General features: G+C 65.8%; 102 protein-coding genes (1 of these 102 cut by a window edge). 46 read left to right on the top strand and 56 right to left on the bottom strand.

Annotation, left to right across the window (positions count from 1 at the left end):
* Positions 1-343 precede the first annotated feature (343 nt).
* A complete protein-coding gene (gene polA / locus DDZ17_RS18460; RefSeq protein WP_116368452.1) occupies positions 344-3,061 on the top strand; it encodes a DNA polymerase I in 2,718 nt (905 codons plus the stop codon).
* A gap of 233 nt (positions 3,062-3,294) precedes the next feature.
* Here polA and yihA read toward each other — a convergent pair whose 3' ends face one another.
* The gene (gene yihA / locus DDZ17_RS18455) at positions 3,295-3,957 is read right to left on the bottom strand and encodes a ribosome biogenesis GTP-binding protein YihA/YsxC (protein ID WP_116368451.1); all 663 of its coding nucleotides are present in this window, start codon (positions 3,955-3,957) and stop codon (positions 3,295-3,297) included.
* Between the two features lie 131 nt (positions 3,958-4,088).
* Here yihA and DDZ17_RS18450 point away from each other — a divergent pair, with 131 nt between their 5' ends.
* The 3 genes from DDZ17_RS18450 to DDZ17_RS18440 all read left to right on the top strand — a co-directional run bounded on the left by DDZ17_RS18450 (position 4,089) and on the right by DDZ17_RS18440 (position 5,846).
* Complete coding sequence (locus DDZ17_RS18450) at positions 4,089-4,394, top strand: c-type cytochrome (protein WP_116368450.1); 306 nt, start codon at positions 4,089-4,091, stop codon at positions 4,392-4,394.
* Positions 4,395-4,430: 36 nt separating this feature from the next.
* Entirely contained in the window at positions 4,431-5,060 is a 630-nt protein-coding gene (locus DDZ17_RS18445) for a c-type cytochrome (RefSeq protein WP_116368449.1), read from the top strand.
* Between the two features lie 150 nt (positions 5,061-5,210).
* Positions 5,211-5,846 (top strand): thiol:disulfide interchange protein DsbA/DsbL, encoded by a 636-nt coding sequence (locus DDZ17_RS18440; RefSeq protein ID WP_116368448.1) that lies wholly within the window; start codon positions 5,211-5,213, stop codon positions 5,844-5,846.
* Between the two features lie 103 nt (positions 5,847-5,949).
* Here DDZ17_RS18440 and DDZ17_RS18435 read toward each other — a convergent pair whose 3' ends face one another.
* The 5 genes from DDZ17_RS18435 to DDZ17_RS18415 form a co-directional block, all read right to left on the bottom strand.
* Positions 5,950-6,570, bottom strand: coding sequence for an NADPH-dependent FMN reductase (locus DDZ17_RS18435; RefSeq protein ID WP_116368447.1), 621 nt, complete (start codon positions 6,568-6,570; stop codon positions 5,950-5,952).
* Between the two features lie 31 nt (positions 6,571-6,601).
* Positions 6,602-7,609, bottom strand: a complete 1,008-nt coding sequence (locus DDZ17_RS18430; RefSeq protein ID WP_116368446.1) for a cysteine synthase A — start codon at positions 7,607-7,609, stop codon at positions 6,602-6,604.
* A gap of 54 nt (positions 7,610-7,663) precedes the next feature.
* The gene (locus DDZ17_RS18425; RefSeq protein WP_116368445.1) at positions 7,664-8,869 is read right to left on the bottom strand and encodes a multidrug effflux MFS transporter; all 1,206 of its coding nucleotides are present in this window, start codon (positions 8,867-8,869) and stop codon (positions 7,664-7,666) included.
* 52 nt (positions 8,870-8,921) lie between these two features.
* Positions 8,922-9,701 (bottom strand): SDR family NAD(P)-dependent oxidoreductase, encoded by a 780-nt coding sequence (locus tag DDZ17_RS18420; protein WP_157976723.1) that lies wholly within the window; start codon positions 9,699-9,701, stop codon positions 8,922-8,924.
* A gap of 200 nt (positions 9,702-9,901) precedes the next feature.
* Positions 9,902-10,378 carry an Lrp/AsnC family transcriptional regulator gene (locus DDZ17_RS18415; RefSeq protein ID WP_116368443.1) on the bottom strand — a complete coding sequence of 159 codons (477 nt, stop codon included), beginning with the start codon at positions 10,376-10,378 and terminating at the stop codon, positions 9,902-9,904.
* Between the two features lie 438 nt (positions 10,379-10,816).
* On the opposite strand from DDZ17_RS18415, the gene leuA reads away from it, so the two are divergent.
* The 4 genes from leuA to DDZ17_RS18395 all read left to right on the top strand — a co-directional run bounded on the left by leuA (position 10,817) and on the right by DDZ17_RS18395 (position 17,389).
* Positions 10,817-12,490: a 2-isopropylmalate synthase gene (gene leuA, locus DDZ17_RS18410; protein ID WP_116368442.1), complete on the top strand. Its 1,674-nt coding sequence runs from the start codon at positions 10,817-10,819 to the stop codon at positions 12,488-12,490.
* Positions 12,491-12,669: 179 nt separating this feature from the next.
* Entirely contained in the window at positions 12,670-14,058 is a 1,389-nt protein-coding gene (locus tag DDZ17_RS18405) for a spinster family MFS transporter (protein WP_116368441.1), read from the top strand.
* Positions 14,042-16,330 (top strand): TonB-dependent receptor, encoded by a 2,289-nt coding sequence (locus DDZ17_RS18400; RefSeq protein ID WP_170150239.1) that lies wholly within the window; start codon positions 14,042-14,044, stop codon positions 16,328-16,330. Before DDZ17_RS18405 ends, DDZ17_RS18400 begins: the two co-directional genes overlap by 17 nt.
* Positions 16,331-16,450: 120 nt before the next feature.
* Positions 16,451-17,389: a LysR family transcriptional regulator gene (locus DDZ17_RS18395; protein WP_170150238.1), complete on the top strand. Its 939-nt coding sequence runs from the start codon at positions 16,451-16,453 to the stop codon at positions 17,387-17,389.
* Between the two features lie 7 nt (positions 17,390-17,396).
* Here the strand turns inward: DDZ17_RS18395 and DDZ17_RS18390 are convergent, their stop codons facing one another.
* The 7 genes from DDZ17_RS18390 to DDZ17_RS18360 form a co-directional block, all read right to left on the bottom strand.
* The gene (locus DDZ17_RS18390) at positions 17,397-17,783 is read right to left on the bottom strand and encodes a VOC family protein (RefSeq protein ID WP_116368438.1); all 387 of its coding nucleotides are present in this window, start codon (positions 17,781-17,783) and stop codon (positions 17,397-17,399) included.
* A 5-nt stretch (positions 17,784-17,788) separates the two neighbouring features.
* A complete protein-coding gene (locus DDZ17_RS18385) occupies positions 17,789-18,652 on the bottom strand; it encodes an SDR family NAD(P)-dependent oxidoreductase (protein WP_116368437.1) in 864 nt (287 codons plus the stop codon).
* Complete coding sequence (locus DDZ17_RS18380; RefSeq protein ID WP_116368436.1) at positions 18,645-19,469, bottom strand: acetoacetate decarboxylase family protein; 825 nt, start codon at positions 19,467-19,469, stop codon at positions 18,645-18,647. The genes DDZ17_RS18385 and DDZ17_RS18380 overlap by 8 nt, the downstream gene beginning before the upstream one ends.
* Before the next feature lie 13 nt (positions 19,470-19,482).
* Entirely contained in the window at positions 19,483-20,478 is a 996-nt protein-coding gene (locus DDZ17_RS18375; protein ID WP_116368435.1) for a Rieske 2Fe-2S domain-containing protein, read from the bottom strand.
* 1 nt (position 20,479) lies between these two features.
* Positions 20,480-21,667: an amidohydrolase family protein gene (locus DDZ17_RS18370; protein WP_116368434.1), complete on the bottom strand. Its 1,188-nt coding sequence runs from the start codon at positions 21,665-21,667 to the stop codon at positions 20,480-20,482.
* A 104-nt stretch (positions 21,668-21,771) separates the two neighbouring features.
* Complete coding sequence (locus DDZ17_RS18365; protein ID WP_116368433.1) at positions 21,772-22,638, bottom strand: SDR family NAD(P)-dependent oxidoreductase; 867 nt, start codon at positions 22,636-22,638, stop codon at positions 21,772-21,774.
* Between the two features lie 128 nt (positions 22,639-22,766).
* On the bottom strand, positions 22,767-24,113 hold the full coding sequence (locus DDZ17_RS18360) for an alanine/glycine:cation symporter family protein (protein WP_116368432.1): 1,347 nt from the start codon (positions 24,111-24,113) through the stop codon (positions 22,767-22,769).
* Between the two features lie 186 nt (positions 24,114-24,299).
* Here DDZ17_RS18360 and DDZ17_RS18355 point away from each other — a divergent pair, with 186 nt between their 5' ends.
* The 4 genes from DDZ17_RS18355 to DDZ17_RS18340 all read left to right on the top strand — a co-directional run bounded on the left by DDZ17_RS18355 (position 24,300) and on the right by DDZ17_RS18340 (position 27,426).
* Complete coding sequence (locus DDZ17_RS18355) at positions 24,300-24,989, top strand: hypothetical protein (protein WP_116368431.1); 690 nt, start codon at positions 24,300-24,302, stop codon at positions 24,987-24,989.
* Positions 24,990-25,078: 89 nt separating this feature from the next.
* Entirely contained in the window at positions 25,079-26,026 is a 948-nt protein-coding gene (locus tag DDZ17_RS18350) for a pyridoxal-phosphate dependent enzyme (RefSeq protein ID WP_116368430.1), read from the top strand.
* Positions 26,027-26,030: 4 nt separating this feature from the next.
* Complete coding sequence (locus DDZ17_RS18345) at positions 26,031-26,507, top strand: VOC family protein (RefSeq protein ID WP_241505951.1); 477 nt, start codon at positions 26,031-26,033, stop codon at positions 26,505-26,507.
* Complete coding sequence (locus DDZ17_RS18340) at positions 26,488-27,426, top strand: DUF6279 family lipoprotein (protein ID WP_116368428.1); 939 nt, start codon at positions 26,488-26,490, stop codon at positions 27,424-27,426. Before DDZ17_RS18345 ends, DDZ17_RS18340 begins: the two co-directional genes overlap by 20 nt.
* A gap of 7 nt (positions 27,427-27,433) precedes the next feature.
* Here the strand turns inward: DDZ17_RS18340 and ilvD are convergent, their stop codons facing one another.
* Together ilvD and thpR are read right to left on the bottom strand one after the other, a co-directional pair.
* A complete protein-coding gene (gene ilvD, locus DDZ17_RS18335; protein ID WP_116368427.1) occupies positions 27,434-29,278 on the bottom strand; it encodes a dihydroxy-acid dehydratase in 1,845 nt (614 codons plus the stop codon).
* Positions 29,279-29,459: 181 nt separating this feature from the next.
* Entirely contained in the window at positions 29,460-29,993 is a 534-nt protein-coding gene (gene thpR, locus DDZ17_RS18330) for an RNA 2',3'-cyclic phosphodiesterase (RefSeq protein ID WP_116368426.1), read from the bottom strand.
* 127 nt (positions 29,994-30,120) lie between these two features.
* Here thpR and DDZ17_RS18325 point away from each other — a divergent pair, with 127 nt between their 5' ends.
* Positions 30,121-31,230 (top strand): carboxylesterase/lipase family protein, encoded by a 1,110-nt coding sequence (locus tag DDZ17_RS18325; protein ID WP_116368425.1) that lies wholly within the window; start codon positions 30,121-30,123, stop codon positions 31,228-31,230.
* A 28-nt stretch (positions 31,231-31,258) separates the two neighbouring features.
* Here the strand turns inward: DDZ17_RS18325 and DDZ17_RS18320 are convergent, their stop codons facing one another.
* Positions 31,259-31,810: a DUF3833 domain-containing protein gene (locus DDZ17_RS18320; protein ID WP_241505950.1), complete on the bottom strand. Its 552-nt coding sequence runs from the start codon at positions 31,808-31,810 to the stop codon at positions 31,259-31,261.
* A gap of 81 nt (positions 31,811-31,891) precedes the next feature.
* The gene (argA, locus tag DDZ17_RS18315) at positions 31,892-33,196 is read right to left on the bottom strand and encodes an amino-acid N-acetyltransferase (protein WP_116368424.1); all 1,305 of its coding nucleotides are present in this window, start codon (positions 33,194-33,196) and stop codon (positions 31,892-31,894) included.
* Between the two features lie 163 nt (positions 33,197-33,359).
* Here argA and DDZ17_RS18310 point away from each other — a divergent pair, with 163 nt between their 5' ends.
* A complete protein-coding gene (locus tag DDZ17_RS18310) occupies positions 33,360-34,643 on the top strand; it encodes a cation:proton antiporter (RefSeq protein WP_206613593.1) in 1,284 nt (427 codons plus the stop codon).
* Here the strand turns inward: DDZ17_RS18310 and argE are convergent.
* The 3 genes from argE to DDZ17_RS18295 form a co-directional block, all read right to left on the bottom strand.
* Entirely contained in the window at positions 34,631-35,782 is a 1,152-nt protein-coding gene (argE, locus tag DDZ17_RS18305) for an acetylornithine deacetylase (protein WP_116368422.1), read from the bottom strand. The genes DDZ17_RS18310 and argE overlap by 13 nt on opposite strands.
* A gap of 894 nt (positions 35,783-36,676) precedes the next feature.
* The gene (locus DDZ17_RS18300; RefSeq protein WP_116368421.1) at positions 36,677-37,954 is read right to left on the bottom strand and encodes an inorganic phosphate transporter; all 1,278 of its coding nucleotides are present in this window, start codon (positions 37,952-37,954) and stop codon (positions 36,677-36,679) included.
* Positions 37,955-37,966: 12 nt separating this feature from the next.
* Positions 37,967-38,647 carry a TIGR00153 family protein gene (locus DDZ17_RS18295; RefSeq protein ID WP_116368420.1) on the bottom strand — a complete coding sequence of 227 codons (681 nt, stop codon included), beginning with the start codon at positions 38,645-38,647 and terminating at the stop codon, positions 37,967-37,969.
* Positions 38,648-38,819: 172 nt separating this feature from the next.
* Between DDZ17_RS18295 and tfpB the strand changes: the two genes are divergently transcribed.
* The 10 genes from tfpB to DDZ17_RS18245 are packed head-to-tail and all read left to right on the top strand — an operon-like array spanning position 38,820 to position 50,622.
* On the top strand, positions 38,820-40,595 hold the full coding sequence (gene tfpB / locus DDZ17_RS18290) for a type IV pilus assembly ATPase TfpB (RefSeq protein ID WP_116368419.1): 1,776 nt from the start codon (positions 38,820-38,822) through the stop codon (positions 40,593-40,595).
* Between the two features lie 24 nt (positions 40,596-40,619).
* The gene (gene glnE, locus DDZ17_RS18285; protein ID WP_116368418.1) at positions 40,620-43,517 is read left to right on the top strand and encodes a bifunctional [glutamate--ammonia ligase]-adenylyl-L-tyrosine phosphorylase/[glutamate--ammonia-ligase] adenylyltransferase; all 2,898 of its coding nucleotides are present in this window, start codon (positions 40,620-40,622) and stop codon (positions 43,515-43,517) included.
* Positions 43,518-43,538: 21 nt separating this feature from the next.
* Complete coding sequence (locus tag DDZ17_RS18280) at positions 43,539-44,465, top strand: branched-chain amino acid transaminase (protein ID WP_116368417.1); 927 nt, start codon at positions 43,539-43,541, stop codon at positions 44,463-44,465.
* 32 nt (positions 44,466-44,497) lie between these two features.
* Positions 44,498-45,559, top strand: a complete 1,062-nt coding sequence (waaF, locus tag DDZ17_RS18275; RefSeq protein WP_116368416.1) for a lipopolysaccharide heptosyltransferase II — start codon at positions 44,498-44,500, stop codon at positions 45,557-45,559.
* Positions 45,547-46,539 (top strand): lipopolysaccharide heptosyltransferase I, encoded by a 993-nt coding sequence (gene waaC / locus DDZ17_RS18270; RefSeq protein WP_116368415.1) that lies wholly within the window; start codon positions 45,547-45,549, stop codon positions 46,537-46,539. The genes waaF and waaC overlap by 13 nt, the downstream gene beginning before the upstream one ends.
* 1 nt (position 46,540) lies before the next feature.
* On the top strand, positions 46,541-47,680 hold the full coding sequence (locus DDZ17_RS18265) for a glycosyltransferase family 4 protein (protein WP_116368414.1): 1,140 nt from the start codon (positions 46,541-46,543) through the stop codon (positions 47,678-47,680).
* Positions 47,673-48,515, top strand: a complete 843-nt coding sequence (gene rfaP, locus DDZ17_RS18260; RefSeq protein WP_206613592.1) for a lipopolysaccharide core heptose(I) kinase RfaP — start codon at positions 47,673-47,675, stop codon at positions 48,513-48,515. The genes DDZ17_RS18265 and rfaP overlap by 8 nt, the downstream gene beginning before the upstream one ends.
* The gene (locus DDZ17_RS18255) at positions 48,512-49,279 is read left to right on the top strand and encodes a lipopolysaccharide kinase InaA family protein (protein WP_157976722.1); all 768 of its coding nucleotides are present in this window, start codon (positions 48,512-48,514) and stop codon (positions 49,277-49,279) included. Before rfaP ends, DDZ17_RS18255 begins: the two co-directional genes overlap by 4 nt.
* 5 nt (positions 49,280-49,284) lie before the next feature.
* Positions 49,285-50,142 (top strand): alpha/beta hydrolase, encoded by an 858-nt coding sequence (locus tag DDZ17_RS18250; protein ID WP_116368412.1) that lies wholly within the window; start codon positions 49,285-49,287, stop codon positions 50,140-50,142.
* 36 nt (positions 50,143-50,178) lie between these two features.
* Positions 50,179-50,622, top strand: coding sequence for a GFA family protein (locus DDZ17_RS18245; RefSeq protein ID WP_116368411.1), 444 nt, complete (start codon positions 50,179-50,181; stop codon positions 50,620-50,622).
* Positions 50,623-50,690: 68 nt separating this feature from the next.
* Here the strand turns inward: DDZ17_RS18245 and DDZ17_RS18240 are convergent, their stop codons facing one another.
* On the bottom strand, positions 50,691-51,467 hold the full coding sequence (locus DDZ17_RS18240) for a sulfotransferase domain-containing protein (RefSeq protein WP_116368410.1): 777 nt from the start codon (positions 51,465-51,467) through the stop codon (positions 50,691-50,693).
* Entirely contained in the window at positions 51,464-52,171 is a 708-nt protein-coding gene (locus DDZ17_RS18235; RefSeq protein ID WP_157976721.1) for a lipopolysaccharide kinase InaA family protein, read from the bottom strand. The genes DDZ17_RS18240 and DDZ17_RS18235 overlap by 4 nt, the downstream gene beginning before the upstream one ends.
* A 135-nt stretch (positions 52,172-52,306) precedes the next feature.
* On the opposite strand from DDZ17_RS18235, the gene DDZ17_RS18230 reads away from it, so the two are divergent.
* The gene (locus tag DDZ17_RS18230) at positions 52,307-52,921 is read left to right on the top strand and encodes a sulfotransferase family 2 domain-containing protein (protein WP_206613591.1); all 615 of its coding nucleotides are present in this window, start codon (positions 52,307-52,309) and stop codon (positions 52,919-52,921) included.
* Here DDZ17_RS18230 and DDZ17_RS18225 read toward each other — a convergent pair.
* Positions 52,909-54,444, bottom strand: coding sequence for a hypothetical protein (locus DDZ17_RS18225; RefSeq protein ID WP_116368408.1), 1,536 nt, complete (start codon positions 54,442-54,444; stop codon positions 52,909-52,911). The two genes, DDZ17_RS18230 and DDZ17_RS18225, sit on opposite strands and share 13 nt — an antisense overlap.
* 207 nt (positions 54,445-54,651) lie before the next feature.
* On the opposite strand from DDZ17_RS18225, the gene rfbD reads away from it, so the two are divergent.
* Both rfbD and rfbB read left to right on the top strand, forming a co-directional pair.
* The gene (rfbD, locus tag DDZ17_RS18220; protein ID WP_338322797.1) at positions 54,652-55,536 is read left to right on the top strand and encodes a dTDP-4-dehydrorhamnose reductase; all 885 of its coding nucleotides are present in this window, start codon (positions 54,652-54,654) and stop codon (positions 55,534-55,536) included.
* 4 nt (positions 55,537-55,540) lie between these two features.
* A complete protein-coding gene (gene rfbB, locus DDZ17_RS18215; RefSeq protein ID WP_116368406.1) occupies positions 55,541-56,602 on the top strand; it encodes a dTDP-glucose 4,6-dehydratase in 1,062 nt (353 codons plus the stop codon).
* A 97-nt stretch (positions 56,603-56,699) separates the two neighbouring features.
* Here the strand turns inward: rfbB and hemW are convergent, their stop codons facing one another.
* From hemW to DDZ17_RS18175, 8 genes are read right to left on the bottom strand one after another with little or no spacing between them, the layout of a single operon-like run.
* A complete protein-coding gene (hemW, locus tag DDZ17_RS18210) occupies positions 56,700-57,839 on the bottom strand; it encodes a radical SAM family heme chaperone HemW (RefSeq protein WP_116368405.1) in 1,140 nt (379 codons plus the stop codon).
* A 37-nt stretch (positions 57,840-57,876) separates the two neighbouring features.
* Positions 57,877-58,491, bottom strand: a complete 615-nt coding sequence (gene rdgB / locus DDZ17_RS18205; protein ID WP_116368404.1) for an RdgB/HAM1 family non-canonical purine NTP pyrophosphatase — start codon at positions 58,489-58,491, stop codon at positions 57,877-57,879.
* A gap of 1 nt (position 58,492) precedes the next feature.
* Positions 58,493-58,945, bottom strand: coding sequence for a DUF4426 domain-containing protein (locus DDZ17_RS18200; protein ID WP_241505949.1), 453 nt, complete (start codon positions 58,943-58,945; stop codon positions 58,493-58,495).
* A gap of 1 nt (position 58,946) precedes the next feature.
* Positions 58,947-59,537 carry a methionine biosynthesis protein MetW gene (gene metW / locus DDZ17_RS18195; protein WP_116368403.1) on the bottom strand — a complete coding sequence of 197 codons (591 nt, stop codon included), beginning with the start codon at positions 59,535-59,537 and terminating at the stop codon, positions 58,947-58,949.
* On the bottom strand, positions 59,537-60,688 hold the full coding sequence (gene metX / locus DDZ17_RS18190) for a homoserine O-succinyltransferase MetX (protein ID WP_116368402.1): 1,152 nt from the start codon (positions 60,686-60,688) through the stop codon (positions 59,537-59,539). The genes metW and metX overlap by 1 nt, the downstream gene beginning before the upstream one ends.
* Positions 60,689-61,276 (bottom strand): YggT family protein, encoded by a 588-nt coding sequence (locus tag DDZ17_RS18185; protein ID WP_116368401.1) that lies wholly within the window; start codon positions 61,274-61,276, stop codon positions 60,689-60,691.
* Positions 61,277-61,309: 33 nt separating this feature from the next.
* Positions 61,310-62,131, bottom strand: coding sequence for a pyrroline-5-carboxylate reductase (gene proC, locus DDZ17_RS18180; RefSeq protein ID WP_116368400.1), 822 nt, complete (start codon positions 62,129-62,131; stop codon positions 61,310-61,312).
* Between the two features lie 58 nt (positions 62,132-62,189).
* Complete coding sequence (locus tag DDZ17_RS18175) at positions 62,190-62,873, bottom strand: YggS family pyridoxal phosphate-dependent enzyme (RefSeq protein ID WP_116368399.1); 684 nt, start codon at positions 62,871-62,873, stop codon at positions 62,190-62,192.
* 152 nt (positions 62,874-63,025) lie between these two features.
* Here DDZ17_RS18175 and DDZ17_RS18170 point away from each other — a divergent pair, with 152 nt between their 5' ends.
* The gene (locus DDZ17_RS18170) at positions 63,026-64,060 is read left to right on the top strand and encodes a type IV pilus twitching motility protein PilT (RefSeq protein ID WP_116368398.1); all 1,035 of its coding nucleotides are present in this window, start codon (positions 63,026-63,028) and stop codon (positions 64,058-64,060) included.
* A gap of 42 nt (positions 64,061-64,102) precedes the next feature.
* Positions 64,103-65,242: a PilT/PilU family type 4a pilus ATPase gene (locus DDZ17_RS18165; RefSeq protein ID WP_116368397.1), complete on the top strand. Its 1,140-nt coding sequence runs from the start codon at positions 64,103-64,105 to the stop codon at positions 65,240-65,242.
* A gap of 56 nt (positions 65,243-65,298) precedes the next feature.
* Here DDZ17_RS18165 and ruvX read toward each other — a convergent pair whose 3' ends face one another.
* The 10 genes from ruvX to DDZ17_RS18115 all read right to left on the bottom strand — a co-directional run bounded on the left by ruvX (position 65,299) and on the right by DDZ17_RS18115 (position 74,340).
* Positions 65,299-65,730: a Holliday junction resolvase RuvX gene (ruvX, locus tag DDZ17_RS18160; RefSeq protein ID WP_421910418.1), complete on the bottom strand. Its 432-nt coding sequence runs from the start codon at positions 65,728-65,730 to the stop codon at positions 65,299-65,301.
* Positions 65,731-65,743: 13 nt separating this feature from the next.
* Complete coding sequence (locus DDZ17_RS18155; protein WP_116368395.1) at positions 65,744-66,334, bottom strand: YqgE/AlgH family protein; 591 nt, start codon at positions 66,332-66,334, stop codon at positions 65,744-65,746.
* Between the two features lie 37 nt (positions 66,335-66,371).
* Positions 66,372-67,262 carry an energy transducer TonB gene (locus DDZ17_RS18150; RefSeq protein ID WP_241505948.1) on the bottom strand — a complete coding sequence of 297 codons (891 nt, stop codon included), beginning with the start codon at positions 67,260-67,262 and terminating at the stop codon, positions 66,372-66,374.
* A 92-nt stretch (positions 67,263-67,354) separates the two neighbouring features.
* Positions 67,355-68,308 carry a glutathione synthase gene (gene gshB / locus DDZ17_RS18145; protein ID WP_116368393.1) on the bottom strand — a complete coding sequence of 318 codons (954 nt, stop codon included), beginning with the start codon at positions 68,306-68,308 and terminating at the stop codon, positions 67,355-67,357.
* Between the two features lie 187 nt (positions 68,309-68,495).
* Positions 68,496-68,969 carry a PaaI family thioesterase gene (locus tag DDZ17_RS18140; RefSeq protein WP_241505947.1) on the bottom strand — a complete coding sequence of 158 codons (474 nt, stop codon included), beginning with the start codon at positions 68,967-68,969 and terminating at the stop codon, positions 68,496-68,498.
* Positions 68,970-69,012: 43 nt separating this feature from the next.
* Complete coding sequence (locus DDZ17_RS18135) at positions 69,013-69,744, bottom strand: 16S rRNA (uracil(1498)-N(3))-methyltransferase (RefSeq protein ID WP_116368392.1); 732 nt, start codon at positions 69,742-69,744, stop codon at positions 69,013-69,015.
* 14 nt (positions 69,745-69,758) lie between these two features.
* Positions 69,759-70,601 carry a methylenetetrahydrofolate reductase [NAD(P)H] gene (gene metF, locus DDZ17_RS18130; RefSeq protein WP_116368391.1) on the bottom strand — a complete coding sequence of 281 codons (843 nt, stop codon included), beginning with the start codon at positions 70,599-70,601 and terminating at the stop codon, positions 69,759-69,761.
* 97 nt (positions 70,602-70,698) lie between these two features.
* Positions 70,699-72,090, bottom strand: coding sequence for an adenosylhomocysteinase (gene ahcY / locus DDZ17_RS18125; RefSeq protein WP_116368390.1), 1,392 nt, complete (start codon positions 72,088-72,090; stop codon positions 70,699-70,701).
* A gap of 66 nt (positions 72,091-72,156) precedes the next feature.
* Positions 72,157-73,311 carry a methionine adenosyltransferase gene (gene metK / locus DDZ17_RS18120; protein WP_116368389.1) on the bottom strand — a complete coding sequence of 385 codons (1,155 nt, stop codon included), beginning with the start codon at positions 73,309-73,311 and terminating at the stop codon, positions 72,157-72,159.
* A gap of 21 nt (positions 73,312-73,332) precedes the next feature.
* Positions 73,333-74,340 (bottom strand): metalloregulator ArsR/SmtB family transcription factor, encoded by a 1,008-nt coding sequence (locus DDZ17_RS18115; RefSeq protein WP_241505946.1) that lies wholly within the window; start codon positions 74,338-74,340, stop codon positions 73,333-73,335.
* A gap of 184 nt (positions 74,341-74,524) precedes the next feature.
* On the opposite strand from DDZ17_RS18115, the gene tkt reads away from it, so the two are divergent.
* From tkt to DDZ17_RS18090, 5 genes are all read left to right on the top strand, one after another.
* Positions 74,525-76,528: a transketolase gene (tkt, locus tag DDZ17_RS18110; protein ID WP_116368388.1), complete on the top strand. Its 2,004-nt coding sequence runs from the start codon at positions 74,525-74,527 to the stop codon at positions 76,526-76,528.
* A gap of 10 nt (positions 76,529-76,538) precedes the next feature.
* The gene (locus DDZ17_RS18105; RefSeq protein WP_116368387.1) at positions 76,539-77,567 is read left to right on the top strand and encodes a type I glyceraldehyde-3-phosphate dehydrogenase; all 1,029 of its coding nucleotides are present in this window, start codon (positions 76,539-76,541) and stop codon (positions 77,565-77,567) included.
* A 4-nt stretch (positions 77,568-77,571) separates the two neighbouring features.
* Positions 77,572-78,744, top strand: a complete 1,173-nt coding sequence (locus tag DDZ17_RS18100) for a phosphoglycerate kinase (protein ID WP_421910412.1) — start codon at positions 77,572-77,574, stop codon at positions 78,742-78,744.
* Positions 78,745-78,853: 109 nt separating this feature from the next.
* Complete coding sequence (fba, locus tag DDZ17_RS18095; protein ID WP_116368386.1) at positions 78,854-79,918, top strand: class II fructose-bisphosphate aldolase; 1,065 nt, start codon at positions 78,854-78,856, stop codon at positions 79,916-79,918.
* Between the two features lie 125 nt (positions 79,919-80,043).
* Positions 80,044-80,871: an alpha/beta hydrolase gene (locus tag DDZ17_RS18090; RefSeq protein WP_116368385.1), complete on the top strand. Its 828-nt coding sequence runs from the start codon at positions 80,044-80,046 to the stop codon at positions 80,869-80,871.
* Positions 80,872-80,916: 45 nt separating this feature from the next.
* Here DDZ17_RS18090 and DDZ17_RS18085 read toward each other — a convergent pair whose 3' ends face one another.
* The gene (locus tag DDZ17_RS18085) at positions 80,917-81,510 is read right to left on the bottom strand and encodes a YhgN family NAAT transporter (protein WP_116368384.1); all 594 of its coding nucleotides are present in this window, start codon (positions 81,508-81,510) and stop codon (positions 80,917-80,919) included.
* A 143-nt stretch (positions 81,511-81,653) separates the two neighbouring features.
* Between DDZ17_RS18085 and DDZ17_RS18080 the strand changes: the two genes are divergently transcribed.
* From DDZ17_RS18080 to DDZ17_RS18065, 4 genes are all read left to right on the top strand, one after another.
* Entirely contained in the window at positions 81,654-82,796 is a 1,143-nt protein-coding gene (locus tag DDZ17_RS18080) for a tetratricopeptide repeat protein (protein ID WP_116368383.1), read from the top strand.
* Between the two features lie 78 nt (positions 82,797-82,874).
* Positions 82,875-84,260: a tetratricopeptide repeat-containing sulfotransferase family protein gene (locus tag DDZ17_RS18075; RefSeq protein WP_116368382.1), complete on the top strand. Its 1,386-nt coding sequence runs from the start codon at positions 82,875-82,877 to the stop codon at positions 84,258-84,260.
* On the top strand, positions 84,257-85,411 hold the full coding sequence (locus DDZ17_RS18070) for an aspartyl/asparaginyl beta-hydroxylase domain-containing protein (protein ID WP_157976720.1): 1,155 nt from the start codon (positions 84,257-84,259) through the stop codon (positions 85,409-85,411). Before DDZ17_RS18075 ends, DDZ17_RS18070 begins: the two co-directional genes overlap by 4 nt.
* A 105-nt stretch (positions 85,412-85,516) precedes the next feature.
* Positions 85,517-87,184: a tetratricopeptide repeat-containing sulfotransferase family protein gene (locus tag DDZ17_RS18065; RefSeq protein ID WP_241505956.1), complete on the top strand. Its 1,668-nt coding sequence runs from the start codon at positions 85,517-85,519 to the stop codon at positions 87,182-87,184.
* Between the two features lie 104 nt (positions 87,185-87,288).
* Here DDZ17_RS18065 and DDZ17_RS18060 read toward each other — a convergent pair whose 3' ends face one another.
* The 6 genes from DDZ17_RS18060 to serA all read right to left on the bottom strand — a co-directional run bounded on the left by DDZ17_RS18060 (position 87,289) and on the right by serA (position 96,963).
* A complete protein-coding gene (locus DDZ17_RS18060) occupies positions 87,289-90,198 on the bottom strand; it encodes a TonB-dependent receptor domain-containing protein (protein WP_116368379.1) in 2,910 nt (969 codons plus the stop codon).
* A gap of 236 nt (positions 90,199-90,434) precedes the next feature.
* The gene (locus DDZ17_RS18055) at positions 90,435-90,893 is read right to left on the bottom strand and encodes a hypothetical protein (protein WP_116368378.1); all 459 of its coding nucleotides are present in this window, start codon (positions 90,891-90,893) and stop codon (positions 90,435-90,437) included.
* 18 nt (positions 90,894-90,911) lie between these two features.
* On the bottom strand, positions 90,912-93,887 hold the full coding sequence (locus DDZ17_RS18050; RefSeq protein WP_116368377.1) for a TonB-dependent receptor: 2,976 nt from the start codon (positions 93,885-93,887) through the stop codon (positions 90,912-90,914).
* Positions 93,888-93,983: 96 nt separating this feature from the next.
* Complete coding sequence (locus DDZ17_RS18045; protein ID WP_116368376.1) at positions 93,984-94,955, bottom strand: FecR family protein; 972 nt, start codon at positions 94,953-94,955, stop codon at positions 93,984-93,986.
* A 159-nt stretch (positions 94,956-95,114) separates the two neighbouring features.
* Positions 95,115-95,675 carry an RNA polymerase sigma factor gene (locus DDZ17_RS18040; RefSeq protein WP_241505945.1) on the bottom strand — a complete coding sequence of 187 codons (561 nt, stop codon included), beginning with the start codon at positions 95,673-95,675 and terminating at the stop codon, positions 95,115-95,117.
* A gap of 58 nt (positions 95,676-95,733) precedes the next feature.
* Positions 95,734-96,963 (bottom strand): phosphoglycerate dehydrogenase, encoded by a 1,230-nt coding sequence (gene serA / locus DDZ17_RS18035; protein ID WP_116368375.1) that lies wholly within the window; start codon positions 96,961-96,963, stop codon positions 95,734-95,736.
* 125 nt (positions 96,964-97,088) lie between these two features.
* Between serA and DDZ17_RS18030 the strand changes: the two genes are divergently transcribed.
* Positions 97,089-98,504: an FAD-binding oxidoreductase gene (locus DDZ17_RS18030; RefSeq protein WP_170150236.1), complete on the top strand. Its 1,416-nt coding sequence runs from the start codon at positions 97,089-97,091 to the stop codon at positions 98,502-98,504.
* A 39-nt stretch (positions 98,505-98,543) separates the two neighbouring features.
* Here the strand turns inward: DDZ17_RS18030 and cysE are convergent, their stop codons facing one another.
* Entirely contained in the window at positions 98,544-99,365 is an 822-nt protein-coding gene (cysE, locus tag DDZ17_RS18025; protein ID WP_116368374.1) for a serine O-acetyltransferase, read from the bottom strand.
* Positions 99,366-99,430: 65 nt separating this feature from the next.
* Positions 99,431-100,075 (bottom strand): tRNA (guanine(46)-N(7))-methyltransferase TrmB, encoded by a 645-nt coding sequence (gene trmB / locus DDZ17_RS18020; protein WP_116368373.1) that lies wholly within the window; start codon positions 100,073-100,075, stop codon positions 99,431-99,433.
* A gap of 152 nt (positions 100,076-100,227) precedes the next feature.
* Between trmB and DDZ17_RS18015 the strand changes: the two genes are divergently transcribed.
* Positions 100,228-100,953, top strand: coding sequence for an acyltransferase (locus DDZ17_RS18015; protein WP_116368372.1), 726 nt, complete (start codon positions 100,228-100,230; stop codon positions 100,951-100,953).
* Positions 100,954-101,794: 841 nt separating this feature from the next.
* Here the strand turns inward: DDZ17_RS18015 and DDZ17_RS18010 are convergent.
* Genes DDZ17_RS18010 through DDZ17_RS17990 form a run of 5 tightly spaced genes read right to left on the bottom strand, consistent with a single transcriptional unit; the run spans position 101,795 to position 106,007 of the window.
* On the bottom strand, positions 101,795-102,775 hold the full coding sequence (locus tag DDZ17_RS18010) for a serine/threonine protein kinase (RefSeq protein WP_116368371.1): 981 nt from the start codon (positions 102,773-102,775) through the stop codon (positions 101,795-101,797).
* Positions 102,772-103,863: a molybdenum ABC transporter ATP-binding protein gene (gene modC / locus DDZ17_RS18005; RefSeq protein WP_116368370.1), complete on the bottom strand. Its 1,092-nt coding sequence runs from the start codon at positions 103,861-103,863 to the stop codon at positions 102,772-102,774. Before modC ends, DDZ17_RS18010 begins: the two co-directional genes overlap by 4 nt.
* On the bottom strand, positions 103,860-104,540 hold the full coding sequence (modB, locus tag DDZ17_RS18000) for a molybdate ABC transporter permease subunit (RefSeq protein WP_479680798.1): 681 nt from the start codon (positions 104,538-104,540) through the stop codon (positions 103,860-103,862). The genes modC and modB overlap by 4 nt, the downstream gene beginning before the upstream one ends.
* Positions 104,537-105,232, bottom strand: a complete 696-nt coding sequence (gene modA, locus DDZ17_RS17995) for a molybdate ABC transporter substrate-binding protein (RefSeq protein ID WP_116368368.1) — start codon at positions 105,230-105,232, stop codon at positions 104,537-104,539. Before modA ends, modB begins: the two co-directional genes overlap by 4 nt.
* A gap of 16 nt (positions 105,233-105,248) precedes the next feature.
* Positions 105,249-106,007, bottom strand: coding sequence for a ComF family protein (locus DDZ17_RS17990; protein WP_116368367.1), 759 nt, complete (start codon positions 106,005-106,007; stop codon positions 105,249-105,251).
* A 70-nt stretch (positions 106,008-106,077) separates the two neighbouring features.
* Here DDZ17_RS17990 and bioB point away from each other — a divergent pair, with 70 nt between their 5' ends.
* The 6 genes from bioB (at position 106,078) to DDZ17_RS17960 (ending at position 113,007) form a co-directional block, all read left to right on the top strand.
* Positions 106,078-107,130, top strand: coding sequence for a biotin synthase BioB (bioB, locus tag DDZ17_RS17985; protein ID WP_116368366.1), 1,053 nt, complete (start codon positions 106,078-106,080; stop codon positions 107,128-107,130).
* 3 nt (positions 107,131-107,133) lie between these two features.
* Entirely contained in the window at positions 107,134-108,309 is a 1,176-nt protein-coding gene (gene bioF / locus DDZ17_RS17980; RefSeq protein WP_116368365.1) for an 8-amino-7-oxononanoate synthase, read from the top strand.
* On the top strand, positions 108,299-110,044 hold the full coding sequence (gene bioC, locus DDZ17_RS17975; protein ID WP_116368364.1) for a malonyl-ACP O-methyltransferase BioC: 1,746 nt from the start codon (positions 108,299-108,301) through the stop codon (positions 110,042-110,044). Before bioF ends, bioC begins: the two co-directional genes overlap by 11 nt.
* Positions 110,041-110,715 carry a dethiobiotin synthase gene (bioD, locus tag DDZ17_RS17970; protein ID WP_116368508.1) on the top strand — a complete coding sequence of 225 codons (675 nt, stop codon included), beginning with the start codon at positions 110,041-110,043 and terminating at the stop codon, positions 110,713-110,715. Before bioC ends, bioD begins: the two co-directional genes overlap by 4 nt.
* Positions 110,716-110,929: 214 nt before the next feature.
* Positions 110,930-112,723 (top strand): acyl-CoA dehydrogenase C-terminal domain-containing protein, encoded by a 1,794-nt coding sequence (locus DDZ17_RS17965; RefSeq protein ID WP_116368363.1) that lies wholly within the window; start codon positions 110,930-110,932, stop codon positions 112,721-112,723.
* Between the two features lie 68 nt (positions 112,724-112,791).
* Positions 112,792-113,007, top strand: coding sequence for a DUF3094 family protein (locus tag DDZ17_RS17960; protein WP_116368362.1), 216 nt, complete (start codon positions 112,792-112,794; stop codon positions 113,005-113,007).
* Positions 113,008-113,010: 3 nt separating this feature from the next.
* On the opposite strand, the gene DDZ17_RS17955 is transcribed toward DDZ17_RS17960, so the two are convergent.
* Positions 113,011-113,244: the final stretch of a tetratricopeptide repeat protein gene (locus DDZ17_RS17955; protein WP_116368361.1), read on the bottom strand. It continues 1,329 nt past the right edge of the window; only the last 234 of its 1,563 coding nucleotides appear in the window; the start codon falls outside the window, past its right edge; the stop codon is at positions 113,011-113,013.

Genomic DNA, 113,244 nt, shown 5'->3' with positions numbered 1-113,244 from the left:
TGGGTGTGTATTGTGGCGTTATTTTGTGATGTTTCAAGGGGGGCGGTTAACTTTGTGCAAATTCACGTATGACTACTAACTCTCTGTTTTATAAGAATAAATAGTGAGTTTTATGGGTTCGTTCTATTTTAGTTAACAAAATATTCATGTTTTTGCGGCCTAATTCCGGCGGGTAACAGGCCGTGTGGCGCGGCGGCGCTGCCGGGCAGCGGAGGGGGCAGGGGGGCTGTCGGCGTGGCAATCCGGGGTGGCTTGGGCTTTAATGCCCGCTTGGTCAGCCGAGCTGGTGCAGTCGATCACTGTCGCAGCGCGCGCCTGGATACACTGCGACCCGAGAATGCCTATGCCCGCTTCCCACACTGCGCCCCTGGTTCTGGTGGATGGTTCCTCCTACCTCTATCGCGCCTTCCACGCCCTTCCGCCGCTAACCAATTCCAAAGGGGAATCCACTGGTGCCGTCAAAGGTGTGATCAGCATGATCAAGCGCCTGATGAAGGACTATCCAGAGAGCCCGGTGGCGGTGGTGTTCGACGCCAAGGGCAAGACCTTCCGCGATGAGCTGTTTGCCGAATACAAGGCCCAGCGCCCGCCCATGCCCGATGAGCTGCGCGAGCAGGTAGAGCCCATTCACGCCCTGGTGCGGGCCCTGGGCCTGCCGCTGCTGTGTGTGCCCGGGGTGGAGGCCGACGACGTCATTGGCACCCTGGCGCGGCAGGCGAGTGCCCAGGGCAGGGCGGTCATCATCTCCACCGGCGACAAGGACATGGCGCAGCTGGTGGATGCCAACACCACCCTGGTGAACACCATGACCGACACGGTGATGGATGTGGCCGGTGTGGAGGAGAAGTTCGGCATTCCGCCTGAGCTGATCATCGATTTTCTTGCCCTGATGGGCGACAAAGTCGACAACATTCCCGGCGTTCCGGGCGTTGGTGAAAAAACCGCGCTGGCCCTGCTGCAGGGCCTGGGCGGGCTCGAGGCGCTCTACGCCAACCTGGACAAGGTGGCCGAGCTGGGTTTTCGCGGGTCCAAATCCATGGCCGCCAAGCTGGAAGCCGAGCGCGACAAGGCATTTTTGTCCTACGAGCTGGCGACCATCAAAACCGACGTTGAATTGGATGACACCCCGGAGGATCTCGCCAACGGTGCGCCGGACAAAGAGGCCCTGCTTGAGTGGTACACCCGGCTGGAGTTCAAGGCCTGGCTGGATGAGCTGCTGGGGGAGGGCGATGTGGTGCAGAGCGAGGCGGTGGAGGCCCGCTATGACATCATCACCGAGCAGTCAGTGCTGGATGCCTGGCTGGCGCGTCTGGCCCAGGCCGAGCTGTTTGCCTTCGATACCGAAACCACCAGCCTGAACTATATGGACGCCGAAATCGTCGGCCTGTCGTTTGCAGTGGCGGCGGGGGAGGCGGCCTATGTGCCCCTGGCCCATGACTATCCGGGTGCCCCCGAGCAACTGGAGCGCGACGCGGTACTGGCCCAGTTGCAGCCGCTGCTGGAAGACGATGCGCGCGCCAAGGTAGGGCAGAACCTCAAGTACGATGCCAGCGTGCTGGCCAACCACGGCATTACGCTGCGCGGCATCCGCTACGACACCATGCTGGAGTCCTACGTGCTGGATTCGGTGGCCACCCGCCACGACATGGACAGCCTGGCCCTCAAGTACCTCGGCCACAAGACCATCCACTTTGAAGACATTGCCGGCAAGGGCGCCAAGCAGCTCACCTTCAACCAGATTCCGCTGGAGCAGGCCGGCCCCTATGCCGCCGAGGATGCCGACATCACCCTGCGCCTGCACCAGTGTCTGTGGCCGAGGCTGGAGGCCGAGGGCGACCTGGCCGGCGTGTTCCACGACATCGAGCTGCCCCTGGTGCCGGTGCTGTCGCGCATCGAACGGCAGGGGGCCCTGCTGTCCCGCGAGATGCTGCAGCAGCAGAGTGGCGATCTCGGCAAGCGCCTGCAGGCTTTGGAGCAACAGGCCCACGACCTCGCCGGCCAGCCCTTCAACCTGGGCTCGCCCAAGCAGCTGGGGGAAATCCTGTTCGAGAAGCTGGAATTACCGGTGATCCGCAAGACGCCCAAGGGCGCGCCCTCCACGGCGGAGGAGGTGCTGGTGGAGCTGGCCCTGGACTACCCCCTGCCCAAGGTGCTGCTGGAGTACCGCAGCCTGAGCAAGCTGAAGTCCACCTACACCGACAAGCTGCCGGAGATGATCAACCCGAAAACCGGGCGCGTACACACCTCCTACCACCAGGCGGTGGCGGCCACCGGGCGGCTGTCATCCTCGGACCCGAACCTGCAGAACATCCCCATTCGCACCGAGGAGGGCCGGCGCGTGCGCCAGGCCTTCATCGCCCCCGAGGGCTACCGCATTGTGGCGGCGGACTATTCCCAGATCGAGCTGCGCATCATGGCCCACCTGTCCGGCGATGAGGGCCTGCTCGGTGCCTTCCGCGAAGGCCAGGACGTGCACCGGGCCACGGCCGCGGAGGTTTTTGGCACCGAGCTGGCGGCGGTATCGGCCGAGCAGCGCCGCAAGGCCAAGGCCATCAACTTCGGCCTGATCTACGGCATGTCCGCCTTTGGTTTGGCGCGCCAGTTGCACCTGGGGCGCAACGAGGCCCAGGAATACATCGATCGCTACTTCGAGCGCTACCCCGGGGTGCAGGACTACATGGATCGCACCCGGGAACAGGCTCACGACAAGGGTTACGTGGAAACCCTGTTCGGCCGCCGTCTCTACCTGCCGGAGATCAACGCCCGCAATAAAATGCGGGTGCAGGCCGCCGAGCGCACCGCCATCAACGCCCCCATGCAGGGCAGCGCGGCGGACATCATCAAAAAGGCCATGCTGGCGGTGGACGCCTGGCTGCGGGAGGAGGGCGCCGATGCCCGCCTGATCATGCAGGTGCACGACGAGCTGGTGCTGGAGGTGGCGCGTGACAAGGTTGATGCCATCAGCGCCCGGGTGTGCGAGCTGATGTCCGGTGCGGCGAGCCTTGCCGTGCCGCTGCTGGTGGAGGCGGGCGTGGGCGACAACTGGGACGAGGCCCACTGACGACGGGGGAGAATTATTTGAAATTTTTCTCGCCGGGCTGGAACTAAGCCGGGGAGGGCCAGTCAGAGTAGACGTAGCTTGCTGCTACACGCTCCGGCGGTCACTCTCCATGGGCCGCCATCAGAGCAAAGTCTCTTCCCCAGAGACCCAAGCTGCCCGGTCGCCTACCCCCCTATAGGCACCGGGCTTTTTTTGCAGCAGCCTTGCCCTTTTTGCAGACTTTCCCGCCCCGGTCAAACAGATTCAATTTCCTCGTCTTCATAGACGGAGTCGTCGGTCAGCCAGCCGTCCAGCACCTTGATCAGCTCCTTGTGGCCGCTGTGCTTGAGCGCGGAAAACAGCTGCACACTCACCAGGTCGGCGTGGGCCTTCAACTCTTTGCGTACCTGCAGCAGGGTGTTGCCCGCCGGTCCCTTTTTCAGTTTGTCCGCCTTGGTCAGCAGAATGTGCACCGGCATGTGGGCGGCCAGGGCCCAGCCCAGCATCTGCTGGTCGAAGGGCTGCAGGGGGTGGCGCACATCCATCAGCAGCACCAGGCCGCGCAGGCTCTGGCGCTGGGCCAGGTAGGCCTCCAGTTGTTTGGTCCATTCCAGCTTGACCTTCTGTGGCACCTTGGCAAAGCCGTAGCCGGGCAGGTCCACCAGGCGCTGGCTGGGGCTCAGGGTAAAGAAGTTGATGAGCTGGGTGCGGCCGGGCGTCTTGGAGGTGCGCGCCAGCTTGGCATTGCCCGTCAGGCTGTTGATGGCGCTGGATTTGCCGGCATTGGAGCGCCCGGCAAAGGCCACTTCCCAGCCGCTGTCCTCCGGGCATTGGGCAAATTTACCGGCGCTGGTCAAAAATTCGGCCCTGCGGTAGTCCGGGGCTGTGGGGGCGGGAGTTTCGGGTGCCTCGGACATGGGCCTGGCTTGCCTTTTTCTGCGGTGGATAAGTCGTATATAATGCCACAGCTTTTTATGCCGGTTCCCCGGCTAATTTTTTGTTTTGGCGCGGGGAATTATAAAACCATTCGAGTTTTCGAGGTGGGTTAATGAAAACACTGACTGCTGCCGCCGCCGTGCTGATCACGGCCACTTTCTCTGCCGTAAGCCAGGCGGAGGTTCCCATGGACAAGTACAACAAGAGCTGTGCCATTTGCCATGCGGCCGGCACTGCCGGCGCTCCCAAGACCCATGACGTGGAGGCCTGGAAGCCGCATCTGGACAAGGGTGACGATGTGCTGATGGAGTCCGTGCACAACGGCTTCAACGCCATGCCCCCCAAAGGTATGTGCTTTGACTGCAGCGATGAGGACTACAAAGCCCTGATCGAATTCATGGCAACGCCGGCCAAATAAGCTGGCGGCCTCCGAAAGTTTACGCTTGGAAGAACAATGAAAAGATCTGTAGCAATTTTCGGCCTGTTAATTGGATTGAGCCACGGCGCCTGGGCGGCGACCCTCAGTGGCGATGCGGAAGCAGGCAAGGCCCTGGTGACGGCCTGTAGCGCCTGCCACGGGGCTGATGGCAACAGTCCGGCTCCCACCTTTCCGAAGCTCGCCGGACAGAATGAGCGCTATTTGCTGAAGCAATTGCAGGATATTCGCGACGGCGCTCGCCCCGTGCCCACCATGGCCGGCCAGCTGGATGGCAAAAGCGACCAGCAACTGGCGGATATGGCTGCCTTCTTCGCGGCCCAGCCTCGCAGCGGCAGCCAGACCGACCCGGCGCTGCTGGCGCTGGGTGAAAAAGTCTATCGCGCCGGTGTCGCCGAGCGCGGTGTGCCCGCCTGCATGGCCTGCCACTCGCCCAACGGCAAGGGCAATGCCCCCGCCGGCTTCCCCTCACTCGCCGGGCAGCACGCCGACTACATCGCCTCCCAGTTGGAGATGTACCGCAAGGGCCATGAGGATGACACCGGGCGCACCAACGATGGCGATACCCGCATCATGCGCAGCACGGCCTTTGGCCTTAGCGACAAGGAAATCCAGGCGGTATCAAGCTACGCCGCCGGCCTGAAATAGCCCGGTGCGCCAGGGCTGAATTAAAAGGCGGCTGCGGCCGCCTTTTTTACGTCCGGGCAAGGGCGCCACAAGTGACATATGCACTTTGCCCATCACTGAACAATCCCGTTAAATAGCGGTCTTACGCTGGAGCACTCACAGGAGAACAACATGCTGAAGCACCTGGTACTGGCCTTTGCGATGGTCGCCCTGGCCCCGTTTGCGGCGAACGCCGAGGACTACAAGGAAGGTGAACACTACGACCTGATCAGCCCGCCGATTCGCACCGGCAGCGGTGACAAGGTCGAGGTGGCGGAGTTTTTCTGGTACGGCTGCGGCCACTGCTACAATTTCGAGCCGCTGATCAGCCAGTGGAAGAAGGGGCTGGGGGATGACGTGGCCTTCATTGGCTCGCCCGCTGTGTGGAACAAGCCCATGGAACTGCACGCCAAGGCCTATTACACGGCTGAAGTGCTCGGCGTGCTGGACACCCTGCACCCGGTGCTGTTCCAGGCCATGAACGTGGACCACAAGCGCCTGCAGTCCGACAAGGAAATCAAGGAGCTGTTTACCGCCAACGGGGTATCCGGTGAGGATTTTGACAAGGCCTACGGCTCCTTCGGCGTGAACAGCCAGGTGCGCCAGGCCAACAGCCGCGCCCGCGCCGCCAAAATTACCGGCACCCCGGAGATGATGGTGGCCGGCAAGTACCGCATCAGCACCCGCAAGGCGGGCAGCCAGGCGAACATGCTGAAGATTGCCGACTTCCTGATTGAGAAGGAGCGCGCAGCCGGCGGCGCCGAGTAAACCAGCCGACGATGCCTTAAAACCGGGGCGGGCTCGACAGAGTCCGCCTTTTTTTGTCTTGGCTTTTGTGCCTTGGTCTTTGCGCCTGGGCGTTTGGCTGCCGCTACATCCCGCTGCTGTACACGCTCAAGCTGGCTTTGCCGCTGGCGCGAATCTGCCGGAAGGCCAGGGCGTATTCACGCAGCAGCTCCAGGCAATAGGTCAGGCGCGCCTCAAAGTATTCCTGGGCGCTGGCCTTGTTGTCTTCGGGGTTATCGTTGAACACCGTATCCACGTAGCGAATGATCAGGTGCTCCGGCAGGTAGCAGAGGCGGCTGTTTTTGTAGCTGCTGGTGCGCAGCTCGGCAACGGGGAAGGAGCCGCCATCGGCAACCGAGGTGGTGACGATAAGTGCCGGCTTGTGGGAGATCTCCTCGCCCGCCGTCCACATCAGGAAGAAGTTCTTCAGCTTGGCCGGCACCATGCCGTGCCACTCGGGTGAAATCACCACAAAGGCGTCGCAGCTGTGCAGCTGTTCGCGCAGGGGATCGAGGTGGGCCTGCCATTCGGCGTTGTCGCTGTCCCACACACCTTCGTCCCAGAAGGGCAGGTCTGAGTGGGCGAGGTCCAGCAGCCAGGTATCGTCGCAGAGGGACTGCTCACGCAGGGCGCGTTCGATATAGCGCGCGACCTTGCCGCTCTGTGAGTTGGGGCGGTGGCTGCCGCAGATCAGGCCGATTTTCATGTGGGGTCCTCTCAGGGTGGGTGGGTGAGGCTCAGATGGCGAGCCAGCCGGGTACCGGCAGGTCTTTGTTCTGCAGGAACACCGGGTTGAACAGCTTGCTCTGGTAGCGGTTGCCGTAGTCGCAGAGTACGGTGACGATGGTGTGCCCCGGGCCCAGCGCCTCGGCCAGCTTGACCGCACCGGCGATATTGATGGCCGAGGAGCCCCCCAGGCACAGCCCTTCGTGCTGCAGCAGGTCGTACAGGTAGGGCAGGGATTCCGCGTCGCTGATGGTCCAGGCAAAGTCCACCTGGGCTTCGGCAATGTTGCTGGTGATGTGGTTGATGCCGATGCCCTCAAGAATGGAGCTGCCCTCGGAGGGCGCCAACTCGCCGCGATTGAACCAGGCGCCGAGGGAGGCGCCGCAGGGGTCGGCCAGGCCAATCTTCACCGCGGGGTTGTGGGCCTTCAGGGCCTGTGACACACCGGCCAGGGTGCCGCCGGTGCCCACGGCGCAGATAAAACCATCCACCTTGCCGCCGGTCTGCTGCCAGATCTCCTGGCCGGTGGTTTCCCGGTGCACCGCCATATTGGCCAGATTGTCGAATTGGCGCGCCCACACGGCGCCGTGGGCTTCTTTGGCGGCGTATTCGCCAGCCAGTCGTTCGGCGGTGTGAATGTAGTGGCCCGGGTCCGCGTAGGAGGCGGCGGGCACCAGGTGCAGGTCGGCCCCCAGCAGTTCCAGGGTGTCGATTTTTTCCTTGCTCTGGGTCATCGGCATGACCACGGTGCTGGTGTAGCCCAGCGCATTGGCCAGCAGGGTCAGGCCGATGCCGGTATTGCCGGCGGTGCCTTCCACAATGCGCCCGCCTGGCTGCAGCTCGCCACTGGCCTCGGCGGCGCGGATGATGCCAAGGGCGGTGCGGTCTTTCACCGAGCCGCCGGGGTTCAGGAATTCCGCCTTGCCGAGAATGGTGCAACCGGTGCGCTCGGATACCTGGCGCAGGTGGAGCAGGGGGGTGTTGCCAATAAGCTGGGTGACGTCGGCGGCGTGCTGCACGGTACTACTCCGCAATGCGTGGGCGCCACAGTATGCCACAGGCCCCTATGGGGGTCAGGCGGGCGGGGCGCCTTTGCGCACCCGGTATAGCAGGGCAAGGGCCAGCAGGCTGAGGGCGGTCATCAGCCACACCATGGGGGCCGGCGAGTTGCCCATGAGGGCGCCGATGGTGCCGGCGGCGGTAGCGGAAATGGCCATCTGGATAAAGCCGAGCAGGGCCGAGGCGGTGCCCGCCATGTGGGGGTAGGGCTGCAGCGCCAGGTTCATGGCGTGGGGCAGCACCAGGCCCATGGCGGCGGTGTAGAGCATCATCGGCAGCATCAGCGAATAGATGCTGGAGGGCCACAGGGTGTAGCACAGCAGCATGACAAGGCAGGCCGCGGCCGCCAGGGCCGCCCCCAGCACCACCACCTGGTTGGAATCCAGCAGGCTGGCCAAGCGCGCGCTGCTGGCGCTGCCGATGAAGTAGCCCACCACCGTGGTTAAAAAAATCAGCCCGAAGTACGCCATGGGCACGCCCAGCATTTCAATGTAGACAAAGCCGGAGGCGGAGAGATAACCCAGCATGCCCGCGTACACCAGGGAGCTGCCCAGCGCCACCGCAACAAAGGCCGGCGCGCGCAGCAGGGTAAAGAAATTGCGGGCGATGGTGGCCGGGTGCAGGCTCTGGCGCTGGGGCAGGGATTCCGGCAACAGGCGCTGGATGAGGACAATCATCAGCAGGGCGTAGGCGGCCAGGAACACAAAAATACTGGTCCAGGGCCAGACCAGCATCATCACACTGCCAAGGCTTGGCGCCACCGCCGGCGCCAGCGCCATCAGCATGGCGATCAGTGACAGGGCCCGGGCCGCCCGGCGCGGGCCGAACAGGTCGCGGGTTATGGCCCGCGACAGGGTGGGGCCAACGCAGGCGCCCAGCCCCTGCAGCAGGCGAAACGCAATCAGCTGCTCGACGGTTTGCGACAGGCTGCAGCCAATGCAGGCCACTACGAAGATCAGGGTGCCACCAATCAGTATCGGTTTGCGCCCGTAGCGGTCCGCCAGCGGGCCGCACACCAGGTGGAAGGCGGCAAAGCCTGCGAGGTAGGCGCTCAGGGTCAGCTGGATGTTGGCGCTGGTGGTGCCCAGCGCATCGCGCATGGTGGGCATGGCCGGCAGGTACATGTCTACGCTGAGGGGGCCAAGGGCCACCATGGCCGCCAGCAGCACCAGTAGCCAGGGGGAATCGGCGGCGAGAAAGCGTGAGTGTGTTAAGGCCATGGGGCGGCGATGCTAGCACGCCACCGGCGCCCCGTCTTTGGCAAATGTGCGGCTACTTCTCGAAACCGAGCACGGTTTTCCACCACAGGCGCGGGGCAAAGGCGTGCCAGAGCATGAGGAAGCGGGCCTCGCCGGGGTAGATGATGTCGCGCTCCTTCTCCACGCCCTTGTCGATGGCGTCGACGATTTTCTCCGGGTCCGACAGGCGCCCGCTCTGCTTGGCGTTGCGCAGGCTGCCGGGGCTGTCTGTGTTCAGGCTCTGGTCGATGAGGGGGGTGTTCACCGCCGGTGGGCAGACCAGCTGGACTTTTACCCCGCTGCCGCGGATTTCGTTCTGCAGCACTTCCAGGTAGGTGTTCACCGCGCTCTTGGTTGCGCAGTAGGCGCCCATGTGGGGCACCAGGGCGTGGCCGGCGATGGAGCCGAAGGCGATGATGCGCCCGCGCTTGCGCGCCATCATTGGCGCCAGCACCGTGCGCACCATGTAGGTGGTGCCGAAGTAGTTGATGCGAAACAGCCGCTCCATGGCTTCGTGGCTGTGGTCGATAAGCTGGTGGGCAGGCATCAGGGCGGCGGCGTGTACCAGCAGCTCCACTGGCCCCAATTCGCTCTCCACCTGGCCGACCTTGGCCTCCACGTCGGCCAGGTCGCCGATGTCGCAACGCAGGGGGGTGATCTGTGGCGACTCGGCCGCGGTGGCCTGCAGCCCCTGCTCGTTGACATCGAAGATGGCGACCTTCGCCCCCCGGTTCACCAGCCGCAGGGCAATGATGCGCCCCATGCCGCTGGCGCCGCCGGTGACAATGGCGACCTTGCCTGCTACGTCCTTCATGTTGCCCCCTTTGCTGTTATTGATGGCCTGCCGGGACGGCCTGCGGGTGGCGCCGGGCCGGGCCTTGTGGATACCGATACTGCGGCGGCGCCCGGCACCGGGCAAGGTTTCATCCGGCCAGCCAAAGTGGCCGAATCGCCCGCGGGGCTGCGGCGGGGCGCTGCAAAAGTAAGCGCTTGCTTACTCAGGTGCTCTGTTTTTCAAGTGCCCAGGTGATCCAGGGGCAGAGCGGTGCGGTGCAGTACCCGGCGCAGCTCAAAACTGGAATGCACGCCGGTCACCCCGGGTATGCGGGTGAGCTTGCCAAGCAGAAAGCGCTCGTAGGTTTCCATGTCGGCCACCACAGCCTTCAGCAGGTAGTCCGCGCTCTGGCCAGTGACCACCGAGCACTCCACCACCTCCGGGTAGTTGGCAACTTCCTGCTCGAAGGCTTCAAAGCGGTCCGGGGTGTGGCGGTCCATGGTGATACCGATGTAGGCGGTGAGCTTGAGGCCCAGCCGGGCCTGGTCCAGCAGGGTGACATGGCCGCGAACCAGGCCGGATTCTTCCAGCCGCTTGACCCGCCGGGCGCAGGGGGTGGGCGACAGGCCGACTTTTTCCGCCAGCTCCAGGTTGGTGATGCGGGCGTCGCGCTGCATGATGTCGAGGATGCGGCGATCGGTGCGGTCGAAGCTCATAGCGGGGGCTCCCGGCAGGGGTTTTTGGGGTTATTAACAGAGGCGCTTAACAGGGCCTTCAGCAGGGCCTTTCAACAGGCAATTGGGCAAACAAAGGTGATTTTATCTACAAAATGCCATTTTGGTAGGGATACTGTGCTTATTTGTGGGCTTGCCCGTTAATATTTGCAGTTATTCCCTACGCCGCCGGCGCTAGACTGTGTCCTCGGCTGATTCATCACCTGTTGTTGCCGTGCCGCCGGGGTTACCGCCCCGGTGGCCGCCGCGCAAGGTCTCACAAGGGCGGGCTCTGAAAACGGGCTCATCAGGTGAGCAGCCATCCCAGACACGCTGAGCGCAGCAGTGGCTCGCAAGCCAGCAAATGACAACGCGACAGCAATCGCCGCTACACTAGAAGACCCAGACAGCCCAGCAACACAAAGGACCAGGGAACCGGCCATGAGCAACTTTGACCACCGCAAGTACAAACCCTTTGCACCCATCAAGATGGCGTCTCGCCGCTGGCCCGACCAGCAGATCGAGAAGGCGCCCCTGTGGTGCTCGGTGGATCTGCGGGACGGCAACCAGGCGCTGATCGAGCCGATGACCGCGCGCCAGAAGTCCAAACTGTGGGACCAGCTGGTCAAGGTGGGCTTCAAGGAGATCGAGGTGGGCTTTCCCTCCGCCTCCAGCCACGACTACGATTTTGTGCGCGAGCTGATCGACAACGGCCGCATTCCCGATGACGTGACGGTGCAAGTGCTCACCCAGGCCCGCCCGGACCTGATCGAAAAAACCTTCGAGGCCCTGAAGGGCGTGCGCCGCGCCGTGGTGCATGTGTACAACTCCACCTCCACCGTGCAGCGTGAACAGGTGTTCGGCCTGGATCGGGCAGGCATTATCGACATCGCCGTGCGCGGGGCGAAGCTGGTGCAGGAGTGCGCCGCCCGCTACCCGCAAACCGAATGGGTGTTCGAGTACTCACCCGAGAGCTTCACCGGCACCGAGCTGGATTTTGCGGTGGAGGTGTGCGACGCGGTGACTGCCGTGTGGCAGCCCACCCCCGACAGGCCGGCCATCATCAACCTGCCGGCCACGGTGGAGATGAGCACGCCCAACGTCTACGCCGACCAGATCGAATGGTTCTGCGACCGCGTGGCCCGCCGCGAGAGCCTGTTGATTTCGCTGCACACCCACAACGATCGCGGCTGTGCCGTGGCGGCGGCGGAGCTGGGTGTGATGGCCGGCGCCGACCGGGTGGAAGGCACCCTGATGGGCAACGGCGAGCGCACCGGCAACATGGACATTGTCACCATGGCCATGAACCTCTACAGCCAGGGGGTGGACCCGATGCTGCAGCTTGGCCACATGGACGAGATCATCCAGACCGTGAAGGAGTGCACCCAGTTGCCGGTGCATCCGCGCCACCCCTGGGCCGGCGAGCTGGTGTTTACCGCCTTCTCCGGCAGTCACCAGGACGCTATCAAGAAATGCCTGTCCAAGCAGGACGGCCGCGAGCACTGGGAGGTGGCCTACTTGCCCATCGACCCGGCGGACATCGGCCGCTCCTACCAGGAGGTGATCCGCATCAACTCCCAGTCGGGCAAGGGTGGCATCGCCTACGTGCTGGAGCGTGACTACGGCTTTGAGCTGCCGCGCTGGCTGCAGATCGACTTCTCCGGCACCGTGCAGGCCTTTGCCGAGGAGCGCGAGAAGGAGGTCTCCGGCGAGGAAATATTCGCCCTGTTCCAGCAGACCTATCTGGCGGAGGGCGGCGAGTATCGCCTGGGCGATTACAACGTGAGCCGTGCCGACAATGTCGATCAGCTGCAGGCGCAGTTGCAGCAGGGCAGCGCCAGCCACACCCTGAAGGGCTCCGGCAACGGGGTGGTGGCGTCCTTCGTGGATGCCATGAGCCGCTTTGTGGGCAAGCAGATTGTGCTGGTGGAATATTCCGAGCACGCCCTCAGCCAGAGCGCCGATGCCGAGGCGGTGTGCTACATCCAGCTCAACATCGACGGCGAGCGCCATTGCGGCGTGGGCCGCAGCCACGACATCATCCAGGCCTCGCTGGATGGCATTCTCGGCGCCATCAACCGCGCCGCCCGTCAGGCCGCCAACGCCGCGGCCTGAACCACCCCGGGGCCGGGCGGCGTAAAACCGCCCCCGGCCCGCCGTTTTACCGCCAACAGTCCCGCCAACATTCCATTGTGACCTAAACGGAAACAATCATTGCTCGGCCAGCCGTTTATTGGCGCGGCGCCGTTACGGTACTTTTCCGGCCACTGTTATAAACATAATTAAGTGAGCCTATGACCGAGCGCGACGCCTACCCGGCGGTGTCGACGGCCTGGTACACCGTTGCCGTATTGTTTCTTGCCTACACCTTTTCCGCCATTGACCGGCAGATACTGACCCTGCTGGTGGGCCCGGTGCGGGCCGACCTCGGCCTGACAGATTTTGAAGTGAGCCTGCTGCAGGGCTTTGCCTTTTCCCTGCTGTTTGTGGTGGTGGGCATTCCCCTGGCGCGGGTGGCGGACCGGCGCAGCCGCCGCGGCATCATCGCCATCGGCATTACCTTCTGGTGCGTGATGACGGCCATGTGCGGCATGGCTAAAACCTTCGGCCAGCTGTTTGTGGCGCGCATGGGGGTAGGGGTGGGCGAGGCGGCCCTGAGCCCCGCCGCCGCCTCGCTGATTTCCGACAGCTTCAAGCCCGAACGGCGCGCCATGGCCTTCAGCGTGTATCACCTGGGTTACCCGGTAGGAGGCGGCCTGGCGCTGATTATCGGCGGCCTGGTGCTGGAACTGCTGGCCGGGGTGGACGAGCTGCAGCTGGGCTGGCTGGGCACCTTCCGGACCTGGCAGCTGGCCTTCATCATTGTTGGCCTGCCGGGGCTGCTGATCGCCGGGCTCATGTTCACCTTCCGCGAACCCAGGCGACAGGAGCGCCTGTACGAGAGCGAGGGCGAGCGCATTCCCCTGTCGGTGCTCACCGGCTACATGCGCGCGCGTTGGCAGGCCTACAGCGCCCACCTGATTGCGGTGTCCTTCCTGGGCATGCTCGCCATAGGCACCGCCATCTGGTACCCCACCTTCCTCATGCGCACCTACGGCATGACCGCCAGTGATGCCGGCTACTCCTATGGCCTGGTGATGGGGCTGTGCGGCGCCGCCGGTATTCTCAGCGGCGGCTGGTTGAGCGGCTACCTGATGCGCCGGGGCTATGCCGATGCCAACATGCGGGTGATGCTGATTGCCGCGGTGTGCAAAACCGTGCCGCTGGTAATTGGCCCGCTGATGCCCAACGCCCAGCTGGCCCTGCTGTGCATGGCCTTTGCCACCTACCTCGGCCAGGTGTCGGTGGGGGTGACCACCGCCGCGCTGATGGAAATCACCCCCAATGAAATGCGCGCCCAGATGCTGGCCATCATGCTGTTTCTGGTGAACATTCTGGGCATTGGCTTTGGCGCCAGCCTGATTGCCGCCCTCACCGATTTTGTGTTTATGGACGACGCGGCCCTGCGCTATTCCATCGCCCTGGCCTCCGCCGTTATCGCACCCACCATTGTCGTTATTCTCTGGCTCGGCCTGCCGCACTATCGCCGCTGCGCCGAACAGGTTCATGCCATGCAAGGGGCATCTCACTCGCACACCACCCCCGCCGGGGATTCAGGAGTCGACTATGCACAAACCACATAATACCGCCCGTTCCCTGTTGCCGCTGGCGCTGGGCGCGGCCCTGCTGCCGGGCTATGCGGTGCCCACTCTGGCCCAGCAGGCCGTGCTGGAAGAGGTGATCGTCACCGCCCAGCGGCGGGAGGAAAACCTGCAGGAAACCCCCATCTCGGTGACCGCCCTGAACACCGATACCCTGAACGAACTGCGCGCGCGGGATATTGAAGGGGTGTCCGACTATACCCCGGGCCTGCTGGTGACCCCCACCGTGGGGGGCTCGGTGAATGCCTCCATCGCCATTCGTGGGGCGGTGAACAGCACCAACAACCTGAGCCGCGACAACGCCGTGGGCATGTACCTTGACGGTGTGCCCATCGCCAAAACCTCCGGCGCGATTTTCGACGCCGTGGACCTGGAGCGCATCGAAGTGCTGCGCGGCCCCCAGGGCACCCTGTACGGCAAAAACACCATCGGCGGCGCCATCAACCTGGTGACTCGCAAACCCACCGGTGAACTGGACGGCTACCTGGAAGTGGGCGCCGGCAACGAGAACCTGCTGGAAGCGCGCGGGGCACTGGATATGCCCGCCGTTGGCGAAGTGGGCCGTGGCCTTGGCGAATTCAGCGCGCGGGTGTCCGGCTTCTACCGGGAGCGGGACGGCTTTTACAAGAACACCGACAGCTCGGGCGATGACTTCGACAACCGCGACCAGTGGGGCGGACGCATCGACCTGCGCCTGCAGACCAGCGACAACCTGCTGATTGAATACGGCTACGATACCTTCGACGCCGACCAGCGCCCGCCCATGCTGGCCCTGACTAACTCCGATGCCTTTGCCTTTGTGATTCCGCCCCTCTACCCGCTGGTGGATGCCGCCACCAGCGCAGATCGCCCGGACGAAATCGCCAACGACAGCGCCCTTACCAGCGAAGTGCAGATCGACGGCTACGCCCTGACCGTCACCTACGATCTGCCCGATACGGCCCTGGGCGACCTTACCCTCAAGTCCATTACCGGCTATCGCGACCTGTACACCCTCAGCCTGTCGGACTTCGACGGCACCAACCAGGACATGTTCCGCTTTCGCATCGAAAACGACTTTGAGCAGTTCACCCAGGAATTCCAGCTGCTGGGCAGCACCGACCAGCTGGAATACGTGCTGGGCCTGTTCTACTACGAAGACGAATGGGCCACCGACAACCCGCGCTGGATTTTCCAGTTTGGCGGCAACAGCTTCGACATCAGCGAGCGCGGCGCCAAGGATGATTCCGTGGCGGCCTTCGGCCAGTTGACCTGGACGCCGAATGCCTTCGAGCAGCGCCTGGACCTGACCTTCGGTGCGCGCTGGACCAAAGAGACCAAGGACGTGCATTCCGTGTGGGTGGACCGCAGCGTCTATGACGTCAACCCGGCGGACCCCAACGCCGGCGCCTACGTACGCGATGCCCAGGGCAATCCGGTATTCTCGCCGACCGGTGAGCTGATGCCGCTGAAGGTGGACGATAGCTGGAGCGAAGTGACGCCGATGGCGGTGGCCGCCTGGCGCTTCAGCGAGGACGTGAACGGCTACGCCAAAATCTCCACCGGCTTCAAGAGCGGCGGCTTCAACGGGGTGGCGGCCACCAACTTCGCCTTCGAAACCCCCTTCGACCCGGAGACCATGACCACCTACGAGCTGGGTCTGAAGAGCCGCCTGTTCGAGCAGCGGGTGCAATTGAATGTGTCGGCCTTCTACAACGACTATTCCGACTTCCAGGCCGGGCGCCTGGGCGAGGATGCCATCAGCATTGTGGTGGTCAACGCAGGTGACGCCACCATGCAGGGCGTGGAAGTGGAGTTTCTGGCCCGCCCCACCCAGCACCTGGATCTGGTGTTGAACTACGCCTTCCTGGACACCGACTACGATAACTTCATTGGCGATGACGGCTCGGATGTCTCCGACGATCGCTACTTCTCCTATTCGCCGCGCAACACCGTGTTCGCCTCGGCCAAGTACACCTTCGACCCCTTCTCCTTCGGCGAGCTGTCGGCGCGGGTGGATTACGCCTGGAAGGACGACTTCTATGTCGGCATCGTGGATGACCCGACCACCAACGTCGACGCCTACGGCCTGCTGAGCGCGCGCATCCAGCTGGACCAGATTCCCGTGGGCGATGGCCAGCTGCGGGTGGCGGCCTGGGGTAACAACCTGACCGACGAGGAATACTGGAACACCGCCATCAATCTGTCGGTGTTCACGGTGAACCAGTGGGCGGACCCGCGCAGCTACGGTATTGAATTGAACTATGATTTTTAAGTGCGCGATTTTTAAGTGCGCGCTTTGTAAGCCCGTGACGTTTACGCTCGCGACTTTTAGGCCTTTGCCCGGCGGGGGGCGGCGCGTATGCTGAGCCTGCCGTCGTCGGGTGGAAGGCTTATGGGGCGCTGGGAAGGCATTGAGGAATACATTTGCGTGGTGGAGGCGGGCAGCTTTACCGCCGCCGCCGACCGGCTCGGGGTGTCCAAGTCCTATGTCAGCAAGCAGGTCAGCCAGCTGGAAGACCGGCTGCGGGTGCGCCTGCTGCAGCGCACCACCCGCCGCCTGACCCTCACCGAAATCGGCGAAGTGTTCTACGGCCACTGCCGCGCCATGGCCGAGCAGTTCGACCAGGCCGAATCCACCCTGTCGGATTTGCAGGCGGCCCCCCGGGGCACCCTCAAGCTGGCCATCAACAGCCGTTACGGCGTGCACTACATGGCCAGCGTAGTGGCGGCGTTTTCGCGGCAGCACCCGGGGCTGTCGGTGGAGGTGCACTCCAGTTTCAAGGACGTGGATCTGCTGGAAGAGGGCTTTGACCTCACTGTGCGCTACGGCAAGCTGGAGGACTCCAGCCTGATTGCCCGCAAGCTCGGCTCCTATTCCCTGTGCCTGTGCGCCGCGCCGGATTACTGGGCCGACCACGGCAAGCCGACCTGCCGGGATGACCTGAAACAGCACAACTGCCTGACCACCTCGGACCGCTTCTGGCTGTTCAACACCCCGGACGGGCGCGACACGGTCAAGGTGAAGGTGGGCGGCAACTGGCTGAGCGAAGACGGCGCCACCCTGCTGGCGGCGGCGCGAGCCGGCATCGGCATTGCCCAGCTACCGGACTTCTACGTGCAGGAGGCGGTGGACAAGGGCGAGCTGATGAAGCTGGAGCACCAGGACTGGAGCCACTATGAGCGGGAGACCTGGGCGGTTTATCCCCACACCCGTCACCTGTCGGCGAAGGTGCGCTACTTCATCGAGTTTTTGACCCAGTACATCAACCAGAACTTTATGCCCCAGGCCGGCAAGTTCATGGAGCGGCCGCGCCAGGCGCGGCGGCGGTGACGGCAGCTCAGCCTTCCAGCCGCTGCAGCATCTCGATGGAATAGCCGTCCAGGTCGCGGATAAACGCGGCTATCACCGGCCAGCCCTCCAGCGGCGTTGGCGCCATGTCCGACTGGGCGCCGGCGGCCAGCGCCGCGTCGTACACCGCCTGCACATCGTCACAGTACAGATACAGCTTCCACAGGGCGTTGCCGTGGTCGATGGGGCCGGGCACGTCCTCGCGCTGGGCCAGCTGGATGCGGCCGTCGGAATCCGCCGCCCCGAGGATGGCCTCCTCGGCGCCGGGGATGGAAATACGCTGTAAATCCAGTAGTCCGAGCACGTCGCGATAAAAGGCGACGGAGCGCTCGAGGTCGGTAACGGTGATGCAGTACTGTCCCAGGGTGTTGGCCATGCAGTTTACTCCGGCAGGGTAGGGTTGCGGCGCGCGAGGATACTCTCGGTGCGCTTTTTGATTTTAGCGTCCTGGCCGGAACTTGGCGGCAGAATCCAGAACTGGCCGGCGCGAATGCCCGCCAGGCAGGTATTGGCCACCTCTTCCGGCTCGGTGAGCTGGGGGTTCTCGATGCCCGAGGCCTTCAGCAGGTCGCGCATGCTGACATAGGCCGGCGGGTCCTCGTCGTCACGCAGGTGGGCCGGACGGTTGCGCATGGAATTGAGAATGTTGGTGTTCACCACGTGGGGGCCGGGGAACAGCACATGGGCCTGCAGGGCCGCCGCCTCCATCAGGAACTGGTAGTGCAGCACCTCGGTGATGCTGGTGACTGCCGCCTTGCTGGCGGCATAGATGGGCGTGGTGGGCAGGGAGGTCAGGCCGCCGTTGCCGGAAGAGGTGTTCACCACGTGGCCGGCCTCGCCGTGGGCCAGCATGTCCGGCACAAAGGCCCGTATGCCGTTGGCAATGCCCATCACGTTCACATCGAAGCCCCACTGCCAGTCGTTGGGGGTGAGGGTCCACAGCCGGCGCTGGGCCTCCTTGATGCCGACACCGGCGTTGTTACACAGCACATGCACCGGGCCGAAGGTGTTTTTTACGGCAAGGGCCAGTGCTGCCATCGCCTCTGGGTCGGTGACATCCGCCTGCAGGCCGGTCACGTTCAGACCCGCCTCGCGCAGGCCGGCGGCGGATGCCTGCAAGGTGTCCTGCTCCACATCGGCCATCACCACCTGCATGCCCTGTTCACCAAAGCGCTGGCACAGGCTGTAGCCCACCCCCGAGGCGCCGCCGGTAACGACGGCGGTCTTGCCGCGAAAATCATCCATTGGCGGCCATGCCCTGTGTGCGGGTGGCCAGTTCCAGGGCTGGCACGTTGGTGTCGTCAAAGCGCTGGTGAATGAAGTTCACCAGGTTGTCGCCGGGGATCTCGGTGAGGATCTGGCCACTGGTGCGGGTGGCGCCGGTGGCCAGCTGCATGCGAATCACCTGCTCCACCGGCACATCCACCAGCGGGTCGAAGGGGCTGTCGCGCAGGATCACCTGGGGGTTGTTCACCGTGTGCACGCTGTCGTAGTTGCGCTCCCAGTTGAGGCGGGTGAGGAACACCGGGCCGTCGAAGCCGGGCTCGCCGTCGATGCGCGGCAGGGCCTTGTGGCAGAAGAAGTACTCGGTAAAGGGTTCCGGCGTGGCCTCGGCGGCGCCGACCTCGCCGGCCATTTCCAGAAAGGTAATGCCGTGGCGGGCAATGCGGGTGCGGATGGCGTTGCCGTCGCGCTCCATGTCCGCCACCTCGGCAATCTTCTTCGGCTCGCCAAAGCGTTCGCGGCCGCTGATCACCACAAACTCGCCGTGCATCGGCATGGCCAGCACGTAGTGGCCCTCGGTGTCGCCGTAGCGGCATTTCACGCCCACCGTGGCGGCGCCGATCTCCACTGTTTCGGTGTCGCTGACATGCATGGCGACGTTGGCGTGCTGGACGAAGATGTGCGGTTCGTCACTTGGCACCAGGGGGGCGGGCAACAGGGCGGCGTGGATGGCCGGGTCGGTGGCGTAGACGCAGCGCAGGGAGGTAACAGTGCAGTTCAGGCCGGGGCGGGCCTCGGCGGTGCGGGCGGGGTCGCGAACGTAGCGCAGTGTGGCCATGGTCTTATCCTCGTTATTGCGGGTGCGTGTGTTGCGGTTCGGTTTCGGGGTAAAACTGCGAGAAATAGCGCCGGAAGCGCATGATCGGGCCGTCGCCGTCGCACAGCAGCGGCTCGCTCAGGTGAAACTTGTGCTGCCAGATGGGGATGTCGCCCTCCAGGCCGCGCTGGCCGTTGGTGTTGGCGATGCTCTCGCGCAGGGCGCGGTATTCGAAGGAATCCTCCGGATAGCGCTGGTGGGTGTAGGCAAAGCGCACCTCCACCCGGTCGGCACTCACTGGCGTTACCAGCACCTGCAGCAGGTAGTCCACCAGGCCCTTGAAGCGGGTCCACTTCTGGCCGGCGCCGTTCTGCACCACTTCGATGGCGGCGTCGATCTCGATTTCCTGCCCCTCGGGGTTGATCACCTTGCGCCGGCCACTCACCTGGCTGCGGCGGATATGGCCGTCGTAGGTGGTTTCTCCCTCGGGCACCGCTTCCATGCTGTGCACATACTTGAAGTGGGCCACGTCCACGCCGTTTTCGGCAATTTCCTGGGGGTGGGAGTCGAAGGTCCAGAAGTAGCGATCCTGCTCCACCCAGTCCGGGTCCTTCAGTTCCGCCAGCTCGATCACTTCGTAGTGGGGGGCCAGGTTGTGCGGGTGATACCAGGCCCAGATCACTTCGTTGGCCTCCACTACCGGGTAGCTGCGCAGGCAGGGTTTGTCCTGTGCCTTCGGCGGGATGGCCTTGGCGTAGGGGATGTCCTTCACCATGCCGGCGCGGTCGTAGCGCCAGTGGTGGAAGGGGCAGCGGAGGGTTTCACCCACCACCTCGCCACCGTGGCCCAGGTGGGCGCCGAGGTGGGGGCAGGCCGGGTCCACCAGGCCGATGGCGCCGCTCTCGGTGCGAAACAGCACCATGTCGCGGTCGAAGTAGTGGATGTTGCGCACCTCGCCCACCGCCAGTTCGTCGCTGTAGCCCACGCAGTACCAGCCGGTCGGAATGGGCATCGGGAATCGCGCGCTCATGTCAGGCGGCCCCCGCCAGGTACTCGCGGCGCTCGGGGCCGACCCGAGCGGCGATGGCGTCGAGTTTTTTACGATCCAGGTGGTAGCAGTCCACTGCGTTGCCACCGAGGATGGCCTCGATCTCGCCCTCGGGCATGCCGGTGAAGAACTCCCGCAGTTTTTCCCGGGTGTGGGGCCAGGAGCCTTCCGGGTGGGGGTAGTCGGTGCCCCACATCACATTGTTGATGCCGATATCGTGGCGCACGGAGGTTGACCCCTCGTCAAACAGGGCCGAGGCGCCCACCCAGCAGTTGCGGCGGAAGTAGTCGCTGGGCTTCAGGGTCAGGTTGCTGCGGAAGTCCCCCAGCTTGCCACTGGTGTGCTTGACCGAGGCGCGCACGTCCATCAGCTCCAGCAGGTGGGGAATCCAGAACTCGCTGACCTCGGTGATCACAAAGTGCAGGCGCGGGAAGCGCTCGAACACGCCGCCGAAAATCATGTGCCACAGGGGCCGGCTGGCCCACCAGGCGAATTCGGTGAGGTACACGCCCACCGCACCCGGCAGGTCGAAGTTGTAGTCTGGTGATGGCCCCGAGTGGGTGTGTACCACCATGTTGTGATCCTGGCAGAAGGCCCAGATGGGGTCGTACTTGGGGTGGTTGTAGGGGTCGTGGTCGCCCATCAGGGCCGGGATCAGAATGCCGCGCAGGCCCTGGTCGAAGGCCCACTTCACCTCCCGCAGGGCCTCCTCCACATCGTAGAGCATGAGCACAATGGCCAGGCCAATGCGGCGGTCCGGGTCCTGGCGGCAGAATTCGGCAATCCAGCGGTTGTGGGCGCGAGCCCCGGCCCACTGCAGCTGCGGGTCGATGCCCCAGGGGCGCAAACCCAGCCCGGCGCCAAAGGGCGGCGCGTTCATCTCGGTAATGCCGTCGGGGAACAGCACTTCGGCGGCCACCCCGTCGGCGTCGATCACCCGGTTGCGCACGGTGCCGTCCCAGGCCCCGGCAAGGTCGTCTTCAATGCCCTTGCGCCAGTTGTCGTTAAAGTCGGAAATGAGGAATTTTTCCTCGGCCTTGCGGGTCATTTCCCGCTGTATCGGCAGGGCCTTGTCAAAGGCCTCGTGAAAGCGGGCATCCAGGTAATCCCGGTAGCCCTCCATGGGCAGGCCGGCGTGGCCGTCGGTAGAAACAATCAAATAGCGGTCCATGACACACTCCAGTCGCAGTCAGCATGGGGGCAGACTACGCCCCCGCCCGGCGGCGGATAAACCGCTGGCGGTGGTTTGATTGTTCTTGCACGGGAAACAATGCCTCAGCCCCGGGGCGGGCGCAGCCGGCCGCGCTGGAAGCGGCCCATGCGCCACAGGGCGCGGCGCCGGGAATTGAGGTGGCGGTAGCGAAAGGCTCGCCAGCGATTGCCGCGGCCGGGCAGCAGGCTGGGGCGCCTGCCCAGCGCAGCCAGCGCCTCGCCGGCGACATCGTCAGGTTCCATCCCGAAACTGACCCGCTCCGAGCGGGTGGCGCCGGGCGACAGCACCAGCATGTCCACGCCCTGGTCCCGCAGCTCGAAGTGCAGGGACTCCCCCAGCGCCAGCTGGTAGGCCTTGCAGGCGGCGTATTCGGCCATGTAGGGCACCGGCGTATGGCCGGTAATGGAACTGACCTGTATCACCCCGCCGCGGCCGCGGTGTAACAGGGCCGGCAGCAGGTGGTGAATCAGCCGCAGCTGCAGGCGGGTATTGAAGGCGAGGGTGGCTTCCACCTCGTGCCAGGGCCGCTCGCTGAAGTGGCCGTGGTAGCTGGGGGCGCCGGCATTGTTGACCAGCAGGCCGATATCAAGGGCATCCAGCGCCGCCAGCAGGGGGCCGATGGCATCCTCGCGGGTAAGGTCCAGCGCCAGCGGGCGCGCGGTGATGCCGTGGCGCGTGGCGAGCTCCCCCGCCAGTTCCTCCAGCAGCGTCTGGCGGCGCGCCACCAGCAGCAGGTTCAAACCCCGCATCGCCAGTTGCCGGGCGAAGGCGCGGCCGATGCCGGCGGAGGCACCGGTTACCAGGGCCCAGGGGCCGTAGCGCTGGTTGAATCGGGTGGTTGCCCCTGCCGCTGTCGTTGTCCCAGCCCTCGTCCCTGCCCCTGCCCCTGCCCCTGCCCCTGCCCCTGCCCCTGCCCCTGCCCCTGCCATTACCTCTCCCGTTGACGGCAATCGTGTGCCCTCATAGTGGCACGAACCGCCCGGCCCGTTAGGCGCTGGCGATAGACAGACTGTTTCCGGGGGCGCTCACCCGCGCCGGCTGGCGCGCGAAGCGCAAGCTAGTAGGGATGGCGCTGGAAGTAATCCTTCGCCGCCGCCACCACTTTGCCGGACAGCATCAACGTCGCCACCATGGTGGGAATGGCCATCAGCCCGTAGCTGCCGGAGATCAGGTTGAACACCACATCAATGCTGACCGTGGCGCCAAAAATCACGGTGGCAACAAACACCCAGCGGTAGTGGTGCTGGATGCCGGCGCCAAACAGAAAGCCAAAGCACTTGGCGCCGTAGTACCACATGGTGAACATGGTGGTGCTGGCCAGGATCAGGGTAACGCCGAACAACAGCACCACGCCTGTGGTGCCAAAATCCGCCCGGAAGGCATTGGCGGTGAGGTTGATGCCGGACAGGCCCTGGGGGGCCTGCCAGGTGCCCGCCAGCAGGATCACCAGCGCCGTGCAGGTGCATACGATGAGGGTGTCAGCCACCGGCCCCATCATCGCCACCAGACCCTCGCGCACCGGCTCCGATGTACGGGCGGCGCCGTGGGCCATCACTTCGGTGCCTACCCCCGCCTCGTTGGAAAAAGCCCCGCGGCTGATGCCCACCAGAATCACCCCCAGCAGCCCGCCGCCCACCGCCTGGGGGTTGAAGGCGTCGCGCACGATGGAGACCAGCAGGGCAGGCACCTCGCCGGCGTGCATGGCCAGCAGGGCCAGGGTCATGGCCAGGTAGGTCACCACCATCACCGGCAGCAGGGCCACTGCCACCTTGGCCACCCGTGGCAGCCCGCCAAAAATCACAATGCCCACCAGCACCGCCATGGCGCAGCCGATGCCAAAGCCGGTGAGGGTCGGGTCGGCCTGGGGAAAGGCCTGCTCGCGGATCAGGGCGGTGAGCTGGTTGGCCTGGAAAATGGGCAGGGTGCCCACCAGCCCGGCCACCGAAAACAGAATGGCCAGGGGGTAAAAGGCCCGGGGCAGGGCTTCGCGAATAATGTACATGGGCCCGCCCTGCAGGCGGCCGAGGCTGTCTTCGCCCCGGTACATCACCCCCAGGGTGCAGGTGAAGAACTTGGTGGCCACCCCGGCCAGGGCGCTAATCCACATCCAGAACACCGCCCCCGGGCCGCCGGCCACAATGGCCAGGGCCACCCCGGAGATATTGCCAAGCCCCATGGTGCCCGACAGCGCCGCCGCCAGGGCCTGGCCGTGGCTGAGTTCGCCGGGCTCATCGGGGGTGTCGTGCTTGCCGAGCATAATGCCAATCGCGTGGCCGAAGTGCCGGTAGGGCAAAAAGTGCGAGCGCAGGGCGAAGAAAATCCCGCCGCCGAGCAGCAGCATCACCAGCGGCGTGCTCCAGACGGCATCGGCAAAACGGGCGGAAAGTTCCTGCAGTGTGTCCATGGGGCCCCGGTCGTGTCGGTCTTGAAGAAGTTGTTGTTGGTTTTGATGTTGGTTTTAGTGTGGCAGCGATTTTTATGTGTGGCCCTGGCAGATGCGGCCCTGCGCGCCTGATAGCCACCGCGCGAGGCGGCCAGCTTAACACAGGGCCGGGCGGTACTCGCCCGCGGCGCTGCTAGACTGAAGGCCATGAACCCCCGTCCCGTAGCCCTGTGGGCGGCGCTGCTGCCCTTTGCTGCCGTTCACCTTACCTACCTGCTGGCGGCCAGCCACGGCCTGGTGGACTGGTGCTTTCCCTATACCGGTGCCTGCACCTCCATCAGCGCCACCGGCCGCGAAGCGCCGGCCAGCTACCTGTTTCGCGCCACCATGCTGCCGGCGGCGCTGCTGCTGTTTGCCTACTGGTGGCTGAACAGCGTGTGGCTGGCTGCCCTGGGCAGCGCTGCCGGGCCGCGCCGCTGGATGCTGGTGCTGGCGGCCATTGCCAGCCTGGGCCTGGTGGCCTACGTCACCGTGCTGGGGGAGGCCGGCGCACAGTGGCAGCGCCAGCGGCGAATTGGCGTGGTGCTGTTTTTTACCTTTACCTACCTGGCGCAGCTGTTGCTGGTGGCCCAGCTGCGCCGCCTGCAGCCGCAGGCGCCGGCGCTGCGCCGGCTGGTGGCGGCCATGTTCGGCGTGTGTGTGCTGCTGCTGGCCCTGGGCCTGGTGACGGTGCTGTGGGATGCGCTGGACGCGGCGGGTTACGATGCGGTGGAAGACGCCTTTGAGTGGAACCTCAGCCTGTTGCTGCAAACCAATGTGCTGCTGGGCTACTGCCTGTGGCGCTGCTGCGGCTGGCGTCTGGCAGTGGTGCGGGGTGGTGGTAAGGGCTGGCGGTAAGGGCTGGTGGTAAGGGCTGGTGGTAAGGGGCTTGGCAGCGGCGGTGCCGCACACGGATAATCCGCCGGCAACCAACGTAAAGGACTGACATGGGCAGCGCACCACAACTTGATGATATCGAAGCCGCCGCGGCGCGCATCGCCGGCTACATTCACCGCACACCGGTGTACACCAGCCGCCAGCTGGATGCCCTGTGTACCGCCAGCGTGCACTTCAAATGCGAGAACCTGCAAAAGGTCGGTGCCTTCAAGGCCCGCGGCGCGTCCAACGCCGTGCTCAGCCTCAGCGACGAGGCCGCCGCCCGTGGCGTGGCCACCCACTCATCGGGCAATCACGGCGCCGCGCTGGCCATGGCGGCGGCGCGGCGCTGCATTCCCGCCCACATCGTTATGCCAGCCAATGCGCCGGCGGTAAAAAAAGCCGCGGTGGAAGGCTACGGCGCCTTCATCATCGAATGCGAACCCACCCAGGCCGCGCGGGAAGCGACCCTGGCCCAGGTGGTGGCAGAGACCGGCGCGGCCTTTGTGCACCCCTACGACGACGAGCGGGTGATTGCCGGCCAGGGCACCGTGGCGCTGGAGCTTTTGGAGCAGGTGCCGGGCCTGGACGTGGTGGTGGTACCGGTGGGGGGCGGCGGCCTGCTGGCCGGTGTTGCCACCGCCATCAAGGCCATGAAGCCCGGCGTTGAAGTGGTGGCGGCGGAACCCGTCGGCGCCGATGACGCCTTCCGCTCCTTCGGCCTTGGCGAGCGCCAGCCCCAGCCCAATCCCCAGACCATTGCCGATGGCCTGCGCACCGCCCTGGGCGAGCGCAACTTTCCCATCATCCAGCGCTGCGTAGACACCATTGTCACCGTGGAAGAGGAGAGTATCGTTAAGGCCATGCGCCTGCAGTGGACCCGTCTCAAAAGCCTGGTGGAACCCTCTGGCGCGGTGAGTTTTGCCGCCCTGCTGGAACACCCCGAACGCTTCCGCGACCGCCGCGTGGGGGTGGTCATCAGCGGTGGCAATGTCGACCTTGACCATCTTCCCTGGTGACCCTGTGAGCCAACGTCCTTCTCGCCTCTCTCATCTCTCGCATCCCGCTCGGCCCTTTCACCTCGCCCTGCCCGTCGACGACCTGGACGCCGCCGCGCACTTTTATGGCGAGGTGCTGGGCTGCCCCCGGGGGCGCGCTTCCAGTCGCTGGATCGACTGGGATTTCTGGGGCCACCAGCTGGTCACCCACCTGGTGGATGCCGACCAGCTAAGCGCCGCAGCCACCAACCCGGTGGATGGCGAAGCCGTGCCCGCGGCGCACTTCGGGGTGATTCTTGAGTGGGAGCTGCTGGAGGCGCTGGAAGCCCAACTGAAAGAGCAGGCCGTTCCCTTTGTCATCCAGCCCAGCGTGCGCTTTGCCGGGCGCCGCGGCGAGCAAAAAACCTTCTTCGTGCGCGACCCCGCCGGCAATCACCTGGAATTCAAAGCCTTTCGCAACCTGGACATGCTGTTCGCCACCGATGGCCTGGACTATCCCTGACCTGCCTGCCCCGCGCCGTGAGGGCGCGCTGCGCTGGCTGCTCCCGCTGGCGCTTGGCCTGTTGCTGGCCGGCTGCAGCAGCACCACCTTCTTCTACAATCGCCTCGATTTCCTGGTGCCCTGGTACGTGGACGACTACGTGGAGCTGGACAGCGAGCAGGATCAGGCCCTGGAGCAGCTGCTGCAGCCCTTTCTGGCCTGGCACCGCCGCGAGGAGCTGCCGCTTTACGTGGCCCTGCTCGACGAGGCCCAGGGCATGCTCGACAGCGACGGCCTCAGCCTGGCCGAACTGCGCGAGCTGACCCGGCAGATGGAGCTGGCCGGCGATCGCCTGCAGACCCGCTCCCTCGACTGGCTGCTGCCGATTGGCGAGCAGCTCAGCGACGAACAGGTGCAGGATTTTCTCGCCGAGCTGCAAGACAAGCAGCAAGAGCTGGAGGAGAAGTATCTCGAGCGCGACCTTGAGGAGTACCGCGAAGACACCTACGACCGCCTGCGCGACAACGTGGAAGATTATCTGGGCCGGCTGGATCGCGAACAGAAAGACACCCTGCAGGCGGAAATTGCCGCGCTGGAGCGCTCCGACCACCTGTGGCTGGCCGAGCGCCAGGTGTGGATAGAGCGCCTGCGGCAGCTACTTCAGCGCGCCCCCGGCTGGCAGGACGGTGTGCGCGATGCCCTGGCCACCCGTTGGCACAGCGCCAGCCCCGAATACCAGCGCATGGTCGAACACAACATCAGCGTCATCCAGCGCGCCATCGTCCAGGTAGTGAACAGCCGCAGCGAACGCCAGGACCGCCACTTGCGCAGCAAAGTGGGCGCCCTGCGGGAGGACTTTCTGGCCTTGAGCCGGGAGGGGGTGGAGGGGCCAGTGCCCGAACACCCAGGCGCCGCCCGGCAGGATACGGCGGCGCCCTGAGGCGCCATCAATCCAGCAGCGACAAATCCCGCACGGCGCCCTTGTCGGCGCTGGTGGCCATTTTGGCGTATACCTTCAATGCCGCACTCACCTTGCGCGGGCGGTCTTTCACTGGCTTCCAGGCGGCATCGCCCTTGGCTTCCATCGCCGCGCGGCGGGCGGCGAGTTCGTCATCGGACAGGCGCACGTTGATGCTGCGGCCGGGGATGTCGATGTCGATGGTGTCGCCGTGCTCCACCAGGCCGATGGCGCCGCCGGCGGCGGCCTCGGGCGAGGCGTGGCCGATGGACAGGCCAGAGGTGCCGCCGGAGAAGCGGCCGTCGGTGAGCAGGGCGCAGGCCTTGCCCAGGCCCTTGGATTTCAGGTAGCTGGTGGGGTAGAGCATCTCCTGCATGCCGGGGCCGCCGCGGGGGCCCTCGTAGCGGATGATGACCACGTCGCCGGCCTTTACCTTGTCGGCAAGGATGTCCGCCACGGCATCTTCCTGGCTTTCGCAGACGTAGGCAGAGCCGGAGAATCTAAGGATGGACTCGTCCACGCCGGAGGTTTTCACCACGCAGCCGTCTTCGGCGATGTTGCCAAACAGCACCGCCAGGCCACCCTCCAGGGAGAAGGCGTTGTCGAGGGAGCGGATGCAGCCGCCTTCGCGGTCATCGTCCAGCGAGGGCCAGCGGGTGTTCTGCGAGAAGGCGGTCTGGGTGGGAATGCCGGCGGGGCCGGCTTTGTAGAACTCGTGCACGGCTGCGTCCTGGGTGCGCACGATATCCCACTGTTCCAGGGCATCGGCGATGGTGGGGCTGTGCACGGTGGAGCAGTTGCGGTGCAGCAGGCCCGCCCGGTCCAGCTCGCCCAGAATGCCCATGATGCCGCCGGCCCGGTGCACGTCTTCCATGTGGTACAGGGGCGTGTTGGGCGCCACCTTGCACAGCTGGGGGACTTTGCGCGACAGGCGGTCGATGTCGGCCATGGTAAAGTCCAACTCGGCCTCCTGGGCCGCGGCCAGCAGGTGCAGGATGGTGTTGGTGGAACCGCCCATGGCGATGTCCAGGCTCATGGCGTTTTCGAAGGCTTCGAAGCTGCCGATATTGCGCGGCAGCACCGAGTCGTCGCCCTCGCCGTAGTAGCGCTGGCACAGCTCCACGGCAACCTGCCCGGCGCGATGGAACAGGCGCTCGCGGTCGGCGTGGGTGGCCAGGGTGGAGCCATTGCCCGGTAGGCTGAGGCCCAGGGCCTCGGTCAGGCAGTTCATGGAGTTGGCGGTGAACATGCCGGAGCAGGAACCACAGGTGGGGCAGGCGGAGCGCTCGTATTCCTGCACTTCTTCCTCGGTGGCGGAATCGTCGGCGGCAATCACCATGGCGTCGATCAGGTCCAGCTTGTGCTCGGACAGCTTGGTCTTGCCTGCTTCCATTGGCCCGCCGGACACGAACACGGCGGGAATGTTGAGCCGCATGGCGGCGTTCAGCATCCCGGGGGTGATCTTGTCGCAATTGGAGATGCACACCATGGCGTCGGCGCAGTGGGCGTTGACCATGTACTCCACCGAGTCGGCAATCAGGTCGCGGCTGGGCAGGCTGTAGAGCATGCCGTCGTGGCCCATGGCAATGCCGTCGTCCACGGCGATGGTGTTGAACTCCTTGGCCACGCCGCCGGCCTTTTCGATTTCCCGCGCCACCAGCTGGCCGAGATCCTTCAGGTGCACGTGGCCGGGCACAAACTGGGTGAAGGAGTTGACCACGGCAATGATGGGCTTTTTGAAGTCTTCGTCCTTCATGCCGGTGGCGCGCCACAGGGCGCGGGCGCCGGCCATGTTGCGGCCGGCGGTGGAGGTTTTGGAGCGATAGTCGGGCATGGTGCACACCTGCGCGCCCGCAGTGGCGCGCGTTCATTGGTCAGAAAAGGGCACGCAGAATAGCAAAAATGTGGCGTTTACCGTAGGGGTGGGTGGACAGGTGGGTAGACAAGGCTGCATGGACAGCCTTCTACCGACAGCGGCATGCGCCCAGGCGCGCCCGCAGCGGCTCACGCCGGTTTCACGGCTCCTGTGGCAGCAGCCAGCTGGTCAGCACGTGGTAGGCCACCCCCTCGCGCTGGCGCCGTGATTCAAACAAAGCGATCTCCCGCTGCTGCAGTGAAATGGCCGGCGGCTGGGCGGGCAGGGGTGGCGCCTGCGCGCAGCGCCGGAACAGGGTGATGTGAGGCTGAAAGCGCCGCCGGTCCCGCTGGGTGTGGGCGCTGGCGAGCAGCTGGCGCAACTTGCCGGCCTGCCGGTCCAGGGTGTCTGGCCACTGGCGCGGCCCCAGCCAGTACAGGCCATTGCCCGGCCAGTAGCCGGTCTGGTCCAACAACACGCAGGCGGCCGGCGGCGGGGTCTGGGCCAGCCAGTTATCCACCCGCTCGCACAGCTGGTCGATGGCCGGCAGGGCCAGCTCGCCGCCAAAGGCCAGGGTCAGGTGCAGGTTGGCCACCGGCACGGGCCTGGCCGCCGGGCCAAACTGGCGGTCGCGCCAGTCGCCGATGGCCAGCGCGGTGGACGGGTCGGGTTCAATACCGAAGAAAACACGCATGCTCTGCCCTGTTGCATTCGCCCTGTTACAAGGGTGTAAACCGGTGCCGTGTCTGGCCGCGGGGAATCTGGCGGCGGCGGGGCAATTGGGTTAATGTTCGCGCCGATAACATAACCAGAAACAGGATATGACCGTGCCCCATTTTGCCCGCCTTGCCCTGCTGCTTGGCTGCAGCCTGTTGTTCGCCTGCAGCGACAGTGGCGACAGCCACAATACACCGGTTACCCCGCCGGAGCCCAATGAGCCCCCGCGCCCGGCGCTGGAGCTGACCTTCTCCGAAGCGCCCATTGCCCTGGATGGTATCAACGCCGAGTTTGCCGCCGATGTGCCCTACGGCGACAAAGCGCGCAATGTGCTGGATATCTACCTGCCGCGCGACTGCGACGACCCCACGCCGCTGGTGATCTACATCCACGGCGGCGGTTTCACCGGCGGCGACAAGAGCAGCGCCCACGAACGCTTTGGCGATGACATTCGCGCCTTCCTGCAGAACTGCGTGGCCTACGCCAGCATCAACTACACCCTGCTGGAGGTGCCGGAGGCCGGCGGTGACATGAGCGCGGCGGCGGCCCAGGGCGGCGTGCTGACCTCGATGAACGACAGCGCCCGCGCCCTGCAGTTTATGCGCTATTACTTTGAAAGCCTGAACCTGGATGTGGACAACGTGGCCCTGTACGGCGGCTCCGCCGGTGCCGGCACCGCGCTGTGGTTGGGCACCCACGATGACATGGCCGACCCGGATGCCGAAGACGCGGTGCTGCGCGAATCCACCCGGGTCAAGGCGGTGGGCGCCCTTGCCACCCAGTCCACCTACGACCTGGTCGACTGGGAGGCGATTCTGCTGCCGGTCATCGAGCCCTTCGAGGCCATCCTCGGCGGCACCGACATCATCACCGTGGCCCAGGCCATCGGCACCGAAAACTACCTGCTGACCTTCCTCGGCGTGGCCTCGGTGGCGGAGGTGGATACCCAGGACAACATCGACTATCGCGCCAATGTGGACATGCTGGAACTGATGGATTCAGGCGATGCGCCGATTTACGTGCACAACTACGAGACCAGCCCGGATGATCTGCTCAACCTGTTCCTGCACCACGGCCTGCACGCCATCGCGGTGTACGACCGCGCGGTAGAGGTGGGGCTGGAAGCGGTGGGCTACTCCGAGCAGCCGGGGTACCTGCTTGAAGACCCTTCCGGCGAGGGCCATGTGTCCTTCCTGATGCGCCACATCCGCTAGCGCGCGCCCTTAGGTGCCCGCGGCGAGGTCACTGCGGGCGCCTTTCGATCACCAGCAAAATCCTGCCCACCGTCAGCCCGAACTTTTTCATGGTGGATTCGTTGACGATGACGCTCGGCGACACCAGGTACATGCGATCGTCGATGGTGAGGTCGAGGGTGCTCTGGTTGTAGGGAATGCGCAGCACGTATTCCATGAACAGTGCGTTACCGGCCAGCCGCGCCTGGGAATCGCCCACCACATCGCCGGCAGTGCCAATATAGCGCTGGTGGCCGCTGGCGTCGTGCCCGTCTGGCGTCAGGGTCCACACCCGCCGCTGGGCCTCACCATCGTCAAACACGAAGTCCTCTTCCAGCGTGCCCACGCCCTCGCGCCAGTAAGCCTTGATGTCGGCATTGAAGGTGCGAATGACGTCGCCGCGCCAGTTCTTCACCACGCCGTGGGCGGTCAGCGGACCATCGAAGAACTGTTCCAGTTGTAGCGCCGGTGTGCTGCCGGCATGGCGGCCAACGTCCGGCGAGGTACAGCCCGTTATCATCAGCCCGCAGGCCAGTGCGAACCCTGCTGCTTTGCTGCCCATGTGGTGCCTCCTTCTCGCGCTCAGGTTGTCCCCTGGATACGCAGGCGGCGGGCAAGAGGATGAGCCCGCCGCAGGAGGCCGCTACAGGGCCTTGAAAAACACCTTGGAGTTGCGCTGCAGGTTGTAGAGGTTCTGCTTCTGCGCCGGCAGTGCATCCCGTCCGCATTCGACAAAGCCCTGCTCGATAAACCAGTGGGCGGTCTGGGTGGTGAGCACAAACACCCGCTCCAGGCCCTGCTGGCGCGCCTCGCGCTCCAGGCCGCGCAGCAGCCGCTCGCCGCGTTTGCCGCCGCGGTATTCCGGGTGGGAGACGATGCAGGCCACTTCGCCGCAGCTGTCCTCCGGGTAGGGGTAGAGGGCGGCGCAGGCGAGAATGCGCCCGTCCCGCTCCAGCAGGCGGAAGTGGCTGATCTCGGTTTCCAGCAGTTCCCGCGAGCGCTTGAGCAGAATGCCCTGCTGCTCCAGCGGCTCGATCAACTCCAGAATGCCGCCGACATCGTCGATGGTCGCCCAGCGGGACTGCTCGTAATCGTCCTTGGCCACCAGGGTGCCGGCGCCATCGTGGGTGAACAGCTCCTGCAGCATGGCGCCGTCGTCCTGGAAGCTGATCACCTGGCAGCGCTCCACCCCGGCCAGGCAGGCGCGGCGGGCGGTGTCGGCAAGCCGCGCCTGCTCGTCGCTGGCAAAACTGAGCCCCGGCATCTCGCCCACCGCAATCTGGCGCAGCAATTCGCCGGCGGCATTCTGCAGGCCGGCGTCGGGGCCGAACAGCAACAGTTTGTCGGCGCCAATGGCAGAGGCGCAGTGCACGGCAATGTCCTCCAGCTGCAGGTTGAAAATCTCGCCGGTGGGCGAATAGCCCAGGGGCGACAGCAGCACGATGGAGCCGGCGGCGAGCTGTTCGCGAATGCCCGCCACGTCCACCCGGCGCACGCGTCCGGTGTGGTGAAAGTCCACCCCGTCCAGCACGCCGATGGGGCGCGCCGCCACAAAGTTGCCCGAGCACACCCGGATACGGCTGCCCTGCATGGGGGAGTTGGGCAGGCCCATGGACAGCAGCGCCTCAATCTGGGCGCGCAGGGAGCCGGCGGCGTCGGTGACCAGCGGCATGGCCGCGCTGTCGGTGACCCGCATGCCGTTGTGAAAGCGGCGCTCCAGCCCTGCCTGGGCCAGGCGCTCGTCGATCTGCGGGCGATTGCCGTGCACCAGCACCAGGCGCACGCCTAGGCTGTTGAGCAGTGCGATATCGTGAATGATGTGGGGGAAGTTCGCGTGCTGGGCCACCTCGCCCCCCAGCATCAGCACAAAGGTCTTGCCCCGGTGCGCGTTGATGTAGGGTGCGGTATTCCTGAACCAGCGAATCTGTTCCGGGCCGGTTGTACTCACCTGTCTGGCCTGTTTCCTAGCGTAAAACGCTAAGGTTACCCAATGCCTCAGTTGGCGCCTAATGGCAATAATGCACAGTGGTTGCCGCCGCCGCCATCGGCGGGTGGGCTGTAGTGGCGTATGCTGTGCCCTGCGCCATCAACCGCTACCACGGAGGGCCCCGGTGAATAACTTGCTGACGATTGGTCTGGTGTGCCTTGGCATCATTGCCTATGCCCTGGCGTCGCGGCGCCTGGACCGCGCCCTGGTCACCCTGCCCATGGTGTTTGTGGCGCTGGGCTATGCGCTGGCGCAACTGGGCATGGGAGGGGGCCTGTCGATGGATACCACGGCCCTGCATGTGTTCGCCGAGGTTACGCTGGTGCTGGTGTTGTTTACCGATGCGGCCAGTGTGCATTTTCGCAGCGCGCGGCACAGCCTTGGCATTCCCGCGCGGATGCTCCTGCTGGGCATGCCGCTCACCATCGCCCTGGGGTCGCTGGTGGCCTGGTGGGCGGCGCCCGGTGTGCCGCTGGTGATGGCAGTGTTGCTGGCCGCCATCCTGACCCCCACCGACGCGGCCCTGGGCCAGGCCATCATGGCCAGCCCGCAGGTGCCGCAGCGCCTGCGCGAAGCCATCAATATCGAGAGCGGCCTCAACGACGGCTTGGCGGTTCCGGTGATCATGGCCAGCGCGGTGCTGGCCGCCGGCGCTACCGGCACTGCCTTTCACGGCGCCCCGGACAACATGGTCCGTTTTATCATCCTGCAGCTGCTGCTGGGGCCGCTGACCGGCGCGGTGGTGGGCTGGCTGCTGGCGCGCCTGCTGGACCGGGCCCTGGAGCAGGGCTGGGTGTCTGGCCCCGGGCGGGCCATTGCCGTGCTCGCCGGCGCCATCCTGTGCTTTACCCTGGCGGAATACCTGGGCGGCAACGGCTTTATCGCCGCCTTCATCGGCGGGCTGGTGCTGGGCAACACCCTGCGCGCCGAGCGGGCGTTTATTTTTGAATTCATGGAGGGGGAGGGCCAGGTGCTCACCATGCTGACCTTCACCCTGTTTGGCGCCCTGCTGCTGCCCATTGGCCTGGCCCACGCCAGCTGGCAATCCGTTCTGCTGGCGCTGGCCTTTCTCACCGTGGTGCGCATGTTGCCAATCTGGCTGTCTCTGGCCGGCAGCGGCCTGAACCCGCTCTATAAACTGTCGCTGGGCTGGTTCGGGCCGCGGGGGCTGGCCAGCATCCTGTTCCTGCTGCTGATCGACGAGCAGTTCAACCTGCCGGGCTTCGAGGACATCATGGCCTGCGTGGTCATGGCCGTGCTGCTGAGCATTGTGGCCCACGGGGTCACCGCCAACCCGGTGGCGCGCTATATCGGGCGGCGCTATCCCGCGGGGGCTCCCAGGCGGCACCAAACGCCAGCGCCCCCTGAGGGCCCCGCTGGTTTCAGGCAGTCCGGTTACAGGCAGTAGTGGGCGATGCACTGCTCCAGCAGCGCAATGCAGGGGCGCAGCTGGTCCAGCTCCAGGTATTCGTCGGGCTGGTGGGCGCGGTCGATGGAGCCCGGGCCCATCACAATGGTCTCCATGCCCAGCTGTTGCAGGAACGGCGCCTCGGTGGCAAAGGCCACCGCCTGGGCGCTGTGGCCGGTCAGGCGCTCGGCCACCCGCACCAGCTCGCTGTCGGCGCCCTGCTCGAAGGGGGGCACCGGCTGCACCAGTGGCGCCAGGTCGATGGCAATGTCCCGCTGGGCGGCAAGGCCCGCCAGGCGCTGCTCCAGCTCCTGGCGCACCGCCTGCCAGCTGCCGTTGGGCGTCATGCGCAGGTCAATATGTAGCTCGCTCTGGCCACAGATGCGGTTGGGGCTGTCGCCCCCGTGCAGGCAGCCAAGGTTGAGCGTGGGGACGGCTACCTCAAAAGCCGGGTTGGCATAGCGCTGGCCCAGTTCGCCACGAAAGCGGATCAACTCCCCCATCACCGCGTGCATCGCATCCATGGCGCTGTTGCCAAGGGCCGGGTTGGAGGAGTGCCCCGCGCGCCCGGTGATGCGAATGGACTCCATCATAATGCCCTTGTGCATGCGCACCGGGGCCAGTCCGGTCGGCTCGCCGATAATTGCCGCGCGCGCCTTCGGCCAGCCCGCCGCCGCCAGCGCCCGGGCGCCGTCCATCGAGCTTTCTTCATCGGCCGTGGCCAGAATAATCAGCGGCTCGCGCAGGGGCTTGTGCAAAAAGCCCCGGGCCGCGGCCATCGCCAGGGGGAAAAACCCCTTCATGTCCGTACTGCCAAGGCCATACAGCCGGCCCTCGCGCTCGCTCAGCCGCAGCGGGTCACTCTGCCAGCGGCCCTCGTCAAACGGCACCGTATCCGTATGCCCGGCCAGCACCAGCCCGCCCGGGCCACTGCCGAGGGTGGCGACGAGATTGGCTTTGCTGCCATCGTCATTGACGTTGAGGATCTGCGTGGCAAAACCCATGTTGGCGAGCCACTGGGCGAGCTGTTCCACTACCGCGCGATTGCCCTGGTCCCAGCCGGGGTCGGTGGAGCTCACACTGGGCGTGCCGACCAGTGCGCTGAGTTGGCGAATGACCTGCTGTTCGGTGGTGGGCATGGTGGGGTGTGCCGCTGGGTGGGGTTGGGGCACGGTAGCGGTGTGGTGTGGGTGGCGTCAAGGTGGCTTGGGGGTGTTGGCGGTGGCGGCCCGCTGGGCCGCTGCGTGGCCGGCGATCAGGTGAGCGCTTTTACTCCATTGCGGGCGCATGCGGTGCGCGTTCCTTTTATTGTTTTTTACCTCGTTAGTTGCAGCCGGCTTTGGTTGTGGCGCCTGAGTGCACAGGATTGCTGGCACGTTGATCATTCTGAAGTTCGGTAGTGCCCTTCGCGGTGGCTGGAGACGAGGTAAGCTGGGATCGAGTTCGCATCCGACGCCCTCCAAGTCCGTAAAAGAGCTCACCTGTTCACCGGCAACGCGTCGGGTAGGCGATGCAGTGTCACATGGTTTTGGTTTTTGTGGGGGCTGAGGGAATCGGGGTGGATTGGGTGTGAAAGCGAAGCTATGGCGCTGTCGAAGCGTAGGCAGCCCAAAGGCCACTTAACCCGCAGCGTCAACCCTCTCCGCCCGCAGTGACGCCCCTGCCCCTGGTACCCGCATGGGCGTCGACAGGTGAAACCCTTTTGCGGACTTGGAAGGCGGCGGCTGTGGGCTCGGTCTCCACTTACCTCGTCTCGCTGCATCGCGAGGGGCACTGCCGAACTTAAGAACAATCAACGTGCCGCCGATACTGTGCACACCTATGCCCAGACCAAAGCCGTCCGCAACTAACGAGGTACAACCCGCCGAAGGAAGGCACACCGAACGCCTGGAATGGAGCAAAAGGGTTTCACCTGGCGGCGGCGATGCAGCGGCCGCGAGGCCGCCAGAGATAAGGCACCAGCCATCAGGCCGGCAGACAGAGCCCCCCGGTAAACGGCAAGGCAGCCACAAGGCCGCCCTGTCATCAGGGCCTCAGATAAACATCCCCCGGAACATAAAGAAGAACATAATCGCCAGCCCCGCACCCGCCGGCAGCGTAATAATCCAGGACATGAAAATCTGCCCGATCGTACGCAAATTCAGCGCCGCAATACCGCGGGCAAAACCCACGCCCAGCACCGCGCCCACCAGCGTATGCGTCGTGGAGATCGGCAGCCCCGTGGCCGAAGCCACCACCACCGTTGACGCCGCGCCCAGCTCCGCCGCAAAACCGCGGCTTGGGGTCAGCTCCGTAATCTTGCGGCCAATCGTCGCAATCACCTTCCAGCCGTAGGTCGCCAGGCCCACCACAATGCCAAAAGCGCCCACCAGCAGAATCCACCAGGGCAGGGCCGCCTTGGCCGCCACCTGGCCGCCGGACTCAATCGTCGCGGCAATCGCCGCCAGGGGGCCCACCGCGTTGGCAACGTCGTTGGAGCCGTGGGCAAAGGCCATGGAGCAGGCAGTGAACACCATCAGGATGGCGAATACTCGCTCCACATTGGCGAAGCGGTGCTGCTGGTTGGGCAGCTCCTTCACCCGCCGCAACAACAGGGCACCGAGGCCGGCGACCACCAGGCCCACCGCAGCGGAGACCGGCACGGCATTGGCGAATTTGCTGCCCAGGCCCAGGTCGATCTCAATACCGATGTGCTTCAGGCCCTTGAGCAGGGTGACCATGGAGATCATGAAGCCCACCATCCACATATACATGGGGATGTAGCGCTTGGCGCGGTGGAAGGGGTCGTCGGTGTCGAGGATGAGGGCCTTCACACTCATGAACAGGCCGAAGGAGATGGTGCCCGCCAGTACCGGCGACACCACCCAACTGGCGGCGATGGTGCCCACCTTATCCCAGTGGATGGCGTCCACCGAGATACCCACCGAGGCAAAGCCGACAATGGCGCCCACGATGGAGTGGGTGGTGGATACCGGCCAGCCCTTGATGCTGGCTATCAGCAGCCAGGTGCCGGCGGCCAGCAGCGCCGAGAGCATGCCGAACACCATCAGCTCTGGCTGGTCGGCCATGGACTCGGGGTCGATGATGCCCTTGCGGATGGTGGCGGTGACTTCGCCACCGGCCAGGTAGGCGCCGAGGAATTCGAAGATCATGGCCACGAAAATGGCCTGGGTGATGGTGAGGGCGCGGGAGCCCACCGAGGTGCCCATGGCATTGGCGACGTCGTTGGCGCCAATACCCCAGGCCATGAAGAAGCCGACACAGCAGGCAATGATCAGCAGCGTGCTGCCGTAGTTCGCAATAATTTCCATGGACGTGCTCTGTTATTTTGCCATCAGGATCTGCAGTCGGTGGCCGACGCGCTCGGCGGCGTCGGCCATGGCGGCCAGCAGCTCAATGATTTTGTAGTAGAACATCACATCAACCGGCGGCAGCTCGGCTTCCATCTTGAACAGCTTGCCGCGCAGGGCCTCGGCCTGCTTGTCGGTGCGGCCTTCCAGCTTGTCCAGCTCCTTGATCAGGCCCTCGACCCGCTTCACCTCGCGGCCGCTGAAGCCCACTTCCAGCAGCTGGTCCAGCTCGCGAATGGCCACCAGGGCCTGGCTCACGGTGTCGGCGCAGGTAGTGACCAGCTCCGCCAGGGGCAGTTGCAGGCTCTCGGGGAACTGCATCTGCCGGCCCAGCATGAGGCCGGAGGTGTCCTTGGCGATGTTGGCCACATGGTCCTGGATGGTCACCAGTTCCAGCAGGTCGGTGCGCGGCACCGGCAGGAACAGGCTCTTGGGCAGGTGGCGGCGCACCGAGCGCTTGAGCTTGTCGGCGGCGCGCTCGGCGTCGGAAATTTCCTTGAAGGTGGCCTCGGCGGTGGGCCAGTTGCCCTGGGCGCTGGCTTCGAAAAACAACGGCAGGAGCTGGGCGGCCTCGTTGGCGGCCTGCATGTGCTCCTGAATGGGGCCAATAGGCGACCTGCCGAACAGGCTGCCGATGGGGGTGGATCCCGGCATGAGTTTGCTCCCTGGAGATTCGCGCGCAGTATAGGGCCTCGTGTCACCGATGTCACAGGCCCCGGGGCACCTGTTTGCTGTGCCGGCGCAGCCCGTTACTGGCCCTGCCCTGTGCCGCTACTGCCGTGTGTTAGCATGCTGGCCAGCGACCGCAGCCAGTCAACGGTGATTCATGTCAGCCCCGATCAGCGAGCAATTGAACGAAGCGCCCCTCTCCCTGCCCTGGGTGATCCGGGAGCTGCACCGTGACGGCCGCCTCAGCAACGCCGAGCTGGCGCGCCTGGGCAAGGCCAGCCTGCGCGGCGTGCATCCGCTGGTGTTCATTGCCGAGCAGAAGCTCGACGACGCCGCCCGCCCGGGCCGCCAACTGGAAATGGACAACCTGCTGCACTGGCTGGCGGCGCGTACCGACCAGAGCGTGTATCGCATCGACCCTTTGAAAATCAATGTCAGTGCGGTGTCGGAGGTAATGTCCAAGGCCTTCGCCCAGCGCCACCGCATTCTGGCAGTTGAGGTAAACCCGGAGGATGTGGTGATCGCCAGCGCTGAGCCCTACATCCGCGGCTGGGAAAAAAACCTCGAACACGTGCTGCGCAAGCCGATTCGCCGGGTGCTGGCAGACCCCCGGGATATCGCCCGCCACACGGCGGAGTTTTACACCATGGCCGGCTCGGTGCGCGGGGCCCACGGCCGCAGCACCCCCGACAGCGCCGCCGGCATCACCAACCTGGAGCAGATGCTCGACCTTGGCTCCATGAAAGAGGTGGATGCCAACGACCAGCACGTGGTGAGCATTGTGGACTGGCTGCTGCAATACGCCTTTGAACAGCGCGCCTCAGATATCCACATCGAGCCCCGGCGCAAAGTGGGCAATGTGCGCTTTCGCATCGACGGGGTGCTGTACAGCGTGTACGAACTGCCGCAGCAGGTGTCGGCGGCGGTCACCAGCCGCATCAAGATTCTCGGGCGCATGGACGTGGCGGAAAAGCGCCGCCCCCAGGACGGCCGCCTGAAAACCCGCACCCCCGAGGGCAACGAGGTGGAGCTGCGCCTGGCCACCCTGCCCACCGCCTTCGGCGAAAAGCTGGTGATGCGGATTTTTGATCCGGATGTGCTGCAGAAATCCTTCGAGCAGCTGGGCCTGGCCGACCAGGACCTGCAACACTGGCAGGACATGACTGGCTACGGCAATGGCATTGTGCTGGTGACCGGCCCCACCGGCTCCGGCAAAACCACCACCCTTTATTCCACCCTGCGCCAGCTGGCGACTTCCGAGGTGAACGTCTGCACCATCGAGGACCCCATCGAGATGGTGGAGGGCGCCTTCAACCAGATGCAGGTGAATCACGGCATCGGGCTGAATTTTTCCTCCGGCGTGCGCGCCCTCATGCGGCAGGACCCGGACATCATCATGGTGGGGGAAATCCGCGACCTGGAAACCGCCAGCATGGCGGTGCAGGCGGCGCTCACCGGCCACCTGGTGCTGTCTACCCTGCACACCAACGACTCGCCCAACTCCATCTCCCGCCTGCTGGAGCTGGGGGTGCCGGCCTACCTGATCAAGGCCACCGTGCGCGGCATCATGTCCCAGCGCCTGGTGCGCATCCTGTGCCCGGATTGCAAGCAGTTTGAGCCCACCGACGCCGATGCCTGGCAGCAACTGGTAGAGCCCTACGATCTGGCCATGCCCGAACAGGTGGCGCGGCCGGTGGGTTGCCCGGCCTGCCGCGACACCGGCTACGTGGGCCGCCAGGGCATTTACGAAGTGCTGGTGAACAGCCCCGCGGTGCAGGCGCTGATCACCCCCCACATGGAGGCCGCCCAGGTGCGGCGCACCGCCATGGGCGAGGGCATGCAGACCCTGCGCCTGAGCGGTGCCGCCCGGGTGGCCCGCGGCGAAACCACCATCGAGGAAGTCATGCGCGTGGCGCCGGTGCTCGATGCCTGAGCAGCTGATTGTGTTGGAGTCTCTGTGAGCGAATTTCTGGCCGAACCCCTTCCCCCTGCGCTGGCCGAGCGGGCGGCGACCCTGCGCGGGCGCCTTGACGAGCGCTGGAGCCCGGATCAGCGCAGCCGCTGGCACAGCGCCTGGGCCGACTACCCGCAGCCCTTGCACCTGGACCATATGCTGGCCTGCAGCCCCTTCGTGGCAGACCTGCTGCAGCGCGACCCGCAGCCGATGCTGGACCTGCTGGCCACCGGCGAGCTGCTGCGCAGCCTGGCGGCAGGAGAGGTCGAGCAGCAACTGCAGGCGGCGCTGGCCGCCGAGCAGGCGGATCTGCTGCCGGTGCTGCGGCAGTTCCGGCGCCGGCAAATGCTGCGCATCATCTGGCGCGACTTCTGCCGCCTGGCCCCGACCCTGGAAACCACCCGCGACACCTCCCTGCTGGCCGAGGCCAGCATTCGCTGCGCCCTGGCCCACTGCCGCAGCACGCTGGAGGCCCGCTTCGGCCAGCCGCGCGGCCGCCACAGCGGTGAAGCCCAGGAGCTGGTGGTGCTGGCCATGGGCAAGCTGGGGGCGCGGGAGCTCAATGTCTCCTCCGATATCGACCTGATTTTTGCCTTCCCGGAAGCCGGCGACACCGACGGCGAGAAGGTCATCAGCAACGAACAGTTCTTTATCAAGCTGGGCCAGGCCCTGATTAACGCCCTGGATGCCACCACCGCCGATGGCTTTGTGTTTCGGGTGGACATGCGCCTGCGCCCCTACGGCGACAGCGGCGCCCTGGCCCACAACTTCAACGCCCTGGAGGACTACTACCAGGAGCAGGGCCGCGACTGGGAGCGCTACGCCCTGATCAAGGCCCGGGCCGTCACCGGCCGCGCCGAGGACGTGGCGGAGCTGGAGCAGATGCTGCGCCCCTTCATATACCGCAAGTACGTGGACTTCGGGGTGATCGACAGCCTGCGCAGCATGAAGCAGATGATTTCCTCCGAAGTGCGCCGGCGCGGCCTGGACAACGATGTGAAGCTGGGCCACGGCGGCATCCGCGAAGTGGAGTTCATCGCCCAGTGCTTCCAGCTTATTCGCGGCGGCCGCGACCTCGGCCTGCAGCAGCGGGAACTGCTGCCGGTACTGGCAGAGTGCGGCGCCCTGGGCTGCCTGCCGGAGGGCGCGGTGGACGAGCTGCGCAATGCCTACCTGTTTCTGCGCGACAGCGAGCACGCCATCCAGGGCTACCGCGACCAGCAGAGCCAGGCCCTGCCGGCGGAGCCGGAGCAGCAGGCCGCCATGGCCCGCCTGATGGGCTGCGCCAACTGGGACGACTATCTCCAGCGCCTGCAAAGTCACCGCGACAGGGTGGCTGCCCACTTCCGCGACCTGATCGCCGAGCCGGAAGAAAAAGACGCCGAGGCCGAGGACGATCTGGCCCTGTGGGGCGAAGACCTCGGCGCCGAAAGCCTGGCGGCGCTGGGTTATCGCCAGGCCGAGGCGAGTGCCGCCCCGCTGCTTGAACTGCGCGACAGCCGGCGCGTGCTGAGTTTGCAGAGCCAGGGTCGCGAGCGGCTGGAGGCGTTCATGCCGCAACTGATCCGGGCCTGCGCCGAGGCCCAGGACCCGGACCTCGCCCTGTCCCGGGTGCTGCCGCTGGTGGGCGCCGTGCTGCGTCGCACCGCCTACCTCGCCCTGCTGCTGGAGAACCCCGCGGCCCTGGATGAACTGGTGCAGCTGTGCGCCGCCAGCCCCTGGATTGCCAGCCTGATGGCCGAGCACCCGGTGCTGCTGGACGAGCTGCTGGACCGGGCCAGCCTGTACACCGCGCCAGACAAGGCCCTGCTGCAGGACGAGCTGCGCCAGCAGGTGGCGCGCCTGCCCATCGACGACCTGGAAGCGCAGATGGATGCCCTGCGCTACTTCAAGGCCGCCCATGTCCTGCGGGTGGCGGCCAGCGAGCTCACCGGGCGCCTGAGCCTGATGAAGGTGTCCGACAAACTCACCTGGCTGGCGGAGGCCATCCTCGAACAGGTGCTGGCGGTGGCCTGGTACGACCTCACCGCCAAGTACGGCGAGCCGGCGCGGGAGGGCGAGGGCTACGGCTTTGCCGTGTTCGGCTACGGCAAGCTCGGCGGTATCGAGCTGAGCTACGCCTCGGACCTCGACCTCGTCTTTATTTTTGACGCCGAGGCCAAAGGCAGCACCGCTGGGCCGCGCAGCATCGACAATACCGTGTTCTACACCCGCCTCGGCCAACGCATGATCCACATCCTGGAGACCCGCATGGCACTGGGGCAGCTCTATGAAGTGGACATGCGCCTGCGGCCCTCGGGGGATTCGGGCATGCTGGTGGCCTCCACCCGCGGCTTTGCCAGCTACCAGCAGGACACCGCCTGGACCTGGGAGCACCAGGCCCTGGTGCGGGCGCGCCTGGTGGCGGGCGACGCCGACGTGGGGCAGACCGTGTACGGCGTGCGCGAGCGCATTCTGCGCCTGGCGCGGGACGAGGCCGAGCTGGCGCGGGAAGTGGTGAAGATGCGCCAGCGCATGCGTGAGCACCTGCTACCGGCGGACGCCGCCGCAAAAGGGGAATTTCACCTAAAACAGGATGTCGGTGGTATCGTCGATATTGAATTTATGGTGCAATACGCGGTCTTGGCGTGGTCCCACCGGGTGCCGGCGCTGGCACACTGGTCCGACAATATCCGCATCCTCGAGACCCTGGGCCGCGAAGGCTTATTCGAGCAGCAGGAGTGCGATGCACTCACCCAGGCCTACCTGGCCTATCGGTCCGCTGCCCACCAGCTTGCCTTGCAACAGCAACCCGATGTCGTAGCGGCCGCGGACTATCGCGAGCACCGCGATGCCGTCAGCGCCAAGTGGCAGCAATTATTTGCATCAAATGGGCATGGTGCGCAGGACAACAGCGCGTAGGCAACTGACAGGAGTAGGGCAATGACATTCGCGGATCGCGACGGACTGATCTGGCTGGACGGGGAAATGATCCCCTGGCGCGAGGCGAAGGTGCATGTGCTGACCCACACCCTGCACTATGGCCTCGGCGTGTTCGAGGGCGTGCGCGCCTACAAAACCCCGGACGATGGCACCTGCATCTTCCGCCTGCATGAGCACACCAACCGGCTGTTCAATTCCGCCCACATCCTGGGCATGGCCATGCCCTTCGACAAAGACACCCTGAACGAGGCCCAGCGCCGCGTGGTGCGCGAGAACAAGCTCGACGAGGCCTACCTGCGCCCCATGTGCTTCTTCGGCTCCGAGGGCATGGGCCTGCGCGCTGACAACCTGAAGACCCACGTGATGGTGGCCGCCTGGGAATGGCCCTCCTACATGGACCCCCAGGCCCGCGACCGCGGCATCAAGGTGCGCACCTCCTCCTACACCCGCCACCACGTGAACATCACCATGTGCAAGGCGAAGGCCAACGGCAACTACATCAACTCCATGCTGGCCTTGAAAGAAGCCCTGGAGAGCGGCGCCGAAGAGGCCCTGCTGCTGGACAACGAAGGCTACGTGGCCGAGGGCAGCGGCGAGAACGTGTTCATTGTGCGCGACGGCCAGATCTACACCCCGGATCTCACCTCCTGCCTGGACGGCATCACCCGCAACACCGTGTTCGCCCTGGCGGCGGAGCTCGGCATGGAAATCCGCGAAAAGCGCATCACCCGCGACGAAGTCTACGTGGCGGACGAGGCCTTCTTCACCGGCACCGCCGCCGAGGTGGTGCCGATTCGCATGCTTGATGGCCGCGCCATTGGCAGCGGCTCCCGCGGCCCCATCACCGAGCAACTGCAGACCATGTACTTTGACTCCGTGCGCGGCAACCGCAGCCAGAACCGCGAGTGGCTGACCCCGGTCGCCTGAACCGGTCACCACCTTCTGCGTCTGCCGTTGGCATGCCCCCCCTATCCGAGACAAGGGCCGCCAAGAACATCCTGATCGTCGGCCCGTCCTGGGTCGGCGACATGGTGATGTCCCAGTCCCTCTACCGGGTGCTGAAAGCGCGGCGGCCGGGCTGCACCATCGATGTCCTGGCCCCGGCCTGGAGCGAGGCCATTCTGGCGCGCATGCCACAAGTGCGCGCCAGCCTCACCCTGCCGCTGGCCCACGGCGAGTTGGGCCTTGGCAAGCGCTGGCGGCTGGGCCGTCAGCTTGAGAAGCAGGCCTACGACCAGGCCATCCTGCTGCCCAATTCCCTGAAGTCGGCCCTGGTGCCGTTTTTTGCCAATATCCCCCTGCGCACCGGCTGGCGGGGCGAGATGCGCTTTGGCCTGCTGAACGATATCCGCCTGCTCATCGAGCGCGACCTGCCCCTGATGGTGCAGCGCTTTGTCGCCCTGGGGCTGGATGAGGGCAGCGCCCTGCCGGCGGACATTCCACCGCCGGCCCTGGTGGCCGACAGCGCCGGCGCCAGCGCCGCCGCCGGGCGCTTTGGCCTGGATACCGGGCGGCCCATCCTCGCCCTTTGCCCGGGGGCGGAATTCGGCTCCGCCAAGCGCTGGCCCGAAGCTCACTACGGCGAGCTGGCCCGCCAGTACCTGGCGCGGGGCTGGCAGGTCTGCCTGTATGGCTCCGCCAATGACCGGCCGGTGACCGCCGCCATTGCAGCGGCGGCGGGCGGCCAGGCCGACTGCTTTGACCTGGCCGGGCAAACCAGCCTCGGCGAAGTGGTGGACCTGCTGTCCCTGTCTACCGCCGTGGTCAGCAACGACTCCGGCCTGATGCACATTGCCGCGGCGCTGGAGCGGCCGACCCTTGCCATCTACGGCGCCACCTCGCCGGGCTTTACCCCGCCGCTCTCGGCGCGTTCGGCCACACTGGTGAGCAGCATCGACTGCGCCCCCTGCTTTGAACGGGAGTGCCCGCTGGGGCATCATCGCTGCATGCGCGAGCAGCTGCCACACACCGTCAGCGCCCGGCTGGATACCCTGCTGGAGAGCCCGGCTTGCGCGTCCTGATCGTCAAAATGTCGTCCCTGGGGGACGTCATCCACACCCTGCCGGCGCTCACCGATGCCGCCCGCGCCATCCCCGGCATCCAGTTCGACTGGGTGGTGGAGGAGGGTTTTGCCGAAATCCCCGCCTGGCACCCAGCGGTGGACCGGGTCATCCCGGTGGCGTTGCGGCGCTGGCGCAAAACACCGCTGCAGTCCTTTGGCGGCACCGAGTGGCGGCGTTTTCGCAGCGAGCTGGCGCGCCATCACTACGCCGCGGTGATCGATGCCCAGGGCCTGTTGAAAAGCGCCTTTATCACCCGCCTGGTAAAAGCCCCGCGCTATGGCTACGACCGCGACAGCGCCCGCGAAGGGCTGGCGGCAAGGGCCTATCACCACCGCATCTGCGTGCCGCGGGAGCTGCACGCGGTGGAGCGCACCCGGCGCCTGTTTGCCGCCGCCCTGAACTATCCGGTGCCCGATGCCAGGGGCGACTACGGCGTGCGCCAGCACCTGGTGGCCGGCGCTCACCCCGGCCAGCGCAGCCTGTTGTTCTTTCACGGCACCGCCCGGGACGAAAAGCTCTGGCCCGAGCCCCACTGGGTCGAGCTGGCCGCACTGGCGGCGGCGGCGGGCTACCAGGTGGGCCTGCCCTGGGGCAGCGACAAGGAGAAGGCCCGCGCCCAGCGCATTGCCGCCGCGGCCCCCAATGCGCGGCTGTTGCCGAAGCTGGATTTGCTGGGGCTGGCGGGCATGCTGCTGGAAGTGGACGGCGCAGTGGCAGTGGATACCGGCCTTGGCCATCTCAGCGCCGCCCTGGATGTGCCCTCGGTGTCCCTTTATGGACCCACCCGCACCAGCCTGATTGGCGCCTATGGCCAGAACCAGGTGCACATTCAGTCGCCGGTGGGCCCCGCGCAAAGCGCCGACCCGGCGGCCATGATGGCCGCCATCACCCCGGCCATGGTGTGGCAGGCCCTGCAGCCGCTGCTGCCCGGGGCCTGACATGCGCCTCGCCTTTCTGCTCTACAAGTACTTTCCCTACGGCGGCATGCAGCGCGACTTCCGCCGTTTTGTGGAAGAAGTCCAGGTGCGGGGCCATACAGTCCGGGTGTACTTTATCCGCTGGCAGGGCGAGCCGCTGGCCGGGGTGGACGCGCGCCAGGTACCGGTGAGGGCGCTGTCCAATAACCGCCGCAATGCGCGCTACCTCGACTGGGTGCAGGCCGACCTGGCGCGCGATCCGGTGGACGGCGTGGTGGGTTTCAACAAGATGCCGGGGCTGGACGTGTATTACGCCGCCGATTCCTGCTACCTCGACAAAGCCCTGCAGGAGCGCGGCTGGCTGTACCGGCTGACGCCGCGCTTTCGCCACTTTGCCGCCTACGAACGGGCGGTGTTCGCCGCCGATGGGCATACCGAGATTCTGCTCATCTCCGAGACCGAGAAAGCCAAGTTTTTGCGCCACTACCACACCCCGCAGCATCGCCTGCACATGCTGCCGCCGGGCATTGCCCCGGACCGTCGCGCCGGCTTGGATGCGCCGGCGCGCCGGGCGGCAAAACGGGCCGAGCTCGGCCTGGCGGAGGGCGAGCACATGCTGCTCTTTGTGGGCTCCGGCTTTATCAAAAAAGGCCTGGCCAGGGCCATTCGCGCCCTGGCCAGCCTGCGTGAACAGGGCCTGCCCGCCCGGCTCTTTGTTGTCGGTCAGGACAAGGAGGCCGGCTTTCGCCGCCAGGTAGCGAGCCTGGGCATGACCGGCCAGGTGCACTTTCTCGGTGGCCGCGACGACGTACCCGACCTGCTGTTGGCGGCGGATGTGCTGGTGCACCCGGCCCTGGATGAGGCCGCCGGTATTGTGCTGCTGGAGGCCCTGGTGGCGGGCCTGCCGGTGGTGGTGACCGATGTCTGCGGCTACGCTCATCATATTGGCGCGGCGGGCGCCGGGCGTGTGCTGGGCGCGCCCTTTGCCCAGCCGGCGCTGGAAACGGCGCTCAAGGAGGTGCTGGCGCCACCGGAAAACCAGCGCTGCCGTGCGGCGGCGCTGGACTACGCAGGGCGGGAAGACCTTTATTCCATGCATCGCACAGGCGCCGAACTGATCGAGACCCTGCTGCAGCGCAAGCGGGGCAACGCGAGTGGCTGAGCAGTGGCTGCGCGACGACCTCGCCCGGGCAGTGGGCGGCGAGGCGTTGCTGGACTGGGGCCGGCGGGTGGCGGCAGCGGTGCCGGCGGATGCCGTGTACCGCGCCCGCGAAGGCCGGCGCACCGTGCGCCTGCTGCTGGACGGGCGCGCCTACTTCCTCAAATACCACGGCGGCATCGGCTGGGGCGAAATCTGCAAAAACCTGAGCCAGCTGCGCCTGCCCATCCTCGGTGCCGGCAACGAATACCGGGCGGTCAACCTGCTGCGGGCGCTGGGCGTGGACACCATGACCGTTGCCGCCTACGCCCGTGCCGGCCTGAACCCGGCCCGGCAGCGCTCCCTCATCGTCACCGACGAATTGACCGGCACCGTCAGCCTGGAGGATTACTGCCGCCACTGGCGCCAGCAGCCGCCGCCCTTTGCGCTGCGCCAGAAGCTGATCCGCAAGGTGGCGGACAGCGCCCGGCGCATGCACGAGGCGGGCATCAACCACCGGGACTTCTACCTCTGCCACTTCCACCTTGACCCGGCCACCCTGCACCAGCGCAGCCCCCGCTGCCACATTATCGACCTGCACCGGGCCCAGCTGCGCGACAAAGTGCCCAAGCGCTGGCTGGTCAAAGACCTCGCCGGCTTGTATTTTTCAGCCATGGACATCGGCCTCACCCAACGTGACCTGCTGCGCTTTTTGCGCCATTACCTGCCGGGCGGGTTGCGCCAGGCCGCCGGCCCCCGGCGCTTCTTCTGGCGCAGCGTGCACAAAAGCGCCCTGGCCCTGTACCGCAAGGACCACGGCACCGCGCCGCCGCCGGGCCCCTGGGAGCGGCAGCCGTGAATGCCCGCATCCTGCGCGACGGCCCCCTGTGCGAGGCCCTGCGCAGCGAACTGGCTGCTACCGATAATCTGCGCCACTGGCTGGGTGAGCGCGGGCGCCTGCTCAAGCAGGAAAACCGCAGCACCGTGGTGCTGGCGGACATTCACGGGCGCAGCTGCTACCTCAAGCTGTTCGCCAGTAAATCGCGCTGGCAGGGCCTGCTGTTTCGCTTCAGCATCAGCCGGGCGGTGCGCGGCTTCGATGCCGCCGCGCGCCTGCGCGAAGCCGGTGTTGCCGCGCCGGAGCCGCTGGGCTGCCTGTGGCTGGAAGAGGGCGCCCTGCTGGCCACCGCGGCGCTCGATGGCGCCGACCTCAAAACCCTGTGGACGGGCGACCCTGGCCACGCCCTGGACTGGTTTTCCATCATGCAGCGCTGCGCCCAGAGCGTGGCGGCCCTGCACCGGGCCGGTTACGCCCACGGCGACTGCAAGTGGGCCAACCTGGTGCTGGAGGGCGATCACTGCGTGCTGGTGGATCTGGACGGCGTGAGCCGGGCCAGTCGCGCCAGCAAGCGCCAGGCGGTGGATATCGCCCGCTTTACGCTCAACGCCGAGGAGCTCTCCCTGCCGGTGGAATACTACGATGCCTTTGTGGAAACCTACTGCCAGGAAACCGGCCGCGACTGGGCCGATGTGACCCGCGCAGCCATTGCACCGCTGGTGACCCTGCGCAAGCGTCACGCCCACAAATACGGCCGCCGCGGCCACGAATTACTGGGGAGGTAAACCCGATGGACGAACCCGGCGCAAACCCGGCCACTGCCACTGCGCTAGCAGAAGAAGGCCGCCTGCCGGGGGAGGTGTTCTACCGCCACTGGCGCGCCACCACCGAGCCTCGCGCTGTCATCCTGCTGGTGCACGGCCTGGGGGAGCACAGCGGCCGCTACCAGGGCTTTGCCGATTACTTCTGCCCTCGCGGGTACGCCGTGGTGGCGCCGGATCACCCGGGCCACGGCCGGTCGCCCGGGCATCGCGCCTACATAGATCGCTTCGAGGACTTCTTCGCACCCCTGGATGCCCTGCGCGAGCAGATTCGCCAGTGGTACCCCGGCCTGCCCTGCGCCCTGGTGGGCCACAGCATGGGCGGGCTGATCAGCGCCCGCTACCTGCTGGAGCACCCGCGGGATTTTTATGCCGCCGCCCTGTCCGGCGCGGCCCTGGGGGTGGACCCGAAACCGTCGGCCGTACTGCTGTGGATCAACAGCCTGCTGTCCAGGCTCTTTCCCCGCATGGGCCTGCTGCAGCTGGATGCCACCCAGGTGTCCCGCGACCCGCAGGTAGTGCAGCGCTATATCGACGACCCGCTGGTGCACAGCGGCAAGGCCAGCGCGCGCCTGGTCAGCGAGCTGTTTCGGGCGATGGGCGAGGTGCAGGCGCGGCGTGGCGAGATTACCCTGCCCCTGCTGGTCATGCACGGCGAGGGGGATGTCATGACTGCGCCGGGCGGTTCTGTGGCCTTCCACGAGGGGGCTGGCTCAGCGGACAAAACCCTGCGTCTTTATCCGCAGTTGTACCACGAGATCTTCAACGAACCCGAGCGCCTGCAGGTGCTGGACGACCTGGAAACCTGGCTGCGGGAGCGCCGCTAGCGCCGTTGCAGGCGCCGGCCTGCCTGGAGATTGAGCATGGATACACAGCGCGAGGGCTCCTGCCTGTGCGGCGCCGTCCGTTTTCGGGTGCGGGGTGACTTCGAACACTTCTACCTGTGTCACTGCAGCCGCTGCCGTAAGGGCAGCGGTTCGGCCCACGCCGCCAACCTGTTCTCGGCCAGTGCACAGCTGCAATGGCTGCAGGGCGAATCCCGCTGCCGGCGCTTTCGCCTGCCGGGCAGCCGGCACGAGCGCTGCTTCTGTGAGGTCTGTGGCTCGGCCTTGCCTTATGCGCTGCCTCATGTTGATAAGAATGCCGAGCCCAATGCCCAGGTGAGTGAGACGCTGGTGGTGTTGCCCGCCGGTAGCCTGGACGACCCGCTGGGTCAGTTGCCCCAGGCTCACCTGTTTGAGGGCGCGAGGGCGGATTGGGATCAGCAGCTGGAGACCTTGCCGGGGTTTGACGCTCTGCCCGAGTGAACGCCCGGTCGTGAAGCAGGCGCCGGCCGGCGCTGGGCCACGGTGCGCGGCCGCCCGCGCACATGCGATCAGGCGGCGCCGCGCGCCGCCAGGTAGTGCCGCGACTTCCACCACACGCGCACCGCGCGCTCCCAGTCCTTCAGGGTCTGCGGCCGCTCCGGGTAGCGGCAGGGATACACCTGTGCCGGCACCGATGCGAGCGCCTGCAACCACTGCCGATCGGTTTCGTAACCCAGCCGCTGCAAGTCGTCGGCAAGTGCCGGATGGCGCTGGTACTGTTCCTTGATGCGCGGCAGGTGCTGGCGCCACTTCTGCAGGCTGTCCGGGTTGACCGCGCGCAGGCCGTTCATGGCGCGGCTGGCGTCCGCCGAGGGGGCCGCGTGCAGGTGGTATTCACTGAAGCGGTGGCGCTGCTGTAGAAAGCCAAAGTGGTGGGCGATGTGGGCCTGTACCTCGTCGGGGTTGCCCACCAGATCCTCGTAGCGCAGGCGCAGGAAGCGCGGATGCCCGTCGTAGCGCCGGGCGGCCCTGTCGCATTCGGCCCATACACGGTAATTGCAGAAGTACTGCCCGGGGTTTTCCCGGTGCTTGCTGGTGATCACCGCGCGGGGGTCGCGCCCCAGGTAGATCACATAGAGCTGCTCGTCGCGGAAGAAGATATGGCGCAGCTGCTTGATGTCGTTGGGCTGCTTGCTGAAGTACAGGCCGGCATCGGCCACCGTGGGCGGTGCAAAAATGCTGCGCTCATGGGCGCAGTAGCCGTCGCTGGCAAAGCAGGTGCACAGCAGTTCCATCAGCAGGGTCGTGCCGCTGCGCGGGCAGCCCACAATGTGCAGGTGCTTCATACCTTGCCTTTGGCGCGCAGCCGCCGCATGGCCCAGCGGTAGGACTCGGTGGCGAGAATACGCGCTTCCAGGTGGCCCAGCTCCGGGTGCTGGCGCCGCCAGGCCTGGAAGAAGCGCCAGCGGTCGGTGCGGGTCAGGTCGCTGGGCAGCAGCATGTTCAGCTGCATCAGGTTCTTCAGCACCAGCTTGCCGGGGGGTGGGCGGCGGCGCAGGTTGCGCTCGTTGTCGATCAGGGCAAAGCGGAACTGGCCGCCCTTGTAGTTGGCCAGCACGTTGCTGGTGCGCAGGTCGCCGTGGATGAAGCCGGTGGCGTGCAGCCGCCCGATATAGGTGCCGAGCTCGCGCAGCAGATTGCGCCGCAGCACCAGGGTGGCGGCGTCGCGGCCGCTGAGGCCGTGGCGCAGCCAGTGGGTAATGCCTTCGCCCGGCACGGCGCGGCTGAACAGGTATTCGCGCCCGCCGCCAAGGCGGCCCCAGGCCAGGTTTTCAGGGGCGGTAAAGCCGGCGTGATTGAGGGCATCGGATTGCAGGCGGGCGCGGCGGGCACGGCTGCCGCGCAAAAGGCCCTTGAGTCGCTCCAGCGGGGTGCGCGGCAGGAAGGCCTTGTAGAACACGCCGAGGCTGGCCTCTCTTGCCACCCGGGCGTAGGGTGAGCTGGCCACCACTTCCCAGCCTTCGGGCACCTCGTCGCCTGCCAGCAGCAAGGCCGTGGCGTGGTAGTCGGGTGTCTGGCGTTCGGTATCGGTAATGACGGCGCTCCCGCGGCAATGGGCGTGTTATTCTACGCGCCGGGATGCGTCCCGTCTTTAGCACCTCTTTCTTCTGCTTCCGGAGACACCATGGGCTTTGCCAGCGACAGCGCGGCGCGATTTCGGTACTGGCACCGCACATTGCGGGAGCGCCACCTGCGGCCCTGGGTGTTCATTCACATCAACAAAACCGGCGGCAGCAGCATTGAAAAGGCCCTGGGCGCCGGGCTGGATCACAGCACCGCGCTGGAAAAATACCGCCAGCTGGGGGCCGATGCCTGGGCCAGGAAGTTTGTGTTCAGCGTGGTGCGCAACCCCTGGGACAAGGTGGTCAGCCACTACCACTACCGGGTAAAAACCAACCAGACCGGGCTCGGCGAGCAGCCCATTCCCTTTGCCGAGTGGCTGCAGCGCTGCTACGTGGAGCGCGATTCGCGCTACTACGACCAGCCGCGCATGTTCATGGCCCAGCGCGACTGGCTGGTGGACGAGCACGGCGAGATGCTGGTGGAGTTTGTCGGGCGGTTTGAAACCCTGCAGCAGGATTTCGAGGGCATCTGCCAGCGCATTGGCGTGCAGGCCAGCCTGGGCCATGCCAAGCCCTCGGACCGCGGCAGTTACCGGGATTACTACAACGCGGACACCCAGGCCATTATTGCCGAGGCCTTTGCGGCGGACATCGACAGTTTCGGCTACCGCTTCTGAGGTGCGCTGCCGCGCAGGTTCACAATGTGGATACTGCGTCGCCCGCCGCCTTCGAACACCTGGATTTCCTGTAGCTGTTCACGCTCCAGGAATTGTTGCCACTGGGCGGCTTCCGCGCGCCTGACTTCCATTGCGAGATAGTCGCGGCCCTGCCACAGGTCGGGGCGGCGGAGCAGATCCCTCACGCCGTAGTCGTGAGCGCTGTACTGGCTCCAGTCGTAGGTGCGCTGGCTGAACCAGGCGATGTACATATCATTGGCGGCCAGACTGGCGCCGGCGGGGGTTTGCTCGCGCAACCAGCGGGCGGCGTCGGCCACATAGGCTTTTTTGTAGTCGCCGTTGTGCAGCACGTCGCCCACGGTGCCCACCAGCAGCAGCACGGCAATCACCTTGCCGCTGCGGCCCGCCGCCCCCTGCCACAGCCCGCTTAGGGTAAAGGCCAGATAGGGAATGCACAGCAGCGCGACAATGGCGGCGTAGCGCTCCAGCATGAAGTGCTTGCCGAAGGTGAACAGGGCCAGGTACAGCAGGGCAATGGCCATGTGGGCATTGAGCAGGCGCTGGTCGCGCGGGGCAATGCGCTCCCAGCCGCGGCGCAGCCAGCCCCAGGCCAGCACCGCCAGCCACGGCCAGGTGATGGCGCGGAACACGTTCAGCAGCAAAATGGTGAGCAGGCCGGTTACCGCCACCCAGCCGGCGTCTTCCTGGGCCGAAAACGCCAGCAGGGCCGCCGCCGTATCGGAGGCCAGCTGGTGGAAGCGATCCGGCAGGCCGAATACCTGGTCCACATAGTGGCTGATGGCCGGGAACAGCACGCCGCCATCGGGTTGGGCGCTCTGGTGAATGACAATGGCGGTGAGCCCGATCGCCACCACCAGCAGCGGTGGCAGCAGCAGGCGCAGGGCGTCGCGCTTGCGCGTGCCTGTCCCGGGCAGCAGCAGGGTAAAGGGCGCCAGCACCAGGAAAAACAGCCCCTCAAAGCGAAACAGCACCGCCAGCAGCATCCACCCGTACCAGGCCCATTGCCGGCGAGGTGAGGGCTGGTGGGCGTAGCGCAGCAGGCCGCGCAGGGCCCAGATCATGCAGGCCCAGTAGGCCGGGTCGCGCATGATGGCGCTGCGGTAGTCGTTCAGCACCGGGTAGGCCAGGATCAGAATGGCGGCAAACAGCTGTATCCGCCGGTCGCCGCCAAGAGTAGCCACCGTGGCAACCATGCCCACGCTGAGCCCGATGTAGCACAGCGTGGTCAGCGCCAGTCCGACAGTGGCCAACGGCAGGCCGCTCAGGCGGTGCAGCTCGGCGATCAGAATGGACAGCACCGGGCGCCCGAACAGGGCGCGGCTGGCAGCCAGGCCCTCGCTGAGGTAGGCTTGCGCCGCGCGCAGGTAGAGTACACCGTCGCGATTGATCAGCGGGTCGAGGAAAATCAGCCACAGCGACAGCAGCAGGCTGGCGAAGGCGACCAGCCGCAGGTCGATGTCGATACGCTGTGGGTTGGCAATGGACTGGGTGTTGGCAGGCACGAGTTAAACTCTGTTTTGCCGCTAGTCTACCGATGGCGGGCGCCAATCGCCATACAGGCCCGCCGCGGGTGACAGCCGGCCCTGCCCAAACCTAACGCCGGCCGAGCCAACCAGGCTATTACAGCTCCGGGAAAGGAAAGACAGCTCCGGCAAAGACAGAACCCGGAAAGACAGAACCCGTAAAGAGAACCAAGAGAGCAATTAATCGTGCAGAGAGTTGTGGTGACAGGCGCCGGCGGCCAGCTGGGCAGTGAACTCGCCGCCAGCGCCCCGCAGGTGGAAGTGCTGGCCCTGGGGCGCGACGCCCTGGATATCGCCGATGGCGAGGCCGTCATGCAGCGCATCACCGGCTTGAAGCCCGACATCGTCATCAACGCCGCCGCCTACACGGCGGTGGATCGCGCCGAGAGCGAGCGCGAGCAGGCCTTTGCCATCAACGCCGAAGGCCCCGCCAACCTGGCCCGGGCCTGCGCGGCGGCCGGTGCCCGGTTGCTGCATGTGTCCACCGATTTTGTTTTTGACGGCGGCGCCAGCCGGCCCTACCGCCCGGGCGACGCCACCGCGCCGCTGGGTGTGTATGGCGCCAGCAAACTGGCCGGCGAGCAGGCCGTGCAGGCGGCGCTGCCCTCGGCGCTGATTGTGCGCACCGGCTGGGTGTACTCGCGGTTTGGCGGCAACTTTGTGAAAACCATGCTGCGCCTGATGGTCGAGCGCGAGCGCCTGGGTGTGGTTGCCGATCAGGTGGGCACGCCCACCTGGGCGGCGGGGCTGGCCGGTGCGTTGTGGACCTTTGCCCGGCAGCCCGCCCTGGGGGGCATTTACCACTGGAGCGACGCCGGCGTTTGCAGCTGGTACGACTTTGCCGTGGCCATAGCCGAAGAAGGCCTGGCCCGGGGGTTGCTGCCGCGCACCGTTGAGGTTGCCCCGATTGCCGCGGCGGACTACCCCACCCCGGCCCAGCGGCCCGCCTACAGCGTGCTGGATAAATCGACAAGCTGGCGCGACCTGGCGCTGGCCGGCACCCACTGGCGCGTGCAGCTGCGCCACATGCTGGATGCGCTCGCCGCAGAACCTGAATTCAACAAGGAATAGCACCATGGCCAAATCCCTGCTGGTCACCGGCGCCGCCGGCTTTATCGGCGCCAACTTCGTCCACCACTGGGTGAGTGCTCACCCCAACGACACTGTGGTGGCCTTCGACGCGCTGACCTACGCCGGCAACCGCGCCAACCTCAGCGCCCTTCAAGGGCGGGGCAACTTCCACTTCGTGCACGGCGACATCTGCGACCAGGCCCTGGTGGAGAGCACCCTGCGCGAACATGGGGTGGATACCATCGTGCACTTTGCCGCCGAAAGCCACGTGGATCGCTCCATCACCGGCCCCGACGCCTTTATCCAGACCAACGTCATCGGCACCCACAGCCTGCTGGAGGCCGCGCGCGCGGTGTGGCTGGCGGGCAGCGGCAGCGAACATCGCTTCCATCATGTGTCCACCGACGAGGTCTACGGCTCTCTCAGCCGCGAAGCCCCGGCCTTTTATGAAGAGCAGAAGTACGAACCCAACTCGCCCTACTCCGCCAGCAAGGCCGCCTCGGATCATCTGGTGCGTGCCTGGCACCACACCTATGGGCTGCAGGTCAGCACCAGCAACTGCTCCAACAACTACGGCCCCTATCACTTCCCGGAAAAACTGATACCCCTGTGCCTTACCAACATACTGCGCGGCCGGCCCCTGCCGGTGTATGGCGATGGCAGCAACATCCGCGACTGGCTCTACGTGCAGGACCACTGCCGCGGCATCGAGCTGGTGCTGCAAAACGGCCGCGTGGGTGAAACCTACAACATCGGCGGCAACAACGAGTGGAACAACCTCGATATCGTGCACCTGCTGTGCGACCGGCTGGACCGCCGCTTTGCGGAAAACGCCGAGTTGTGCCAGCGCTTCCCCGACTCGCCGGCCCTCAAGGGCGAGTCCCGCAGCCTGATCACCTTCGTCGACGACCGCGCCGGCCACGACTGGCGCTACGCCATCGATGCCGCCAAGATCAACGGCGAACTCGGCTACGTGCCGGTGGAAACCTTCGAGACCGGTATCGAGAAGACCCTGGACTGGTACCTCGCCAACGAAGACTGGTGGCGGCCACTGCTGGCGGATTGAGGCGCGTCACCATTGCTGAGTAAATCGCAGGTTGCTGCCGCGTGGTCAACTGCCCTGCGTGACCCTCGCCCAACCTGAATGGCCCCGGGGTGAAGCCTCACTCGGGAAAAAACTCTCCCACCACTGTGTCCAGGTAGCGCCAGCCCAGGCGGGTGCAGTGCAGGTGGCCGTCGGTGACGGCCAGCAGCCCCTGCTCGCCCAGTTGGCTGATGGTGCCCTGCACTGTGGCCAGCGGCAGGGCGGTGTAGCGCTCGAAGTTTTCCAGCGGCGCGCCGCCGGCCAGGCGCAGGGTGTTCAGCATGTACTCCCCCGGCAGCTCAGCGGCAGCCAGCCAGCGCTGGCTGGCCTCGAAAGCACCGCGTTCACTGCCCAGGTAGTCCGCCGGCTGGCGCCGCTTGGCGTAGCGCTCGATGCGCCCGTCGCGGTGGGTCACCTTGCCGTGGGCCCCGGCGCCAATCGCCAGGTAGTCCCCGAAGCGCCAGTAGTTCAGGTTGTGGCGGCATTGTCGAGCGGGCTGCGACCAGGCCGACACCTCGTAGGCGCTAAAGCCCGTGTCCTGCAGCAGGGCCTCTCCCGCGTCCTGGATGTCCGCCAGGGTGTCCTCCACCGGCAGGGTCGGCGGGCGTTTGTGGAAGACGGTATTGGGCTCGATGGTGAGCTGGTACCAGGACAGGTGGGGCGGGTTGCAGGCCAGTGCGCTGCGTAAATCCGCCAGGGCGCTCTGCTGGCTCTGCCCCGGCAGGCCGTGCATCAGGTCGATGTTGAAGTTGTCAAAGCCCGCCGCGCGCACCATGTCCAGTGCGCGCCGGGCCTGGCTGGCGCTGTGCACGCGGCCCAGCGCCTGTAGCTGCGCGTCCTGAAACGACTGCACGCCGAGCGACAGGCGATTGATGCCGGCGGCGCGAAAGCCGGCGAATTTCTCGGCCTCGGCGCTGCCGGGGTTGGCTTCCATGGTGGCTTCCAGTTCGCCCGCTAGCGGCAGGCGCTCGGCAATGCCAGCCATCAGCCGGGCGATGGCGGGCGCGCTGAACAGGCTGGGGGTGCCGCCGCCGATGAACAGGGTGTGCACGCTGCGCCCCTGTGCTCGCGCGGCTTCGCCCTCTATGTCGCGCAGCAGGGCATCCACATAGGCCTGCTCGGGTATCGCCTGGGCCTCGTGGGAGTTGAAGTCGCAGTAGGGGCACTTGCGCTCGCACCAGGGCAGGTGGATGTACAGGCTGAGGGGGGGCAGGTGCATGGCGGGTGTCGCAGGGTGGCCGGCGACCGGGGCGGCGCTAGGCGCCGCGCTGTGCGAGGGCGCGGGCCAGCAGCGCGCAGGCCTGGCCGCGGTGGCTGATGCGGTTTTTCACGTCCCGCGGCAGTTCGGCGGCGCTGCAATCGTGGCCGGGCACGTAGAACAGCGGGTCGTAGCCGAAGCCCTGCTCGCCCCGGGGAGCCGGCAGTACAAAGCCCTCCCAGCTGCCCTGGCAGATGATGGGAGTCGGGTCGTCGGCGTGGCGCAGGTACACCAGCACGCACTGGAAGCGCGCGCTGCGCTCGCTCTGCGGCAGGCCCTCCAGGGCGCTCAGCAGTTTGCGGTTGTTGCCGGCATCGCCCTGGCCCCAGGTGTCCGCCTCGCTGGCGGCGTAGCGGGCGGAGTAGATGCCCGGGGCGCCGCGCAGGGCGTCCACTTCCAGCCCGGAATCATCGGCAATGGCGGCAAAGCCGGTGTGGCGGGCGGCGGCGCGGGCCTTGATCAGGGCGTTCTCGACAAAGGTCAGGCCGTCCTCGGGCACTTCCGGCACGTTAAACTCGCCCTGGGAGCGCAGGCTGAGCCCCAGCGGGGCCAGGATGCGGTCCAGCTCTTTCAGTTTGCCGGCGTTGCCGCTGGCCAGAATCACAGTGCTCATATCAGTGGACGTACAGCTGGTGCTTGAACTTGAAAGTATAGGTCTGCTCTGCGCCTTCGGGCCGGAAGTGCACCTCGAAGTGGCGCCACTCGCGGTTGATGAACTTGAACGGCGCAATGTAGTACACCGCCTGGCCTTCGCGAATTTCCTGGAACTCGAGATCCTGGCCCTGGATCAGGTCCCAGCTGCGGCCCTTGAGCAGGGCGGGGCGGTTGACGACGCTGCCGTTGGGGCGGTGCTCGCGAATGGCGAGGTTGACGATGCCGCGCTTCTCGCCGCGCACAATGTTGTACTGGGCGGCCACCTCCGGCGAGAGAAAGGTGGTGTTCACCACGCTGTGGTGCAACTCATAAGGCCCGAAGCGCTCGCTCTGCTGCGCCTGGCCCGTCTGCGTAAACAGGGCCAGGCCCATGGTCAGGCACAGGGCGAGCATCCATGTCAGGGGCGCGCCCATGTCAGCGGGACAGCCGGTAGATGGCGGTGACCGCGAACAGGTTGGGCCAGGCGCCGGCCAGCAGCGGCCTGCGCTCGGTGTTGCCCACCATTTCGCGGTCGAGGATGCGGATGCCCTTGCTGCGGCACAGGGCCTCGAAGTCATCCACGGTGCAGAAGTGGATGTTGGGCGTGTCATACCAGCTGTAGGGCATGAACTTCGACACCGGCATGCGCCCTCGGGTGCCGAGGTACAGGCGGCAGCGCCAGTGGCCGAAGTTGGGGAAGGTGACAATGCCCTCGCGACCGATGCGCAGCATTTCATCCAGCACGCGGTCCGGGTAGTGCACTGCCTGCAGGGCGTGGGCCATCACCACGGTGTCAAAACTCTGGTCGGGGAAGTTGCCCAGGCCCTCGTCCATGTTCTGCTCCACCACGTTCAGGCCGCGCGACACGGCGGCGGTGAGCTGGCCCGGGTCGATCTCCAGCCCCATGCCGCGCACCTGGCACTCGGCCTGCAGGCGATGCAGGAATTCGCCGTCGCCGCAGCCCAAATCGAGTACGCGGGAGCCGGGGGCAATCCAGGGCTGGATGCGGGTCAGGTCCAGGCGCATCAGGCGTCTCCCACCCGCTGCATGTAGGCGGCAAACAGCTCGCGGTAGCGCGGGATCGGCATCAGGAAGGCGTCGTGGCCTTCGTTGGCCTCAATCTCGGCGTAGGTCACCGGCCGGTCGGCGGCAATCAGGGCGTCCACAATCTCCCGCGAGCGGGCCGGCGAAAAGCGCCAGTCGGTGGAAAAGGAAATCACCAGAAAGCTGCAGCGGGCGTGGCGGAAGGCGGCCACCGGGTCGTCGCCGTATTCCCGCGCCAGGTCGAAGTAGTCCAGGGCGCGGGTCATCAGGATGTAGGTATTGGCGTCGAAGCTGCCGGAGAACTGGCTGCCCTGGTAGCGCAAATAGCTCTGCACCTGGAATTCCACGTCGTCCTCGCCGCCGCGCTCCAGGGTGCCCGAGCGCAGGTCGCGGCCGAACTTGGCGGCCATGGCGTCGTCCGACAGGTAGGTGATGTGGCCCACCATGCGCGCCAGCCCCAGGCCCTTGGCCGGCAGGTTGCCCTGCTCCAGGTAGCGGCCCTCGGCAAAGTCCGGGTCGGACTGGATGGCGTGGCGGGCGATCTCGTTGAAGGCGATGTTCTGGGCGCTGAGTTTCATCGCCGAGGCGATCACCACGCAGTGTTTCACCCGCTCGGGGTATTCCAGCGCCCAGCGCATGGCCTGCATGCCGCCGAGGCTGCCGCCGATCACCGCCGCCCAGCTGCTGATGCCGAGGCGGTCCGCCAGGCGTGCCTGGCTGTGCACCCAGTCCCGGGCGCGCAGGGGCGGAAAATCCGGCCCCCAGGGTTTGCCGGTGTCCGGGTTGATGGCGGTGGGCCCGGTGGAGCCGTGGCAGCCGCCCAGGTTGTTCAGGCTGACAATGAAAAAGCGGTTGCTGTCGATGGGCTTGCCCGGGCCGATGTATTCGTCCCACCAGCCGGGTTTGCGGTCTGTCTCGCTGTGGTAGCCGGCGGCGTGGTGGTGGCCGGACAGGGCGTGGCAGATCAGCACCGCGTTGGAGCGCGTCGCGTTCAGCGTGCCGTAGGTTTCGTACACCAGCTCGTAGGGCGCCAGCGCGCGGCCACAGGCCAGCATCAGCGGCTCGTCAAAACGCGCTGTCTGGGGGGTGACAATCCCCACCGAGCCGGCAGTGTCAGTGGCCCCGTGGCGCATCTACAGGCCGATCACCAGTGCCGGGTGCAGGCCCACGCCGGTGGCAATGTGGCGCAGGGCAATCTGCAGCACATTGATGACGATGAAGACCAGGATGGGCGAGAAATCCAGCCCGCCCATGGCCGGCAGCATTTTGCGGAAGGGGGCCATCACCGGCTCGGTGAGCTGGTACAGCAGGTACAGCGCCGGGTTGTTGCTGCCCGGGGCTACCCAGCTGAGGATAATCACCGCCAGCAGGGCAAAGAAGTACAGGTTCACCAGCAGGGCCACCAGCCCCAGCACGGCCCACACCAGCAGCACCGCCACGTTGGGAATGGCCAGGCCGTACAGCCACAGCATTACCACGATGCCAAGCACCTGCAGCACCAGCGCCAAAACCAGCGAGGCCAGGTCGATGCCGCCAAAGCCTGGCAGTATCCGGCGCAGGGGCACCACCAGCGGATTGGTGACTTTCACCAGAAACTGGCTGATGGGGTTGTAGAAGTCGGCGCGCACCAGCTGCAGCAAAAAGCGCAGCAGCATCGCCACCAGGTAGAGGCTGAGGGCGGTCTGCAGCAGGTAGACGAGAATTTCGTTGAGGGCGCTCACGTGGGCTGGGTCTCCTTGGGTCGGTGCGCCGGGCTAGCCCAGCTCGCGGGACATGGCAACGGCGCGGCCGGCGGCGGCGCCCATGGCGCGTGCGATGGTGTCGCGCAGGTGGTCGGCTTCAAAACTCTCAACCGCCGCCTGGGTGGTGCCGCCGGGGCTGGTGACCCGGCGCCGCAGCTCCACCAGGTCCACGTCGCCTTCTATGGCCATGCGCGCTGCCCCCAGGGCGGTCTGCTGGGCCATGGCGGTGGCGGTGTCGCGCGCCAGGCCCAGTTCCACACCGGCGTCGATCATCGCTTCCATGAACAGGAAGAAGTAGGCGGGGCCACTGCCCGAGAGCGCGGTGACGGCATCCAGCGCGCTTTCGCTGTCCAGCCACTCGACAATGCCCACGGCGCCGAGAATGGCTTCGGCGTAACCGCGCTGGGTCTCGCCCACCTGCTCGGTGGCGTAAAGCCCGGTGGCCCCGCAGCCCAGCAGGGCCGGCGTGTTGGGCATGGCGCGCACAATGGCGGTGCGCTCGCCGAGCCGGGCGCGCATGCTGTCGATGGTGATGCCGGCGGCGATGGAAATCACCAGCGCGTTGTTTTCGGCCACCTGGCTGGCAATGGAGGGCAGGGCCTCGGCCATGATCTGCGGTTTGACCGCCAGTATCACCACGTCGGCGTCGCGCACGGCGTCTGCGTTGTCGGCGAAGGTGGGCACCGGGCCCAGCGCGCGCAGCTGTTCCAGGCTGTCCGGGAAGGGGTCGGCGGCGCGCAGCGCGGCGGCGGGATGGCCGCTTTCCAGCAGGCCGCCGATGATGCTGCGGGCCATATTGCCGGCGCCGATAAAGGTGATGGTGGGGGTGCTCAACGTCTGCTCCAGCCCGTCAAAAATGAAGCGGCAGTATACACGCCGCCAGCTGGCTAAATCACCCGCGGGGGCCGAAGATATCAGTGCCCACGCGAACCAGGGTGGCGCCTTCGGCGATGGCTGCCTCAAGGTCGCCGGACATACCCATGGAGAGCGTATCCAGCTGCGGCAGCGCCAGCGCCGTCATTGCCTCGCGCAGGGCGGCAAACGGCGCCCGCTGCCGGGCAAGGTCGTCGCAAGGCGCGGGAATGGCCATCAGCCCGCGCAGGGCGAGGTTGGGCAGGTCGGCCACCGCCGCCGCCAGCGCCGGCAGCTCCGCCAGGCGCACGCCGGCCTTGCTTGCCTCGCCGGACACATTCACCTGCAGGCAGATGTGCAGCGGCGGCAGGTGGGCCGGACGCTGTTCGCTGAGGCGGCGGGCAATCTTGAGTCGATCCACGCTGTGCACCCAGTGAAAGTGCTCGGCAATGGCGCGGGTTTTGTTGGACTGGATGGGGCCGATGAAATGCCACTGCAGATCCAGGTCGGCCAGGGCTTCTATCTTCTCCAGCGCCTCTTGCAGATAGTTCTCGCCGAAGGCCGCAAGGCCCAGTTGGGCGGCTTCGCGCACGGTGTCGGCACTGCGCGTTTTGCTGACGGCGAGCACGGTGACATCCCCCGGCGGGCGCTGGTATTTATCCACCGCCCGGCTTACTCTCGCCAGCAGGTTTGATATATTGTCGGAAAGTTGTCGCTCACTCATGCGCAGGTCCTGAAGCGGGTGACACCCGCCAAACAGCGGGGGCGGCAACGCAAGAATAACATGCACGGGCGCCCGCCCTTGCACGCCAGCCGCAAGGCACCGGGGCCACGCGAAGCGCCGTGTCGGGTTGAGCCACCCAGGGGAGGGGAACGGTGGATATTACAGAATTGCTCGCCTTCAGTGCCAAGCAGGGTGCATCGGATTTGCACCTGTCCGCCGGCCTGCCACCCATGATCCGTGTCGATGGCGACGTGCGTCGCATCAACCTGCCGCCGATGGAGCACAAGCAGGTACACGAGCTCATCTACGACATCATGAACGACAAGCAGCGCAAGGACTACGAGGAGTTTCTGGAAACCGATTTCTCCTTTGAAGTGCCTGGCGTGGCCCGCTTCCGGGTGAATGCCTTCAACCAGAATCGCGGCGCCGGCGCGGTGTTTCGCACCATTCCCTCCAAAGTGCTGTCGATGGAAGATCTGGGCATGGGGCAGGTGTTTCGCGATATCGCCATGATGCCCCGGGGCCTGGTGCTGGTGACCGGGCCCACCGGCTCCGGCAAGTCCACCACGCTGGCGGCGATGATGGACTTCATCAACGACAACAAGTACGAGCACGTGCTCACCATCGAGGACCCGATCGAGTTTGTGCACGAGTCCAAGAAATGCCTGGTGAACCAGCGCGAGGTGCACCGCGACACCCTCGGTTTTGCCGAGGCCCTGCGCTCGGCCCTGCGCGAAGACCCGGACATCATCCTGGTGGGCGAGATGCGCGATCTGGAAACCATCCGCCTGGCGCTGACCGCCGCGGAAACCGGCCACCTGGTGTTTGGCACCCTGCACACCACCTCGGCGGCCAAAACCATCGACCGCGTGGTGGATGTGTTCCCGGCGGCGGAGAAGGCCATGGTGCGCTCCATGCTGTCGGAGTCGCTGCAGGCGGTGGTGTCGCAGACCCTGCTCAAGCGCACCACCGGCGGCCGGGTGGCGGCCCACGAAATCATGCGCGGCACCTCGGCCATCCGCAACCTGATCCGCGAGGACAAGGTGGCGCAGATGTACTCCGCCATCCAGACCGGGCAGGCCCTGGGCATGCAGACCATGGATCAGTGCCTGCACGATTTGGTGGACAAGCGCATCATCTCGCGGGAGGTCGCCCGCGAAAAAGCGCGCATGCCGGAAAACTTCTAGCACAGCCACAGGCCGGGCCGAAGGCACCGGCGCGGAGGAACGATGAAGATTCGGGAACTACTGGAAAGGGTGGTCAAGGAAGGCGCCTCGGACGGTTTCATCTCCGCCCATGCCGCGCCCTGCATCAAAGTCGATGGCCAGATTTATCCCATTGCCGACAAGGTGCTGAGCGAGGACGAGGCGGAGGACTTGGTGCTCTCCACCATGACCAAGGCCCAGCAGGAGGACTACCGGCAGCACCACGAGGCCAACTTTGCCCTGGCCGACGATGAACTGGGCCGCTTCCGGGTCAGCGCCTTTGTGCAGCGCGGTGCCTGTGGCCTGGTGCTGCGCCGCATCGAAACCAAGATTCCCGAGATCGACGCCCTGGGCCTGCCGCCGATTATCCGCGAGCTGGCCATGACCAAGCGCGGCCTGGTGATTTTCGTCGGCGCCACCGGCACCGGCAAGTCCACCTCGCTGGCGGCCATGGTGGGCTACCGCAACCGCAACAGCCGTGGCCATATCATCAGCATCGAGGACCCGATCGAGTTCATTCACGAGCACGCCGGCTGCATCGTCACCCAGCGCGAGGTGGGCATGGATACCGAGTCCTTCGATGTGGCGCTGAAAAACTCCCTGCGCCAGGCGCCGGATGTGATCATGATTGGCGAGGTGCGCTCGGCGGACACCATGCAGCAGGCCCTGGCCTTTGCCGAAACCGGCCACCTCTGCCTGTGTACCCTGCACGCCAACAATGCCAACCAGGCGCTGGATCGCATCCAGAGCTTCTTCCCGGCGGAGCTGATCGGCCAAGTGTGGATGGACCTGTCCCTCAACCTCAAGGCCATGGTGGCCCAGCAGCTGTTGCCCACCAAATCCGGCAAGGGGCGCACACCGGTGATCGAAGTGCTGCTCAACTCACCGCTGGTGCAGGATTACATCCGCAAGGGTCAGGTGCACCTGATCAAGGAAGTGATGGCCAAGTCCAACGAGATCGGCATGCAGACCCTGGACCAGGCCCTGTTCGAGGCCTACAAGGCCGGCCGTATTTCGCGCGATGACGCCGAGCGCTACGCCGACTCAGGCAACGACGTGCGCCTGATGATCAAGATGCACGACAAGGGCAAGCTGACCTTCGACGAGAGCCAGGGCCTGAGCTACGACGAGAAGGACAGCGGCCACTATGTCAGGCAGTCCTAGGTCAGGCAAACCTAGGTCAGGCAGTCCTAGATCAGAGAATCCTAAGTTCGATAACCTTAGCCGGCCCGCTCCGCCAGCCAGGTGCGCAGGATAAGCTCCGCCGCTTGGCTGTCCACCGGGCTCGCCTTGTAGTCGCCCCGGTGCCCCCGCTCCCGCTGCTGCGACTTGGCCTCGAAGCTGGACAGGCGCTCGTCCGCCATTTCCACCGGCAGGCCAAAGCGGCCGTGCAGGCGGCGGGCGAATTTTTCCGCCCGCTGGCTCAGTTCACTGGCGCTGCCGTCCATATTCAGGGGCAGCCCTACCACCAGCACGTCGGGCTGCCATTCCTGCAGCAGCCTGCCGATGTCGTCCCAGTTGGGCACCCCATCCCGCGCATTCAGCACCACCAGCGGCTGGCTGGTGCCCAGCAGGCAGTTGCCGGTGGCCACGCCAATCTGGCGCAGGCCATAGTCAAAGGCCATGGCGGTCTGGGGCGGAGTGCGGGGCAACTGCGGGGCGCTCTCAGGCGTGGCCGGCCTGGTTGGAGATCAGGTTCATGTCCACGCCCAGCTGGGCCGCGGCGGCATTCAGGCGCTGCTGGTGGGGGGTGGAAAAAATAATCTCGCTGCTGGCTGGCAGGGTCAGCCAGGCGTTGTCGGCCAGCTCCTGCTCCAGCTGCCCGGCCGACCAGCCGGCGTAGCCGAGGGCGATCAGGTATTCCCGCGGGCCGCGCCCGGCGGCGATGGCGCGCAGAATGTCCCGGGAGGTGGTGAGGGAAATGCCCTCGGTCACCTTCAGACTGGCCTCCCAGCGGCTGGCCGGGTCGCGGTGCAGCACAAAACCGTGATCAATCTGCACCGGGCCGCCGGCCATCACCGGTCGGTCGCTGAAGTCGTCCATGGCCTCGATGTCCAGGTGCTCGAAAATCTCCCCCAGGCTCAAATCCAGCGGCTGGTTGATGACGATGCCCATGGCGCCGCTTTCACCGTGCTCGCAGATGTAGGTAATGCTGTGGGAGAAGATACCTTCGGTGAGTGAGGGCATGGCCAACAGGAAGTGGTCGCGGAGGCAGTGGCCGCTGCGTGCAGTGTTGGCATTGATGGAAGATGGCATGTGGCGAATGTCGGTTCCCGATAGATGGCGCGGGGCTTTAGCCTGAGCTTAGCCGGTTTTCCTGGAATTGCCACGTGCGGATGATTTCCAGCTTGTCGGTGGTGGCGCGCAGGGCTGGTGGAAAGGGGGCGTAGGGCGAGGCCATGCGCACAATCTTGATGGCCGCCTCGTCCAGCAGGGCATAGCCGGAGGAGGATAGCACGCGGATGTTCTCCAGGCGCCCACTGTGGTCGATCACCACCAGCAGGCGCAGGCTGCCGTAAATGCCGTAGCGGATCGAAGCCTCCGGGTAGTACTGGTTGCCCACCGCTTCCACCCGGCGGCGCCAGTCGTGCAGGTAGGCCGCGTCCACCGCCTCGCGGGTGGACAGGGCGGTCAGGCGCCGCACCCGGGGTCGGTTGGCGTAATCCGTCGCCTGCTGTTCCAGGGTGGCCTCCAGGGCTGCCAGCTCGCGGGTGAGCTGATCCACCGCCGGGCTGATTCCCAGCAGGGCGCTGTCGGCCGGCGGGTCGGCGGCGTCGGTCGCCACCGGCCGCCGCTCGGCGGGAGCCGAGGTGGTGACGGGGCGCTGTTGTTGCGGGTGCGTTTGTGCCTGGCGCGGCTGCGCCAGCACCTGCCCGCTGGCGGTGGGGTTCAGCGGGGGCGCGCTGGCCCGCGAGCTGACCTCGGCGCGCTCGCTCAACTCACCACTGCCGAGCTGGTTGGCCTGGGCGATGTGGGTGGCATCCTCGGCGGGGCGGGGGCTGGGCTGGCGGGCCAGGGTGACATCCAGCTGGGGGCGGGGGCGTTGGTCGTCGGTGGCGGCGTCGAAGGACACACCCAGCAGCACGGCGGTGTGCAGGGCCAGGGCGATACCCAGCGCCATTTTCATGCGCTGGCGGCTGTCCATCACCGTGCCGGTCATGCCCTTGGTTGCCCTGCTTGTCACGCTGCTTGTCACGCCCCCTTGTATGTCCCTTTACGCCCCTTTCATGCTCGCGTCACGCCGCCCGCATCCCTTGTTCCTGCCCGTTGGGGCGTTTAGCGGCCTTCGAGTTGCGCGCTGATACAGTCCATCAGGTCGCTGCCAATGTCCAGGTCGCACTGGTCGTTCAGCTCGCGCAGGCAGGTGGGGGAGGTCACGTTGATCTCGGTCAGGTAGTCGCCAATCACGTCCAGGCCCACAAACAGCAGGCCCCGCTCGCGCAGGCTGGGGCCCACCTGTTCGGCAATCCAGCGGTCGCGGTCGGACAGGGGCTGGGCGCGGCCGGTGCCGCCCGCGGCCAGGTTGCCGCGCAACTCGCCCTGGGAGGGAATGCGCGCCAGGCAGTGGTCCACCGGCTCGCCATTGATCATCAGGATGCGCTTGTCGCCGTTGACGATCTCCGGAATATAGCGCTGGGCCATGATGGTGTGGCGCCCGAAGCCGGTGAGGGTTTCCAGGATCACCGACAGGTTGGGGTCGTCCTGCTTGACGCGGAAGATCGAGCTGCCGCCCATGCCATCCAGCGGCTTGAAGATCACATCGCCGTGCTCGGCGTGGAAGGCGCGCAGGCGGGCCGCGTCGCTGCTCACCAGCACCGGCGGGCAACACTGGGGGAACTGGGTGGCGAAGACCTTCTCGTTGCAGTCGCGCAGGCTGGCGCAGCGGTTGACGATGAGCGTGCCCTGCCGCTCGGCGGCTTCCAGCACATAGGTGTTGTAGATGAATTCGTTGTCGAAGGGCGGGTCCTTACGCATCAGGATCACGTCCAGCTCCGCCAGCGGGCGATCCTCGCGCTCTTTCAGCCGGTACCAGCCCTGCGGATCGTGGAACACCGTGACCGGCGCCATGTTGGCGCGGGCCTCGCCCTGGGCCAGGTAGAGGTCGCCGGGTTCCATGTACCACAGCTCCCAGTCGCGGGCCTGGGCGGCCCACAACAGGCCCAGGGTGGTGTCTTTCTTGTAGGCGATGTTGGCGATGGGGTCCATCACCACGCCGAGCTTGATAGTCATGAGGCAGGCCCGTCTGTGTCGGTAGTGTTAGTCGTGTCGATCATGTAGAAGCTGCAGCGGCGGTGCTGCCAGCCGTGCTGCGCGCGGTGCCGGCTTAAAGTACGCAATGACCGCAGGGGGCGCAAGCGCACCCGTGTGACGGCTTTGCGACAGGCTTAGGCTCTAGGCTCAGGCTGCGGCGTCACCCTCAGGCGTCGCCCCAGCTGGCGGGTACCTTCACCGCCACCACTGCCGCCTGGGCGCAGAGGGTATCGCCCACCCGCAGGTCGCAGCTGACCAGCGACTTGCGCGCGCTGGCCTCGGTAACCCGGGCCTGCAGCTGCAACGGGCCGGCGATGGGGGCGGCGGCCAGGTAGTTGATGTCCAGGCGGCCGGTGACATAGAGAATGCCCTCGCCGCTGCCAATGGCGCGGCCCCCGCGCTGGTAGGCGTCGGCAATGGCGGTGCAGATGCTGTGGCAGTCGATCACCGAGGCGATCAGGCCGCCGTACACAAAATTCGGCGAGCCGGCACAGTGCCAGGGCTGGGGCGCGAAGGTACAGGTGGCGCACTCCCCGTCCCAGTGGCTTTGGATATGGTGGCCGTGGGGGTTGTCGGGGCTGCAGCCAAAGCAGTGGTTGCCGGCCATCTGGTGCTGGATGATGGTCATGAGGGGTGTCATGGGGAGTGTCCTGTGGGTGAAGCGTTGGTCAGTGGAGTGTCATTTAATACAGCGCCATGTCGCCCCAGCGCGCCTGCACAATGGCCAGGGCGGCCAGGGGGGCGGTTTCGGTGCGCAGCACGCGGGGGCCAAGGGCCAGGGCTTCAAACCCCGCACTTTCGCAGGCGATGATTTCCGCCTCGCTCAGGCCGCCTTCGGGGCCCACTGCCAGTGCCACCGAGGCGGGGGTGGCGCCCTCGCCGGTGGTGCCGGCGCGGTGGTGCAAAACAAAGCGGCGCTCGGCGCTGCAGGTTGCCAGCCAGTGCGCAAGGCTGGTGGGGGCGGCCAGGTGCGGCAGCCGGCTACGGCCACTCTGTTCGCAGGCGCTGATCATCACCTGACGCCAGTGCTGGTGTTTTTTGTCGGCGCGCTCGCCCTTTAGCTTTACTTCGCAGCGCTCGGTAAACAGTGGCACCACCGCGCTAACGCCGAGCTCGGTGGCTTTCTGCAGCACCCAGTCCATGCGATCACCACGGGAGATACCAATACCCAGCTCAACCACCAGCGGCGACTCAGTGGCGTTGTCCGTGGGTGCGCCAATGCTGACTTCCACCGACTTCTTGCCCGCAGAGGTAATGGTGGCGGGATAGTCCGCGCCATTACCATTAAACAGCACCAGCGCATCGCCTGCGGTCATGCGCAGCACCCGCGCTACATGTGTGGCCGGGCCGCTTTCCAGTGACAGGCTCTGGCCTGCGGCTAGCGCTTGCTCGGTGTATATGCGGGGTACACGCATGGCGAGGTCCGGGTTTATTGCAGCCCGAGATTATTGAAGATTGCGCGGGTCGGTTCCACCTGGTTCATGGTGTAGAAGTGAATGCCCGGCGCGCCGGAATCGACCAGGGTCTGGCACAGCTGGGTGACCACTTCCAGCCCGAACTTGCGCACGCTTTCTGCATCGTCGCCGTAGCTTTCCATGCGCTTGCAGATCCAGCGCGGAATCTCCGCCCCGCAGTTGCGCGAAAAGCGCGCCAGGTTCTGGAAGTTGGTGATGGGCATCACGCCGGCGTAGATCGGCTTGTCGATGCCGGCATCCGCGCAGCGATCCAGGTAGTAGAAGTAGGACTCCACATTGTAGAAGTACTGGGTGATGGCACTGTTGGCGCCGGCATCCAGCTTTTGCTTGAGGTAGCGGATGTCGCTGTCGTAGCTGTCTGACTCCGGGTGAATCTCGGGATAGGCCGCCACTTCAATCTCGAAGTGATCACCGCTGCGCTGGCGGACAAATTCCACCAGTTCGTTGGCGTACACCAGCTGGGTGCTGGCGCCCATGCCGGATGGCATGTCACCGCGCAGCGCCACCAGGCGCTTGATGCCGCGCTGCTGGTAGCTGTCCAGCAGTTCTCCCACGGCGTTTTCGTCATCGCCGCCGAAGGACAGGTGGGGCGCCACGTCGATGCCCTGCTCGCGCATGGTGGTAACAATGCCGCGGGTGCTGTCGCGGGTGGTGCCGCCGGCGCCATAGGTAACAGAGAAGAACTCGGGGCCCAGCGCATTGAGCTCGGGCACGGTGTCTTCGAGCAGTTTCTGTTTGCCCTCGGGGGTTTTGGGCGGGAAGAACTCGAAGCTGATTCTGGGTTTTGCGTTGGCCATTGTTGTGACTCTGGTTTTTGCGGTGCCAGCCGCCGCCCGCCGTGGCGGTTTGCCGCGGCGGGTAGCAAGGCTGCGTTCGGTACGGGTGCCTGCAGCGCTAGTACTTGTAGCTATCGGGCTTGTAGGGGCCTTCCACCTTCACGTTGATGTACTGCGCCTGCTCGTCGGTCAGGCGGGTAATCACCCCGCCAAAGCCGCGCACCATGTGCGCCGCCACTTCCTCGTCCAGTTTCTTCGGCAGCACTTCGACGCTCAGCGCGCCTTCTTTCAGCTCCGGCTCCAGGTCGGCAAACTTGCGCTCGAACAGGTAGATCTGCGCCAGTACCTGGTTGGAGAAGGAGCCATCCATGATGCGGCTCGGGTGGCCGGTGGCGTTGCCCAGGTTCACCAGGCGGCCTTCCGACAGCAGGATCAGGTGGTCGTTCTCGGCGCGGTTGCGGTACACCTTGTGTACCTGCGGTTTGACTTCTTCCCAGTCCCAGGCGCGGCGCATGAAGGCGGTGTCGATCTCGTTGTCGAAGTGGCCAATGTTGCACACCACCGCGCCGTTCTTCAGGGCCGCCAGCATGTGCTCGTCGCAGACGTTGTAGTTGCCAGTGGTGGTCACCAGCAGGTCGATGGTCTGCAGCAGGGCGCGATCGACGCTGTCGGCATTGCCCTTGTTGATGCCGTCGATGTAGGGCGATACCACTTCATAGCCATCCATGCAGGCCTGCATGGCGCAGATCGGGTCGATCTCGGTCACGCGCACAATCATGCCCTCCTGGCGCAGGGACTGGGCGGAGCCCTTGCCCACGTCGCCGTAGCCGATCACCAGCGCTTTTTTGCCGGACAGCAGGTGGTCGGTGCCGCGCTTGATGGCATCGTTCAGGCTGTGGCGGCAGCCGTACTTGTTGTCGTTCTTGGACTTGGTGACGGAGTCGTTCACGTTCACGGCGGGCACTTTCAGGGTGCCTTTTTCCAGCATTTCCTGCAGGCGGTGTACGCCGGTGGTGGTCTCCTCGGTGATGCCGTGGATGTTGTCCAGCATGGCCGGGTACTTGTCGTGCAGCATGGCGGTCAGGTCGCCGCCGTCGTCCAGCACCATGTTGGCGTCCCAGGGCTGGCCATCCTTGAGGATGGTCTGCTCGATGCACCACTCGTACTCCTCCTCGGTCTCGCCTTTCCAGGCGAACACCGGCACACCGGCGGCGGCGATGGCGGCGGCGGCGTGGTCCTGGGTGGAGAAGATGTTGCACGATGACCAGCGCACTTCGGCGCCCAGTTCCACCAGGGTTTCGATCAGTACGCCGGTCTGGATGGTCATGTGGATGCAACCGAGGATTTTGGCGCCGGCCAGGGGCTTGCTGTCGCGGTATTTGTCGCGCAGGGCCATTAGGGCGGGCATTTCGCCCTCGGCGATGTCCAGTTCGCGGCGGCCCCAGCCGGCGAGGGAGATGTCGGCGACTTTGTAGTCCTGCTTGCTGTCGAGTTGTGCGGCGGTGCTCATATCAATTCCTTGTGGGCCGGTGGCCCTTTGCTGTATGCGTGTGGGGTTCAGGCTGGCGGCGCTGTGTTACAGCGCCCCCTTCAGGGCCTCGGCCTTGTCGGTTTTCTCCCAGGTGAAGTCCGCGTCTTCCCGGCCGAAGTGGCCGTAGGCGGCGGTCTTGCGGTAGATCGGGCGCTTCAGGTCCAGCATTTCGATCAGGCCCTTGGGGCGCAGGTCAAAGTGCTCGCGCACCAGTTCCGCAATCACCTCGTCTGCCACCTTGCCGGTGCCAAAGGTGTTGATGGAGATGGAGGTCGGCTCCGCCACGCCAATGGCGTAGGACACCTGGATTTCGCAGCGCTCGGCCAGGCCGGCGGCAACGATGTTCTTGGCCACATAGCGCCCTGCGTAGGCCGCTGAGCGGTCCACCTTGGACGGGTCCTTGCCGGAGAAGGCGCCGCCGCCGTGGCGGGCCATGCCGCCGTAGGTGTCGACGATGATCTTGCGCCCGGTCAGGCCGCAGTCGCCCACCGGGCCGCCGATGACGAAGTTGCCCGTCGGGTTGATGTGGAAGCGGGTGCCGGCATGCAGCCATTCGGCGGGCAGGGTTTCCTTGATGATCAGGTCCATTACCGCCTCAAAAATGTCGGCCTGGCTGATGTCTTCATCGTGCTGGGTGGACAGCACCACCGCGTCGATGGCCACCGGCTTGCCGTTGTCGTAGCGCAGGGTCACCTGGCTCTTGGCGTCGGGGCGCAGCCAGGGCAGCACTTTGTCCTTGCGCAGCTGGGCCTGCTTTTCCACCAGGCGGTGAGCGTAGTAGATCGGCGCCGGCATCAGCACATCAGTCTCGTTGGTGGCGTAGCCGAACATCAGGCCCTGGTCGCCGGCGCCCTGTTCTTTCTGCTCGCTCTCGTCCACGCCCTGGGCAATGTCGGGGCTCTGCTTGCCGATGGCGTTGAGCACGGCGCAGGAGGCGCCGTCGAAGCCGACCTTGGAGGAGTTGTAGCCGATATCCAGCACCACTTCGCGCACCACGTCTTCAAGGTCGACATAGGTTTCGGTGGTGACTTCGCCGGCAATCACGACCATGCCGGTCTTCACCAGGGTTTCAACGGCAACGCGGGCGTTGACGTCATCAGCCAGGATTTTGTCCAGAATGGCGTCGGAAATCTGGTCGGCCATTTTGTCCGGGTGGCCCTCGGAAACGGATTCCGAGGTAAAGATGGAGTATTCGCTCATGGGTCAGTCCTTACAGTGAATTCAGGGGTGGCCGAACAGGCGCACCTGTATCTGGAAGCCGTTGCGTTGCGCCAGAAACACGCTGGCAATGTCGTCAAGGCCCGCGTCCCGGGCCCAGTCGGTTAAATCGGTGGGCTCAAAGCCCAGCCACAGGTCGCCGCAGTTTTCCCGTGCCCAGGCCTGGTCGTGGCGGCACAGGTCGGTGAGCAGCAGCACGCCCCCCGGTGCCAGGTAGGCGGCGGCGTCGCGCAAAATCTGCCGCGGCTCGGGGGTGTGGTGCAGCACCATGTTGATCACAATGCAGTCGGACTCAAGGCCGGCCAGTGCCGCACTCCCGGTGTCGCCGTGGATGAAGGTAACGTTCGCGAGGCCGGCGGCGGTAGCGCGGGCCTTGTCCAGCATGGCGGCGGCGTTGTCCAGGGCAATCACCCGCGCAAAGCGGGGCGCCAGTTCGCGCAGGAAGGCGCCATCGCCGGGGCCCACTTCCAGGGCGGTGCCAAAGCGGGTCAGCGGTGCGTCGCGCAGCACCTGGGCCACGGTGTCGGCGTACTGTTCGTAGCTGGCGATCAAATCCTGCTGCTCGCGGAATTTGTGGGCGTTGTGATGAAAGAAAGTGCGTGAATTTTCCACCCGCTGGCGCTGCAGTTCCGCCAGGTTGGCGCGCAGGGCCGCCGGCAGCTCGATGGCGTCCAGGCTCTGGAACAGCTGTTGCTGCAGGGCCTCCAGCGCCGGGCGCTGGCCCAGCTCGCTGCGCCGGTAAAAAATCGAATTGCCCTCCCGCCGGGTGGCCACCAGGCCGGCACTCGCCAGCACCTTGAGGTGGTGCGACAGAGCGGGCTGGCGCAGCTCGAACAGGCTGCACAGCTCAGAAACGCCGAAAGAATCCCGGGACAGCACCCGCAGCACCTGCAGGCGCAGGGGATCGGCGCTGGCCTTGCACAGGGCGGCGAGGGCGTCGATCTCATCCCCGGTGGCGGGGGCTGGGCTGTTTTCCACGGCATGCATGGCGCGGGATTCTAGCAGGGGCATCCATCTATATCAAAATATTTTGATATAGATTTGCCGCCAGCCCCGGGGCAAGGGAGTGCAGCTGGCCGGCGGCGCAAAATTTGCCCAAATATTGCCCATTTGTTTGCCGTTGCCAGCCGCTTACGCGAAAATACCGCCCCGTTTTCAGTCGGCCCCCGCCCTACCCAATCTTCTGGAGAATTGAATGTCCTCTCGTATTGAGCTTGCCAACGCTATTCGCGCCCTCAGCATGGACGCCGTCCAGCGCGCCAAGAGCGGCCACCCCGGCGCCCCGATGGGCATGGCGGACATCGCCGAGGTGCTGTGGAACGATTACCTGCAGCACAACCCGGCCAATCCCCAGTGGCCCAACCGCGACCGCTTTGTGCTGTCCAACGGCCACGGCTCGATGCTGATCTACTCCCTGCTGCACCTGTCCGGCTACGACCTGCCGATGGAGCAGCTCAAGAACTTCCGCCAGCTGCACAGCGCCACTCCGGGCCACCCGGAATACGGCTATGCCCCGGGGGTGGAAACCACCACCGGCCCCCTGGGCCAGGGCATCAGCAACGGCGTGGGCATGGCCCTGGCCGAGAAGGTGCTGGCGGCCCAGTTCAACCGCCCGGGGCATGATGTGGTCGACCATTACACCTATGTCTTTCTGGGTGATGGTTGCCTGATGGAAGGTATCTCCCACGAGGCCTGCTCGCTGGCGGGCACCCTGGGCCTTGGCAAGCTGATCGCCTTCTACGATGACAATGGCATCTCCATCGACGGGGAAGTCGAAGGGTGGTTTACCGACGACACCCCCAAGCGCTTTGAGAGCTACGGCTGGCAGGTCATCCCCGCCGTCGACGGCCACGACTCAGGCGCGGTGAAGGCCGCCATCGAAGCCGCCCGCGCCGAGGGCGGCAAGCCCACCCTGATCTGCTGCCGCACGGTGATCGGCAAGGGCGCCCCCAACAAGGAGGGCACCGAGGCCTGCCACGGCGCGCCCCTGGGTGATGACGAGATTGCCGCCACCCGCGCCGCCATCGGCTGGGAGCACGCACCCTTTGAAGTGCCGGAGCGCGTCTACGCCGGCTGGGACGCCAAGGCCGCCGGCGCCGAGCGCGAACAGGCCTGGGAGGCCGCCATGGCCGCCTACGCCGATGCCCACCCGGCGCTGGCCGGCGAGCTGCGCCGCCGCCTGAATGGCGAGCTGCCGGCGGACTTTGCCGAGAAGGCCGCGGCCTACATCGCCGAGTGCCAGGAGAAGGGCGAGGTAGTGGCCTCCCGCAAGGCATCCCAGAACTGCCTGAACGCCTACGGTCCCCTGCTGCCGGAACTGCTGGGCGGTTCCGCCGACCTGGCCGGTTCCAACCTGACCATCTGGAGCGGTTCCAAGGGCGTGAGCGCCGACGACGCCAGCGGCAACTACCTCTACTACGGCGTGCGCGAATTCGGCATGTCCGCCATCATGAATGGCATTGCCCTGCACGGCGGCTTTGTGCCCTACGGGGCCACCTTCCTGATGTTCATGGAATACGCCCGCAACGCGGTGCGCATGGCGGCGCTGATGAAGCAGCGCACGCTGTTCGTCTACACCCACGACTCCATCGGCCTTGGCGAAGACGGCCCCACCCACCAACCGGTGGAGCAGCTCACCGCCCTGCGCGCCACGCCCAACCTGCACACCTGGCGCCCCTGCGACACGGTGGAGTCCGCCGTGGCCTGGAAGGCCGCCATCGAGCGCACCGACGGCCCCAGCGCCCTGATCTTCTCCCGCCAGGGGCTGCCCCACCAGGCGCGCTCCGCCACCCAGGTGGCGGACATTGCCCGCGGCGCCTATGTGCTCAAGGACTGCGACGGCCAGCCCGATGTGATCCTGATCGCTACCGGTTCCGAGGTGCAGCTGGCGGTGGACGCGGCGGCGCAACTGGCCGCACAGGGCAAGCAGGCGCGGGTGGTCTCCATGCCGAGCGCCGAGGTGTTCTGCGCCCAGGATGCGGCCTACCGCGAGTCTGTGCTGCCCTGTGACGTGCTGGCCCGGGTGGCGGTGGAAGCCGGCCATGTGGACTACTGGCACAAGTTTGTCGGCCTGGACGGCCGGGTGGTGGGCATGACGACCTTTGGCGAATCGGCGCCCGCCGGCGATCTCTACCAGTACTTTGGTATCACCGTGGACAATGTGGTGGCCGCCGCCGAAGAGGTCATCTTCGAGGATTGAGGTCGGGCCCGTGTTGCGCCTTGCCATCAACGGTTACGGCCGCATCGGCCGCAGTGTGCTGCGGGCTCTTTACGAGAGTCCGCTGCGCTCGCGCTTGCGCATTGTTGCCATCAACGAGATTGCCGACGCCCGCACCGTCCAGCACCTGACCCGCTACGACAGCACCCACGGCCGCTTCCCCCTGGCCCTCGGTGGCAGCGAGCGCGAGCTGGTGGTGGACGGCGATACCATTGCCCTGCTGCGCCAGCCGGACATTGCGCACATTCGCTGGGGCGAGTTGGGCGTGGACATGGTGCTGGAGTGCACCGGCGCCTTCACCGACCGCGCCACCGCCGAGGGCCATCTTGCCAGCGGCGCCGGGCGAGTGTTGTTTTCCCAGCCGGCCCAGCAGGATGTGGACGCCACCGTGGTGTTTGGCATCAACCAGAACAGCCTGCAGGCCCGGCACCGTATTGTGTCCGCCGCGTCCTGCACCACCAACGGCATCGTGCCGGTGATCCAGGCCCTGCACGACACGGTGGGGATTGAGAGCGGCACCATTACCACCATCCACTCGGCGATGAACGACCAGCCAGTGCTGGACGCCTACCACCACACCGACCTGCGCAAAACCCGCGCCGCCTCCCAGTCCATCATTCCGGTGGATACCGCCCTGGCATTGGGCGTGGAGCGCATCCTGCCGCAGCTGGCCGGGCGCTTTACCGCCCAGGCGCTGCGTGTGCCCACCCTGAACGTCTCCGCCATGGATTTAACCGTACAGGTGGAACGCGATACCGACGCCGCGCAGATCAACGCCGTGTTGGCCGCTGCCGCCAGTAAACGCTTCGACGGCGTGCTGGGCTACACCACCGAGCCGCTGGCGTCCTGCGACTTCAACCACGACCCCCGCTCCAGCATTGTCGATGGCAACCAGACCCGGGTGAGCGGCAAGCGCCTGGTCAAAGTGCTGACCTGGTTCGACAATGAATGGGGCTATGCCAACCGCATGCTGGATGTGGCGGCCCACTGGGCCAGCCTCGGCCAGGCACAACAGGAGTAACCCCATGAGCCTGCAAGTAAAACTGATGAGCGAGCTGGACTTGTCCGGCAAGCGTGTGCTGATCCGCGAAGACCTCAATGTGCCGCTCAAGGATGGCAAAGTGGCCAGCGACGCCCGCATTCGCGCCGCCCTGCCCACCATTCAGGCGGCGGTGGCCGCCGGCGCCAAAGTGCTGCTGATGTCTCACCTGGGCCGCCCCACCGAGGGCGAGTTCGACAATGCTTTTTCGCTGGCGCCGGTGGCGGCCCACCTGTCGGGCCTGCTGGGCCAGCCGGTGAGCCTGGTGAACGAGTGGCGCGACGGCGTGGCGTTGGCAGAGGGCCAGGTGGCCCTGCTGGAAAACGTGCGCTTCAACCCTGGTGAAAAGAAAGACGACGAAGCCCTGGCCCGGGCCTATGCCGAGCTTTGCGATATTTTTGTGATGGACGCCTTCGGCACCGCCCACCGGGCCCAGGCCTCTACCCATGGGGTGGCAAAGTTTGCCCCGGTGGCCTGCGCCGGCCCGCTGCTGGCCGGCGAACTGCAGGCGCTGGAGCAGGCCCTGTCCAACCCGGCGCGGCCGATGGTGGCGATTGTCGGTGGCTCCAAGGTGTCCACCAAGCTCACCGTGCTGGAAACCCTGGCCGACAAGGTGGACCAGCTGGTGGTGGGCGGCGGTATTGCCAATACCTTCCTGGCCGCCTCCGGCCAGCCGGTGGGCAAGTCCCTGTGTGAGCACGACCTGATACCTGCCGCAAAGGCGCTGATGGCCAAAACCGCCATTCCGCTGCCCGTTGACGTGGTGACCGGCAAGGCATTTTCTGAATCCGCCGCCGCGGAGTTGAAGGGCGCCGACGCCGTCGCCGACGACGATATGATTTTCGACATTGGCCCCCAGGCCGCCACCGAGATTGCCGGCATTCTGCAATCCGCCGGCACCATTTTGTGGAATGGCCCGGTGGGGGTTTTTGAGTTCGACCAGTTTGCCGCCGGCACCGAGGCCCTCGGCCGCGCGATTGCCGAGAGCAGCGCTTTCTCGCTGGCGGGGGGCGGCGATACCCTGGCCGCGATTGACAAATTCGGCATCGCCGATAAGGTTTCCTATATCTCCACCGGCGGCGGCGCCTTCCTTGAATACGTGGAAGGCAAAACCCTGCCCGCCGTGGCCATGCTCCAACAGCGGGCGCAAGAGGCCTGAAGGTTTCCGGGGCGGGTGCGCTGCGCCGGCCCCGCCCGACAACAAACGATCACGATAAGGCCTGCCTACAGGCCGTCACCGCCGAACCCAGACACACAGAGGTAAGACAATGGCACTCATCAGCATGCGGCAACTGCTCGACCACGCCGCGGAATACGGCTACGGCGTTCCTGCCTTCAACGTCAACAACCTGGAGCAGACCCGGGCCATCATGGAAGCCGCTGACGAGACCAACTCGCCGGTGATCATGCAGGCCAGCGCCGGCGCGCGTAAATACGCCGGGGCGCCCTTCCTGCGCCACCTGATTCTGGCAGCGATTGAGGAATTCCCCCATATCCCGGTGGTCATGCACCAGGACCACGGCGTATCCCCGGCGGTGTGTCAGCGCTCCATCCAGCTGGGCTTTTCCTCGGTGATGATGGACGGCTCCCTCGGCGAAGACGGCAAAACCCCGATGGATTACGACTACAACGTGGAAGTCACCCGCCGCGCGGTGGACATGGCCCACGCCTGTGGGGTGTCGGTGGAGGGCGAGCTGGGCTGCCTGGGTTCGCTGGAAACCGGCCAGGCCGGTGAGGAAGACGGCATCGGCGCCGAGGGTATCCTGAGCCACGACCAGCTGCTGACCGACCCGGAAGAGGCGGCGGCCTTTGTGAAGGCCACCGAAGTGGACGCCCTGGCCATTGCCTGCGGCACCAGCCACGGCGCCTACAAATTTACCCGCCCGCCCACCGGCGACATTCTGGCCATCGACCGCATCAAGGAAATCCACGCCCGCATTCCCGATACCCACCTGGTGATGCACGGCTCCTCCTCGGTGCCCCAGGAGTGGCTGGCCATCATCAACGAGTTTGGCGGCGAGATTCCAGAAACCTACGGTGTGCCCGTGGAGCAGATCCAGGAAGGCATCAAACACGGCGTGCGCAAGGTGAATATCGACACCGACCTGCGCCTCGCCTCCACCGGCGCCGCGCGTCGCTTCCTGGCCCAGAACCCCAGCGAATTCGACCCGCGCAAGTTCCTGATTCCCACCATCAAGGCGATGAAGGACATCTGCATTGCGCGCTATGAGGCCTTTGGCACCGCCGGCAATGCCGACAAGATCAAGGTGCGCTCGCTGGAGTCCATGTTCGAAGCCTACGCCGCCGGCCAGCTGAAACCGAAAATCAACTGAGCCAGCCGCCCCTGGAACTTGCCACCCTGCAGGCCCTTGGCAGCCAGCTGAGCCCCTTTCCCGCGCCGGCTGCGCCGGCGCAGCTCAAGGACTACCTGCGCTACTACCGGCTCGACGGCCCGCCAATGGCGGGCGTTGATCACCGCATCGGCGCCGTCACCAGCGGCGACTTCACCCTTGCCGCCCAGTGCTGGCTGTCGCCCGGCGCCAGCCACAACCTGCTCCTGTTGCACGGCTATTTTGACCACGTCGGCCTGTTCGGCAAACTGGTGGCCTACGGGCTGTCGCGCCGTTGCAATGTGCTGGCCTTCGACCTGCCGGGGCACGGCCTGTCCAGCGGCCGCCCGGCGGCTATCGACACCTTCGACCACTACGGCGACAGCATTGCCGCCGTGCTGGGAGCGGTGCAGCTGCCGGCCCTGCCGCTGTGGGTAATGGCCCAGAGCACCGGCGCCGCGGCGCTGATGAACTTTGCCACGCGCCATGCCTGGCCCTTTGCCGATACGGTGCTGCTGGCCCCGCTGCTGCGGCCGGCCAGGTGGGGGCAGGTGAAGCTGGCGCACAGCCTGCTGCGCCACGTGGTTGGCAGCGTACCGCGCAAATTCGCCGTCAATTCCTCCGACGCCGAGTTCCTCGCCTTCCTGCAGGAAGACCCGCTGCAGCCGCGCCGCATTCCGGTGAACTGGGTGGGCGCGCTAAAGTACTGGCTGGCCAGCCTGCCGCTGGAGGATTTGGGCGTGGGGCCGGCGCTGATCCTGCAGGGCGATCGCGACACCACCGTGGACTGGCAGTACAACCTGCCCCAGATGAGCCGCCTGTTCCCGGGCTGCCACATCCAGCAGGTGCCGGGGGCCGGGCACCACCTGGCCAACGAAAGCCTGGCGCTGCGCCAGCGCTACCTGCGGGCGGTGGATCGCTACATCGGTCTGCAGGCGCCGGCCGAAGCGGCCTGATCAGAGGTGGCCTGACCAGAGCCGGCCTGACCAGAGGTCGCCTGATCAGAGGGGGATGTGCAGGAACTCGCGCACCCCGTCAAAGAACATCTGTACCGCGATAATCACCAGGATCATCCCCATCAGCCGCTCCATGGCGATCAGGCCGCGATTGCCCAGGGCCTTCAACAGCAGGGGCGAGGCCATCAGCAGCACCGCAGACACCGCCCAGGCGCCGATCAGGGCGACGCTCCAGTCCAGCATGCGATCCGGGTCGGTGTTCACCATCAGCATGGCGATAGCCAACGAAGAGGGGCCGGCCACCAGCGGAATGGCCAGGGGCACGATGAAGGGTTCGCCCTCGGGGGTGTCGCCCATCATGCCGTAGGGCGAGGGGAAGATCATGCGCAGCGCAATCAGGAACAGGATGATGGCGCCGGCAATACTGATGGACTCCTGTTGCAGGCCCAGCACCGCAAGCAGGCTGGGGCCGGCGAACAGGAAGATGAACAGCACCAGCAGGGCGATCAGCAGCTCCCGGAAGATCACCCATTGCCGGCGCCTGGCGTCCACATCCTTGAGCACCGACAGGAACACGGGCACGTTGCCCACCGGGTCCATGACCAGTAGCAGGGTAACAAAGGCGGAAATGGTGTCCATCAGACCTCCCGGCAGAACAGGCGCGCGCGTCAATCCGCGCAAAACCCACAGTATATACAAGTGCGCGGGCCGCGCTGTGGCTGCGCAGGGAAAGTGCTAGACTCAGAGCAAGGCCGTGACATAACACAGAGCGAGGCCCCGCCATGAGCACAAGAGAGTATCAGCCGCTGCGCCTGGTTCTGGTGGCGCTTGTGGCGTTGGCCCTGGGCGCCTGCGCCGGCCAGCCCCCCGTTGCCCGCGCGCCCCAGTACAACCCGCAGCAATTGCTGCAGGGCAGCCAGTTTGGGCTGGCCCCGCAGGCGCTGGCAGCGGTGGACCTGCTGGCCGTCAACGACGACATGCGCGCCTTTGTGCGTGAACACGTCCCCCGCCACGTGAATGACCGCCGCAAAGTGGAATTGCTGCTCGGCGCGATACTCGAGGACGGCCTCAACCTCACCTACAACAACTTCCAGACCTTCACCGCCGAAGAGGCCTTCTATTCCCGCGAAGGCAACTGCATGTCCTTCACCAACCTGTTCGTGGCCCTGGCCCGGGAGGCGGGAGTGGATGCGCGCTTCCAGGAAGTGGAAGTGCCACCCACCTGGGCGGCTCAGGGGGAGACCTGGCTGTTCAACCTGCACATCAACGCCGTGGTGGACCTGCCCGGCCACGAACAGGTGGTGGACTTCAACCTTGAGGACTACAACCGGGAGTTCCACCGCCGGGAGCTGTCCGACAGGGATGCCCTGGCCCGCTACCACAACAACATGGGCGTGCACTGGCTGAGCCAGGGCGACCTGGCGCAGGCCTTTGCCCAGTTCAAGCGCGCCATCCAGTTGCGACCCGGCACCGGCTACTTCTACACCAACCTGGGCACCCTCTATCGCCGCCTGGGGGAAGACGGCGCCGCCGAGTCCGCCTACCTCGCCGCCATCGATATCGACGAAGAGCCGGTGGCCTACAGCAACCTGGCGCGGTTATATGAGCAGCGTGGCGAGGGGGAACTGGCCCGGTATTACCGTGGCCGGGTGGAGCTGTTTCGCGCCCGCAACCCCTATTACCTGTTCCACATGGCGGAAGAGGCTTACGCCGCGGCAGACTACACCGAGGCCGAAGGCCTGCTGCTGCGGGCCCTGCGCCAGAACAGCAAGGACCACCAGTTCTATCGCCTGCTGGGCATGACCCACCTGCGCCAGGGCGACTACTGGCTGGCCCAGAAACGGTTTCGCCAGGCGGCCGAGTACGCCGATGACGAGGCCCTGGCCCGCTACAACCACAAGCTGGAGCTGCTGGCCAACTACTGATATCGCCGCCGCCGGCGCCGGGCTTCTGCTAGAATCCCAGCCTTTATCATGCTCAGAAGCTCTCTGTAAGATACCGGAATGTCACGAAAAAAATCCGCCGCTGGCGACCCCCTGAAACAGGCCCTGGCCCGGGGCATTGCCCTGCACCGCCGGGGCCAGCTGCGCGACGCCGAGCAGCAGTTCCTGTCCATCCTGCGCACCCGGGGCGACTACGCCCCTGCTCATCACGCGCTGGGCTTTCTCTACTACCAGGCCGACCGGCTGGATTTGTCACTGCAATCCCTGCAGCGCAGTGTGGATCTCAAAAGCCGCAATGCCCCGGCCTGGAACGACCTTGGCAACACCCTGCGGGATCTGGGCAGGCTCACGGACGCCGCCGGCGCCTACCAGCGGGCCATCAAGCTGGAGCCGGACTTTGCCCTGGCCCACTGCGCCCTGGCCCAGCTGCGCCACCACGGCGAGCCGGATGAGCACGAAGGGGAATACCGCGCCCTCGGCCAGGCCTATGCCCGCAGCCGCAACGGCAGCCCCGAGCGCCGCGACCTGGCCTGGGGCATGGCCCGCGCCGCCGAACAGCGAGGCGAGGCAGAGCGCTGCTTGGCCCTGTTGAAAGAAGCCCACCGCATCCAGCGCGGCGAGCGCCGATTCAGCATCGACGCCACCACCCGTTACTTCGCCGCCATTCGCGAAATTTTCACCCGCGACTTCATCGAGGCCCATGCAGAAGGTGGCGACAGCAGCACGCTGCCGGTATTTGTCTTCGGCCTGCCGCGCAGCGGCACCAGCCTGGTGGAGCAGATACTTGCCAGCCACAGCGAGGTACACGGCGGGGGCGAGCAGCGCCTGGTGGGCAACCTCTGCGGGCAACTGGAGCGCCAGAGCGGGCTGGTGTTTGCCGCCGCCTTCGCGCGCCTGGACGCCGCCGCCAAGCGCCGGGTGGCGCGTGACCTGGAGAGCCGCCTGCGCAAACTGGCCCCCCGGGCCCGGCGGGTGGTGGACAAAATGCCCGCCAACTACCTGTGCCTTGGCATGCTGGCGGTGCTGTTGCCCAAGGCCACCTTCATCCACTGCCGGCGCGACCCGCTGGCCACCTGCTGGTCCATCTACAGCACCCGTTTTTCCGAGCCCCACACCTTTGCCGACGAACTGTCGGACCTGGGTGCCTACTACCGCCAGTACCAGGCCCTGATGGCCCACTGGGACGCGGTGTTGCCCGGGCGCATTCATCACGTGGATTACGAGCAACTGGTGGCCAGCCCGGACCAGCAAATCCCCGCCCTGCTGGCGGCGGCGGGGCTGGACTGTGAACCGGCCTGCCTGGCGCCCCACCTCACCGAGCGGGCGGTGCGCACCGCCAGTGCCGTACAGGTGCGCGAGGCCATTCACGATCGGGCCAACGGCCGCGTTGAACGGATGGGCGAACACCTGGCGCCGCTGCGCGACGCACTGGGAGGCGCAGCTTGAGTGGCACTGGCCAGGCGTTGATGCAGCAGGGCCTGGCCGCCCTGCGCCAGGGCGATGGCGCCGCCGCAGAAGCCGCCTTTCTCCAGGCCATGGCCGGTGGCCAGCAAGACGCCAGTGTGTGCCTGGCCCTGGCCTTTGCCTGCGTCAACCAGGGCAAGGCCGAAGCGGCGCTGGCCGCCGTGGATGATGCCCTGGTCAGGGAGCCGCGCAACCTGCGCGCCCTGCTGTTCAAGGCCGACCACCTGGATCGCATGGGCCAGTCGCGGCTGGCCCTCAGCTTTTACGAAGGCGCCCTGCGTGTTGCCGCCGGCCTGCGGGACATCCCCCAGGATGTGATGCAGGGGCTGCAGCGTGCCCAGGCGGCCAGCGACCAGTCCGCCCGGGAATACGCCGACTACCTGATGGATGCCCTGCAAACCCGGGGCTACAGCGCGGCGCAAAACAGCCGCTTCGCCGAATCCCTCGACATTGCCCTCGGCCGCAGGTCGGTGCAATTGCAGCAGCCCACACGCTATTACTTCCCCGGCCTGCCCCAGCGCTACTTTTACGAGCGCGAGGAATTTGCCTGGGTAGCGGCGCTGGAGGCGCAAACCGACGTCATTCGCGGCGAACTACTGGCGCTGATGCAGGAAGCCGGGCATTTCAGCCCCTACCTGGAGGGCGACGGCCACGGCCCCCAGCTGAATGACCGCAGCAACGTGGGCAACATGGAATGGAGCGCCCATTACCTGTGGCGCAACGGCGCGCCAGTGGCCGACAACCTGGCCCGCTGCCCGCGCACCGCCGCGGCCCTGGAAGCTGTGCCCATGCCGATGGTGGCGGGGCAGACCCCATCGGCCCTGTTTTCCCGCCTGGCCCCCGGGGCAGTGATTCCGCCCCACCACGGGGTGCTCAACACCCGTCTCATTTGCCACCTTCCCCTGATCGTGCCGCAGGACTGCGGCCAACTGCGGGTGGGCAACGAGGCGCGCCAGTGGCGCGAGGGTGAATTGCTGATCTTCGACGACAGCATGGAACACGAAGCCAATAACCCCAGTCAGCGCGACCGGGTGGTGCTGCTGTTTGATATCTGGCGGCCCGAGCTCAGCGAAGAAGAGCGCCACTGGGTATCTGAGCTGTTGCTGGCGGTGAACAGCTACACCGAAAATTGAAGGTAGAAGGCAGCTGTTGAAAGTTGAAGCAAGTGGAAGCGAGCAAAGGGCGCACAGAACCCGCCGCCGCGCAGCATCATGCCCGGTGGCAGCTTGAGGTGATCTATCGAAACCGGCAACACTAAACTCCAGTCGGCCCGGCAGGCCTTCGCCCGTGGCGATTGGCCCAGCGCCAGAGCGGCCTTCACCGACCTTGCACAGGTGCAAGCCTGTCGCGCAGAGAGCCTGGAGCACCTGGTGCTGATTGCCCTGCAAAGCGGCGAGCCAGCAGTGGCAGAAACCCATCTGCAGGCTCTGGTGGCCGCCTTCCCCGGCCAGGCGGTATATCTCAAGCGGCTGGCCACCGTGCTGGCGCAGCAGCGCAAATACGATGGCGCCAGGGCCTGCTACCAGACGCTGCTCGAGCGCTTCCCCACAGATGGCAGTACCCATTTTCAGTATGCGCGCCTGTTGCAGCGCAGCGGCGAGCCCGAGGCCGCGCTTGAGCAGTACCGGCTCACGCTCGACAACGGCGTTGAGCGGCCGGAAGACGTGCACAACAACATGGGCATTATTGAGGGTCAGCTGCAGCGGCATGACAGGGCTCGGCAGGCATTTCAAGCGGCGCTAGCCACCGATGCCAACTACCTGCCTGCCCTGTTCAACCTGGCGCTGCTGGAAGAAGAGCACGGCCGCTGGCCGCAGGCCTCGGCGCTTTTCCAGCGCATTCTGCGTAGCGAACCGCGACATCCCGGCGCGCTGGTACGGCTGGCCCACGGCACCCGGCTGACAACCACCGGCGACCCGCTGGTATCGCGCATCAAGCGTGTCCTGCGCAGTGGCCAGCTGCGTGGCAGTGAGCGGGAAGAGCTGCTGTATGCACTTGGCAAAAGCCACGATGACTGCGCCGACTATGCAGCGGCGTTTGACTGGTATCGGCAGGCGAACACAGAGAGCCAGCGCCGGGCCGGCCCCTACGACGCCGGGGCGCATGAGCGCCAGGTGGCGGCGTTAATCGCACATTGCGACCGCGACTGGTTTGGCCGTATTGCCCCGGTGAGCGAGCGCCCCCATGTTTTTATCTGCGGCATGTTCCGCTCCGGGTCCACACTGGTGGAGCAGGTGCTTGGCGCACACCCGGCGCTGACGGCCGGCGGTGAGCTGGACTATTTTCAGCGGCATCTGCCGCACTGGCTCCTGCACCCCGGGCAATCCGGTGAGGATGCGTTAAGTGCCCTGGCCCTGGGCTACGACGAACAACTTGATGAGCAGTTTGCCCCGGGGGCGCGGGTCATCAACAAACGGCCCGACAACTTCCTGCTGCTGGGGCTATTGGCGGCCTTGTACCCCAATGCCCGCTTTATCGAGACCCACCGACACCCGCTGGATAACTGCATTTCCCTCTATTTCCAACCCTTTGGCCTGGAGCAGGCCTATGCCAACGCACTGCTTGATTGCGGCCATTACTACGCCCAGTACCGGCGTTTAATGGCGCACTGGCAGGCGGTGCTGGGTGAGCGCTTGCTGCCGTTTGGTTATGAGGAACTACTGGCGCAGCCAGAAGCGCAAATGTGCAAACTGCTGGATTTCCTGTCGTTACCCTGGAGCGCCGAGTGCCTGCGCTTTCACGCACAGGGCAACCGTGTGCGCACAGCCAGTGTGCACCAGGTTCGCCAGCCGCTTTATTCGCGGGCGCAGGGGCGCTGGCAGCATTACCAGGAGGCGTTGGCGCCGTTGCAACGCTACCTGGATCAGGCGCAGCTACTGCCCGAAAACGCAGCAGCCAGACAATAAAAAACGGCCAACAAATGTTGGCCGTGGTAATAACTCGCGCTTTGTTGTTGGAGCCAGCCACCCGGAGGTGGCTGGTCCTGCTTTGCGGCGAGCGCTAAACCCGCTTAGAACTGAACCGTCGCACCGACGAACCAGTAAGCGCCCAGAGCGTCGTAGGTGCCCGGGAAGGTGTTGCCGTTACCGCGGATGGACGGGCCAGGGGCCGGACCCAGCGGGGGCTCTTCGTCGGTCACGTTCTGAACACCGGCACGCAGGCTCATCATGTCGGTAACATCCCAGATCGCAGAGAGATCCAGATAGTTCTGCTCGTCGAAGTCCCAGCCGTTACCGGTGATGTCGTCAACAGAGTCGACGTAGCGCCACTGGGCGCTCAGGGACAGCTGCCACGGAGTCATCCAGGTGGCGCGCAGGTTGTTCTGGAACTCGAAGATGGGCTGGCCGCAGTTTGCGCCCCAAACACCAAGGCAGTCGGTCACTTCCGCAGACGGAGCGTCCTGACGATCCCACTCGGTCAGGAAGGTACCAACGTTGTTGAACGCCAGGCTGCCCATGTCACCCAGACCAATGGTGTAGTCGACCTGTACGTCGAAACCCTTGGTGCTCAGGAAGCCGATGTTGGAGTCGGGTGCGAAAATATTATCGTTCCCTACCCAAAGGGTCCCGGAAACCGGGTTACGGTTAACCGCGTCGCAATACACCGGATTGCCACTCTGCAGACAGCTGTTGAGAATGAACTCAGGCTGGGAGTCGATGGCGCCTGTGATTTCGATGTCGAAGTAGTCGACAGTCACCGTCAGGTCTTCAACAAACTCGGGGCTGTAGATCAGGCCCACGGAGTAGGTGTCGGACTCTTCCGGCGCCAGGTCAACGTTACCGCCCTGGTTGGCGTTGTACTGGCCAGCGGGAGAATCGGCAATCAGGCCATACTGGACTTCAGTTACACCTGTGCGGGCACATTGCTCGAAGGTCGCGGTCGGGTTTGCGCCGGCACAGGGGTCGGCCGCCATGTCGAACAGGCCAATGGCCAGCGGGCGGAACAACTCGCGGATGTTGGCGTGACGTACCGCGCGGTTGAAGCTGCCGCGGAACTTGAGGCTGTCGGTCGGGGCCCACGCCATCGCCACTTTGTAGGTGTCGGTGGTGGTGGTGTCGCTCTTGGTATCGACGTCGTACTCAGAGAAACGATAGCCCAGGTCCAGGGTCAGCTCTTTGGCAAACGCAGCATTCTCAACCAGCGGGATGTTGACCTCGGTGAAGACTTCCTTCACGTCGTAACCACCCTGAACCGGGAGGATGGGGCCACCCTGGCCGGCACCGTCACCAGACTGGAAGCCCTGGTCGGGGTTGTAGTCTAGGTTTTCTGAGCGGTACTCAGCACCAAGCACCACGTTGATGCCGGTGTCGGCTGAGGGCAGTTGAATGCCGTAGTTGCCCAGGTCACCAGCGACATAGCCGGAGAATACCTTCTGGTCCACGGTGCCGCGGGCGAACAGCGGCAGGTAGAGGTAGTCGAGCATCTCATCGGTCACTGCGCCTTCCTGGAATACGTTCCAGGGCACACAGAGGGGGTCGCTACCATCGATCACGGATTGACAAACGGCGTTGCCGTTTTCGTCAGCGACCGCATTCAGGGCACGTGCTACACGAACGGATGACAGGTCGTTGTTGTAGGTTTGCTCATAGCTGGTTTCAGCATAGGAACCGTACAGGTCATAACGCCATACATCGTTGATATCGCCGCGGGCACCGAATACACCACGGAAGTTGGTGTGGCGCAGGTCGTCGTTACGGGCACCGCCCTCGACGTTCCGGCGGCCGATGTACACCGGTGCGAAATCGTCTTCGCCAAAGCCGTTCTGGGCACACAGCAGGTCGAACTGCTGGTCAGACAGCAGCGGGTTTCCACAGCTCAGCTGGGAGGTCACGAAGAAGGCACCGGAAGGGGCGATCTGCGCGTTGGAGCGGTCGTCCATGAAGGTCACTTCGGAGTACACCTCAACGTGCTCGTTGATGGTGTAACGGCCGAAGGCGCCGCCGGTGTAACGCTCGTCAGGACGCTGGAAGAAGTTGTCCGGGGCGTAGTTGTACAGCGTGTCAAAGGGTACGAACTCGCTACCGTTGCCGCCAACGCTGTAATCGAAGGGGCTCGCGTTCGGGAACAGGCGGTTGCCGTCTGCGTCTACGGCCTGGGTTGTGCCGAAGTCGGTGAAGCGACCCCAGGGCACAGTGGAGGAACCGCCACAGGCAGCGTCTGCCGGGGTGGTGCCGCCCAAGGCACAGTTGGAGTAGTCGCGCTCACCCTGTTTCAGGGCGTTGATCTTGCGGTAGGTGGCGTAGGCGGTCACGTTACCGCGGCCACCGTCCAGGTTGGCACCGATCACGAAGGAGACGTCAGAGATCTCGCCGTCGGTGTTGCTGCCGTCGGGGGGAGTAAACCCGGCGTCTTCGTTCAGACCCTGGATGCGGTCATTGTCGTTGTCGTGGTAGTAACCGGAGTACTGCACATCCAGTTTCACACCTTCAAAGTCGTCAACCATGATGAAGTTGACAACACCGGCCACAGCGTCGGAGCCGTAGGTGGAGGAGGCACCACCGGTCAGCACTTCAACGCGCTCAATCAGGGCGCCGGGAATCTGGTTGATGTCGGAACCGGCACCACCGGCAACCGGCGAACCCGGGGGCAGGCGACGGCCGTTCATCAGTACCAGGGTACGCTGGTCGCCCAGGTTACGCAGGTCGATGGTGGCGGTACCGGTTGCGCCGTTGGCGTCACCGGCGGAGTTGCCGGGGTAAACAGCCGGCAGGTCGGCAATCAGGTCCTCGACACGGGTGGTGCCCTGGAACTTGAACGCCTCGGCGTCTACCTGGGTGACGGGAGATGTGCTGACGAGGTTGGCCTTCTGGATACGGGAACCCGTAACCACCACCTCTTCAACCATCAGCTCTTCCTGGGCGTTGGCCACAGACGGCAGCATGGCCGCTGCGCTCATGCCCAGGGCAGCGGAAACTGCCATGGTGAGACGGTTTTTCTTTAACATAGTAATACCCCTGTACTTTATGTTAAGCATGCTTATTCCTGTGGCGTGTGCCACTGGATACAAACATAAAACGAATCTAGTCAGAGTTCCCTCAAAGCGCCTGCAGTTTTTGTGACTTTTTCACAAAATAGGCCGGGAACTTGTCAAATTACCGTAATTCGATGCCTGAAAAAGCCGCCGCAAGCGACTGAAACCTCAGGCGTTATCCATCGCTACTGATTGACGCGTGTGACGCCGATGGCGGCGCCGCTGGCCACATGAACCAGGCGGAAGTAGCCGAAGAAGTTTTTCTCGATCACCACCCGGGTGTCATCGCCGTTATAGGCAAAGCGGCCGTCCAGGCGCTGGCGCCACAGCTGGCCGTTGTCGAGGGCGAACAGGGTGTCGCCACTCCAGCCACGGAAGTCCCCGGTTACCTTCGCTTCGATGCGAATATCCTGCTCGGCCTGCTTCACCGCCTCGCTGGAGTGGCGCAGGGCCTGGGCCTCCCCGGCGGTGTAGCTGACCAGCCAGCGATCCAGCGCCTCCCGCTCGGCGGGGCTCAGTTTGTGCAGGCCGGCGGCGCGGTAGTCCTGCGGGCTCATCAGGTTCTCAATGCCGGGGAAGTCGTCTTTCTGGGCGCTGGCGAAGGTCGCAACCGTCACAAGGCCAAGGGAAAGCAGGTAGCGCATGGGGTCTCCAGGGGGTTATCAGAAGCGTTGGCTCAGGCGGGTGTACCAGTAGCGGCCCTTCAGTTCGTGGGTGCGGCCGTCGATGTTGTCGTTGAAAGCCGAGGCCGCCAGCGGCGCGTCGTCGTCCAGGGCGTTGTCCACCCCCAGCGACCAGCGCAGGCCGGCCAGCAGGTCGAAGGTATAGCTGAGCTGCAGATCAAGCACCGTCCAGGCATCAATCTGCCGGGTGCGAACGGTGTTGGGCACGATCTCTGCCATGCCCGCCACATGGTGCAGGTCGGAGCTGGCGCGCCAGCGCTTGTGCTCCCAGCGCACCCCCAACTGCCACTTCCAGTCGGGAATGCCGCCGAGCCCTTCGGATGCCTCGTCGCGGAAGGTGCCGGCCAGGTTCAGCTCGGGGGCGGAGGCATCCAGCCGCGCCAGGTACTCCTGTAGGTAGGTGGCGCTGCCACTGAAGGACAGCTGCCCCCAGGGCCGTTGCGGCAGGTGGTAGTTAAACCCCAGGTCGGCACCGCGAACCCGGCGGCGGCCCACGTTGATATTGTTGGCGGTGATCAGGGTGAGGTTGCCGGCGCTGTCACGGATGACGCTGCCCTCGAAGCTGTCGAAGCGGGCGTTCTGGTCGACGATGAACTGGGCGCTGGAAGACACCACATCGGCCTGTTCAATCTGGAACAGGTCCACGCTCAGCCGCAGGCCCTCGACGGTGGAGGGCGACCACACCATGCCGGCGCTGTAGCTGGTGGAGGTTTCCGGGTCGAGTGCCGGGTTGCCCCCGCGCACGGTCAGAAACTGGTTGCGGCTGGGATCCGCCTGCTGGCCGTTGCAGCCCGGCAGGGTAGTGGCCAGTTGTGCCTGGGTGCAGGGGTCGTTGAGAAAGGCCTGTTCCTCGGTGGCGCCCTCGTAGAGCTCGTTCAGGCTGGGGGCCCGAAAGCCGGTGGCGTACCCGGCCCGCAGCAGCAGTTCCTGGCCCAGTTGTAGGCGCAGGCCGAGTTTGGGATTGGTGCTGTCGCCAAAGTCGCTGTAGTCCGAGTAGCGAATGGCCCCGTCCAGATAGAGGGCCTGGCGGCCGCCACTGCCCTGCCACAGCGGCAGGGCGGTTTCGGCGTAGATTTCGGTAATCTGGCGGCTGCCGCGGGTGGCCTTGAAGTTGGTGGCGCCAATGGTGCCGGTGTTGGCCAGCAGGGCATCGGGCCGTTTGGCGGTGGATTCCTGGCGGTATTCCACCCCGAAGGCGAGGTCGCCGCGGCCGGCGGGCAGGCGCAACAGGGCGTTGCTGAAGTTCATGCTGAGGCTGCTGAGCTTGCTGTAGCCGCTGACGCTGCCGTTGGCGCGCAGGTAATCCACCTGGTCGGGGGTGATGCTGCCCGCCGGCCCGGTCAGGTCCACCGGCACACAGCCGTCGATGGCGGCGCCCTGGCAGCCGTCCGCCGGCCCGAGGGCGCGTCGCAGGTGGTCCGCATTGACCAGGTTGGCGGTGGTTTCGCTGGCTTGCGAGCGGCTCCAGTTGTAGCCCACATCCCAGTTCCAGTCGGCGTACAGGCCCTCCATCACGGCACTGAAGCGCATCACCTCGGACGTGTTGCGCTGCTCCCGCGGGGGCAGCTCCACCAGGCGCCGGCGGATGTCGGTGAGCGCCACGCCGAAATCGTTATAAATGTTGTCCGCCGCCAGGGTCAGGGGGTGCTGCTCGAAGGCGGTGAACACCGGGGTGGGCGCCAGGTCGGCCACGGCGTCGGTTTCCACGTAGCTCGCTTCCAGCAGGCCGGTCACCTGTTCGGTAAAGTCGTAGCTCAGGTTGCCATACAGGCTGCTGCGCTCCATAGGTACCACGGCGGTGGTAAAGCCCTGGTAATCGAACAGGTCGTTGGGGCCGGCGGGCCGGTAGCCGGCGCCGTCGGCGATCACGGTGCTGCCGTCTGGCAGCACCACGCGGGCGTCGGCGGTGGCGCTGGAGCGCTGGTCGGCACCGCCCAGGGGGCGGGCATCGGCGCTGCGCGATACTGCGCGGTCCCGGCTGTAGATCGCATCCTGTTCGTAGTGGGAGGCGCTGGCAAACACCGAGCCGTTCGGCAGGCCGCGGCCGTACTGCAGGGTGTTGGTCTGGGTCTGCAGGTCACCGCGGCCGGTCTGCCCGTAGTAGGTTTCCGCCAGCAGGCCGCGAAAGTCCTGTTTCATGATTACGTTCACCACCCCGGCGATGGCGTCGGAGCCGTAGATGGCGGAGGCGCTGTCCTTGAGGATCTCGATCCGCTCCACCGCCGCCGGCGGGATGCTGTTGAGGTCCACCGACTCGCCGGCCAGGCCGTCGTTGGCGACCCGCCGGCCGTTGATAAGAATCAGGGTGTTACTGGCCGGCAGGCCGCGCAGGGTGACGCTGGCGGTGCCGTCGCCGCCGTTGGCGATGGCGGTGCTGGTGGAGTTGCCCACCACCGCCGGCACAAACTTGAGCAGCTCGCCCAGGGATTGGGCGCCGCTCAGTTCAATCTCCGGGGCGCGAAAGACATCCACCGGGGCGTTGCCGTTGTAGCTGCTGCGGCGGATGCGGGAGCCGGTCAGGCGGCTGCCATACACGTAGGTTTCTTCAATGCCGGGCACGTAGACCGGGTTGTTGCTGGCGGTTTGCGCCGGGCTGTCGCAATTGCTGCCAGCGCATTCCAGGGCGTACACCGCCACAATGCGACCGTCGATCAGCTCCCAGCCAAGGCCGGTACCGGCCAGCAGTGTCTCCAGGGCATCGGCGCGGGGGTAGCGCCCGACGAGGGGGGCGGCCTCGATATGGCGGGTCAGGCGGTCGGAAAAAACAATGGCCTGGCCACTCTGCTGGCTGTACTGGATCAGGGCGCCAGACAGGGAGCCGGCGCTGATGGTAAAGCGCGGTTGCGGGGCCTGGGGTTCGGCGGCGGCTTCGGCCGGTGACAGGCGGGCGCAGGCCAGCAGCCCCAGGAGGGCGTAACGGGCGGGTTGGTGCCACCTGCCGCGATAGCCGAGCATGCTGCCCCCGTGGATGCGCTTTGCAAGCCTGCTGACAAGCTTATGAAAAATCAGGGATTTTCTGGGCCAGCTGGCGGCCCAAACGCACGTTATAACTTACTGCGGGGCGGGTAGCAACTGCAGGGAATGGGAGCCATAGCGCGACACCCGGAGGTTGTGGCTGCGCTCCAGTGCATCCAGCACCGCCAGCGGCTGATCCAGCTGGAAGACACCGGATACGGTGAGTGCGGCCACGGCGGGGTCGGCCACAATAATGCGCATATTCTGATAGCGCTCCAGCTCCCTGGCGAGCTGGGCCAGTGGCATCTCGCGGGCAATCAGCTCGCCCCGGCGCCAGGCCAGCTGTGCGCTGACATCGGCGGCGGCACTGGCGCTGAAGCCTTCGGGGCTAGCCTGCAGGCGCTGGTTGGCGTGCAGGATTTCGCTGGCGGCGGCGCGGGCGCTGGGGGCATCTGCCTCGGTCACCCGCACAACGCCTTCGGAAACGGTGATCTCGCTGTGGCGCGCGTCCCGGCGCAGTACGTTAAAGGCAGTGCCCACCACGGTGATCTGGGCGCTGCCGGCTGTCACCTCGAAAGGCCGCCCGGCATCGGGTGCTACCTCAAAGAAGGCCTCGCCCTCCTGCAGGATCACCCGGCGCTGTGCCTCGCCGAGCTCGGCGCTCAAGCGGGTGTTGGTGTTCAGGGTGATCTGCGAGCCGTCCTCCAGGGTGACGGTGCGGCGCTCGCCGAGGGCGGTCTGGAACTGGTGGCGCACCGGCGGCTCGGGTTGTAGCTGCGGCAGCAGCACGGTCGCCAGCAGGGCGCTGGCGGCAATGGCAAGGCCGGCTCCCAGCCAGCGGCGACGGGCCGGGGCCTGGGGGGCGTTGATGGCGTCGATGTCGGGCAGGTGCGCCAGGCAGCCCAGGTCGTCCCACAGGTTTTGCATGGCGTCCATGGCGCGGCCGTGGTCGGCGTCGCTGGCCAGCCACAGGGCGAAGTCCTGCCGGTCGCCCTCGCTGACATGGCCTGAGCGGAAGCGGGCAATCCAGCCCAGTGCCGCGTCGCAATCCTGTTCAAACTTGTCCATGCACTCTGGTTCGTTATAACGCTTCGTTATGGCGCTTCGTTATGGTTCCTGTGCAACCTGGCCAGCGCCCTTGCGGAGGCGGTGGACAATCCCTGTTGGCGGCACCACGGTTGTTGGTATTAGTGTGACGGATGGCCCGTCAGTTCCCTCAATAAAAAATCAGCGCTCGCGGGGTTTTTCTTCCGCGGCGTACAGCGCCGCCAGCCGCCTGCGGCAGTGCTGCAGCGCCTGCAGAATGTATTTTTCGACACTGGATACCGAAACGCCCATCTCGCGCGAGATATCGTTGTAGGACAGGCCGCTCTTGCGGTGCAGCAAAAAGGCCTGGCGCACCTTCAGCGGCAGTTCTTCCACGGCACTGTAAATGGCGCTGAGTTTTTCCCGCGCGCCCAGGATCTGCTCCGGCGAGGCGCCGCCGGCGTTCAGGTCGGCGGCCTCGGCCTCACTGGCCTGGCCGCCTTCGATTTTCAGAAAGCGAAAGTGCAGCTTGCGCCGGCGCAACTGATCCACCGCCAGGTTGGTGGCCACCTGAAAGAGAAAGGCGCGGGCATTGTCGAGCTGCTGCGGAGACTCCAGCCGGTGCAGGCGCAGGAAGGCTTCCTGGGCGACCTCGGCGGCGTCGTCGGGGTTGTCCATCTTGCGTGCGAGATACTTTTCCAGGGCGCTCTGGTGTTCGGTCACCATGGCAGCCAGGAACTCGTCTTTCGCGGAATCGGGCAAGGGTGGTTGGGTTCCGGTCAGGGTGCGGCGCGCAAGTGGGGCGCGCCACAAGGCGTGCTCAGAATAGTACGCGAGTGCGAATCGTACCGTCTACGGCGGCCAGTTTTTCCAGCGCGATGTCGGAGTATTCGGCGTCGATGTCGATCACCACATAGCCGACCTTCTCGTTGGTCTGCAGGAACTGGGCAGAGACGTTGATGGCGTTCTCGGAGAAGATGGTGTTGATGGCGCTCATCACCCCGGGCACATTGTGGTGGATGTGCAGCAGACGGTGGCTGCCGGCGTGTTCCGGCAGGGCCACTTCCGGCATGTTCACCGCAGAGGTGGTGGTGCCGTTGTCCGAGTAGCGGGCCAGCTTTTCGGCCACTTCCATGCCGATGTTTTCCTGGGCTTCCACTGTGCTGCCGCCAATGTGGGGGGTGAGAATGGTGTTGTCGAACTCGCGCAGGGGCGAGACAAACTCCTCGTCGTTGGAGCGTGGCTCCACCGGGAACACATCGATGGCGGCGCCGGCCAGTTTTTCCTCGCGCAGGGCCGTGGCCAGGGCGTCGATATCCACCACTGTGCCGCGGGAGGCGTTGATCAGGATGCTGCCGGCGGGCATCAGCGCCAGCTGTTCGGCGCCAATCATGTTCTGGGTGCTGGCGGTTTCCGGCACATGCAGGCTCACCACGTCGGCCTGGGACAGCAGCTGGTTGAGGCTCGGCACCTGGCGCGCGTTGCCCAGGGGCAGCTTGTTCACCACGTCGTAGAACAGAACCTGCATGCCCATGCTCTCGGCGATCACGCCCAGCTGCATGCCGATGTTGCCGTAGCCGATAATGCCCAGCTTCTTGCCGCGAATTTCAAAGGAATTGGCGGCGGATTTCTGCCACTGGCCGCGGTGGGCGGCAGCGTTCTTCTGGGCCACGCCGCGCAGCAGCAGGATGGCCTCGGCAATCACCAGCTCCGCCACCGAGCGGGTGTTGCTGAAGGGGGCGTTGAACACGGCAATGCCGCGCTGGGTGGCCGCGGCCAAATCCACCTGGTTGGTGCCGATACAAAAACAGCCCACGGCCACCAGCTTCTGGGCCGCCTCGAAAACGTCCTCGGTGAGCTGGGTGCGCGAGCGAATACCAACAAAGTGGGCGCTGGCAATGGCTGCTTTGAGTTCCTCGGTGGGCAGGGCCTTCTGGTGCAGCTCAATGTTCTCGTAGCCTGACTGGCGCAGGGTTTCCACGGCAGAGGGATGCACGCCCTCCAGCAGGAGGAATTTGATCTTGCTCTTTTCCAAAGACTGTTGCGCCATGGCGGTGCCGGCTCCGTGATAAAGACTGTGTCTGTGGGGGTTGCGAGGGGCGCGTATGGTACCATACGCCGCCCTGAAAACAGCGCCGGCCCCGGCGCGCCGTGAAAATTACCCGAGGACCTTCCGTGAACGATCTGGCCACCCCCCAGCTGAGCCCCGCGACCCTGTCTGACCTGGCGGCCATCGTGGGCTCAGAGCGGGTGTTGACCGATGCAGAATCCGCCGCGCACTACGGCCGCGACTGGACCCGCTTCCATACCCCGGCCCCCGCCGCCGTGGTGCTGCCGGGTTCTATCGAGGAAGTGCAGGCCATCGTGCGCCTGGCGGCGCGCGAGCGTCTGGCCATCGTGCCTTCCGGCGGGCGCACCGGCCTCAGTGCCGGGGCGGTGGCAACCTGCGGCGAGCTGGTGGTCGCCCTGGATCGTCTCAACGCCATTGCCGACTTCAACCCGGTGGAGCGCACCGTGCGCTGCGGCGCCGGGGTGATCACCGAGCAGTTGCAGCAATTTGCCCAGGCCCAGGGCCTGTTCTACCCGGTGGACTTCGCCTCTGCCGGTTCCAGCCAGATCGGTGGCAATATCTCCACCAACGCCGGCGGCATCAAGGTGATTCGCCACGGCATGACCCGCGACTGGGTGGCGGGCCTGAAGCTGGTCACCGGCACCGGCGAGCTGCTGGATTTGAACCGCGGCCTGGTCAAGAACAACGCCGGCTACGACCTGCGCCAGTTGGTGATTGGCGCCGAGGGCACCCTCGGCATTGTGGTAGAGGCCACCATGGCCCTGGCCCGCCCGCCGAAGGATCCGGCCGTGCTGGTGCTGGGGGTGCCGGACATGGGCGCCATCATGCAGGTGCTGGCGGCCTACCAGGCAGCCATGGACCTGCAGGCCTTCGAGTTCTTCTCTGAACTGGCGCTGGCGAAGGTGGTGGAGCACCAGGGCCTGCAGCGCCCCTTCGAAACCCCCGCCGAATACTACGCCCTGCTGGAATTCGAACAGGTCACCGAGGCGGACATGGAGCAGGCCATGAGCCTCTTCGAGCACTGCGTGGAACAGGGCTGGGTGGTGGATGGCGTGATCAGCCAGAGCGTCGCCCAGGCCGAAAACCTGTGGCGCTTGCGCGAGGATATCTCGGAAACCATCACCCGCTGGACGCCCTACAAAAATGACATCTCCACCACCGTGTCCAAAGTGCCGGACTTTCTCGCCGAGGTGGAGCAGGTGGTCAACGGGGCCTATCCGGATTTCGAAATCGTCTGGTTCGGCCATATTGGCGATGGCAACGTCCACCTGAACGTGCTCAAGCCCGACCATCTGCCGGTGGATGACTTCAAACGCCAGTGTGGCGAGGTGAGCCAGTGGGTGTTTGAGATTGTCCAACGCTACGGCGGCAGCGTGTCCGCCGAGCACGGCGTTGGCCTGTTAAAGAAAGACTACCTGCCCTACAGCCGCTCGGCGCTGGAGATCGACCTGATGCGCCAGATCAAGCGGGTGTTTGACCCGGAGGGCATCATGAACCCGGGCAAAATCTTCGACGCCTGAGGAGCAGCCCCGCTCAGGCGACAGGCCGCTACCCGCTGACTAGCTGGCCTTTTGCTGCTTGGCAGCGGCCTCGTCGCAGCAGAAATCGTGTTCCATCTCCAACGCTGGCGAGGGCGAGGCGGGGCGGCCCACCACCTTCGCCGGCACCCCGGCCACCGTGGTATGCGGCGGCACTTCCTCCAGCACCACTGAACCCGCGCCCACCTTGGCGCCGTCCCCCACCCGGATATTGCCGAGGATCTTGGCGCCGGCGCTGATCAGCACCCCGTTGCCGATTTTCGGGTGCCGGTCGCCGTCCTCCTTGCCGGTGCCGCCCAGGGTCACCGATTGCAGGATGGACACATTGTTGCCAACCACGGCGGTTTCGCCGATCACCAGGCCCGTGGCGTGATCCAGCAGCAGGCCGTGACCGAGTTTGGCCGCCGGGTGAATATCCACCCCGAATTCCGACGACATGCGGTTCTGGAAAAACAGCGCCAGCGAGCGGCGCCCGCGGTTCCACAGCCAGTGCGCCACCCGGTGGGTCTGCAGGGCGTGGAAGCCCTTGAAATACAAAAAGGGCACATAGAGTTCGTGGCAGGCCGAGTCGCGCTCCTCCACCGCCAGCAGGTCGGCGCGCACGGTTTTGCGCAGGCAGCTGTCGTCGGTGAGGGCTTCTTCCATCACCTCGCGCAGCAGCAGGGCGGAGGCCGCCGGGCTGTCGAGCTGGTTGGCGAGATGAAAGCTGAGCGCGTGCTCCAGCCGGCTGTGGTTGAGGATGGTGGCGTGCAGGTAGCTGGCCAGCATGGGCTCTGCCGCCGCCTGGGCGCGGGTCTCCTCGTGGATGCGTTCCCACACCGGGTCATCGTGAATTACAGGCATCAATGCTATCTCCAGTCGGGCCGGCCATCATACCGGACACTACGCCGCCCATCATACCCCCGCACTCAGCCGCGGTAACACCACAGGGCGTGGCCGCTTTTGCGGTACTTGTCTTCAAAAAGCGTGAGGGGCGGGTCGCCGGCAATGCGCAGCACCTGCCCGGGCCTGCCCGCCAGCTGCATGGCCAGTCCAAACTCCTCCACATACAGCTGCCAGTTGGAGCGCAGCTCAATCGCCCCGCCGAGCTGCAACAGCAGGGGGAAACTGGCGTGGCCGTGAACGCGCCGCTGGAGGTGGCCCGATTTGGGCCAGGGGTTGGGGTAGAGCAGGTAGTGGTACTGCGGCTGCCAGCCCCGTTGCAGCAGCAATTGCCAGATGCCCTCGCATTCTGCCCGCAGCAGCAGGTAGTTATCGCTGCCTCCCACCACATGGCGCTCAAGGCGCTGGGCCGACTTGTCGATGCCCACTACCAGGTGATCAGGATGGCGCCGGGCCAGGGTAGCCGTGCTCTGGCCAGTGCCGCAGAAGGAATCCAGCACCAGCGGCCGCGGCGCCGTGGCCAGGGCGTCTTCCAGCGCGGCAAAGGCAGCCCGGTTGTAATCCGCCACCGGCTTGCGCCAGGGCGCCGCCAGATGGCGGCGAACCACGGCGGGTAACTTCGGGTGCGTCCAGCACTGGTTGCTGCTGACCGGGCGTGAGTTGGCTTGCAAAAGCAGTAGGCTCCTGTAACAGTGTGGCCCGGCCAGTGGCGCCGCGCTCGCGTGCCGGGGCCGCCATGGTAAACGGGCGCCGCAGCGCTGGCTAACCGCGCCGCCGCCCCTCCCGTGCCAGTAACGTAATCGCCAGCACAAGGCAGCCCTTCATGCGCAAGGACAACCGTCCCTACTGGCTGAAAAAAGCCTACCTCTCCTTCCGGCGTTGGTACACCGATTACTTCCTGCGCCCAGAGTGCGAATCCTTCGGCCCCTTTGAGACCGTGATGAAGCCCTGGTACGTGCACATCTCCGGCCCCAACATCCGCATCGGGCGCAGCTTCACCGCCATCGGCGAGCCCCAGCACCGGGTGGAGATTGGCGTGTGGGGCCGGCAGGAAGGCGCCGGGCGCGTCACCATTGGCGACTGCGTGTTGATGAGCCCGGGCTCGCGCATCAGCGCCTCCGACGAAATCACCATTGGCGATGGCACCATGTTTGCCAATGGTGCCTACGTGACAGATTCCGACTGGCATGGCATATACGACCGCACCCGGCGCGACGAGCGCGTAACGCCCGTACACATTGGCAGCAACGTGTGGCTGGGGGACCACGCCACCGTGCTGAAGGGGGTGACCATCGGCGACAATTCCGTGGTGGCCGCCCGCGCCGTGGTAACCCGGGACGTGCCGCCCAATGTGGTGGTGGCCGGCAATCCTGCAAAAGTGGTGAAGCAGCTGGATTCTGATCGTGGCTTTACAACCCGAATGGATTATTTTGCCGATCCGCAGGGGATGGAGCGGTTTTTTGATGAGGTGGATCGGGAGGTGTTGGGGGGTAATAGCTTCTGGCGGTGGGCCTGGGGGGTGGTGCATCCGCGGTCCAGGCGGGGGTAGTTGTTGGGGGTGGTGGTCGGAGGCGTGTGCGTCGGCGGCCCCTTGGGCCGCTGCGTGGCCGGCGATCAGGTGAGCTCTTTTACTCCATTACGGGCGCATGCGGTGCGCGTTCCTTTTATTGTTTTTTACCCCGTTAGTTGCGGACGGCTTTGGTTGTGGCGCCTGAGTGCACAGTATTTTGGGCGCGTTGATCTTTCTGAAGTTCGGTAGTGCCCTTCGCGGTGGCTGGAGACGAGGTAAGTGAAGACCGAGTTCGCATCCGACGCCCTCCAAGTCCGTAAAAGACTCACCTGCTCACCGGCAACGCGTCGGGTAGGCGATGCGGTGTCACATGGTTTTGGCTTTTGTGAGGGCTGCGGGAGTAGGGAGTGGATTGGGTGTGAGTGCGAAGCTATGACGGTGTTGAAACGAGGCTTGCGGGGTTCGATAGCCTAGCAGCCCGGCGAATTGGGCAGTGCAACTTAACTCACAGCACCAACCTTCTCCGCCCGCAGTGACGCCCCTGCCTCTGGCACCCGCATGGACGTCGACAGGTGAAACCCTTTTGCGGACTTGGAAGGCGGCGGCTGTGGGCTCGGTCTCCACTTACTTCGTCTCCAAGCATCGCGAAGGGCACTACCGAACTTCAGAACGATCAAGGTGCCGTCGATACTGTGCACTCGGTGCCACAACCAAAGCCGTCTGCAACTAACGAGGTAAAAACAACAACAGGAAGGCACACCGAACGCCTGGAATGTAGCAAAAGGGTTTCACCTGGCGGCGGCGATGCAGCGGCCGTAAGGCCGCCCAACTCAGAGCGGACAACCTGAACACCAGTCCGCCAAACAGCAGCCAAAAACCCTCACAACAACCGCAGCGGCTCTTCCTGTAACGCTCCCAACTGCTCGCGCAGTTCCAGAATATGATCCGCCCAATACCGCTCGGTATTAAACCAGGTAAAACTGCGCGGAAATGCCGGGTCCTCCCAGCGCCGCGCCAGCCAGGCCGCGTAATTCACCAAACGCATTGACCGCAGCGCCTCCACCCAGCGCAACTGGCGTGGGTCAAAATCGCAAAACTCCGAATACCCCTCAATCAGCTCGCACAGCTGCAACTCCCGCTCATGTCGCTCGCCGCTCAGAAACATCCACAGATCCTGAATAGCCGGGGCCGTGCAGCAGTCGTCCAGGTCGACAAAATGGGCGGTATCGTCGCGCCACAGGATATTGCCCACATGACAATCGCCGTGCACACGAATCCAGTCGCTGCCCTGAATCTCCCGGCACAGGGTTTCCACAATCTCCAGCAGGTCCTCGGTGAGCGTTGCGTAGGCCGGGCGCAATTCGGCGGGAATGAAGTGCTCGATAATGAACTCCCGCGGTTCGCCCAGCAGGCGCTGTACGGTGAGGGCGGGGCGGTGCTCAAAGGGGCGGGCGGCGCCCACGGCGTGAATGCGGCCCAGGGTGCGGCCGAGCACCAGCAGGCTGTCCGGGTTGTCCAGTTCCGGCGGATAGCCGCCGCGGCGGGGGAAGAGGGTAAAACGAAAACCCGCGTGGCGGTGCAGTGTCTCGCCGGCTGCATTGGCCAGGGGGGCGACGATGGAAATATCGGCGTCGATCAACTCGCGGCTGAACTGGTGCTCTTCCAGAATCTGCTCGTCGCTCCAGCGACCGGGGCGGTAGAACTTGGCAATCAGCGGCTCGCCGTCTTCCAGCCCCACCTGGTAAACCCGGTTCTCGTAGCTGTTCAGCGCCAGCAGGCGGGCGTCGCTGAGGTAGCCGGCGGATTCGACGGCGTCGATGACGAGGTCCGGGGTCAGGGCTTCGTAGGGGTGCTGGTTCATGCGGGCTCGGCGGTCTCTGTGAGCAGGGCGGTGCTCTTGATCTGGGCGAACAGTCTATCACCTGCCTTGAGCTGCAAGATGGCGGCGGATTTGCGGGTGATGCGCGCCAGCAAGTGCTGCTCGCCCACGCGCAGTCGCACCAGCAGGCGGGGCGCATCGCCCGGCTCTATAGCATCCAGCTGTACCGGCAAAATGTTGAGGATGCTGGTGCCTTCGGGGCGCTCCCGGCACAGGCTCACATCCCGGGCCGGAATGCGCAGGCGATGCTGTGTGCCCACCGCGCCCGGCAGGTGATTGACCCACAGGCGGTTGCCTTCGCAGTGCAGTTCGCTGAGGCCAAATTGGCTGTCGTGGGCGGCCAGTGTGCAGCGCACGATGGCGGCGGCCTGCTCGTCCCTGGCCAGGGCGCTGTCGATGCGGCTGGACAGTTCCAGCATGGCGCCGTGTTCTGCCACCCGCCCCGCGTCCAGTATCAACAGGCGATCGGCCAGGTGGCTGACTTCTTCTGCGTCGTGGCTGACGTACAGGGCGGGTATGCAACTGGCGGCAATGGCGTGGCGCAGGGCGGCCAGGCACTGCCGGCGGCTGTCGCCGTCGAGGTTGGCCAGGGGTTCGTCCAGCAGCAGCAGGCGCGGCCCCGCCAGCAGGGCCCGGCCCATGGATACCCGTTGGCGCTGGCCGGCGGAGAGTGTATCGGGGGCGCGGTGCAGCAGGGCGTGAAGGCCGAGCCAGTCGCACACCGCCTCCAGTGTTGGACTGCCCGTGGTGCGCTTGCGCCGCTGGCCGAAGAGCAGGTTGTTCTGCACGTTGAGGTGGGGGAACAGGCGGGCATCCTGAAAGACGTAGCCAATGTCCCGCTGCCAGGGTGGCAGGTGGTGGTGGTCATCCAGCCAGCGTTCGCCGTCAAAGGCAATGCGACTGCCGGGCGCAGCCCTGCGCAGGCCGGCAATGCACTCCAAAAGGGTGGTTTTGCCGCTGCCACTGGCGCCGAACACGGCGGTAATGCCGGCCAGTGACAGCTGTTCCGACACTGCCAGCACAAAGCCATCGGCGCCGGGGCAGCGCAGGTCGAGGGTCAGTGCGCTCAACGCGCTTCACCCATGCGCGGGTGGCTGTTGCTGCGATACAGCAGGAACAGCAGTGCCAGGGAGAACACCACCAGAATGCCCGCGAGGCGGTGGGCCTCGGCAAATTGCAGGGATTCCACGTAGTCATACAACGCCACCGAGACAACGCGGGTCTCGCCGGGAATGTTGCCGCCAATCATCAGAATCACGCCGAATTCGCCGACGGTATGGGCAAAGCCCAGGCAGGCCGCCACCAGAAAACTGCGCCGGCACAGGGGCACCACCACGCTGCGGAACTGGTCCAGCGGCGTGGCGCCGAGGGTGGCGGCGGCCTGCAGCAGGGAAGCGGGCACCCGGGCAAACGCAGCCTGCAGGGGCTGCACCACAAAAGGCAGGGAGTAGATCACCGAGCCGATCACCAGCGCACTGAAGCTGAACGCCAGCCGCTGGCCGGTGAGTTGCTGCCACAGGGCGCCCATGGCGCTGTCGGGCGCCAGCAGCAACAGCAGGTAAAAACCGAGTACGGTGGGTGGCAAAATCAGGGGCATGGCCACCAGCGCCTCCACCAGGGCGGGCAGGTTGCCGCTGCGGCGCGCCAGCCACCAGGCCAGCGGCGTGCCCAGCAGCATGAGAATCACGGTGGTGGTGCCCGCCAGTACCAGGGTCAGGTGAATGGCATCCAGTTCCGCGGCGGTCACGGGCAGGGGCCGTAGCCGGCGTCCTGCAGCCGGGCCTGCTGCGCCGGGCTGGCCAGCCAGTCGAGGAAGCGCCGGGCCTCGGCCTCCTGGCCGCCGGTGATGACCACGGCCTCCTGGCGCAGGGGCTCATACCAGCTCTCAGGGATGGCAACGCCCTGGCTGCCCGCCAGCGAGCGTGGCACCAGTGCCAGGTCCACATTGCGGCTGTGCCAGAACTGCCAGGTTTGGACCACGTTGCTGCCCTGCACGAGTTTGCGCGTTGCGCCGGCGGCAAAGGCCGGCCGCGCCAGCACCTGCTCGGCGGCAAGCCCGTAGGGGGCGGTGGTTGGGTTGGCGATGGCCAGGCTGAGGGCGGGGTTGGCCAGCGCGTCAAGGGTGTCGCTGCCCACCAGCACCAGTTGACCCAGGGCATAGCAGCGGCGATGCGCGCCCAGTTCCTCGGCTTCCAGTCGCATCGGGCGGGCGCTGTCGGCCGCCAATAGCACGTCAAAAGGCGCGCCATGGCGAATCTGGTTGTAAAGCACGCCGGTGGAGGCGCTGCTCAGACTCAGGGGCGTTCCAGTGGCCTGCTCAAAGGCCGGGGCCAGTGCTTCCAGCACCATGCGGAAGTTGGCTGCCACTGCCACGCGCAGGGGCTTACCGGCCTGCGCCGGCAGCGAGATCAACAGGCACAGCAGGCACAGCAGTCGCACGGCAATCCTTGTCAGTTCACGAGGGGGCGGGTGTTCGCGCCAGGCACCACAGCTGCACTTCGCGCGCGCCGCCGGCCTTCAGGCAGCGGGCCAGCTCGCTGGCGGTGGCACCGGTGGTCATCACATCGTCTACCACGGCGACCCGCAAATTGTCACAGTGCCCCAGCAAAGTAAAGGCGCCGCGCAGGTTGCGCCGGCGGGCGGCGGCGTCCAGCTCAGCCTGTACCGCGGTTGCCCGCAGGCGCGTGAGCAGGCGCCGCGCCAGGCGGCTGTGGGCCAGGGCCGGATGATGCCGGTGTAGCCGCTCGCAGAGCTGCCCCGACTGGTTGAAGCCCCTGCGCAGCAACTTGCGCCAGTGCAGCGGCACGGCCACCAGCACATCCACGGCCGGGGGCTCTGGCACGGCCGCCTGCCACAGGCTGGCCGCCAGGCGCCCAAGGCGCGGTAGCGGCTGGTACTTCCAGCGCTGGATCAGCAGCGCCAGCTGCGGGTCGTAGCGATAGGGTGCAATTACCCGGTCAAAGGCCGGTGGCTGGGCCAGGCAGCGGCCGCAAAGGCGGGCACTGTCATTGTCCGGGGTTGGAGCCAGTGTTGGGGCCAGGGGCAGGGCGCAGCGCAGGCAACAGGGAGTGTTCGCGGGCAGTTCCGAGCGGCAGTCCTGGCACAGGGGTAGGGAGGAGCGGCTGGCGAGCCCGCAGAACAGGCAGTACTGGGGCAGCAGGGTGTCGAGGCCCGTGCCGGCAAGGCGCCGGCACTTGTTAACCAAGGGGTGCATGGTTGGTTGACAGCGGCCGGGCGGGAACTATCATGGCAGCTTTCCTTCTTTGCAGTTATGGATACGCCCTATGTCGGTTGCCGAACTTAATCCCGCTCCCGCCCAGCGCCCGCTGATCCGTCACGACTGGACCCGCGCCGAAGTGCAGGCCCTGTTCGATCTGCCCTTCAACGACCTGCTGTTCCAGGCCCAGACCCTGCACCGCCAGTATTTTGACCCGAACGAGGTGCAGGTCAGCACGTTGCTTTCCATCAAAACCGGTGCCTGCCCCGAGGACTGCAAATACTGCCCCCAGAGCACCCGCTACGACACCGGCCTGGAAGCCGAGAAGTTGATGGAAGTGGAGAAGGTGCTGGAGCAGGCCCGCGCGGCCAAGGCCACCGGCGCTACCCGCTTTTGCATGGGCGCCGCCTGGCGCTCGCCGAAAAAGCGCGACATGCCCTACGTGACCGCCATGGTGCGCGGCGTGAAGGAGCTGGGCCTGGAGAGCTGCATGACCCTGGGCATGCTCACCGACGAGCAGGCCCGCGAACTGGCCGAGGCCGGGCTGGATTACTACAACCACAACCTGGATACCTCCCCGGAGTACTACGGCGAGATCATCACCACCCGCACCTACCAGGACCGGCTGGAGACCCTGGACCACGTGCGCAGCGCCGGCATGAAGGTGTGCAGCGGCGGTATTGTCGGCATGGGCGAGTCCAGCGGCGACCGCGCTGGCCTGTTGCAGCAGCTGGCCAACATGCCCCAGCACCCGGACAGCGTACCCATCAACATGCTGGTGCGGGTGGAGGGCACCCCGCTGGCCGACGAAGCAGACCTCGACCCCTTCGACTTTATTCGCACCATCGCCGTGGCCCGCATCATGATGCCGGCGTCGCATGTGCGCCTGTCCGCCGGCCGCGAGGCAATGAACGAGGAGATGCATGCGCTGGCCTATTTTGCCGGCGCCAACTCCATTTTCTACGGCGAAAAACTGCTGACCACACCCAACCCCCAGGCCAACAAGGACATGGCACTGTTCGGCCGCCTTGGCATCAACCCGGAGCAGCGCGAAGTGGCGGCGGAGCCCGCCGCGCCAGACCCGCGCTTCTACGACGCCGCGGCGGGCGCCAGCGCCTGAGCCATGTCGGCCTTTCGCGAACGCCTGGCGGCCTCCCTGGAGGCGCGCCGGGCGCAACACCTGTACCGGCAGCGCCTGGTGCTGGAATCGCCCCAGGGCCCGCTGGTGCGCCTGGGCGGTCGCGAGCTGCTGAATTTCTGCAGCAATGACTACCTTGGCCTGGCGGCCCACCCCCGGCTGGTTGAGGCACTGCAGCAGGGCGCCCGGGACTACGGCGTCGGCAGCGGCGCCTCGCACCTGGTGTGTGGCCACAGCCGCGCCCACCAGCAGTTGGAAGAGGCCCTGGCGGCATTCACCGGCCGCCCCAGGGCGTTGCTGTTCGGCAGCGGTTTTGCCGCCAATACCGCCGCCCTGGCCGTGCTGCTGCAACCCGGCGATACCGTGCTGCAGGACCGCCTCAACCACGCCTCGCTGCTGGATGGCGGCCTGCACAGCGGCGCCCGGCTGAGCCGCTTCCCCCACAACGACCTGGACGCCCTGGCGCGCAAACTGGGGCGCCTGAGCGGCCCGGCCCTGGTGGTGGTGGATGGCGTGTTCAGCATGGATGGCGACGTGGCGCCGCTGGCGCCGCTGGCGGCACTTTGCCAGCAACACGATGCCTGGCTGATGGTGGACGATGCCCACGGCTTTGGCGTGCTGGGCCAGCGCGGCGCCGGCAGCCTGGAGGCGGCGGGCCTTGGCGGCAGCGAGGTGCCGGTGCTCATGGCCACCCTGGGCAAGGCCCTGGGCTGTGGCGGCGCCTTCGTGGCCGGCAGCGACGAGCTGATCGAGGCCCTCATCCAGTTTGCCCGTAACTATGTGTATTCCACCGCCATGCCCCCGGCCCTGGCCGTGGCGGGCCGGGCCGCACTGCAGCTGCTCAGCGACGAGCCGTGGCGCCGGGAGTACCTGCTGCAACTGATCGCCCGCTTTCGCCGCGGGGCAGCGCAGCTGGGCCTGCCCCTGGCGGAGGTGGGCGGCCCCATCCAGCCATTGATGATTGGCGATGCGGCACGGGCCCTGGCCTTGAGCGAGGCGCTGCGCCAGCGCGGTGTACTGGTGGGAGCCATTCGCCCGCCCACCGTGCCCGCCGGCACCGCCCGCCTGCGCATCACCCTGACCGCCGGCCACTCCGAACAGCAGGTCGACCAGTTGCTGGGTGCGCTGGAGCAGGCCGGGGCGGCACGCCATGCGGCCTGAACTGGCCCGGGAGCGGCTGTGGGCCAGCGGAGCGGCCCGCGCGGAGCTGGTACTGCTGCACGGCTGGGGCAGCAGCCGCGACTGCTGGCGCCCCCTGTTAACGTTTGTGCGCCCCTGGGCCAACGTCACCCTGCTGGACTTGCCTGGCCTGGGCGGCACCGCTGCCGAGGGGGGAGACAGCCGCAACACGCCAGAGGGCCAGGAACCGCTGGAAGGTGCAGCAACCGCCGCCGCGCAAGCCCATGCCCATACCCAGGCCAGCGCCCTGGCCGCCGCGGTGGTCGAAGCCTGCCCCGATGGCGCCGTGCTGGTGGGCTGGTCGCTGGGTGGGCAGATAGCCACCCTGGCGGCGGCGCTGGCACCGGCGCGCATTCGCGCTCTGGTTACCCTGGCCAGCAACCCGCACTTTAGCGCCTGCGAGCACTGGCCGGGGGTGGCGCCCGCCGACCTCGAGCACATGGCTGGCACCTATCGCGACAGCCCGGCGCGCAGCCTGGCGCGCTTTGAAGCCTTGCAGGCACTGGGCGAACCCGCAGCTGCTGACCTGCGCCGGCAACTGGCCAGCTGCCGCGGCAGCGGTGCCGCCGGCGCCGGCCTCACCTGGCTGGCCCAGCTGGATACCCGGGCCACGCTCGCCCAGCTGCCGCAGCCGCAACTGCACCTGCTGGCCGCCCGGGACTCCCTGGTGCCACACGCACTGGCCACCGCTCTGGCTGAGCACCTGGCCGGTGCCGCGGTGGCGCAGGTGCGCTGCCTGCCGGCGGGGGGGCACGCCCTGCCGCTACAGCAGCCGCAACGCATAGCCACTGAACTTGAGGCTTTTATGACGCAACATGCGCTGTTGATGAGCGGTGCTGAAACCGGCGCTGAAGCGGGCGCGGGGGCCCCGCCGCCGCTGGACAAGCGCGCCATTGCCGCCTCCTTCAGCCGCGCCGCCAGCAGCTACGACAGCGTGGCGGCACTGCAGCGCGAAGTGGGCGAACGCCTGCTGCAGCGTTTGCCAGCACGGCTGTCGTCGCCCTCGGCTTCTCCCTCTCCATCGCATTCGTCAGCGCACAGCAGCGATGTTGCCACAGTGCTGGACCTCGGCTGCGGCACCGGCTACTTCCAGCGCGCCCTCTGCGAGCGCTTTCCCGACGCGCGCTACATTGGCCTTGACCTTGCCACCGGCATGCTCGATTACGCCCGCCGCCAGCACGGGGCCGACCACGCCTGGGTGGCGGGCGATGCTGAGCAGCTGCCCTTGGCCGCAAACTCGGTAGACCTCATCTTCTCCAGCCTTGCCATTCAGTGGTGCCAGCGCCCGGTGGCCCTGTTTGCCGAGCTGGAGCGCGTTCTGCGCCCCGGCGGCCTGTGCCTGTTCAGCACCCTCGGCCCCGCCACCCTGCAGGAGCTGCGCAGCGCCTGGGCCGCAGTGGACAGCGCCCGGCACGTCAACGACTTTCTGCCGGCTGCGGCATTGCAGCAGGCTGCCGGGCCGGCCCTGCAGCTGGAGCGCGAAACGCTCTGCCTGCGCTACCGGCGGCTGCGGCAGCTGTTTGACGAGCTCAAGGGCATTGGCGCCCACAATGTGCACAGCCAACGCCCTGCCGGGCTGGGCGGCCGCCGCGCCCTGGCCGGAATGATGGATGCCTACGAGGCATGGCGCAGTGACGGCCTGTTGCCGGCCACCTACGAAGTGTTCTACGGCGTACTGGCCCGGCGCGGCGAGTGCCGGCGGGAGCGGGCGGCATGAAACGCACCTGGTTTGTCACGGGCACCGATACCGAGGTGGGCAAAACCGCCGTGAGCTGCGCCCTGCTGCAGGCGGCGGCCCGCGCCGGGCTGCGCACCGCCGCCGTCAAGCCGGTGGCGGCGGGCTGCGATGACAACGGCCACAACGAAGACGCCCTGGCCCTGCAGGCGGCGATGACCGAAACCCTGCCCTATGCCCAGGTCAACCCGGTGGCGCTGGCGCCGCCGCTGGCACCGCACATTGCCGCCCAGCAGGCCGGCCGCCGCCTGCAGGCGGGCCGCCTGGCCGGGCTGTGCCGGGGCGTTATGGGCGGCGCGGCCGAGGTGACCCTGATCGAGGGCGCCGGCGGCTGGCGGGTGCCCTTGAACGACCGCGAAACCCTGGCCGACCTGGCCCGGGCGCTGAACACGCCGGTGATTCTGGTGGTGGGCATGCGCCTGGGCTGCATCAACCACGCCCTGCTCAGCGCCGAGGCCATCGCCCGCGACGGCCTGGTGCTGGCCGGCTGGGTGGCCAACCAGTGTGGCGAGCGCATGAGCTGCCACGAAGAGAATGTCGCCACCCTCAGGCGCTGGCTGCCGGCGCCGCTGCTGGGCGAGATCCCCCATCTCGCGCCCTTTAGCCCCGCCGCCGCCAGTGAATACCTGGATATCAAAACTCTTCTGGGTTAGTAAGCACTCGCTTTTATAGCCTGCCCCTGGCCGGGGCAGGCGCCTTATAACGCGCCTGCCCGGTGTTCAGCCTGCACAGAAACCGAAAAGATATTTGACAGCGGGCAATTTTTACGCAGAATGTGAACGCCGAACACATAGGCCCCTCGCCATCCCCGGCGAACCCGCACCCGGGCCTTTCATCTGTCACCTGTTTCACGATGAGGTAAACCGTATGCCTGCTTACAAGGCTCCCCTGCGCGACATGCAGTTTGTCATGCACGACGTGCTCGAATCCGAAGCCCTCTACCAGAGCCTGCCCTGCTTTGAAGAGGCCACCGCAGACCTGATGAACGCCATCGTCGAGGAAGGCGCCAAGTTTGCCGAAAACGTGCTCTCGCCCCTGAACCAGAGCGGCGACGAAGAAAGCTGCACCTGGAACGACGGCGAGGTGAAAACCCCCGAAGGTTTTGCCGCCGCCTACCAGCAGTACGTGGAAAACGGCTGGGCGGCCCTGTCGGCCGACCCCAACTACGGCGGCCAGGGCATGCCGGCCTTTGTCGGCAGCGTGGTCAGTGAAATGGTGGGCACCGCCAACTGGTCCTGGGGCATGTACCCGGGCCTGTCACACGGCGCCGTCAACACCCTGGAAGCCCACGGTGACGAGGCGCAGAAGCAGAAGTACCTGACCAAACTGATCGAGGGCAGCTGGACCGGCACCATGTGCCTCACCGAAGCCCACTGCGGCTCCGACCTCGGCCTGCTGCGCACCAAGGCCGAGCCCCAGGCCGATGGCAGCTACGCCATCACCGGCACCAAAATTTTCATCAGCGCCGGCGAGCACGACATGGCCGAGAACATCGTCCACATCGTGCTGGCCCGCCTGCCCGATGCCCCGGAAGGCACCAAGGGCATCTCCCTGTTCATCGTGCCCAAGGTCAACGTCAACGACGACGGCAGCCTGGGCGAGCGCAACGCGGTGCGCTGCGACTCCATCGAAAAGAAAATGGGCATCAAGGCCTCCGCCACCTGCGTGATGAGCTTTGACGGCGCCAAAGGCTACCTGATTGGCCCGCCCAACAAGGGCTTGGCCTGCATGTTCACCTTCATGAACACCGCCCGCATCGGCACCGCCATCCAGGGCCTGGCCCACGGCGAGCTGTCCTACCAGGGCGCGCTGGCCTACGCCCGCGACCGCCTGTCCATGCGCAGCCTGAGCGGCCCGAAAAACCCGGACGGCCCGGCGGACCCGATCATCGTCCACGCCGATGTGCGCCGCATGCTGCTGACCCAGAAAGCCCTGGCAGAGGGCAGCCGCGCGTTCATCTACTTCCTGGCCCAGCAGGGCGATATTGTGCACGCCGCCGACGGCGAGCGCGCCAAGAAGGCCGATGACCTGCTGGCCCTGCTGACCCCGATCGCCAAGGCCTTCATCACCGAGACGGGTTTTGAATCCGCCAACCACGGTGTGCAGGTGTATGGCGGCCACGGTTTCATCCGCGAGTGGGGCATGGAGCAGATCGTGCGCGATGCGCGCATCTCCATGCTGTACGAAGGCACCACCGGCATCCAGGCGCTGGATCTGATCGGCCGCAAAGTGCTGGGCTCCGGCGGCCAGTTGCTGCTGGGCTTTACCGGCCTGATCGATGAGTTCTGTGACGCCAACAGCGACGAGGCCCTGGCGCCGTTTATCGCCGCCCTGAAGCAGCACAAGGACGAGTGGCTGGAGCTGTCGATGAAAATCGGCGAAGCCGCCATGCAGAACCCGGACGAAGCGGGTGCCGCCGCGGTAGATTACCTGATGTACGCCGGCTACGTGACCCTGGCCTACTTCTGGGCCCGCATGGCCGCCGTGGCCCAGCAGAAGATTACCGCGGCAGAGGGCGACACCGCCTTCTACCAGGCCAAGCTGATGACCGCCAAGTTCTACTTCGAGCGTCTGCTGCCGCGCACTGCGGCCCACAAGCAGGCCCCGCTGTCCGGCGCTGACAACCTGATGCAGATGCCCGAGGAACTCTTCGCCTTCTGATGCAGATGGCGTGACACCAGTGTGTGTTCGGGGGACAATGGCGTACGCCTTGTCCCCCTTTTTTTGCCATGACCGAACGCGATCACAGCCAAACAGAAGCCCTTGATGAGCCCCGCCTCTACCCGGAGGATCAGGCGAAAGTGGATGCCTTCCTGCAGCGCGGGGTAAACGCCGTAGAGCGCAAGCCCTTCCGGCCCTTCCGCCTGCTGATGCTGCTGGTGGTTGTGGTGGTGGGGCTGAGTCTGTTCAGCCAGTTGCTCGCCCGCTGGGCGGGCGTGTACTGAGCCTCAGCTGGCCTTGACCAGGCAGTAAAAGCCGCCGTCCAGCCACTCGCCGCGCTCTTTGCGCAGGGGGGTGATCTCAAAATGCTTCAGCGCCAGGCCGGCGCCCTTGGCACAGTCTTCCACGTACTCGCGGCTGTGGGCGTAGCGTGCGCTGGGCAGCAGTTCGTAGTCCCCTTCCATCAGGTGCTCGGTCGTGAACAGGAACTGGGCGCCTGGCGCTGCCGCCTTGGCCACGGT

Source organism: Parahaliea mediterranea, from assembly GCF_003402235.1.
GTDB classification, from domain to species: domain Bacteria; phylum Pseudomonadota; class Gammaproteobacteria; order Pseudomonadales; family Halieaceae; genus Parahaliea; species Parahaliea mediterranea.
This window is presented reverse-complemented; position numbering and strand designations above follow the sequence as displayed.

What these genes read in the sequence shown, in the direction of transcription:
- polA (WP_116368452.1), top strand. Translation starts at nt 344, where the DNA reads ATGCCCGCTTCCCACACTGCGCCCCTGGTTCTGGTGGATGGTTCCTCC.
- yihA (WP_116368451.1), bottom strand. Translation starts at nt 3,957, where the DNA reads ATGTCCGAGGCACCCGAAACTCCCGCCCCCACAGCCCCGGACTACCGC.
- DDZ17_RS18450 (WP_116368450.1), top strand. Translation starts at nt 4,089, where the DNA reads ATGAAAACACTGACTGCTGCCGCCGCCGTGCTGATCACGGCCACTTTC.
- DDZ17_RS18445 (WP_116368449.1), top strand. Translation starts at nt 4,431, where the DNA reads ATGAAAAGATCTGTAGCAATTTTCGGCCTGTTAATTGGATTGAGCCAC.
- DDZ17_RS18440 (WP_116368448.1), top strand. Translation starts at nt 5,211, where the DNA reads ATGCTGAAGCACCTGGTACTGGCCTTTGCGATGGTCGCCCTGGCCCCG.
- DDZ17_RS18435 (WP_116368447.1), bottom strand. Translation starts at nt 6,570, where the DNA reads ATGAAAATCGGCCTGATCTGCGGCAGCCACCGCCCCAACTCACAGAGC.
- DDZ17_RS18425 (WP_116368445.1), bottom strand. Translation starts at nt 8,869, where the DNA reads ATGGCCTTAACACACTCACGCTTTCTCGCCGCCGATTCCCCCTGGCTA.
- DDZ17_RS18420 (WP_157976723.1), bottom strand. Translation starts at nt 9,701, where the DNA reads ATGAAGGACGTAGCAGGCAAGGTCGCCATTGTCACCGGCGGCGCCAGC.
- DDZ17_RS18415 (WP_116368443.1), bottom strand. Translation starts at nt 10,378, where the DNA reads ATGAGCTTCGACCGCACCGATCGCCGCATCCTCGACATCATGCAGCGC.
- leuA (WP_116368442.1), top strand. Translation starts at nt 10,817, where the DNA reads ATGAGCAACTTTGACCACCGCAAGTACAAACCCTTTGCACCCATCAAG.
- DDZ17_RS18405 (WP_116368441.1), top strand. Translation starts at nt 12,670, where the DNA reads ATGACCGAGCGCGACGCCTACCCGGCGGTGTCGACGGCCTGGTACACC.
- DDZ17_RS18400 (WP_170150239.1), top strand. Translation starts at nt 14,042, where the DNA reads ATGCACAAACCACATAATACCGCCCGTTCCCTGTTGCCGCTGGCGCTG.
- DDZ17_RS18395 (WP_170150238.1), top strand. Translation starts at nt 16,451, where the DNA reads ATGGGGCGCTGGGAAGGCATTGAGGAATACATTTGCGTGGTGGAGGCG.
- DDZ17_RS18390 (WP_116368438.1), bottom strand. Translation starts at nt 17,783, where the DNA reads ATGGCCAACACCCTGGGACAGTACTGCATCACCGTTACCGACCTCGAG.
- DDZ17_RS18385 (WP_116368437.1), bottom strand. Translation starts at nt 18,652, where the DNA reads ATGGATGATTTTCGCGGCAAGACCGCCGTCGTTACCGGCGGCGCCTCG.
- DDZ17_RS18380 (WP_116368436.1), bottom strand. Translation starts at nt 19,469, where the DNA reads ATGGCCACACTGCGCTACGTTCGCGACCCCGCCCGCACCGCCGAGGCC.
- DDZ17_RS18375 (WP_116368435.1), bottom strand. Translation starts at nt 20,478, where the DNA reads ATGAGCGCGCGATTCCCGATGCCCATTCCGACCGGCTGGTACTGCGTG.
- DDZ17_RS18370 (WP_116368434.1), bottom strand. Translation starts at nt 21,667, where the DNA reads ATGGACCGCTATTTGATTGTTTCTACCGACGGCCACGCCGGCCTGCCC.
- DDZ17_RS18365 (WP_116368433.1), bottom strand. Translation starts at nt 22,638, where the DNA reads ATGGCAGGGGCAGGGGCAGGGGCAGGGGCAGGGGCAGGGGCAGGGGCA.
- DDZ17_RS18360 (WP_116368432.1), bottom strand. Translation starts at nt 24,113, where the DNA reads ATGGACACACTGCAGGAACTTTCCGCCCGTTTTGCCGATGCCGTCTGG.
- DDZ17_RS18355 (WP_116368431.1), top strand. Translation starts at nt 24,300, where the DNA reads ATGAACCCCCGTCCCGTAGCCCTGTGGGCGGCGCTGCTGCCCTTTGCT.
- DDZ17_RS18350 (WP_116368430.1), top strand. Translation starts at nt 25,079, where the DNA reads ATGGGCAGCGCACCACAACTTGATGATATCGAAGCCGCCGCGGCGCGC.
- DDZ17_RS18340 (WP_116368428.1), top strand. Translation starts at nt 26,488, where the DNA reads ATGGCCTGGACTATCCCTGACCTGCCTGCCCCGCGCCGTGAGGGCGCG.
- ilvD (WP_116368427.1), bottom strand. Translation starts at nt 29,278, where the DNA reads ATGCCCGACTATCGCTCCAAAACCTCCACCGCCGGCCGCAACATGGCC.
- thpR (WP_116368426.1), bottom strand. Translation starts at nt 29,993, where the DNA reads ATGCGTGTTTTCTTCGGTATTGAACCCGACCCGTCCACCGCGCTGGCC.
- DDZ17_RS18325 (WP_116368425.1), top strand. Translation starts at nt 30,121, where the DNA reads ATGACCGTGCCCCATTTTGCCCGCCTTGCCCTGCTGCTTGGCTGCAGC.
- DDZ17_RS18320 (WP_241505950.1), bottom strand. Translation starts at nt 31,810, where the DNA reads ATGGGCAGCAAAGCAGCAGGGTTCGCACTGGCCTGCGGGCTGATGATA.
- argE (WP_116368422.1), bottom strand. Translation starts at nt 35,782, where the DNA reads ATGCCCACCACCGAACAGCAGGTCATTCGCCAACTCAGCGCACTGGTC.
- DDZ17_RS18300 (WP_116368421.1), bottom strand. Translation starts at nt 37,954, where the DNA reads ATGGAAATTATTGCGAACTACGGCAGCACGCTGCTGATCATTGCCTGC.
- DDZ17_RS18295 (WP_116368420.1), bottom strand. Translation starts at nt 38,647, where the DNA reads ATGCCGGGATCCACCCCCATCGGCAGCCTGTTCGGCAGGTCGCCTATT.
- tfpB (WP_116368419.1), top strand. Translation starts at nt 38,820, where the DNA reads ATGTCAGCCCCGATCAGCGAGCAATTGAACGAAGCGCCCCTCTCCCTG.
- DDZ17_RS18280 (WP_116368417.1), top strand. Translation starts at nt 43,539, where the DNA reads ATGACATTCGCGGATCGCGACGGACTGATCTGGCTGGACGGGGAAATG.
- waaF (WP_116368416.1), top strand. Translation starts at nt 44,498, where the DNA reads ATGCCCCCCCTATCCGAGACAAGGGCCGCCAAGAACATCCTGATCGTC.
- DDZ17_RS18265 (WP_116368414.1), top strand. Translation starts at nt 46,541, where the DNA reads ATGCGCCTCGCCTTTCTGCTCTACAAGTACTTTCCCTACGGCGGCATG.
- DDZ17_RS18250 (WP_116368412.1), top strand. Translation starts at nt 49,285, where the DNA reads ATGGACGAACCCGGCGCAAACCCGGCCACTGCCACTGCGCTAGCAGAA.
- DDZ17_RS18245 (WP_116368411.1), top strand. Translation starts at nt 50,179, where the DNA reads ATGGATACACAGCGCGAGGGCTCCTGCCTGTGCGGCGCCGTCCGTTTT.
- DDZ17_RS18240 (WP_116368410.1), bottom strand. Translation starts at nt 51,467, where the DNA reads ATGAAGCACCTGCACATTGTGGGCTGCCCGCGCAGCGGCACGACCCTG.
- DDZ17_RS18230 (WP_206613591.1), top strand. Translation starts at nt 52,307, where the DNA reads ATGGGCTTTGCCAGCGACAGCGCGGCGCGATTTCGGTACTGGCACCGC.
- rfbB (WP_116368406.1), top strand. Translation starts at nt 55,541, where the DNA reads ATGGCCAAATCCCTGCTGGTCACCGGCGCCGCCGGCTTTATCGGCGCC.
- hemW (WP_116368405.1), bottom strand. Translation starts at nt 57,839, where the DNA reads ATGCACCTGCCCCCCCTCAGCCTGTACATCCACCTGCCCTGGTGCGAG.
- rdgB (WP_116368404.1), bottom strand. Translation starts at nt 58,491, where the DNA reads ATGAGCACTGTGATTCTGGCCAGCGGCAACGCCGGCAAACTGAAAGAG.
- DDZ17_RS18200 (WP_241505949.1), bottom strand. Translation starts at nt 58,945, where the DNA reads ATGGGCGCGCCCCTGACATGGATGCTCGCCCTGTGCCTGACCATGGGC.
- metW (WP_116368403.1), bottom strand. Translation starts at nt 59,537, where the DNA reads ATGCGCCTGGACCTGACCCGCATCCAGCCCTGGATTGCCCCCGGCTCC.
- metX (WP_116368402.1), bottom strand. Translation starts at nt 60,688, where the DNA reads ATGCGCCACGGGGCCACTGACACTGCCGGCTCGGTGGGGATTGTCACC.
- DDZ17_RS18175 (WP_116368399.1), bottom strand. Translation starts at nt 62,873, where the DNA reads ATGAGTGAGCGACAACTTTCCGACAATATATCAAACCTGCTGGCGAGA.
- DDZ17_RS18165 (WP_116368397.1), top strand. Translation starts at nt 64,103, where the DNA reads ATGAAGATTCGGGAACTACTGGAAAGGGTGGTCAAGGAAGGCGCCTCG.
- DDZ17_RS18155 (WP_116368395.1), bottom strand. Translation starts at nt 66,334, where the DNA reads ATGCCATCTTCCATCAATGCCAACACTGCACGCAGCGGCCACTGCCTC.
- gshB (WP_116368393.1), bottom strand. Translation starts at nt 68,308, where the DNA reads ATGACTATCAAGCTCGGCGTGGTGATGGACCCCATCGCCAACATCGCC.
- DDZ17_RS18140 (WP_241505947.1), bottom strand. Translation starts at nt 68,969, where the DNA reads ATGACACCCCTCATGACCATCATCCAGCACCAGATGGCCGGCAACCAC.
- DDZ17_RS18135 (WP_116368392.1), bottom strand. Translation starts at nt 69,744, where the DNA reads ATGCGTGTACCCCGCATATACACCGAGCAAGCGCTAGCCGCAGGCCAG.
- metF (WP_116368391.1), bottom strand. Translation starts at nt 70,601, where the DNA reads ATGGCCAACGCAAAACCCAGAATCAGCTTCGAGTTCTTCCCGCCCAAA.
- ahcY (WP_116368390.1), bottom strand. Translation starts at nt 72,090, where the DNA reads ATGAGCACCGCCGCACAACTCGACAGCAAGCAGGACTACAAAGTCGCC.
- metK (WP_116368389.1), bottom strand. Translation starts at nt 73,311, where the DNA reads ATGAGCGAATACTCCATCTTTACCTCGGAATCCGTTTCCGAGGGCCAC.
- DDZ17_RS18115 (WP_241505946.1), bottom strand. Translation starts at nt 74,340, where the DNA reads ATGCCCCTGCTAGAATCCCGCGCCATGCATGCCGTGGAAAACAGCCCA.
- tkt (WP_116368388.1), top strand. Translation starts at nt 74,525, where the DNA reads ATGTCCTCTCGTATTGAGCTTGCCAACGCTATTCGCGCCCTCAGCATG.
- DDZ17_RS18100 (WP_421910412.1), top strand. Translation starts at nt 77,572, where the DNA reads ATGAGCCTGCAAGTAAAACTGATGAGCGAGCTGGACTTGTCCGGCAAG.
- fba (WP_116368386.1), top strand. Translation starts at nt 78,854, where the DNA reads ATGGCACTCATCAGCATGCGGCAACTGCTCGACCACGCCGCGGAATAC.
- DDZ17_RS18090 (WP_116368385.1), top strand. Translation starts at nt 80,044, where the DNA reads ATGGCGGGCGTTGATCACCGCATCGGCGCCGTCACCAGCGGCGACTTC.
- DDZ17_RS18085 (WP_116368384.1), bottom strand. Translation starts at nt 81,510, where the DNA reads ATGGACACCATTTCCGCCTTTGTTACCCTGCTACTGGTCATGGACCCG.
- DDZ17_RS18080 (WP_116368383.1), top strand. Translation starts at nt 81,654, where the DNA reads ATGAGCACAAGAGAGTATCAGCCGCTGCGCCTGGTTCTGGTGGCGCTT.
- DDZ17_RS18075 (WP_116368382.1), top strand. Translation starts at nt 82,875, where the DNA reads ATGTCACGAAAAAAATCCGCCGCTGGCGACCCCCTGAAACAGGCCCTG.
- DDZ17_RS18060 (WP_116368379.1), bottom strand. Translation starts at nt 90,198, where the DNA reads ATGGCAGTTTCCGCTGCCCTGGGCATGAGCGCAGCGGCCATGCTGCCG.
- DDZ17_RS18055 (WP_116368378.1), bottom strand. Translation starts at nt 90,893, where the DNA reads ATGCGCTACCTGCTTTCCCTTGGCCTTGTGACGGTTGCGACCTTCGCC.
- DDZ17_RS18050 (WP_116368377.1), bottom strand. Translation starts at nt 93,887, where the DNA reads ATGCTCGGCTATCGCGGCAGGTGGCACCAACCCGCCCGTTACGCCCTC.
- DDZ17_RS18045 (WP_116368376.1), bottom strand. Translation starts at nt 94,955, where the DNA reads ATGGACAAGTTTGAACAGGATTGCGACGCGGCACTGGGCTGGATTGCC.
- serA (WP_116368375.1), bottom strand. Translation starts at nt 96,963, where the DNA reads ATGGCGCAACAGTCTTTGGAAAAGAGCAAGATCAAATTCCTCCTGCTG.
- cysE (WP_116368374.1), bottom strand. Translation starts at nt 99,365, where the DNA reads ATGCCTGTAATTCACGATGACCCGGTGTGGGAACGCATCCACGAGGAG.
- DDZ17_RS18015 (WP_116368372.1), top strand. Translation starts at nt 100,228, where the DNA reads ATGCGCAAGGACAACCGTCCCTACTGGCTGAAAAAAGCCTACCTCTCC.
- DDZ17_RS18010 (WP_116368371.1), bottom strand. Translation starts at nt 102,775, where the DNA reads ATGAACCAGCACCCCTACGAAGCCCTGACCCCGGACCTCGTCATCGAC.
- DDZ17_RS17990 (WP_116368367.1), bottom strand. Translation starts at nt 106,007, where the DNA reads ATGCACCCCTTGGTTAACAAGTGCCGGCGCCTTGCCGGCACGGGCCTC.
- bioB (WP_116368366.1), top strand. Translation starts at nt 106,078, where the DNA reads ATGTCGGTTGCCGAACTTAATCCCGCTCCCGCCCAGCGCCCGCTGATC.
- bioF (WP_116368365.1), top strand. Translation starts at nt 107,134, where the DNA reads ATGTCGGCCTTTCGCGAACGCCTGGCGGCCTCCCTGGAGGCGCGCCGG.
- bioC (WP_116368364.1), top strand. Translation starts at nt 108,299, where the DNA reads ATGCGGCCTGAACTGGCCCGGGAGCGGCTGTGGGCCAGCGGAGCGGCC.
- bioD (WP_116368508.1), top strand. Translation starts at nt 110,041, where the DNA reads ATGAAACGCACCTGGTTTGTCACGGGCACCGATACCGAGGTGGGCAAA.
- DDZ17_RS17965 (WP_116368363.1), top strand. Translation starts at nt 110,930, where the DNA reads ATGCCTGCTTACAAGGCTCCCCTGCGCGACATGCAGTTTGTCATGCAC.
- DDZ17_RS17960 (WP_116368362.1), top strand. Translation starts at nt 112,792, where the DNA reads ATGACCGAACGCGATCACAGCCAAACAGAAGCCCTTGATGAGCCCCGC.